The 115,045-nt window shown below is 67.2% G+C and carries 107 protein-coding genes (2 of these 107 cut by a window edge); 82 read left to right on the top strand and 25 right to left on the bottom strand.

Going from position 1 to position 115,045, the window contains the following annotated elements:
• The 6 genes from ACZK1G_RS10945 to ACZK1G_RS10920 all read left to right on the top strand — a co-directional run.
• On the top strand, nt 1-27 hold the end of the coding sequence (locus ACZK1G_RS10945) for a DUF1295 domain-containing protein (protein ID WP_478448369.1). It extends 759 nt beyond the left edge of the window; 27 of the gene's 786 nt are visible here — the last part of the coding sequence; its start codon lies off the left edge, out of view; it ends in the stop codon at nt 25-27.
• The gene (locus ACZK1G_RS10940) at nt 24-1,097 is read left to right on the top strand and encodes an SAM-dependent methyltransferase (protein WP_049445317.1); all 1,074 of its coding nucleotides are present in this window, start codon (nt 24-26) and stop codon (nt 1,095-1,097) included. Before ACZK1G_RS10945 ends, ACZK1G_RS10940 begins: the two co-directional genes overlap by 4 nt.
• An 8-nt stretch (nt 1,098-1,105) precedes the next feature.
• The gene (locus tag ACZK1G_RS10935) at nt 1,106-1,639 is read left to right on the top strand and encodes a lipocalin family protein (protein WP_049445320.1); all 534 of its coding nucleotides are present in this window, start codon (nt 1,106-1,108) and stop codon (nt 1,637-1,639) included.
• 298 nt (nt 1,640-1,937) lie between these two features.
• Nucleotides 1,938-5,417: a DEAD/DEAH box helicase gene (locus ACZK1G_RS10930; protein ID WP_201016719.1), complete on the top strand. Its 3,480-nt coding sequence runs from the start codon at nt 1,938-1,940 to the stop codon at nt 5,415-5,417.
• Nucleotides 5,418-5,699: 282 nt separating this feature from the next.
• Nucleotides 5,700-6,326 (top strand): response regulator transcription factor, encoded by a 627-nt coding sequence (locus ACZK1G_RS10925; RefSeq protein ID WP_049445327.1) that lies wholly within the window; start codon nt 5,700-5,702, stop codon nt 6,324-6,326.
• Nucleotides 6,323-8,650, top strand: coding sequence for an ATP-binding protein (locus tag ACZK1G_RS10920; RefSeq protein ID WP_197621890.1), 2,328 nt, complete (start codon nt 6,323-6,325; stop codon nt 8,648-8,650). Before ACZK1G_RS10925 ends, ACZK1G_RS10920 begins: the two co-directional genes overlap by 4 nt.
• Here ACZK1G_RS10920 and ACZK1G_RS10915 read toward each other — a convergent pair whose 3' ends face one another.
• The 9 genes from ACZK1G_RS10915 to ACZK1G_RS10875 all read right to left on the bottom strand — a co-directional run bounded on the left by ACZK1G_RS10915 (nt 8,651) and on the right by ACZK1G_RS10875 (nt 18,862).
• A complete protein-coding gene (locus ACZK1G_RS10915) occupies nt 8,651-9,406 on the bottom strand; it encodes a SapC family protein (protein ID WP_014037169.1) in 756 nt (251 codons plus the stop codon). It lies immediately after the preceding gene.
• Between the two features lie 110 nt (nt 9,407-9,516).
• Nucleotides 9,517-9,789, bottom strand: coding sequence for a hypothetical protein (locus tag ACZK1G_RS10910; protein ID WP_005409616.1), 273 nt, complete (start codon nt 9,787-9,789; stop codon nt 9,517-9,519).
• Nucleotides 9,790-10,174: 385 nt separating this feature from the next.
• Entirely contained in the window at nt 10,175-12,211 is a 2,037-nt protein-coding gene (gene fusA / locus ACZK1G_RS10905) for an elongation factor G (RefSeq protein ID WP_049445332.1), read from the bottom strand.
• A 414-nt stretch (nt 12,212-12,625) separates the two neighbouring features.
• Nucleotides 12,626-13,375: a hypothetical protein gene (locus tag ACZK1G_RS10900; protein ID WP_049445335.1), complete on the bottom strand. Its 750-nt coding sequence runs from the start codon at nt 13,373-13,375 to the stop codon at nt 12,626-12,628.
• A 63-nt stretch (nt 13,376-13,438) separates the two neighbouring features.
• Nucleotides 13,439-14,200, bottom strand: coding sequence for a heme ABC transporter ATP-binding protein (locus tag ACZK1G_RS10895; protein WP_049445338.1), 762 nt, complete (start codon nt 14,198-14,200; stop codon nt 13,439-13,441).
• Nucleotides 14,197-15,240 carry a FecCD family ABC transporter permease gene (locus tag ACZK1G_RS10890; RefSeq protein ID WP_049421974.1) on the bottom strand — a complete coding sequence of 348 codons (1,044 nt, stop codon included), beginning with the start codon at nt 15,238-15,240 and terminating at the stop codon, nt 14,197-14,199. The genes ACZK1G_RS10895 and ACZK1G_RS10890 overlap by 4 nt, the downstream gene beginning before the upstream one ends.
• Nucleotides 15,237-16,283 (bottom strand): heme/hemin ABC transporter substrate-binding protein, encoded by a 1,047-nt coding sequence (locus tag ACZK1G_RS10885; protein WP_101765431.1) that lies wholly within the window; start codon nt 16,281-16,283, stop codon nt 15,237-15,239. The genes ACZK1G_RS10890 and ACZK1G_RS10885 overlap by 4 nt, the downstream gene beginning before the upstream one ends.
• A gap of 51 nt (nt 16,284-16,334) precedes the next feature.
• On the bottom strand, nt 16,335-17,711 hold the full coding sequence (locus ACZK1G_RS10880) for a YncE family protein (RefSeq protein ID WP_049445531.1): 1,377 nt from the start codon (nt 17,709-17,711) through the stop codon (nt 16,335-16,337).
• Between the two features lie 122 nt (nt 17,712-17,833).
• The gene (locus ACZK1G_RS10875; RefSeq protein WP_049445345.1) at nt 17,834-18,862 is read right to left on the bottom strand and encodes an alpha/beta hydrolase; all 1,029 of its coding nucleotides are present in this window, start codon (nt 18,860-18,862) and stop codon (nt 17,834-17,836) included.
• A gap of 281 nt (nt 18,863-19,143) precedes the next feature.
• Here ACZK1G_RS10875 and ACZK1G_RS10870 point away from each other — a divergent pair, with 281 nt between their 5' ends.
• A complete protein-coding gene (locus tag ACZK1G_RS10870) occupies nt 19,144-19,518 on the top strand; it encodes a hypothetical protein (protein ID WP_101765430.1) in 375 nt (124 codons plus the stop codon).
• A gap of 73 nt (nt 19,519-19,591) precedes the next feature.
• Here the strand turns inward: ACZK1G_RS10870 and ACZK1G_RS10865 are convergent, their stop codons facing one another.
• The 5 genes from ACZK1G_RS10865 to ACZK1G_RS10845 form a co-directional block, all read right to left on the bottom strand.
• The gene (locus ACZK1G_RS10865) at nt 19,592-19,963 is read right to left on the bottom strand and encodes a DUF805 domain-containing protein (RefSeq protein ID WP_101766402.1); all 372 of its coding nucleotides are present in this window, start codon (nt 19,961-19,963) and stop codon (nt 19,592-19,594) included.
• 210 nt (nt 19,964-20,173) lie between these two features.
• On the bottom strand, nt 20,174-21,451 hold the full coding sequence (locus ACZK1G_RS10860; protein ID WP_233490862.1) for a replication-associated recombination protein A: 1,278 nt from the start codon (nt 21,449-21,451) through the stop codon (nt 20,174-20,176).
• A gap of 230 nt (nt 21,452-21,681) precedes the next feature.
• Nucleotides 21,682-22,320 (bottom strand): outer membrane lipoprotein periplasmic chaperone LolA, encoded by a 639-nt coding sequence (lolA, locus tag ACZK1G_RS10855; RefSeq protein WP_049445350.1) that lies wholly within the window; start codon nt 22,318-22,320, stop codon nt 21,682-21,684.
• Nucleotides 22,321-22,431: 111 nt separating this feature from the next.
• Nucleotides 22,432-24,375, bottom strand: coding sequence for a DUF3857 domain-containing protein (locus tag ACZK1G_RS10850; protein WP_049445353.1), 1,944 nt, complete (start codon nt 24,373-24,375; stop codon nt 22,432-22,434).
• Between the two features lie 39 nt (nt 24,376-24,414).
• Complete coding sequence (locus ACZK1G_RS10845) at nt 24,415-26,775, bottom strand: DNA translocase FtsK (protein ID WP_049445356.1); 2,361 nt, start codon at nt 26,773-26,775, stop codon at nt 24,415-24,417.
• Between the two features lie 233 nt (nt 26,776-27,008).
• On the opposite strand from ACZK1G_RS10845, the gene trxB reads away from it, so the two are divergent.
• Nucleotides 27,009-27,980 (top strand): thioredoxin-disulfide reductase, encoded by a 972-nt coding sequence (gene trxB / locus ACZK1G_RS10840; RefSeq protein WP_014037154.1) that lies wholly within the window; start codon nt 27,009-27,011, stop codon nt 27,978-27,980.
• A 121-nt stretch (nt 27,981-28,101) separates the two neighbouring features.
• Here the strand turns inward: trxB and ACZK1G_RS10835 are convergent, their stop codons facing one another.
• Nucleotides 28,102-29,610 (bottom strand): N-acetylmuramoyl-L-alanine amidase family protein, encoded by a 1,509-nt coding sequence (locus ACZK1G_RS10835; RefSeq protein WP_197622145.1) that lies wholly within the window; start codon nt 29,608-29,610, stop codon nt 28,102-28,104.
• 191 nt (nt 29,611-29,801) lie between these two features.
• Between ACZK1G_RS10835 and ACZK1G_RS10830 the strand changes: the two genes are divergently transcribed.
• The gene (locus ACZK1G_RS10830) at nt 29,802-30,926 is read left to right on the top strand and encodes a GNAT family N-acetyltransferase (protein ID WP_049445364.1); all 1,125 of its coding nucleotides are present in this window, start codon (nt 29,802-29,804) and stop codon (nt 30,924-30,926) included.
• A gap of 115 nt (nt 30,927-31,041) precedes the next feature.
• Here ACZK1G_RS10830 and ACZK1G_RS10825 read toward each other — a convergent pair whose 3' ends face one another.
• Nucleotides 31,042-32,310 (bottom strand): hypothetical protein, encoded by a 1,269-nt coding sequence (locus tag ACZK1G_RS10825; RefSeq protein WP_101765427.1) that lies wholly within the window; start codon nt 32,308-32,310, stop codon nt 31,042-31,044.
• 72 nt (nt 32,311-32,382) lie between these two features.
• Here ACZK1G_RS10825 and aat point away from each other — a divergent pair, with 72 nt between their 5' ends.
• From aat to ACZK1G_RS10810, 3 genes are all read left to right on the top strand, one after another.
• Nucleotides 32,383-33,123: a leucyl/phenylalanyl-tRNA--protein transferase gene (gene aat / locus ACZK1G_RS10820; protein WP_101766401.1), complete on the top strand. Its 741-nt coding sequence runs from the start codon at nt 32,383-32,385 to the stop codon at nt 33,121-33,123.
• Nucleotides 33,124-33,209: 86 nt separating this feature from the next.
• Nucleotides 33,210-33,428, top strand: a complete 219-nt coding sequence (infA, locus tag ACZK1G_RS10815; RefSeq protein ID WP_005409596.1) for a translation initiation factor IF-1 — start codon at nt 33,210-33,212, stop codon at nt 33,426-33,428.
• A gap of 89 nt (nt 33,429-33,517) precedes the next feature.
• Complete coding sequence (locus tag ACZK1G_RS10810) at nt 33,518-34,012, top strand: hypothetical protein (RefSeq protein ID WP_233490861.1); 495 nt, start codon at nt 33,518-33,520, stop codon at nt 34,010-34,012.
• 57 nt (nt 34,013-34,069) lie between these two features.
• Here the strand turns inward: ACZK1G_RS10810 and ACZK1G_RS10805 are convergent, their stop codons facing one another.
• From ACZK1G_RS10805 to clpA, 3 genes are all read right to left on the bottom strand, one after another.
• On the bottom strand, nt 34,070-34,357 hold the full coding sequence (locus tag ACZK1G_RS10805) for a HigA family addiction module antitoxin (RefSeq protein ID WP_049445372.1): 288 nt from the start codon (nt 34,355-34,357) through the stop codon (nt 34,070-34,072).
• A gap of 8 nt (nt 34,358-34,365) precedes the next feature.
• On the bottom strand, nt 34,366-34,710 hold the full coding sequence (locus ACZK1G_RS10800; protein ID WP_233490860.1) for a type II toxin-antitoxin system RelE/ParE family toxin: 345 nt from the start codon (nt 34,708-34,710) through the stop codon (nt 34,366-34,368).
• 111 nt (nt 34,711-34,821) lie between these two features.
• Nucleotides 34,822-37,107, bottom strand: coding sequence for an ATP-dependent Clp protease ATP-binding subunit ClpA (gene clpA / locus ACZK1G_RS10795; protein WP_101765425.1), 2,286 nt, complete (start codon nt 37,105-37,107; stop codon nt 34,822-34,824).
• Nucleotides 37,108-37,245: 138 nt separating this feature from the next.
• Between clpA and ACZK1G_RS10790 the strand changes: the two genes are divergently transcribed.
• Nucleotides 37,246-38,058 (top strand): APH(6) family putative aminoglycoside O-phosphotransferase, encoded by an 813-nt coding sequence (locus tag ACZK1G_RS10790; protein ID WP_049445378.1) that lies wholly within the window; start codon nt 37,246-37,248, stop codon nt 38,056-38,058.
• A 137-nt stretch (nt 38,059-38,195) separates the two neighbouring features.
• Here ACZK1G_RS10790 and clpS read toward each other — a convergent pair whose 3' ends face one another.
• The gene (gene clpS, locus ACZK1G_RS10785; RefSeq protein WP_005416477.1) at nt 38,196-38,522 is read right to left on the bottom strand and encodes an ATP-dependent Clp protease adapter ClpS; all 327 of its coding nucleotides are present in this window, start codon (nt 38,520-38,522) and stop codon (nt 38,196-38,198) included.
• 112 nt (nt 38,523-38,634) lie between these two features.
• Between clpS and ACZK1G_RS10780 the strand changes: the two genes are divergently transcribed.
• From ACZK1G_RS10780 to ACZK1G_RS10745, 8 genes are all read left to right on the top strand, one after another.
• Nucleotides 38,635-39,108, top strand: coding sequence for a hypothetical protein (locus ACZK1G_RS10780; protein ID WP_049445381.1), 474 nt, complete (start codon nt 38,635-38,637; stop codon nt 39,106-39,108).
• Between the two features lies 1 nt (nt 39,109).
• Nucleotides 39,110-39,571, top strand: a complete 462-nt coding sequence (locus ACZK1G_RS10775) for an NUDIX hydrolase (protein WP_101765424.1) — start codon at nt 39,110-39,112, stop codon at nt 39,569-39,571.
• Nucleotides 39,568-40,710, top strand: a complete 1,143-nt coding sequence (gene mnmA, locus ACZK1G_RS10770; RefSeq protein ID WP_049445387.1) for a tRNA 2-thiouridine(34) synthase MnmA — start codon at nt 39,568-39,570, stop codon at nt 40,708-40,710. The genes ACZK1G_RS10775 and mnmA overlap by 4 nt, the downstream gene beginning before the upstream one ends.
• Nucleotides 40,707-41,321 carry a high frequency lysogenization protein HflD gene (hflD, locus tag ACZK1G_RS10765; RefSeq protein WP_032127363.1) on the top strand — a complete coding sequence of 205 codons (615 nt, stop codon included), beginning with the start codon at nt 40,707-40,709 and terminating at the stop codon, nt 41,319-41,321. Before mnmA ends, hflD begins: the two co-directional genes overlap by 4 nt.
• A gap of 174 nt (nt 41,322-41,495) precedes the next feature.
• Complete coding sequence (locus tag ACZK1G_RS10760; protein WP_049445390.1) at nt 41,496-42,686, top strand: methyl-accepting chemotaxis protein; 1,191 nt, start codon at nt 41,496-41,498, stop codon at nt 42,684-42,686.
• A 98-nt stretch (nt 42,687-42,784) separates the two neighbouring features.
• Nucleotides 42,785-43,000: a hypothetical protein gene (locus ACZK1G_RS10755; RefSeq protein ID WP_014037139.1), complete on the top strand. Its 216-nt coding sequence runs from the start codon at nt 42,785-42,787 to the stop codon at nt 42,998-43,000.
• Between the two features lie 97 nt (nt 43,001-43,097).
• Nucleotides 43,098-43,445, top strand: coding sequence for a hypothetical protein (locus ACZK1G_RS10750; RefSeq protein ID WP_101765423.1), 348 nt, complete (start codon nt 43,098-43,100; stop codon nt 43,443-43,445).
• Nucleotides 43,446-43,582: 137 nt separating this feature from the next.
• Entirely contained in the window at nt 43,583-44,089 is a 507-nt protein-coding gene (locus ACZK1G_RS10745) for a hypothetical protein (RefSeq protein WP_101765422.1), read from the top strand.
• A 109-nt stretch (nt 44,090-44,198) separates the two neighbouring features.
• Here ACZK1G_RS10745 and ACZK1G_RS10740 read toward each other — a convergent pair whose 3' ends face one another.
• The gene (locus tag ACZK1G_RS10740) at nt 44,199-46,958 is read right to left on the bottom strand and encodes a bifunctional diguanylate cyclase/phosphodiesterase (RefSeq protein ID WP_101765421.1); all 2,760 of its coding nucleotides are present in this window, start codon (nt 46,956-46,958) and stop codon (nt 44,199-44,201) included.
• Nucleotides 46,959-47,088: 130 nt separating this feature from the next.
• Here ACZK1G_RS10740 and ACZK1G_RS10735 point away from each other — a divergent pair, with 130 nt between their 5' ends.
• Both ACZK1G_RS10735 and ACZK1G_RS10730 read left to right on the top strand, forming a co-directional pair.
• On the top strand, nt 47,089-49,191 hold the full coding sequence (locus tag ACZK1G_RS10735) for a sensor histidine kinase (RefSeq protein ID WP_101765420.1): 2,103 nt from the start codon (nt 47,089-47,091) through the stop codon (nt 49,189-49,191).
• Between the two features lie 4 nt (nt 49,192-49,195).
• A complete protein-coding gene (locus ACZK1G_RS10730; RefSeq protein ID WP_101765419.1) occupies nt 49,196-50,968 on the top strand; it encodes an EAL domain-containing protein in 1,773 nt (590 codons plus the stop codon).
• A gap of 94 nt (nt 50,969-51,062) precedes the next feature.
• On the opposite strand, the gene ACZK1G_RS10725 is transcribed toward ACZK1G_RS10730, so the two are convergent.
• From ACZK1G_RS10725 to flgA, 4 genes are all read right to left on the bottom strand, one after another.
• Complete coding sequence (locus ACZK1G_RS10725) at nt 51,063-52,283, bottom strand: ATP-binding protein (protein WP_014037133.1); 1,221 nt, start codon at nt 52,281-52,283, stop codon at nt 51,063-51,065.
• A gap of 91 nt (nt 52,284-52,374) precedes the next feature.
• On the bottom strand, nt 52,375-52,713 hold the full coding sequence (locus tag ACZK1G_RS10720; protein WP_014037132.1) for a FlgN family protein: 339 nt from the start codon (nt 52,711-52,713) through the stop codon (nt 52,375-52,377).
• A complete protein-coding gene (gene flgM, locus ACZK1G_RS10715; RefSeq protein WP_005409579.1) occupies nt 52,710-53,015 on the bottom strand; it encodes a flagellar biosynthesis anti-sigma factor FlgM in 306 nt (101 codons plus the stop codon). Before flgM ends, ACZK1G_RS10720 begins: the two co-directional genes overlap by 4 nt.
• Before the next feature lie 75 nt (nt 53,016-53,090).
• Entirely contained in the window at nt 53,091-53,747 is a 657-nt protein-coding gene (flgA, locus tag ACZK1G_RS10710; RefSeq protein ID WP_049442728.1) for a flagellar basal body P-ring formation chaperone FlgA, read from the bottom strand.
• Between the two features lie 141 nt (nt 53,748-53,888).
• On the opposite strand from flgA, the gene ACZK1G_RS10705 reads away from it, so the two are divergent.
• The 59 genes from ACZK1G_RS10705 to ACZK1G_RS10415 form a co-directional block, all read left to right on the top strand.
• Nucleotides 53,889-54,833, top strand: coding sequence for a chemotaxis protein (locus tag ACZK1G_RS10705; protein WP_014037130.1), 945 nt, complete (start codon nt 53,889-53,891; stop codon nt 54,831-54,833).
• 149 nt (nt 54,834-54,982) lie between these two features.
• Nucleotides 54,983-55,378 (top strand): flagellar basal body rod protein FlgB, encoded by a 396-nt coding sequence (gene flgB, locus ACZK1G_RS10700; RefSeq protein ID WP_005409576.1) that lies wholly within the window; start codon nt 54,983-54,985, stop codon nt 55,376-55,378.
• A gap of 3 nt (nt 55,379-55,381) precedes the next feature.
• On the top strand, nt 55,382-55,789 hold the full coding sequence (gene flgC, locus ACZK1G_RS10695; protein ID WP_049442729.1) for a flagellar basal body rod protein FlgC: 408 nt from the start codon (nt 55,382-55,384) through the stop codon (nt 55,787-55,789).
• A gap of 23 nt (nt 55,790-55,812) precedes the next feature.
• A complete protein-coding gene (locus ACZK1G_RS10690) occupies nt 55,813-56,496 on the top strand; it encodes a flagellar hook assembly protein FlgD (protein ID WP_014037129.1) in 684 nt (227 codons plus the stop codon).
• 32 nt (nt 56,497-56,528) lie between these two features.
• On the top strand, nt 56,529-57,752 hold the full coding sequence (gene flgE / locus ACZK1G_RS10685) for a flagellar hook protein FlgE (protein ID WP_478448360.1): 1,224 nt from the start codon (nt 56,529-56,531) through the stop codon (nt 57,750-57,752).
• A gap of 32 nt (nt 57,753-57,784) precedes the next feature.
• Complete coding sequence (locus ACZK1G_RS10680) at nt 57,785-58,534, top strand: flagellar basal body rod protein FlgF (RefSeq protein ID WP_101765417.1); 750 nt, start codon at nt 57,785-57,787, stop codon at nt 58,532-58,534.
• Nucleotides 58,535-58,637: 103 nt separating this feature from the next.
• Nucleotides 58,638-59,423 (top strand): flagellar basal-body rod protein FlgG, encoded by a 786-nt coding sequence (flgG, locus tag ACZK1G_RS10675; RefSeq protein WP_101765416.1) that lies wholly within the window; start codon nt 58,638-58,640, stop codon nt 59,421-59,423.
• A 22-nt stretch (nt 59,424-59,445) separates the two neighbouring features.
• Nucleotides 59,446-60,138 (top strand): flagellar basal body L-ring protein FlgH, encoded by a 693-nt coding sequence (gene flgH / locus ACZK1G_RS10670; RefSeq protein WP_049442732.1) that lies wholly within the window; start codon nt 59,446-59,448, stop codon nt 60,136-60,138.
• A gap of 2 nt (nt 60,139-60,140) precedes the next feature.
• Entirely contained in the window at nt 60,141-61,277 is a 1,137-nt protein-coding gene (locus tag ACZK1G_RS10665; protein ID WP_101765415.1) for a flagellar basal body P-ring protein FlgI, read from the top strand.
• Nucleotide 61,278: 1 nt separating this feature from the next.
• Nucleotides 61,279-62,478, top strand: a complete 1,200-nt coding sequence (flgJ, locus tag ACZK1G_RS10660; RefSeq protein WP_049442734.1) for a flagellar assembly peptidoglycan hydrolase FlgJ — start codon at nt 61,279-61,281, stop codon at nt 62,476-62,478.
• Nucleotides 62,479-62,486: 8 nt separating this feature from the next.
• Complete coding sequence (flgK, locus tag ACZK1G_RS10655) at nt 62,487-64,367, top strand: flagellar hook-associated protein FlgK (protein ID WP_101765414.1); 1,881 nt, start codon at nt 62,487-62,489, stop codon at nt 64,365-64,367.
• Nucleotides 64,364-65,566, top strand: coding sequence for a flagellar hook-associated protein FlgL (gene flgL / locus ACZK1G_RS10650; protein ID WP_049442736.1), 1,203 nt, complete (start codon nt 64,364-64,366; stop codon nt 65,564-65,566). The genes flgK and flgL overlap by 4 nt, the downstream gene beginning before the upstream one ends.
• 422 nt (nt 65,567-65,988) lie before the next feature.
• Entirely contained in the window at nt 65,989-67,209 is a 1,221-nt protein-coding gene (locus tag ACZK1G_RS10645) for a flagellin (protein WP_049442737.1), read from the top strand.
• Nucleotides 67,210-67,281: 72 nt separating this feature from the next.
• Complete coding sequence (locus ACZK1G_RS10640) at nt 67,282-68,466, top strand: flagellin (RefSeq protein WP_049442738.1); 1,185 nt, start codon at nt 67,282-67,284, stop codon at nt 68,464-68,466.
• An 86-nt stretch (nt 68,467-68,552) separates the two neighbouring features.
• Nucleotides 68,553-69,731, top strand: a complete 1,179-nt coding sequence (locus ACZK1G_RS10635) for a flagellin (protein ID WP_049442739.1) — start codon at nt 68,553-68,555, stop codon at nt 69,729-69,731.
• A 441-nt stretch (nt 69,732-70,172) separates the two neighbouring features.
• A complete protein-coding gene (fliD, locus tag ACZK1G_RS10630; RefSeq protein ID WP_075674530.1) occupies nt 70,173-71,591 on the top strand; it encodes a flagellar filament capping protein FliD in 1,419 nt (472 codons plus the stop codon).
• Between the two features lie 128 nt (nt 71,592-71,719).
• Nucleotides 71,720-72,136 (top strand): flagellar export chaperone FliS, encoded by a 417-nt coding sequence (gene fliS / locus ACZK1G_RS10625; RefSeq protein WP_005416447.1) that lies wholly within the window; start codon nt 71,720-71,722, stop codon nt 72,134-72,136.
• Nucleotides 72,133-72,426, top strand: a complete 294-nt coding sequence (locus tag ACZK1G_RS10620; RefSeq protein WP_010485909.1) for a hypothetical protein — start codon at nt 72,133-72,135, stop codon at nt 72,424-72,426. The genes fliS and ACZK1G_RS10620 overlap by 4 nt, the downstream gene beginning before the upstream one ends.
• Nucleotides 72,423-73,001, top strand: coding sequence for a PilZ domain-containing protein (locus ACZK1G_RS10615; protein ID WP_101765413.1), 579 nt, complete (start codon nt 72,423-72,425; stop codon nt 72,999-73,001). Before ACZK1G_RS10620 ends, ACZK1G_RS10615 begins: the two co-directional genes overlap by 4 nt.
• Nucleotides 73,002-73,093: 92 nt before the next feature.
• Nucleotides 73,094-73,726 carry a response regulator gene (locus tag ACZK1G_RS10610; RefSeq protein WP_005413261.1) on the top strand — a complete coding sequence of 211 codons (633 nt, stop codon included), beginning with the start codon at nt 73,094-73,096 and terminating at the stop codon, nt 73,724-73,726.
• 323 nt (nt 73,727-74,049) lie between these two features.
• Entirely contained in the window at nt 74,050-75,459 is a 1,410-nt protein-coding gene (gene rpoN, locus ACZK1G_RS10605) for an RNA polymerase factor sigma-54 (RefSeq protein WP_101765412.1), read from the top strand.
• Between the two features lie 14 nt (nt 75,460-75,473).
• Nucleotides 75,474-75,851, top strand: coding sequence for a response regulator (locus tag ACZK1G_RS10600; protein ID WP_010485922.1), 378 nt, complete (start codon nt 75,474-75,476; stop codon nt 75,849-75,851).
• A complete protein-coding gene (locus ACZK1G_RS10595; RefSeq protein ID WP_101765411.1) occupies nt 75,848-77,350 on the top strand; it encodes a sigma-54 dependent transcriptional regulator in 1,503 nt (500 codons plus the stop codon). The genes ACZK1G_RS10600 and ACZK1G_RS10595 overlap by 4 nt, the downstream gene beginning before the upstream one ends.
• A gap of 185 nt (nt 77,351-77,535) precedes the next feature.
• Entirely contained in the window at nt 77,536-77,952 is a 417-nt protein-coding gene (locus tag ACZK1G_RS10590) for a hypothetical protein (protein WP_101765410.1), read from the top strand.
• 420 nt (nt 77,953-78,372) lie between these two features.
• The gene (fliE, locus tag ACZK1G_RS10585; protein WP_014037113.1) at nt 78,373-78,738 is read left to right on the top strand and encodes a flagellar hook-basal body complex protein FliE; all 366 of its coding nucleotides are present in this window, start codon (nt 78,373-78,375) and stop codon (nt 78,736-78,738) included.
• A gap of 13 nt (nt 78,739-78,751) precedes the next feature.
• Nucleotides 78,752-80,398: a flagellar basal-body MS-ring/collar protein FliF gene (gene fliF / locus ACZK1G_RS10580; protein WP_101765409.1), complete on the top strand. Its 1,647-nt coding sequence runs from the start codon at nt 78,752-78,754 to the stop codon at nt 80,396-80,398.
• Between the two features lie 7 nt (nt 80,399-80,405).
• The gene (gene fliG, locus ACZK1G_RS10575; RefSeq protein WP_024958226.1) at nt 80,406-81,392 is read left to right on the top strand and encodes a flagellar motor switch protein FliG; all 987 of its coding nucleotides are present in this window, start codon (nt 80,406-80,408) and stop codon (nt 81,390-81,392) included.
• Nucleotides 81,389-82,030: a FliH/SctL family protein gene (locus tag ACZK1G_RS10570; RefSeq protein WP_075674536.1), complete on the top strand. Its 642-nt coding sequence runs from the start codon at nt 81,389-81,391 to the stop codon at nt 82,028-82,030. Before fliG ends, ACZK1G_RS10570 begins: the two co-directional genes overlap by 4 nt.
• Nucleotides 82,027-83,421 (top strand): flagellar protein export ATPase FliI, encoded by a 1,395-nt coding sequence (gene fliI, locus ACZK1G_RS10565; protein ID WP_197622104.1) that lies wholly within the window; start codon nt 82,027-82,029, stop codon nt 83,419-83,421. Before ACZK1G_RS10570 ends, fliI begins: the two co-directional genes overlap by 4 nt.
• Before the next feature lie 3 nt (nt 83,422-83,424).
• Nucleotides 83,425-83,892 carry a flagellar export protein FliJ gene (gene fliJ / locus ACZK1G_RS10560; RefSeq protein WP_005416437.1) on the top strand — a complete coding sequence of 156 codons (468 nt, stop codon included), beginning with the start codon at nt 83,425-83,427 and terminating at the stop codon, nt 83,890-83,892.
• Nucleotides 83,892-85,070 (top strand): flagellar hook-length control protein FliK, encoded by a 1,179-nt coding sequence (locus ACZK1G_RS10555; protein WP_101765408.1) that lies wholly within the window; start codon nt 83,892-83,894, stop codon nt 85,068-85,070. Before fliJ ends, ACZK1G_RS10555 begins: the two co-directional genes overlap by 1 nt.
• A gap of 168 nt (nt 85,071-85,238) precedes the next feature.
• A complete protein-coding gene (locus ACZK1G_RS10550) occupies nt 85,239-85,754 on the top strand; it encodes a flagellar basal body-associated FliL family protein (protein ID WP_005416435.1) in 516 nt (171 codons plus the stop codon).
• A gap of 10 nt (nt 85,755-85,764) precedes the next feature.
• A complete protein-coding gene (fliM, locus tag ACZK1G_RS10545; protein WP_014037106.1) occupies nt 85,765-86,769 on the top strand; it encodes a flagellar motor switch protein FliM in 1,005 nt (334 codons plus the stop codon).
• Nucleotides 86,766-87,101: a flagellar motor switch protein FliN gene (gene fliN, locus ACZK1G_RS10540; RefSeq protein WP_005409543.1), complete on the top strand. Its 336-nt coding sequence runs from the start codon at nt 86,766-86,768 to the stop codon at nt 87,099-87,101. The genes fliM and fliN overlap by 4 nt, the downstream gene beginning before the upstream one ends.
• On the top strand, nt 87,098-87,517 hold the full coding sequence (gene fliO, locus ACZK1G_RS10535) for a flagellar biosynthetic protein FliO (RefSeq protein WP_014037105.1): 420 nt from the start codon (nt 87,098-87,100) through the stop codon (nt 87,515-87,517). The genes fliN and fliO overlap by 4 nt, the downstream gene beginning before the upstream one ends.
• A 1-nt stretch (nt 87,518) precedes the next feature.
• Complete coding sequence (fliP, locus tag ACZK1G_RS10530; protein ID WP_005416432.1) at nt 87,519-88,298, top strand: flagellar type III secretion system pore protein FliP; 780 nt, start codon at nt 87,519-87,521, stop codon at nt 88,296-88,298.
• Nucleotides 88,299-88,382: 84 nt separating this feature from the next.
• Nucleotides 88,383-88,652 carry a flagellar biosynthetic protein FliQ gene (locus ACZK1G_RS10525; RefSeq protein ID WP_005413254.1) on the top strand — a complete coding sequence of 90 codons (270 nt, stop codon included), beginning with the start codon at nt 88,383-88,385 and terminating at the stop codon, nt 88,650-88,652.
• A gap of 13 nt (nt 88,653-88,665) precedes the next feature.
• Nucleotides 88,666-89,457 carry a flagellar biosynthetic protein FliR gene (gene fliR / locus ACZK1G_RS10520; RefSeq protein WP_014037103.1) on the top strand — a complete coding sequence of 264 codons (792 nt, stop codon included), beginning with the start codon at nt 88,666-88,668 and terminating at the stop codon, nt 89,455-89,457.
• Nucleotides 89,458-89,732: 275 nt separating this feature from the next.
• The gene (locus ACZK1G_RS10515; protein ID WP_101765406.1) at nt 89,733-91,868 is read left to right on the top strand and encodes a putative bifunctional diguanylate cyclase/phosphodiesterase; all 2,136 of its coding nucleotides are present in this window, start codon (nt 89,733-89,735) and stop codon (nt 91,866-91,868) included.
• 129 nt (nt 91,869-91,997) lie between these two features.
• Nucleotides 91,998-93,128: a flagellar biosynthesis protein FlhB gene (gene flhB / locus ACZK1G_RS10510; RefSeq protein ID WP_014037101.1), complete on the top strand. Its 1,131-nt coding sequence runs from the start codon at nt 91,998-92,000 to the stop codon at nt 93,126-93,128.
• A gap of 44 nt (nt 93,129-93,172) precedes the next feature.
• A complete protein-coding gene (gene flhA / locus ACZK1G_RS10505) occupies nt 93,173-95,233 on the top strand; it encodes a flagellar biosynthesis protein FlhA (RefSeq protein ID WP_170871758.1) in 2,061 nt (686 codons plus the stop codon).
• Nucleotides 95,234-95,378: 145 nt separating this feature from the next.
• Nucleotides 95,379-96,980 (top strand): flagellar biosynthesis GTPase FlhF, encoded by a 1,602-nt coding sequence (flhF, locus tag ACZK1G_RS10500; RefSeq protein ID WP_101765405.1) that lies wholly within the window; start codon nt 95,379-95,381, stop codon nt 96,978-96,980.
• Nucleotides 96,967-97,854: a MinD/ParA family ATP-binding protein gene (locus ACZK1G_RS10495; protein ID WP_005416424.1), complete on the top strand. Its 888-nt coding sequence runs from the start codon at nt 96,967-96,969 to the stop codon at nt 97,852-97,854. The genes flhF and ACZK1G_RS10495 overlap by 14 nt, the downstream gene beginning before the upstream one ends.
• Nucleotides 97,851-98,594: an RNA polymerase sigma factor FliA gene (locus ACZK1G_RS10490; RefSeq protein ID WP_049443479.1), complete on the top strand. Its 744-nt coding sequence runs from the start codon at nt 97,851-97,853 to the stop codon at nt 98,592-98,594. Before ACZK1G_RS10495 ends, ACZK1G_RS10490 begins: the two co-directional genes overlap by 4 nt.
• A 57-nt stretch (nt 98,595-98,651) precedes the next feature.
• Nucleotides 98,652-99,044 carry a chemotaxis response regulator CheY gene (gene cheY / locus ACZK1G_RS10485; protein WP_005413247.1) on the top strand — a complete coding sequence of 131 codons (393 nt, stop codon included), beginning with the start codon at nt 98,652-98,654 and terminating at the stop codon, nt 99,042-99,044.
• A complete protein-coding gene (locus tag ACZK1G_RS10480) occupies nt 99,044-99,649 on the top strand; it encodes a protein phosphatase CheZ (protein ID WP_006442968.1) in 606 nt (201 codons plus the stop codon). The genes cheY and ACZK1G_RS10480 overlap by 1 nt, the downstream gene beginning before the upstream one ends.
• A gap of 2 nt (nt 99,650-99,651) precedes the next feature.
• Nucleotides 99,652-101,496 carry a chemotaxis protein CheA gene (locus ACZK1G_RS10475; protein ID WP_049443478.1) on the top strand — a complete coding sequence of 615 codons (1,845 nt, stop codon included), beginning with the start codon at nt 99,652-99,654 and terminating at the stop codon, nt 101,494-101,496.
• A gap of 90 nt (nt 101,497-101,586) precedes the next feature.
• Nucleotides 101,587-102,327, top strand: a complete 741-nt coding sequence (locus ACZK1G_RS10470; protein ID WP_014037096.1) for a flagellar motor protein — start codon at nt 101,587-101,589, stop codon at nt 102,325-102,327.
• A gap of 1 nt (nt 102,328) precedes the next feature.
• A complete protein-coding gene (gene motD / locus ACZK1G_RS10465; RefSeq protein ID WP_014037095.1) occupies nt 102,329-103,345 on the top strand; it encodes a flagellar motor protein MotD in 1,017 nt (338 codons plus the stop codon).
• Between the two features lie 4 nt (nt 103,346-103,349).
• On the top strand, nt 103,350-104,132 hold the full coding sequence (locus ACZK1G_RS10460; RefSeq protein ID WP_014037094.1) for a ParA family protein: 783 nt from the start codon (nt 103,350-103,352) through the stop codon (nt 104,130-104,132).
• Nucleotides 104,129-105,364 carry a chemotaxis protein CheW gene (locus tag ACZK1G_RS10455; protein WP_049443477.1) on the top strand — a complete coding sequence of 412 codons (1,236 nt, stop codon included), beginning with the start codon at nt 104,129-104,131 and terminating at the stop codon, nt 105,362-105,364. The genes ACZK1G_RS10460 and ACZK1G_RS10455 overlap by 4 nt, the downstream gene beginning before the upstream one ends.
• Nucleotides 105,365-105,598: 234 nt before the next feature.
• On the top strand, nt 105,599-105,907 hold the full coding sequence (locus tag ACZK1G_RS10450) for an STAS domain-containing protein (RefSeq protein WP_101765404.1): 309 nt from the start codon (nt 105,599-105,601) through the stop codon (nt 105,905-105,907).
• Nucleotides 105,904-106,269: a response regulator gene (locus ACZK1G_RS10445; RefSeq protein ID WP_005409521.1), complete on the top strand. Its 366-nt coding sequence runs from the start codon at nt 105,904-105,906 to the stop codon at nt 106,267-106,269. The genes ACZK1G_RS10450 and ACZK1G_RS10445 overlap by 4 nt, the downstream gene beginning before the upstream one ends.
• A gap of 45 nt (nt 106,270-106,314) precedes the next feature.
• Nucleotides 106,315-108,303: a chemotaxis protein CheA gene (locus tag ACZK1G_RS10440; protein WP_101765403.1), complete on the top strand. Its 1,989-nt coding sequence runs from the start codon at nt 106,315-106,317 to the stop codon at nt 108,301-108,303.
• Between the two features lie 382 nt (nt 108,304-108,685).
• Entirely contained in the window at nt 108,686-110,935 is a 2,250-nt protein-coding gene (locus ACZK1G_RS10435; RefSeq protein WP_101765402.1) for a methyl-accepting chemotaxis protein, read from the top strand.
• 158 nt (nt 110,936-111,093) lie between these two features.
• On the top strand, nt 111,094-111,867 hold the full coding sequence (locus tag ACZK1G_RS10430; RefSeq protein WP_014037089.1) for a flagellar brake protein: 774 nt from the start codon (nt 111,094-111,096) through the stop codon (nt 111,865-111,867).
• A gap of 217 nt (nt 111,868-112,084) precedes the next feature.
• Nucleotides 112,085-112,576, top strand: a complete 492-nt coding sequence (locus ACZK1G_RS10425) for a chemotaxis protein CheW (protein WP_014037088.1) — start codon at nt 112,085-112,087, stop codon at nt 112,574-112,576.
• A 136-nt stretch (nt 112,577-112,712) separates the two neighbouring features.
• Nucleotides 112,713-113,096 (top strand): hypothetical protein, encoded by a 384-nt coding sequence (locus tag ACZK1G_RS10420; RefSeq protein ID WP_101765400.1) that lies wholly within the window; start codon nt 112,713-112,715, stop codon nt 113,094-113,096.
• A gap of 101 nt (nt 113,097-113,197) precedes the next feature.
• Nucleotides 113,198-115,045: the 5' portion of a methyl-accepting chemotaxis protein gene (locus ACZK1G_RS10415; protein ID WP_101765399.1), read on the top strand. Its footprint extends 531 nt past the window's final position; 1,848 of the gene's 2,379 nt are visible here — the first part of the coding sequence; it begins with the start codon at nt 113,198-113,200; the stop codon falls past the right edge of the window.

The raw sequence follows: 115,045 nt of genomic DNA, 5'->3' as shown, positions 1-115,045 counted from the left end.
CGTTCTTCCAAGGAGCATTCCGCATGAGCGCGATCCCGTCACTGAACCCGGCCGACGACACGGAAACCGGGCTGGTCGCCTGGGCCGAGCGCGGACTGGTTCCCGATGCGGCGCTGCGCGCCGGCATCCGTCGCCTGTGCGCGCAGCGCCTGCATGAGGAATTGGCGGGCGGTATCGAGGCGCAGTCCGCGCGCTTCAGCCGTCGCATCGCAGAGCTCGCCGACAGCCCGCTCGCGCTGCACACCGACGCGGCCAACCGCCAGCACTATGAAGTTCCCGCAGCCTTCTTCCAGGCCTGCCTGGGCAAGCGCCTGAAGTACAGCAGCTGCTACTACCCCACCGGGTGCGAAACGCTGGACCAGGCGGAGGAGGCCATGCTGGAACTGTATGGCCAGCGCGCCGAACTGGCCGATGGCCAGCACATCCTGGAGCTGGGCTGTGGCTGGGGTTCGCTGACCCTGTGGATGGCCGAGCGCTTCCCGCAGGCCAGGATCACGGCGGTGTCCAATTCGCACAGCCAGCGCCAGCACATCCTGGCGCAATGCCAGGCCCGGGGGCTGCACAACGTCGAGGTGCTGACCCGCGACGTCAACCAGCTCGAGCTCCCAGCCGCGCGCTTTGATCGCTGTGTCTCGGTGGAAATGTTCGAGCACGTGCGCAACTACGAACGCCTGCTGGCGCGAATCAGCCAGTGGCTGAAGCCCGACGGCGCGCTGTTCGTGCACATCTTCGCCCATCGCACGCTGATGTACCCGTTTGAAACCGAGGGTGGCGACAACTGGATGGGGCGTCACTTCTTCACCGGCGGACTGATGCCGGCGGCCGATACGCTGCTGCACTTCCAGCGCGACCTGCGGCTCGATCAACGTTGGCTGCTGGATGGCACCCACTACCAGCGCACCGCCGACCACTGGCTGGCCAACCAGGATGCAGCCCGCGAGCAGGTGATGCCGGTTCTTGTCGCGACCTACGGCCAGGCCGCGGCGAAGATCTGGTGGCAGCGCTGGCGCATGTTCTGGATGGCATGCGCCGAGCTGTTCGGCTACGACGACGGCCAGCAGTGGCTGGTCGCCCACTATCTGTTCCGCCCCCGTTGAGGTGTGACATGCGCATGCGCTCGCTGCTTCCCCTGCTGGCATTGAGCCTGTTTGGCTCCGGCTGCAGTTCCAGCGATACCCGTCCCCTGCCCCGCCCGCCATCGGTGGACGTGCCACGCTTCATGGGCGACTGGTATGTGATCGCCCACATCCCGTCCTGGCCGGAGCGCAAAGCCTTCGACGCCGTGGAGAGCTACGCATTGAAGCCGGACGGGCGCATCCAGACGACCTTCACCTATCGCAAGGGCAGTTTCGACGCCCCGCAGAAGTCGATGCACCCTGTTGGGCGGGTCGAGAAGAACGGCAACGGCGCCATCTGGGGCATGCAGTTCGTCTGGCCGATACAGGCCGAGTACGTGATTGCCTGGCTGGACGACGACTATGGGCAGACCATTGTCGCCCGCAGCAAGCGCGACTATGTCTGGTACATGGCACGCACGCCGCAGGTATCCGAGAGCGACTACCAGCAGGCCGTGCAACGCATCGCGGCCATGGGCTACGACACCGGCAAGCTGAGGCGTGTACCGCAGTCGGTGCGCTGACGGCAGCGTGTATCGACATCTGGCTGGCGCCGGATGTCGCATTCATCACCGCAGCCGCATTGGCCATGCCGCACGCGCGCAGTCGCTGTCGGAGCCATGTGTACCCTCATCGCCACCGTCCCGGGCCAGCCAGTAATGGTCGCCGACGGCATTGCAGCCTGGCGCCCGAACCACGAACACTCAAGACTCGACCGCGGCGGCCGCTAATGGCCAATGCAGGGCTGTGCGCGCCGGTCACAATGGCCCGCGAAGGGCGCACTCCGGCCGCAGCCGATTTCACAATGGAAGGAACAGGCAGTTGAAGGAAGAACGACGCAACACTTTGCAGGCCAGGCACCGCGCGATCCTCAGCTTCTGGCACAGGGTTGAGTTCTTCATACCCTACGATCTGCAGGGCCAGGTCCTTGAGTCGAAAGACGCGGATTGGAGCGTACGGCTGCTGTCCAGGGATCAGCTGGAGCGACTGGACCCGCAGGATCTGTGGTCCCCACCCGTGCCATCCGGGCGCAGGCTGAGTGGATTCGATGTCTACCTCGGCATTTTCGACAAGGTCCAGCTGGCCGACATCACCCAGCGGGTACTGGCCGATACGCCGAGCGATGACGAATCGCTGGAGCAGGACGAACGGGCCGAACTGGAAGGCCTGACCTGCGCGGCCAGCCTGCGGGCCAACGCCGACGGCGTGATGCAGCTGGGTGAAATCTCGGTGTCGACCGTTCCGTGGGCACTGGGTACGATCTCCAGGCATGGCTTGCAGGGCCTGGACTTTGACGCCTTCCAGGCAAGCCTTGAAGCACTCAAGCGCGACGTGGCAACGTTCCGCAGCACCACTGCCACCCCCGCCGCACAGGATGAGGGCCCGATGCCCTGCAGCCCCGGCGACCTGCTGCGCCTGCTCGACATCCTGCACACCTGGTCGGGTCATGACCCGTCCGCGGGCGACGCATCCGCTCCCCTGCTGGTCATCCGGGCGAAAAGCGTTGAAGACAAGCCGAAGCCGGAACAGGTACCAAAGGCCGCACCCCCGGGATCCGATAATGCGTCAACGCCGGAAGCGGACGACGCCGAGGACGATGAGGCCCAATCCGAAGAGGACGCGGAGATCAGCATCCTCAACAGCTTCTTCGTCGAGGATATCGCGCGCGCCATCGGCGCACTGGACCAGGGCACTGCCAGTGCCCCGCTGCGCGCCTACCTGAGCCCATTGCCGGAAAGCCGGCGCGAAGACCTGTACACACCGAAAGGGCAGACGCTGATTTCCGAGCGGCTGCGGCCGCGGCACATCAATCGGGGCCACTGGCCCGGTGATCCTGCGCACACGATGAGCCTGATGCAGCAGTTCGCTGTGAACAGCATCTTCGAGCAGGTGCGCGACTCAGGCATTTTCTCGGTCAATGGCCCACCCGGGACCGGCAAGACCACGCTGCTGCGTGAAATCTTCGCTGAAAACATCGTGCGCCGTGCACGCGCATTGTCACAGTGCGCAACGCCCGCCGCTGCGTTTGATGCAACCCGCGAAGTGAACTTCGAAGGTGAGAAGCCGTGCAGGATCTCCCTGCTGAAGACCGACCTGACCGGCTTCGAGATGGTGGTTGCATCGCCGAACAACGCCGCCGTGGAGAACATTTCGCGTGACCTGCCGAAGAGCCGCTCACTGGGCAAGCCCGGAAGTTCGTGTTGGCGTAGTAGCACAGGGGACGTGACCTTTGACTACCTGCGGCCGCTGGCCCGCAACCTGCTCGATTGGAATGGCAGGGGCGCCTATGAGCGACCGGCAACAGATAGCGATGCCTGGGGGCTGATCAGCTGCGCACTGGGCAGGAAAGCCAACCGCGAGGCGCTTGTGCGGGCGATCAGCGTGGCCGGCCCGAGGAAGGGCGAAACGACCTCACCGAAGGGGTACGACCCGACCCGCCACCAGTCGCTCTGGCAATGGCGCAGCAGCCCGGCAGCCATGAGCTTCCAGGAGGCCCGGCAGGCGTTCGACCAGGCGGATGCGATGGTCAACGGACTGGTCGAAAAGCTTGATCGGCTCGCCTCGCTCAGCCGTGAAATCAGCGACAACGATCAGGAGAGCTTCTGCCGGTATACGGCTTCACAGCTTCGCGATGCACAGCGCGCGCATGAGCAAGCCGTACAGGCATTCATTGCGCTCGACAGCCAGCGCCGCAGGACCGATGAAGAGCTCGCGCTGCTCAAGGCGCAACCCACCCTGCTGAAGGAAGAGAAGCCTGGCTGGTGGGCCCGCATCTTTGATCGGCAACGTGCGAACAGCCATGCGGCCACAATGGCGCAGAACGCAGATCATCAGCAGCAATGGACCCTGCGCCGCCTCGAACTCGGGCCGCAATGTGATTCAGCGCAACGGCACCTGGACCGCACCGCGAGCGCCCTGGCCGAGGCATCGGCCGCCGCGCAGGTACGGGCGCAGCAGTGGACTGCAATGGCGGAACAGCTGGAACAGCTGAAAGCCGAACTCGGCAACGCATCCCATCCCGCCACCGCGGCCGAACTGGAGAATCAGGACTGGCAGATCAAGGGCGTCTGGAACAGCGAACAACTCAACGAGCAGCGTGCCAACCTCTTCGTGGCGGCACTGCAGCTTCACCAGGCCTGGCTGCACGAAGTCCTGCAGACAGGCGGCGGCTTCGCCCAGAACGTCATTGCGCTATGCCACCTGCTGGGCGGCAAGCGGCTGCAGGAGCCGCGCGATGCGCTGGCCATCTGGCAGAGCCTGTTCATGATCGTGCCGGTTGTCTCCAGCACGTTCGCTTCCGTCGCACGCCAGTTCCGCCATCTGGGACCGGACTCGATCGGCTGGCTGTTCATCGATGAGGCCGGCCAGGCCGTGCCGCAGGCGGCAGTCGGTGCACTGCTGCGCTCGAGGCGCGCAATCGTGGTGGGTGATCCGCTGCAGATCGAGCCGGTGTTCACCGTGCCGGTCAAGCTGTTGCAGGCGCTGGGCCAAACCAGCGCACTGCCCGCAGACATGAACGTCTCGCCCGACAAGACCTCCGTACAGGTACTGGCCGACGAGGCCAACCCGCTCGGTGCCCGCATGGAGTCAGGGGGCTCGCCGCTCTGGATCGGCAGCCCCCTGCGTGTGCATCGTCGCTGCGTCGAACCGATGTTTTCCATTGCCAACACGATTGCCTACGAGGGGAAGATGATCTTCTCCAACCCCTGGGAGCCAAGCGCAGCGCGGCCACCCGCTGACAGCCTGGACATCGGCGGCAGCGCCTGGGTACACGCCCCCGGCCGCACCAGCGACAAGCAGGTCGTGCCGTGCCAGATCGACCTGGTGCAGCAGGCGTTGGCGGCGCTCTATCACAGCACCGGAACCCTGCCCCCGGTCTATATCATTTCGCCCTTCAAACGCATCAAGAACGCCCTGCTCGAGCGGCTGCGGAACCAGGCTGCCTGGCTTGGCGCGGATGCCCCGCCCGGCACGCAGGCGCCACGCACCGCCGAGCTGCGCACGTGGTGCAGGGAGCGCGTCGGCACCGTGCACACCTTCCAGGGCAAGGAAGAGAGCATTGTCTGGATGGTGCTGGGGTGTGACACGGACACGGTGGGCGCGGCGCATTGGGCCTCCAGCAAGCCCAATCTGCTCAACGTCGCCGTCACCCGCGCCCAGCACCGCTGCTTCCTGATCGGAGACACCGCGCTCTGGGGCGGTCTGCGCCACTTCTCGGCCGCCCATGCCGAACAGTTGCCCCGCATCACGCCGGCGCAATTCCTGGATCGCATGTCGATCCCCCGCGTACAGACTCGATAGCCCCCTCCCCTGCCCTGACGGAGCCGCCTACCCAGGGCGGGGGCGCAAGGCCATGCCGACGTGACGCGTCACGTTAATAGCCCCAGTGGCCACGGCGGAAGCCACGCGCACACCCCTGACCAGCGCCATATTCATTTGCACCATAAATGAGTAGGCCCGGCCCAATCGGCCGCACAAATCGATCTTTAGGAATAGTCGTAAAAACGCAACACATTCGATGTTCGACGCGACAGCGGCGCCAGAATGACGGCCACGCCCACGGGCGCCGACCACCTCCCGCGCATGAATGGATTTCCTGCACCGCGTCGGCTACGCCTGGCGCTCCTGGACGACCACGAAGTGGTCCGCCGCGGCACCGCCCTCCATCTGTCAGGCGACCTCCGCTTCGACATTGTCGCCAGCCATGGCTGCAGCGACGCTCTGCTCTGCAGCCTGCAAGGCACGCACGTTGATGTGGCCATCATCGACCTCACGCTTGCCCGTGGCGACCTGGGCGGCATCGAGCTGGTTGCCCGGCTGTGCCGGGAGTTCCCGCGCACGCCGTTGCTGGCTTTCGCTACGCTCTCGCCCACCACCAACCTCAACAGCCTGATCGATGCCGGACTCAGCGGGTTCGTCAGCAAGGCCGAGCCGCTTCCTGCGTTGTCCGACGCCATCGTGCGGGTTTCCCAAGGCCTGACCCGGGTTCCGCCGGACGTCAGGCTGGCCGGCGATCGCGGCGAGCTCAGCCGCAACGAGCGCGAGGTGCTGGGCCTGCTGCTGGAAGGCTTGACCGTCTCCGAGATCGCACTGCGCCGGCACCGCAGCATCAAGACCGTCAGCACGCAGAAGGTTGCCGTGCTGCGCAAGCTGGGACTGCGCAGCGACGTGGAGATCTACGCGTTGCGCGAACGACTGGAGACACCGTGAGGCGCCAGTTGCCGTTGCGCCGCCGCTTTCTGTCCACCGGGCTGCTGGCGCTCCTTCTCCTGCCGGCTGCCTCGGCCGAAGATATCCGGTCGCCACGCTGGCTGCCGGGCAGCACGGTACGGGTCGCCACGACCCCCTCCCTGCGCCCGCTGCCCGCAGCCTTGGCCGATACGTCATCACCGCCAACGCTTGCCCATGGCTACGCCAACCTGGTGGCCCGGCACGCCCAGCTCCGTTTCCTGGAACAGCCCTATCCAACCGCCGCCGCATCGATCCTCGCGGTGTGCCATCACGAGGCCGATCTGGTCATGGTCTTTGGCGGGGCGAGGCACCAGGCCCTCCCCTGCCCCGACCTTGCCGCGTCCAGCCGCTTTCGTGGCGGCGCCACCCTGCTGGCCGGACGTGCCGACGAGTGGTTGCCACGGGAGATGCACGAACTCGACACGCGGGTCGTCGCCGTCGTTGAAGGCGGGCCCTACGCCGGCTGGCTGCACGCACATCACCCACAGGTCCGGCTGCGGCACCTGCCTGATCGGTACGCGGCATTGGCCGCCGTCGAATCGGGCCTGGCGGACGTGGCGATCGGCCTGGAGCCCACACTGCGCCCCCTGGTTCGACGCCACTTCAATGGCAGCCTGCGCCTGCAGTCGTTCGACAGCGGCTTCTCCACCGACCTCTACCTGCTCGTCCGCCACGAAGACCAGCAGCTGCTGGGGCGCATCCAACAGGCATTGCGCGAGATCACACTGGAGGAGCATGCGGGCCTCCTTCGACTCTGGGCGGGACAGACGCTGCCTGCCGCGGCCGGGAATGCACTGGAGTGGATGCAGACGTCGCCCCCGCGCGGGTGGCTGCTGCTGGCCCCACTGCTGATCGCCCTGCCGCTGCTGTGGCTCGCAATGCGCCACCTGCGGGCGCGCGGTGATCGCAGCGGCGCACATGCCATCGGAGTGATCAGCCACGAGATGCGCAACTCGGCGCAGGCCGTACTGACCTCGATCGAGCTGCTGGGGCAATCGACACTACCGAAGGGTGAACGCGATCTGCTGGACGCTGCCAGTACGGCCAGCCAATCCCTGCGCAGCCTCTTGAACCGCGCACTGGACTTTTCGCGCCTTGCGAGCGGCGCTTTCAAGCCGCATGCGCAAGCCTGCGATGCAGTTCAGCTGTGCCGGCAGGCACTGGAGGCGATCCGGCCTCAGGCCCAGCGGAAAGGCCTGCAGCTGCATCTCGATGTCCAGGACGCATCCCCGTCGAACATCCTGGTGGACGCCGATGCGCTACGCCAGATTGCCAGCAATCTATTGGCGAACGCGGTGAAATTCAGCGATATCGGCGGCATCGAGCTGCGCCTGCAGCTGATGCCAGCGGCGCGGCCCAGCGAGCTGCTGCTGGAGGTGATCGACAGCGGCATCGGCATCGCACCTGCACAGGTAGCTGTCCTGTTCCAGCCTTTCCAGCAAGGCAGCAGTGGACAGCAGCGTGGCGGCAGCGGCCTGGGCCTTTCCATCGCGCGCGAGCTGGCCCGCGCGATGGGCGGCGACCTCACCGTGCACAGCGTGCTGGGCCGTGGCAGTCGCTTCATCCTGCGCCTGCCGGTGTATCCGGCAGGCGCCAGCGAGGATGCCGAGGGCCTGTGCACAAGCGGTACGCCACTGGCCGGACTGCACCTGCTGCTGGTCGAGGACCACGAGCTCAATCGCCACGTCATCGCCGAACAGCTGCGACGCTGGGGCGCTGAGGTGTGCGCCGTGGAGGACGTGGCTGGAGCCCTGGCCGAACAGGCGCGACAGCCCCGCCCCATCGCATTGATCGACATCGGGCTGCGTGGCATCGATGGTCACGTGCTGGCGCGCGAACTGCGTGGGCATGCCGGGCAGGCAATTCGCCTGATCGCGTTGTCTGCCCGCACCGGACGGCGTCATCGCGCACGCTGCCGCCGCTCGGGCTTCGACGCGGTGCTGGCCAAACCGCTGCGCGCCGCCCACCTGCTGCCTGCGCTCGGCATTGCGCGACCAGGGGGCGTGGACGCAGCCGTGCAGACGATTGACATGGACGCGGCCTACATCGCCGACATCCGCGATGAGCTCGACAGCATGGAGCGGGTTGTCGATCGCGCGGACGCATCGGCACTAGGCCATCACGCGCACCGACTGCAGGGCACGCTGCAGATGCTGGGCCAATGCGAGCATGCGGCCATCGCGGCGGAGCTGGCCGATCTGGCACATGACGCCGCGCCGGACTGGGCCGATGCGCGGCGCCTGCTGGACGTGCTGAAGGCTGGACAGGGCTCCTACGCAGCGGGAACCCTGCCAGTGCCTTGATCAGGCGGCCAGGCGCTCGACCTGGCGACGGGTCAGGTCATTGAAGCGACCCAGCGACATCAGGTGCTGGTGGATCAGTGCCAGCCAGCCGCTGCGGTGCCACTCGACCACGGTTGCTTCCGGCAGTGCAACGAACTTCTCGACGTCCACCACCAGGAAGCCATTGAGGTTGAACTCGCGGCCATCCGGGGTACGCACGGTGGCGTTGCGCTCGACCAGCAGGCCGTTGTCGGTCAGGGCCTTGGAGAAGGCCAGGGTCTGTTCGTGCTCGCGGGTGTACTGGCCGCAGAACTCCAACGCCTGCTGCACCATTTCGGTGGCCTTGCCGTCGACGAACAGCGGCTGGCCTTCCTCGCCGCCCTTGACCACGCGCGGGCTTTCCTCGTCGATGCCCAGCAGGAAGTCATTCTCCGCGCCGGTGTCGATGAAGATGAAGGGGTGGCGGCGCAGGTAGGCCGGAATATAGGCCTCGTCTTCCCACAGGCCGTCCTTGATGAACAGGTTCTGGTCGGACACGCCCACGGCGGCCATCGGCACCGCGCCCGGGCCGGCGAACAGGATCGGGAAGTGGTGCAGGGCCAGCGAGAACTCGCCCAGCACCAGCGGAATGGCGTTGTTGCCGGCGGCGAACTCGAGCTTGCCCGGCAGGATGCGCAGATCGGCATGCACATCGGCCTGCAGCGGCACCGGACGGGTATAGAACAGGGGGGCGCCGCTCTGCGCCGCTTCGGTGGTGGTGTCGCTGGTGGTGGTCATCTTGGGAACCGTTCGATCATGCGCGCCTGCCATCCCGGGCACGCCAGCGGGAACAACCTGAATCCCGCATTATCAACAAGCTCGATGACAACGGCCACCCCACCGCCGAACTATTTCAGCTGCAGGGGATAGCGCTGCCAGAGTACGTGGACCAGGAACCCGGCCAGTTCGGTGTCGCGCGCGCTCACCGCGGCACGGATCTTGTCCAGCAGCACCATGTCGCTGCAGGAGCGCACGTCGGCATGATTGGCCTGCCCTGCCCTGCGCGCACGGTAGCGCGCGGCCCGCTGCGCATCGCTCATCGCGTACCCGAACTTGGGCGGACGACCGCGCTTGCGCGGCAGGGTCAGCTCCAGGGTTCCGGGGTCTTTGTCATCACGCATGGGCAGGGTGCGGGCGGCGGCGAGCAACGGGGGGTGCGCAATTTATCGTGAGGCATCACTTTAATCCAGCTTTTTCTGCAGTTTTGTTGCGATGCAGTGCAAAAACGGATCCCCTGAGAACGGCATCCACGCATGGCGTGGATCTACTGCAGAGCCCGCAACCCGATCGCCCATGGATCCACGCCATGCGTGGATGGGCAAATCCCAACGACACCCGGTAGATCCACGCCATGCGTGGATGTGCAAATCCCAACAACACCCGGTAGATCCACGCCATGCGTGGATGGGCAAACCCCAACGACACCCGGTAGATCCACGCCATGCGTGGATACGGGAACCGGCCAATACAAAAAAGGGAGCCCGCGAACGGGCTCCCTCACCTTCTTCATGCAGCGCGCACCGGCTCGTAGCCATGCAGGTGCGCCTGGCTGCTGGCCCTGCCCTGGCTCAGCGAGCGCAGCGAGGTGGTGTAGCCCACCAGCTGCGCCAGCGGCGCGAAACCGCTGACCTCGGCACGACCATCCTGGTCGTCGATGCGGGCAATGCGACCGTGGCGTCGGTTGAGGTCGCCGACCACATCCCCCACCGATGCCGACGGCGAATGCACCGTCACTGCCATCACCGGCTCCAGCAGCTGCGTGCCGCCCTCTGCCAGCGCGGCCTTGATCGCCTCGGCGCCGGCGCGATGGAATGCCATCTCCGAAGAGTCCTTGGCATGGGTCTGGCCATCGACAAGACTGACCTCGATGCCGACCACCGGATGGCCCTGCGGACCTTCCGACAGCGCGGCACGCACGCCCTTCTCCACCGCCGCGATGAAGCTGCGCGGCACCACGCCACCGACGATGCGGTCGTTGAACACCACCTGGTCGTCCTCGCGCGGGGCCACATCCAGCACCACATGCGCGAACTGGCCCTGGCCGCCGGTCTGCTTGACCAGCCGGCCCACTACGCCGGTCATCGCACGCATCGGCGTCTCCTGGTAGGCCACGCGCGGCGCACCTACGCCCACGTCGACCTTCCATTCACTGCGCAGGCGCTCGACCATCACCTCCAGATGCAGCTCGCCCATGCCCCAGACCAGAGTCTCCGCCGTGTCGCGATCGGTTTCGACACGGAACGACGGATCTTCCTGGGCCAGGCTGGCCAAGCCCTGTGCCATCCGGATCAGGTCGGCAGCACGCGCCGGCTCCAACCGCCACGCCAGCACCGGCGCCTGTGCCTGGATATTCTCCAGGCGCAGCGGCTGCGCACGCCCGCTCAGCGTTTCACCGCTGACCGCATCCTTCCAGCCGAGCACCGCGACGATGTCACCAGCCACGGCCTGTTCGATATCGTGGGTCTGGTCGGCCTGCACCCGCACCAGGCGACTGACGCGCCGCCCTTGTGGATGCTGCGAACTGGACACCGCGTCGCCCACCTTCAAGGTGCCCGAGTACAGCCGCACGAAGCTCAGGGCACCGTGCTGCTGGTGGGTGATCTTGAACAGCAGGCCGGCCAGCGGACCGTCAGGGTCCGGCGGCAGCACCACCTCACCGCTCTCGCTTTCAGCGGTGACGGCCGGCCGATCCAGCGGCGACGGCAGGTAATCGACCACCGCATCCAGCAGCGTCTCGATGCCCTTGTCCTTGAACGCGGCACCGGCCAGTACCGGCACACCGGCACCGGCCAGCGTCGCCCGACGGATCGCCGCACGCAGCAGCTCGGCGTCGATCGCGCGACCTTCCAGCCAGGCATCAGCCAGAAGTTCGTCATGGTCGGCCACAGCCTCGACCAGTGCGTCGCGTTGCGCCTGCCACAGGGCGCGCGCCGAGTCGTCCCACGGCGTGATCGTCGCCACCGCACCGTCCTGCCAGCGCAGTACCCGCTCATCGACCAGGTCGACCCAGCCGTTGAAGTCGCTTTCGCTGCCCAGCGGCACGCCCAATGCCCACGGTCGCGCCTGCAGCTTGTCCTGCAGCTGCTCCAGCACGCGCTCGAACGAGGCACCGACGCGGTCCATCTTGTTGACGAAGGCAATCAGCGGCACGCGGTGGCGACGCGCCTGGCGCCACACGGTCTCGGACTGCGGCTGCACGCCATCCACGGCCGAAAACACGGCCACGGCGCCATCAAGCACGCGCAGCGAGCGCTCGACTTCAATGGCGAAGTCGATGTGGCCGGGGGTATCGATCAGGGTCAGCCGATGCGGCGGCAGGTCGCGCGGCGCCCACTGTGCCTGCACGGCGGCCGCGCCGATGGTGATGCCACGTTCGCGCTCGATCGCCGAGAAATCGGTGGTCGCATTGCCATCGTGCACTTCGCCGACGCGATGGATCTCGCCGCTTTTCCACAGCAGGCGTTCGGTCAGCGTGGTCTTGCCTGCGTCGATGTGGGCAATGATGCCGAGGTTGCGACGGCGGGAAAGGGTCTGGGTGTTCATAAAGAGGTTCCTGCAAAGCCAACTCCAGGGGCCGCGCACCCCGGTTGGCGACAGGGTGCGCGGCTAGCGTTCGGTCTCGGCGATCTGGTGCATGGCACGTTCTCCTTGCGGTACATCGGGTTACGGGGAATGGAACTGCGGAAACGAAAAGAGCGCCCCGGAGGGCGCTCTGTCGAAGGTCCAGCGATGACCGTCTCAACGGCCTCGTGGGGCTCCAGGCAGACACGCCCGTTCCGCGCTTGCGCGGGTCAGGGTGAAAAACTTCAGGAGCGGCATCCGGTTCATGGGGCGCATTCTAGACCTGCCAATCTGGCGCGCAAGTGAATATTGCGTACATAAATGGAACGATGAGGCCGACGGGCATCGGGGTCGGATCCCTTTGCCACGGGCAAAGGGCTCTGACCCCAGCCGACCTCACTTGCACTCGTGCAGCGTGCGCGCCTCACCCACCGTCGCAGCCTGGTCGTCTCCCATCGAGATCCAGCCCTTCAGCGACATCGCCGGGTCCACCTGCGCCTGGCGGGGGCCGCCGCGGATCAACGCCTCGGTCCAGCTCCCCACCGGTGCCAGCTCGGACAGGCGAGCCGCCTGATCATCCTCCGTGCTGAACGTATCATCCGGCGAAGCGGGCTTGGCGTTGTTCACGGTTTCGGTCTTGCGCGCCCGCACCCGCAGCGCGCCGTCAGCCATGCGCTGGGTGGTGACGTCATACCGCTCCACACCGTAGGCCCAATTGCTTTCACCCGTGCGGCGCAGCTCGCTGCCATCGTCGGCCACCATCACCGCATCACCGGCCGCTTCGGCCACGGCTGCGATCGCCCCCAGCCCCGACATCACCGCCTGGTAGGTAATCATCTGCCGCTGCTCGGTGGTCAACGCACCGGCCTTCAGCTTGGCGGCGGGAATCTTCAGGTACGCCGCTTCCTTGCACAGCACCAGCACCTGCTGGTCATCCCAGCTGACCGACAGCTCATCATTGGCAAAGTAGCGGGTGGTCATCGCGGCGACCGGCGCGCCATCACCGGCCGAGTACCGGGTTTCGATCAGAGAAGCCTGCTCGGCCGCGCTCATCAGCGACACCGGCGAAGTCGATGCCGCATTGGCGGCGCCTGCGGAGGCGACCATCAGGGCCAGCAGCACGCCACGCGAAACATTACAGATCATTGCATCAGTCCATTGAAGGAAATCCCGTCGAGCATGATACGCGGTGAAGCGCGCTACGCTGACTCAGGTCACCACCACCAGCGGCACTCCACGGCGCGGATGCTCCAGCACCACCACATCCTGCTGGTAGACCCGCTGCAGATTGTCTTCGGTGAGCACCTGCAGCGGCGTGCCATCGGCCGCCACCCTGCCCTGCTCCAGCAGCACGATGCGGTCGGCATAGCCGGCAGCCAGATTGAGGTCGTGCAGCACCACGATCACACATGCGCCGGCCTCGGCACAGGCGCGCACACTGCGCAGCGTGCGTTCCTGGTGGCGCAGATCCAGCGCGGCGGTCGGCTCATCCAGCAACAGTAGCGGCGTGTCCTGCGCCAGCACGCGCGCGAACGTGGTCCGGGCGGACTCGCCGCCGGAGAGCTGCTGCACCTCGCGCAGGCGCAGCGCCTGCAGTTCGGCAGCATCGATGGCGGCTTCCACCTGGGCGTCATCCACCACCGGATCCGGCGGATGCGGCAGCCGCCCCATCGCCACCACTTCCTCCACGCTGAAGGCGAAACGCACACCGTGCTCCTGCGGCATCACCGCGCGCTCACGTGCCAGCGGCCCGGCCTTGTAGGTGGCCAACGGCTTGCCGAGCAGGCTTACCTCGCCCGCGTCAGCGCGCAGGTCACCGGCGGCGACTGCCAGCAACGTGGACTTGCCTGCGCCGTTCGGGCCCACCAGCGCGGTCACCGTACCCGGCTCGAACGCCAGCGAAATGCCATGCAGGATCTCGCGCTGCTGGCGGCGCACCACCACCTCGTGCAGTTTCAACAGCACGCTCATGGCGCAGCCTTGCGGCGCTGCTGCAGCACCAGCCAGAGGAAGAACGGCGCGCCCAGTGCGGCCGAGAACAGGCCCAGCGGAATCTCGGCCGGCGGATCCAATGTGCGCGCGGCAGTGTCGGCCACCACGATCAACAGCGCACCGAGCAGCCCGGACAACGGCAGCAGCCAGCGGTGTCCCGGGCCGACCAGCAGGCGTGCCACGTGCGGCACCACCAGGCCGACGAAACTGATGGAGCCGGCAAACGCCACCGCTGCCCCGACCAGCAGCGCGCTGAAGGCCACGAGGCGGCGACGCGTACGTGTGACATCCAGCCCGAGGTGCTGTGCCTGGCGTTCACCCAGCGCCAGCATGTCCAGCGGCGTAGCCAGCCGCTGCAGTGCGAACACACCAATGGCGAACAACGGCACCACCGCCGCCACGTCGGCCCAGTTGGCGCGCGCGAGCGAGCCCATCTGCCAGAACACCAGCGATTGCAGCTCGCTTTCGCTGGCGATATAGGTCAGGAAGCCGATCAGCGCCGAGCAGAACGCGGCCATCGCGATACCGACCAGCAGCAGCGTAGCGTTGCCCGTCCCCTTGCCCGGTCGGGCCAATGCGTAGGTCAGGCCGATTGCGAGCGCGCCACCAGCGAACGCGGCCACCGGCACCAGCCAGCCGGCCGCACCGGCCGCGCCGAGCACGATGGCGGCAACTGCACCCAGTGCCGCGCCCTGACTGACGCCGACGATGCCGGGGTCGGCCAGCGGATTGCCGAACAGGCCCTGCAGGCTGGCGCCGGCCATCGCCAGCGACGCACCGACCATCGCGCCCAGAAGGGCGCGCGGAATGCGCAACTGCCATACCACAGCCAGGTCACGACTGCTGACTGCCTGCGGATCAAGCAGGCCCAGCTTCACCGCCAGCGCCTGCATCACCTCCAGCGGCGGCAACCGCAACGGACCCACGGCGAACGACGCCAGCACTGCCCCCAGCAGTGCGAATAGCGCCACCAGCAACATCGTCCGCCCGCGACGGCGGCGCCGATCCGCCGGACTCATGCCTTCGGCAACGCCGCCAGGGCCTTGGCCAGCGCCAGCGCACCGGCACCGGAGCCCACGCTGGTGTACTTCAGCTGCACATCCGGCATCACCCAGACCCGGTTGGCCTGACCGGCCGGCGTCTGCTTCAGCGTCGGGTACGCCTTCCACAGGCCTTCGGCACCGCCGAACAGCTGCAGGTCATGCTCGGTCACCAGGATCACTTCCGGTGCCGCCGCGACCACGCCCTCATTGCTCAGCTGCGAGTAGTTCTTCACTCCCGCTTCGGTACCGATGTTGATGCCGCCCGCCAGTGCGATCAGCTGCGCCGACGCACTGTCGGCACCTGCAACGGTCGGTGAGCCACCGGCGCCGGTGGCCGAGACGTGGATCACTCGTGGCGCATGGCCCAGGCCCTTGCCAATCGCTGCAGCCTCGTCGAGCTGATGCTGCACCTGTGTGGCAAGTGCCTGCCCTGCCTCGGCCAGCCCTAGTGCGGCGGCGACCTTGCGCACCTTGTCCGGCGCCGGCTGCAGATCGTCGATGACCACGGCCGGCTCACCCACTTCGCGCAGCTTCTTCGCCAGTTCGGTGTGGCGGCGCAGGCTGTTGCCGAGGAACAGCGACCCCTTCAGGCTCAGCACGCCTTCCACGCCCGTGGTGCGGTTGAACAGGAACTGGTGCGGCGCGGCCAGGCCGGCCTGGGTGGTGGTGTTGCTCGGCGCGGCAAACACCTGCTTGCCCAGGCCCAGCGCCTCGATCACCGCGATGACGTCGTCGCCGCCAGCGATGATGCGACTGGTATCGGCCACCTCGACGTCGGCGCCGTCATCGGAATGCACCTTGGCCGGAAGTACGGCCTTCTGGTCGTGTGCGGACGGCATATCAGTGCCGGCCACACGCTGCCAGCCTGCCGGCAATGCGGCTTCCGCAGCCGCGGCTGCCGTCGACGACTCAGCCGGCTTGCCGGTATCCGAGGGCGCCGAAGAACCACCACAGGCAGACAGCGCCAGCGAGACAGCCAACGGAAGCGCACACAGGCGCAGACGGGACGCGATGTTCATGCTTGTTCTCCTTGCTGGCAGGGTGACGCGCACGCCGCCCTGCCGTGTGACTTACTGCTTCGGGGTGATGCGGGTGATGCGGTCACCCTTCGGGTCTTCAGCGCCGCGCGACTTGTTCACCGCGAACACGTTGCCCTTGCCATCGGCACGGACGTGGTTCGGCAGCGTGCCACCATCGAGGTTCGCGACCACCTTGCCGTCGCCGTTGACCACGGTGACGGTGCCGGCGCCACGGTTGCTGACGTAGGCCAGGCCGGAGGCATCATCGAAGGCGACGTTCAGCGCGCCGGCGCCGACCGGCACGTCATGCAGCACCTTGCCGGCGGCCACGTCGACGATCAGCAGGTTGTCGGTGCCCTGCGAGGCCACGTACAGGCGGTTGCGTGCCGCGTCGAAGGCTACGCCCGACGCACTGATCGAATTGCCCAGGTCAATGACCTTCTCGACCTTGCTGCTGGCCACGTCGATCACCGCCGCTTCCGGGGTGCCGATGCTGACGGTGAACAGCTTGCCGCCCTTCTCGTCCAGCACCAGGCTCATCGGGGTGAACTTGCCGTCATCCACGCCGGACTCCAGCGTCACCGCTGGCAGCTCCTTGAAGGTCCTGGCATCGAACACCGACAGGTGGTCCTCACCCGTGGCCGAGGCGAACACCTTGCCGTGGGTGCCATCGACCACGACGTCGCGCGCATGCGGCACGGCATCGACCGGGAACTGGTGGGCCAGCGACAGATCCTTCTGGCGGTAGACCGCGATCGAGTTCTGGCGGGTGTTGGTGACCCAGACATTGCCATTGGTGTCATCCACGCCCACGCCGTAGACCGCGTACACCGCACCATTGGTGCTGCCCGGCACCTGCGCCGGGGTGATCGCCTTGGTTACTTTCAGCGACTTCGGGTCCAGCTTCAGCAGCTGCGACTGGGTCACCGGCGGACGGCCCACGGCCGAGGTCACGAACACCGCATTGCTGGCGGCGCTGTAGGCGGACTGGTACAGGCCCGGCACCAGCTTGTTGGACTGGGTGGCGAACTGCGCCTGGCCGGACAGCGGCAGCTGCGGCGACACGCGCAGCTTCAGCACCGTGGCTGCGGCCGGCTGGCTGGCGCGCACCACCACCGGGTGGGTACCCGGCACGGCGTCGGCCGGAATGCTCAGCTGGGTCTTGAAGTTGCCATCGGCATCGACCACCAGCGGCTGCGTGTTGAGCACGCTGTCGCCACGCAGCAGGCTGACCTTCTGGCCCGGCACGAACCCGCGACCGACCACGTCGGCCGTACTGCCGGGAACCACGTTCTCACCGCGTGAGACGACCTCGCCCTTGAAGGTGGCATTGGCCGGCTGATCGAACACCGGCTGCGCGCTGGCGGTCACCGCCAGCAGCAGGCCGGCGGCCAGGGAGGTAAGACGGAAAGACGGACGGAACGACATGGCAGGCTCCTTGCACACGTAGGCCGCGCCACGTGGCGCGGGATTCATCGGTTGCCTGGGCCGCTGCACGTCGGCAGCCTCGCCTGGGTAGTGGGGTCGCACGGCATCGCGTGCGAAGGGATTCATTCGGCGGCGTTGTCACCGCCATCGGGCGCACCGTCGCCGGCACTGCGGTCGGTCACGCCGTACAGCTCATGCAGCGCCGCGTGGAACGACGCCGGCAGCATCGGGCCGTGGCCGAGGCCGGGGAACTCGCGGTACTGCACGCGCATACCCGGCACCTTGCCCAGGCGCTCGGACAGCTGCATCGCCGCATCCGGCGTGGCGCCGCCGATGCGGCGCAGGTGCGCGACCACGCGCGGATTGTTCATGTCACGCTTGCCGCGATCACCGACACGCTCGGCACCGCCCAGCATCAGCCAGAGCGTTGCCGGCTGGCCGTGCACGTTCTGCACGAACTGTTGTTCCGGATCACCCAGCGCCGCACCCTGGCTCCACCACAGCGACGGGCTGGCGGCCAGATAGGACTGGAAGGCTGCGGGGCGGGTGTACAGCGCATTGAGCACGAACAACCCGCCCAGCGAGTGGCCCCACAGCGCTTGCTGCTGCGTATCGATGCGTGCGCGACGCTCGACTTCCGGCTTGATGCGGCGCTCGATCACGTCCAGGAACGCGGCAGCACCACCGCCGACCGCCTGGGTCGTACCGCTCTCATCGTCGGCGCGGTCGATCCATGCGGTGTAGTCGCGGGTACGCGCCTTCGAATCGATGCGCAGGTCGTTGTCGTAGCCGATCAGCACCAGCACCGGCGGCGCCCTGCGTGCGGCCAACTCGGCCAGAAGCGGCTGGTCCAGCACCATCGCCACGGCATTGCCATCCAGCGCGTACAGCACCGGCGATGGCGTCTTGCCGGCCTTGGCCGGAATCGCCAGGTTCACCCGCCAGCGGCGTTGCTGGTCGGGGCTGTCCACCACGAAATGCTCGAAGCGATAGCTCGCCGCCGGCTCGTCGAGCACGGTGTGGCCGATCTTCTGCAGCGGATTGCGCTGCTGCGCATGGGCGTACGGAGTGGCCAGGAGCAGACCCATCATCAAGGCGGCCAGGCCGCGGGCCAACCGGCCCCGGCGCGAAGGCAGGACGAAATGCTTCATCAGCGGCGGCAGAAGCGGCCCACGGCCGCCGGTTCACAAGGGACCGCAGTCTACCTCAAACGCGAATGATTATCACATCGATCGAACGTCACGCTATGTATCACGCGCGCGATGACCCGGTTGCGCTGGACGCGGCACTCCCCTATTTTGCCGGCCACCGGGGCATTGGATCGCCCCGCTTACAGCGCAGCCACGGAGGGCGGGCAGCCTGCCGCCGACCAGGCCGCGTTCATCCGCGCCATGACCGCCATGGGATTGGATCCCATGATTGTGAGATTCCCTTGAAGCACACCACCCTGATCGCCCTGTCCCTCGGCCTGCTCGCCCCGCTGGCCGCCCACGCCGCGCAGGATCTGCCGTCGCTCTACCAGGCCTTTGAAGAGGCCGGCAATTCGACGTTGAGCATGGACCAACTCAACCAGACGGTGACGTTCACCGCCGTGGCACTGAGCGTTTCCAGCAACCTGGCGGGCGAACCGCTGATCGAGGCCGGCGACGACCAGGGCAATGTCCTGGCCCGGCTGACCAGCGACGATGCGCAGCAGGCCGCCAAGCTGAGCGCCCTGGAAGAAGGCGCAACGTTCACCGCCAGCTGCACGCTGCAGTTCAGTTCCGGCACGGACTACCTGTCCTTCGGCGATTGCAGCATCAAGTAAAGGCGAAGCCGGCGAAATGCCGGCTTCAGTTCATTGCCCCTGTAGCGTCGAGCCATGCTCGACTCCCGCAGCCTTACGGTCCCGTCGGCACCGGGCCGTACACATTCTCCTGCGGCGTACCCGGCATCAGCGCGAACACGAAGATCACCAGGCCGCCGAACGGAACGAAGGCCAGCAGGTACATCCAGCCCGACTGGTTGCAGTCGTGCAGGCGGCGCACGGTGACGGCGATGACCGGCACGAACGTGGCCAGCCAGAACACAACAAACAGGATGATCGACGCGATGCCCAGGCCATCGGACTGCATCACCAGCCCGGCAACGAGCGGCACCATCAGCACGGCGGAGACGATCAGCATGAACAGCTGGAACATCCAGTACTCACGACGGTTGGCACGGCCCTCGAACTGGGCGTAACGCTTCAACGGCAGAATCATTTCCTGCACGGCATCCATCCTTGAAAAAAGTAGCCGCGCAGTGTGCCAAAGACCGGCGCGCAGGACAACGTAGAATCGAGCCATGCATGTGTAGAGTCGAGCCATGCTCGACTGCCATTGCCCCTGTAGAGTCGAGCCATGCTCGACTGCTGTTCCAGAAGGCACCCGTAACCCGCGCAAGAGCGAAGTCGAGCATGGCTCGACTCTACATAAACCGGGTCAGCGGCCCTTTGCCGCCCTAGCCGCTTCGCGTTCGGCACGCAGCCGGTCCAGCTTTTCCTTCAGCTTGATTTCCAGCCCGCGCGGCACCGGGTTGTAGTACACGCGCTCGCCCATCGCATCCGGGAAACCGGTCTGGTCCAGCGCGATGCCACCTTCGGCATCATGGTCATATTGGTACTCAGCGCCGTAGCCCAGCTCCTTCATCAGCTTGGTCGGCGCGTTGCGCAGGTGCAGCGGCACCTCTTCGGTGCCACTCTCGCGCACATCGGCCTTGGCCTGGTTGAAGGCCGCGTAGCCTGCATTCGACTTGGCGGTGCTGGCCAGGTACAGCACCAGCTGCGCAAAGGCGAGCTCGCCTTCCGGACTGCCCAGCCGCTCGTAGATGTCCCAGGCCTCCAACGCCATGCTCTGCGCGCGCGGATCGGCCAGGCCGATATCCTCGATCGCCATGCGGGTCAGCCGGCGCGCCAGGTAAGACGGATCGCAGCCGCCATCGAGCATGCGGGTCAGCCAGTACAGCGCGGCATCCGGGTTGGAGCTGCGTACCGACTTGTGCAGTGCCGAGATCTGGTCGTAGAACTGCTCGCCGCCCTTGTCGAAGCGACGGGTGCGGTCGGCCAGTACCTGGGTCAGGGTCTGCGGCGTGATACGCCCACCCTCCCCGCCCGCCAGCTCGGCGGCGATTTCCAGCAGGGTCAACGCACGACGCACGTCGCCGTCGGCGGCGGTAGCGATTTCCAGCAGCAGCTCGGGGGCGACCTCGACGCCCTCCTCGCCCAGGCCGTGTTCGCGGTCACCCAGCGCACGCTCCAGCGCCTCGACGATATCCGTGGGCGAAACGCCCTCCAGCACATGCACGCGGCAGCGCGACAGCAGTGCGGAGTTCAGCTCGAACGACGGATTCTCGGTGGTGGCACCGACAAACAGGATGGTGCCGCGTTCGATGTGCGGCAGGAACGCGTCCTGCTGTGCCTTGTTGAAGCGATGCACCTCGTCCACGAACAGCACGGTGCGGCGACCTTCAGCGAAACGCTGTGCGGCCTCTGCCAGCACCTGGCGCACTTCCGGCAGGCCGGACAGCACCGCGGAGATGGCGCGGAATTCGGCGTCGGAATACTCGGCCAGCAGCAGCGCCAGCGTGGTCTTGCCGCAGCCCGGCGGCCCCCACAGGATCATCGAATGCACTCGCCCGGATTCGACCGCGCGACGCAGCGCGCTGTCCGGCGCCAGCAGGCGCTTCTGCCCGACCATTTCGTCGAGGGTGCGCGGGCGCATGCGCTCGGCCAGCGGGCGCAGATGTTCCCGATCGACGCTCAGCAGATCGGGGCCGGGAAAGGATGTTGAACGATGTCTTGCCACCCGCTCATTGTACCGCGAGAGCGTGCCAACCAAGGTTGGCACCCACCACGGCGGCCGGGCCATGAGCGGTAGTGCCGGCCGCTGGCCGGCAGATCAAGAGCGTGTCAACCAAGGTTGACACCCACCAAAGCGTTTCCGCCCAGAGATCAGTTGCCGATGACGTCGGTGCCCTTCGGCGGGGTGAAGCTGAAGGTGCCGGCAGCGAAGCCCGGGTTGCGCTTCCAGCCGCTGAAGCTGATCACGGTGCGCTGGCCGACGGCGTCGGTGATCTCCATCTTGGCCAGGCCCTGGGCATTGAAGCCCAGCGCGGCGTACTGGAAGCTGGCTTCGGTATCGCGCTTCGGCGACAGCGACAGCCACTGCAGGCCGTCGCGCTGCGCGGCCTCTTCACTGACGTCGTACTGCTGTTCCAGCAGCGCCGGGTTGATCAGCGCGGTCAGCGGGCTGTTCTGCTCTTCCTTGCCCTGCTCGCGCACGGTGGCCTGCTCCAGGTCCGGCTCGTACATCCAGACCTTCTTGCCATCGGCCACGATCAACTGTTCGTGCGGGCGCACGTACTCCCAGCGGAACAGGCGCGGCGCCGACAGGGCCACGCGGCCGCTGGTCGATTCCTTCACCTTGCCGCGGCTGTCGAACACCTGCTGGCTGAACTGGCCATCCAGGCCCTTCAGGCCACTGGTGAAGGTCTTCAGGTCATCGCGGGCGCCAGCCCAGGCGCTGCCGGCGGCGGCGCAGGCCACGGCCAGTGTGGTGGTGGCAAGGAAACGGCGGAAGCGGAAGTTCATGCGGGAATCCTGTGGGCGCGGGCGCCAGGAAAGGTGGTTGCCAGTGTGCCCAAATAAAGATGAATGGGCGATCAGGGCGACATTATGCCGCCCCGAACGTCCATCGGCGATTCAGCCGCCGGAGCCCGGCAGCTTGCCGTACAGCACCTGGCCACGGAAGCCACGACGCACTTCGCGGTACAGCGCGCGGAACGCCGGATAGTCCTGCGGCTGGCACAACGCCTCCGGGCCGCGCACCGCGTTCTGCTGCAAGCGGTGGTGCACGATCACGTCCTGGCCCTCGCGACTCCAGTCCACCCGATACTCACCGGCGGCGTTGGTGAAACGCTGGCTCGCCGGGATGGCGATGATCGGTGCATTGGCCGGGAACTGCAGGCGGTAGGTTTCCTCGCGCAGGCTGGCATTGCAGTAGAACGGCGTCTCGTTGGCCGGCGCCGAGGCGGTGGCGTACAGCCCACGTACCGACTCGCCACCCGGCGGGTCCGGAACGGCCATGCCGCCGGCCACGCTGAAGTCGGCGTAGTCCTCGGCCTGGAACGCCATGCGGTAGCCGAACGGCCGGGTCAGGTCGACCGGCACGCCCTGGATCTGCAGCTGCCCTCGCCCGTCGAAACCGGACGCGGCCATGATCTGCTCCTCGGCGCGCGCACGGTTCTGCGCGTTGAGCTGGGAGAACTGGGCACGCATGCCGATCTCGGCGTTCTCGCCCAGCTTCGGGATCGTCTCGCCGCGCAGGTTGCCGTTGGCGTCGAAGGTGAAACGCACCTCCATCGAGGTGGCATTGCGCTGCGGCGTGTTGGCCGGGGTGCGTGCCAGCGTGGCATCGCGGGTGCGCATCACCGGTGCGCCCAGGTCACCTTCCGGCAACTGCCCGAAGCGCGCCCACGCGGTGGTCGAATCCAGGTACAGATCGAATTCGGGGATGTAGGTGATGGCGTGGTTGAAGCGGCCGAGCACCGGGATCTTCGGCAGCGTCGGGCCGCCGCCGGCACCGATCAGCACCGGCGAACTGGCGATGCCCTTGGCTGCCAGCAGCGCCTCGAGGATCGTCACATGGTCCTTGCAGTCACCATAGTGGTTGTCGAGGATGCTCTGCGCGCTATTCGGCTCCAGGCCACCATTGCCCAGGTACACCGCCACATAGCGGATGTTCTGCGCGACCCAGCGGTACAGCGCATCGGCCTGCTCGCGGCGGTCGCTGATACCGGCGGTGACCTGGTCGGCCAGCGCCTGCAGTTCCGGCGTGACCTGCGCGGCAGGGCCGGCCTTGAGCTGGTAGGCGCGACCCATCTGCGACCAGTCACGATAGGTGCTCGCCATGATGTTCGGGCCAAACTCCCAGCCCGCCGCCGACCAGTTCTGTGCTGGCATGGCTTCGCGCCGCTGGTAGCGCCAGCGCCACTGTGCCTGTCCGTTCTTCACCGTTGGGCGATCACTGCCCTGCACGCCGCGGCTGTCGACGAACATCGGCAGGTTGGCCGGCGCACTCAGGGTGACCTCGGCGTCCTCGTACTCGGTGAAGACATTGAAGGTTTCCCACAGGCCGAAGTAGCCCGGGAAGTACGGCGTGGCCTGAGTGCGGCGCACCTGGTAATACAGGCGCGTGCCCGGGGCCAGGTTCGGGAACACGATCACCCGCACCTTGCGGTCGGCATACATCGCTGCCGAAGCGCTGGAGTAGCTCTCCTGGGTGTAGATGCGGTCGGCCGGTACGTCGCGGCGCTGGCCATCGGCGGTGATGGTGTAGGCGCCAAGCACTTCCAGCGTTTCCATCTTTTCGCTGTAGCTCAGCCGCACCTGGCTGAACTGCTCGACGGAGGCCTTGGTCTTGAGCAGGACTTCGTAGGTTTCGGTCTGCACATTGCCCGCATCCGGCCGCACCTGGTAGTCGGCGCGGTAACGGACAATGCTGAAATTATTGCTGGCTTCGGTATCGCCGCTGGTGGAAGGCGGCGCCGTGGCGGGCGCGGAGGTGGCGGTGTCTGCCAGTGCCGGGCCGGCAGCCATCAGGGCTGCCAGCGCCAGTGCCAGCGCGCTTGGTACGGGGTGAAGCATGCGTCGGTTCCTTGGACGTCGTGGGGGATACGTCGGGCCTTACTTCGGCGGCGGCGGTGCCAGCACCGTGCGGTCACCGTTGTGCTCGGGCGAACTGACCACGCCGGCCGCTTCCATGGCCTCGATCAGTCGCGCTGCACGGTTGTAGCCGATCTTCAGCCGGCGCTGCACGCCGGAAATCGAGGCACGGCGGGTCTCGGTGACCACCCGCAGCGCTTCGTCATACAACGGGTCGGACTCATCGCCGGCAGAGCTGTTCTCGGGCAGGCCGGTGGCACCGACGACCACGCCGTCGCCCATCGTCTGCACTTCGTCCAGCACGCCGTCGACATAGTCGGCCGGGCCCATCGCCTTGAGGTGTTCGACCACGCGGTGCACTTCCTCGTCGGAGACGAAGGCGCCGTGCACGCGCTCGGGCATGGCGGTACCCGGCGGCAGGTACAGCATGTCGCCGTGGCCGAGCAGGGTTTCCGCGCCCGACTGGTCGAGGATGGTGCGCGAGTCGATCTTGGAGCTGACCTGGAAGGCGATGCGGGTCGGGATGTTGGCCTTGATCAGGCCGGTGATCACGTCCACCGACGGGCGCTGCGTGGCCAGGATCAGGTGGATGCCGGCCGCACGCGCCTTCTGCGCCAGGCGCGCGATCAGTTCTTCCACCTTCTTGCCGACGATCATCATCATGTCGGCGAATTCGTCGATGAAGATGACGATGAACGGCAGCGTCTCCAGCGGACGCGGCGCCTCGCCCAGTTCCGGGTTCGGCTTGAACAGCGGGTCCATCAGCGGCTGGCCGGCGTCCTGCGCTTCCTTCACCTTCTTGTTGAAGCCGGCCAGGTTGCGCACGCCCACCGCGCTCATCAGCTTGTAGCGGCGCTCCATCTCGGCCACGCACCAGCGCAGGCCGTTGGCGGCCTCCTTCATGTCGGTGACCACCGGCGCCAGCAGGTGCGGGATGCCCTGGTAGACGCTCAGTTCGAGCATCTTCGGGTCGATCATCAGCATCCGCAGGTCTTTCGGCGAGGCCTTGAACAGCAGGCTCAGCACCATCGCGTTGACCGCCACCGACTTGCCCGAACCGGTGGTACCGGCCACCAGCAGGTGCGGCATGCGCGCCAGGTCAGCCACGGTGGAGCGACCGGCAATGTCCTTGCCCAGCGCCAGGGTCAGCACGCTGGCCGACTTGTCGTATTCCTTCGAGCGCAGCAGCTCGGACAGGTAGATCATCTCGCGGGTGACGTTGGGAATTTCCAGGCCGATCACCGACTTGCCCGGAATCACGTCGACCACGCGCACCGACTTCACCGACAGGCCGCGCGCGATGTCCTTGTCCAGCGAACTGATCTGGCTGACCTTGATGCCCGGCGCGGGCTCGATCTCGAAGCGGGTGATGACCGGGCCCGGGTTGGCGCCGACCACCTGGGCGTCGATGCGGAAGTCCTTCAGCTTGAACTCGATCTGCCGCGACAGCGCGTCCAGGGTTTCCTTGTCATAGCCCACCGGCTGCGGCTTGGGGTCGTCCAGCAGGGCCAGCGGCGGCAGGTCCGAGCCGTCGCCGTTGACGCCACGGAACATCGGGATCTGCGTGTCGCGCTTGGCCCGGTCACTCTTCTCGATCACCGGCTCCGGGCGCGGCTCGATCTTCACCGGCTCGCGCTTGGCGCGTACCTCGGCATCGGCCTTGCGCACTTCCTGGCGCTCCTCGCGCATCACCCGGGTCTGCTGCCACTCGGTGACTTCTTCCTTCTTGCGCGCCAGCAACGGCGCCAGCGACATCACGCCGCGACCGATCTTCTCCATCACCGTGAACCAGGACAGCCCGGTGGCCAGGGTGATCGAGGCCAGCAGCAGCACCAGCACGAACAGGTTCGCGCCCAGCGCGCCGAAGCCCACCGTGAGCGAATTGCCGACCAGCTTGCCGAGGATGCCGCCGGCGCTGGAGACATCGCCACTGAACAGCCGGACATGCAGGAAGCCGGTGCCGGCGATCAGGAAACCGACCAGGCCGACCAGGCGCAGCGCCGGGTCCAGGTCGTTCTCGCCCTTGCTCTCGCGCTTGAGGCCGAACATGGCGATCCACGCCAGCGCGCCCAGCACCACCGGCAACAGGAAGGCGATGTAGCCGAACAGCTGCAGCAGCACATCGGCGATCCAGGCCCCGGCGCGGCCGCCGAGGTTGTGCACCGGTGCGACCACGCTGCCGGTGTGCGACCAGCCCGGATCCGTGGCTGAATACGTGAAAAGACTGGCCGCCAGGTACAGCAGGGCCGGCGCGATCGCGATCAGGCCCAGATCGCGCCAGAGGCGCTGGCGGCGTGGATTGTCGGTCGTCGCCGCCGCGGCCGTGCGACGTGACGCCTTGCTGTCGTCGGACTTGGAGCGTTCGGGGACCTGCTTCGCCACCTTAGACCATACCTTTGGAATGCGCTGTTAGTGATTGATAATAAATGAGACGGCGTCAGTTTTCAGTTATGCGACATCTGACAGGGCGATCAGAGGGCCGGAACCACCGCTGGATGACGGCGTTCTGTTCATCGGCTTGAATCGCCCTGCCCCAGCCGCCACTCTATGACCAGCCACGGATGCTGCGCAAACATCGCCAGCGCCTTGTCCCATCTACCTTTTCGCGAGTCTACATGAGCACCAGCCTGCCCTCCCGCCACCAGCGCCTCGTCATCCTCGGTTCCGGCCCGGCCGGTTGGACCGCCGCCGTCTACGCCGCCCGCGCCAACCTGAAGCCGGTCGTCATCACCGGCCTGCAGCAGGGCGGCCAGCTGATGACCACCACCGAGGTGGACAACTGGCCGGGCGACGCCCACGGCCTGATGGGCCCGGACCTGATGGCGCGCATGCAGGCCCACGCCGAGCGCTTCGAGACCGAGGTCATCTTCGACCACATCCACACCGCCGATGTGTCGCAGCGCCCGTTCAAACTGATCGGCGACAGCCACGAGTACACCTGCGATGCCCTGATCATCGCCACCGGCGCCACCGCCAAGTACCTGGGCATCCCGACCGAGGACGAGTTCAAGGGCCGCGGCGTGTCCGCCTGCGCCACCTGTGACGGCTTCTTCTACCGCGACCAGGACGTGGTCGTGGTCGGTGGCGGCAATACCGCCGTGGAAGAGGCGCTGTACCTGTCCAACATCGCCCGCAAGGTCTACCTGGTCCACCGCCGCGACACCCTCAAGGCGGAAAAGATCATGCAGGACAAGCTGTTCAAGAAGGTGGCCGAAGGCAAGATCGAGACCGTCTGGCACCACCAGGTGGAGGAAGTGCTGGGCAACGACGCCGGCGTGACCGGCGTGCGCGTGAAGTCCACCCTGGACGGCAGCACCCGCGACATCGACGCCCACGGCTTCTTCGTGGCCATCGGCCACCACCCGAACACCACCCTGTTCGACGGCCAGCTGGCGATGAACAACGGCTACCTGGAAATCCGCTCGGGCCTGGGCGGCAACGCCACCCAGACCTCGGTGGAAGGCGTGTTCGCCGCCGGCGACGTGGCCGACCAGCACTACCGCCAGGCGATCACCTCGGCCGGCTTCGGCTGCATGGCCGCACTGGATGCAGAGCGTTATCTGGACGCGCAGGGCAAGGCCAGCTGAGTCGCTGACCTGCTTCTGTAGCGTCGAGCCATGCTCGACCCAGACCAAAGGCCGGCGCGAAAGCGCCGGCCTTTGTACTTTCAGTAGTGCCAGGCCACGCCTGGCGGACCGATGCCAGCCTTCACGCCCGCACGCACGCCTGCGAGAACTCGACCGGTGCCGTGGCAACGCCATCCGCGTCGCGCAGTACAGCACTCCAGCGCGCGACACACGGGTCTGGGCCATTGCAGGCGAGATTGATGGTCAGCGGTTTGGCAGGGTCATCGAACGTCGTCGCCGATGGCGTGCATGCGCCTTCCTCCGAACAGGAGGCCAGTGAGAGCTTCACAGACAACGGATACTGAGGATTCCCGGCATAGCCCAGTTCAATGTCCCGGGCCGCCTGGATCGGCACGTCGGTATCCGGCACCGGACGCAGTGCCAGGGGCTCGCAGGTCTTTCCTGTTGCCCACAGGCGATAGCCCTTCTCCACGCCTTTCATGGACGCCGAGCGGAAGACGGGGTCCTGCAATGCCTTGGCATCCTCCGGATTCGTGTGAAATGCCGTCTCTACGATGATCGATGGCATGTGCGCCTCGCGGTTCTCCCCTTTGTTCAGCGCGTGCGGAGCAGGAGCCACGGTGAACGCCCCATACTCAGGTAGCGAGTGAATCAGCTCCTTCATCGAGCACAGGACACTCTGTGCAAGGGCAGCATCCATCGGCCTACCAGGTTGCACGATCACACGAGTGCCGCGTGCCGCCCCCGAGGGTTCTCCATTGCTGTGCAGATGAATCGCTACCTCAGCGCCGTGGTGGTTTGCGAGCAGCGGCCGACTATTGATGTCTTCACGCTCCTCCCGATCCCAAAGCGCACTGCCTGCGTACGTATTCCATATCTTTGTCTCGGCCGGATACTGCTCCGCAATTGCGTAGCGCGCAGCTATGGTCCACCACTCTTCACCACTCTGCGGATGAGTCGACCCCGTGATCTGAACGCGCGGACGGACGACAGGCATTTGGCTCCTTTGCTCGATCACCGCCTTCAGGTCCGCGGCGTACGACGGAGTCAACAACCCCTCGGAGACGCCATTCCATTCATCTCTCGAGGTCACCCACCGGTTGTCCTTGTAGCTATAGAAATACCCATGTCCGGCTGCGACAAATGCCATCCCGGAACCAGTCGCCCCACGCATCCGCCGCAGCGCCTCTCCCGCCTCCCGCGCCGCGTCGTCCGCAGCCTTTATCTCGGGAAAGTAGTATTCGATCTCTTTCCCGTCATACAGAAAAACGACACGACTGAACGGCGCCGCCTGCTCGGCCCAATGCAGTAGTCCAAAACTGATCTCGCTTCGCTGATCCTCGAACGACGGTCCGTAATCGGCAGGAAGGAAGACCCGATCCAGCGCTACGGTCACTACACCGTTGGCGATATCTGCTGACACCTCAACCCGGTGACTGCGCGCCTGGCCATCCACGAGACGAACGCGCTCCAGAATATCGCGCGCCTTCTGGGTCAAGAGGATGTCGAGCCCAGTGTCCTGCCCCATCGCAGGAGGAGCATCAACGGCCTGCGCGGGGCTGATCAACAGTCCGCTGCCCAAAAGAGACAGCAGGACAGAAAGGGATCCAAGGCGAATTTTCTGGTTCATTTTGGGTACTCCATGCAAAGAGTGAATGCACCGCTCCAGCGGCGCAGCTCACTCTGCCCCTGTGCATTCAGGCATTCCGCAACCAAGCGCACACGAATGGAGAATTCAAATTTTCCTCACCCCCAACCGGAACAAACCAACCCAGGCCCGCCAACACCGTTCGCGATCCACCTGGCCTATCCTTGCCAACCATGCCCTCCGCCCGCTTCCTCGACTCCCTGCAGTCCATTCCCGCCACCGACTGGGATGCCCTGCACGACGGCCAGAACCCGTTCGTCAGCCATGCCTTCCTGTCTGGCCTGGAACAACACGGCTGCCTGCGCGAGGACTGGGGCTGGCAGCCCCGGCACTTCACGCTATGGGAGGGCGACCGCCTGATGGGCGCCATTCCGGGTTACCTGAAGACCAACTCCCACGGCGAGTTCGTGTTCGACCACGCCTGGGCCAACGCCTATGCCCGGCATGGCCGTGACTACTACCCGAAATGGCTGGGCGCGGTGCCGTACTCGCCGGTCACCGGCCCGCGCCTGCTGGCCCGTCACGATTCAGAACGCGCCGCGCTGCTGTCGGCGTTGCGTGCTGCGCTGCCGGCACTGGACGTGTCCTCGGCCCATATCAATTTCCACACCGCGGGCGACGAGGCGCAGTTCGGCGATGACTGGCTGCTGCGCGAGGATGTGCAGTTCCAGTGGCAGAACCCGGGTGAGTGGGCGACGTTCGATCAGTTCCTCGGCGCGATGAACCACAAGCACCGCAAGAACATCCGCCAGGAACGGGCCAAGGTCACCCGCCAGGGCATCACCTTTCGCGTGGTGCATGGCGACGAGGCCAGCCGCGCCGACCTGCAGGCGATGTACCGCTTCTACCTGCAGACCTTCCTCGAATACGGCAACGCCCCGGCGCTGACCGAGGCCTTCCTGCGCCATCTGGCCATTTCATTGGGGCGCGGGCTGGTGCTGTTCCTGGCCGAGCAGGAGGGCCAACCGATTGCCGGTGCACTTTGCCTGCGCGGTGGCGACACGCTTTACGGCCGCTACTGGGGTGGCGCTACCCTGCCCGGCCTGCACTTCGAGGCCTGCTATTACCAAGGCATCGAATACTGCCTGCGAGAGGGGCTGACCCGTTTCGAGCCCGGAGCGCAGGGCGAGCACAAGCTGGCACGCGGCTTCCTGCCTACGCTGGTGCGCAGCCGGCATTGGGTGGCCGACACGGAGTTCGCCGAGGCGCTGCAGGACTGGTGCCGACAGGAGCGGCGCGATGTGCGGCGCTACCAGCAGGAGCTGCAGGGGCATGGGCCGTTCCGCGTAGAGCCGTAGCGGAAAAGCGTGCCAACCAAGGTTGGCACCTACCAAGGCGTCCGACCGAGGCAAGATCGGCACCCACCAGGCCATAGGGTTGGCGTTTACCAGCGCGATGGCGAGTGCGCTGCGCTCAGGTGCACTGCCAGAAGTGCCCACTCACCCGGCACGTCGCGCACCAGAACGTGTAGAGCATGCCGCCACTGCCCCACAGCAGCGTGCCCTCACGCGTGGTCGGCAGCGTCGAATCAAGCTGCATCACGAAGGGCATCTCCTCGCCGCAATCGATGCACGCCGGGTACCAGGCACTCTGCACCCAGCTGGGCGCACCGCCCACGCGTGACAGGTTCTGCCGATGATTGGACTGGCCCCAGTCCTGTTGCTGCCAGCGCACGCTTTCCAGCGCCACAAGTCCCACCTCGGCCTGCATCAGGTCGCCGCTGTCGGTGGGCGTGTTCGGCACCTCGCGGTACTGGCTGGGATGGCAGCCGGGCAGGCCCTCGCCGTCGTGGCGATAGAAGCGCACCGGCGGCTCCTCCCAGCCGCAGCAGTCCAGGCACAGGCCCAGCGTGATCTCGCCCGCTGCACCCGGCTGCAGCGCGGCAGCGTCGGTCTGCAGCAGGCGCTGCAGCGGCGCATGGCAGCTGCCACACAGCGCTTCCAGTGGTCCACCCATGTGGCCGGCGTGCTGTACCTGCCCACCATTCCAGGTCGGATGCAGGCGCCAGATGCGTTTGCGCCAGCTCGGCTCGTCGGCCTGCTGTGCGCGATGCTGCGCTCGACCGAAGCGGATGTGCAGCGGCTTCTGGTCATGCAGGTGGCGCGGCCGCGCACCGTTGGCCACGCCGGCCCAATGCGCCCAGACCTCGGGGTCCAGCTGCCCCCAGTCGGCGAGGTATCCGCGGGCCACCGGGTAGCTGTCCGGCTGTGTGGCGAGCAGCAGTACCCTGGCCCGCGCCATCTCACGATCGTCCCCGGCCTCGGCCAGGGCCTGCGCCCACTGCGCGGCCACCTCGGCTGGCAGGTCCCGCCATACCTGCGAGGCCAGCTGCAACTCGTCTTCAGTGGCCAGCGCCAGCAATGCCTCCCAGTCGTCCTGCAGCACCTGCGGCGCCTGGTAGCTGGCGAATTCGATCACGCTGGCCAGCAGTTCTCCGCGCTCGCCATCCCGATAGCGCCGCCATGCATCGGCAGCGACCGCGGGCACCGCCTCGTCCGGCAACAGGTCCAGCGCCATGTCGAGGAAGGCCGAGCCGGGCGAGCGTCGCGCCACGGCCTGCAGCATCAACTCACCCAGTTGGCGCGGATGCTCGGCGGCCAGCGACAGCAGCATGCCCTGGCTGTCGTTGCGCGTGCGCGGGGTGTCATGCAGGTCGAGGATGGCTGAGATCGGGTCGCTCATTCGCAGGCTCCTTGCCGTTGGATGCTGATGGTGCCAGACATCACCGATCACCACGGCGAATACAATGCCAGCATGACCCGCCAGCTGCCCTGGCGCCTGGCCGATGCGCCGGACGCTCCGTTCCCCCCGGCCGAGACGGCCCTGCGCCAGCCCGACGGCCTGCTGGCAGTGGGCGGCGACCTGCATCCGGCACGCCTGCTCAATGCCTACGCCGGCGGCATCTTTCCATGGTTCAGCGAGGGCGAGCCGATCCTGTGGTGGTCGCCCGACCCGCGCATGGTGTTCCGTACCGATGGCGTGCATCTGTCCAGCCGCTTCCGGCGCCAGTTGCGCGGCAGCACATGGGAGGTCACCGCCGACACTGCCTTCAGCCGGGTGATGCGCGCCTGTGCGGCGGCACCTCGCCCTGGCCAGGACGGCACCTGGATCAGCCCCGACATGGTCGAGGCCTACAGTCAGTTGCACGACCTCGGTTTTGCCCACTCCTTCGAGGTCTGGGACCGGCAGACGCTGGTCGGCGGCATCTACGGGGTGGCGATCGGAACGATGTTCTTCGGCGAGAGCATGTTCAGTGGCGCCAGCGGCGGCTCCAAGATCGCCCTGGCCGCGCTGGCATCCAGGCTTCACGGCTGGGGCTGGGCGTTGATCGATGCCCAGGTGGAGAATCCGCACCTGCTGCGGATGGGCGCCGAACACCTGCCGCGCGCGGCGTTTCTGGAGCACGTCCGCCACGCGGTGCGCCATGACGGCCGTGAAGGCCCGTGGACACAGGCGGTCGGACGCTTGCCGGCACGGCGTTTGGCCGGGGGTTAACACAAACTTTGCAAGCTGGGCCCGTCACGCGTAAAATACCGCGCCTTAGGCCCAGCGTGGCCGTTTTCTGAACCGCACAGGACTACATGTCGAAAGACGATTCCATCGAGTTCGAGGGCACCGTCAGCGAGACGCTGCCGAACACCACTTTCCGCGTTCGTCTGGAAAATGGGCACGAAATCATCGCCCACATCTCCGGCCGCATGCGCAAGAACTACATCCGCATCCTCACCGGTGACCGGGTCAAGGTTGAAATGACCCCGTACGACCTGACCAAGGGTCGTATCACCTACCGCATGAAGTAAGCGGTCGGCGCGTTGCGCCACTTCGACAAGGCCAGCCCTGGTTGCTGGCCTTTTGTCATGCCTGCAATCTGGCCCTGCCGGAGGTCATCGTGACCGAACTCACCGTGACGTCGGTCAGCCCTGCTTGCGGCAGATTCGCCCCTGCACGCATGGCGGCATCGTGGGACCCGATCCAGTCCGGATCGCCATCCCCCTGCCCCGCCATGAACATGCTCCCGCTAACCACTCTGCTCGTCGCCGCTGTCGCGTCCACCAGCGCCCTGCCTGCGCGCGCCGCTGACACCCCTTCCGCCGCCAGTGACTGCGTCCAACTGGGCAGCGATCAGCAACTGGTGCGCGCCGGCGCCTCGCGCAACATCCTGCTACGCAATGGCCAGGAGCACTACGTCGTGCATTTCCAGGACGACTGCTCGGCAGCGGGCTACTCGCGGAAACTGAGCTTCTCCACGGACGGCCAACAGGGCCTGCTGTGTGCCGCTGGGCGCAGCCAGCTGCACACCGACTCCAGCCGCTGCACCGTGGCGCAGATCGAGCCTGTCGACGAGGCCACCTTCAAGAAGAAGGCCCGCCAGCGCAGCCGCTGACAGCGCATATGACGCATATGACAAGGGGGGCCGAAGCCGCCCTTGTCATGAAGGGCATCACCGCGCAGGCGCAACCAGTGGCAGCACCCGTGGCTGCTTGTGTTGCCGCGCCAGCCAGAGATCGTAGTTGGATTGCAGCCCCATCCAGAAAGACGCCGTACTGACCCCGGCCATTTCCAGGCGAATGGCCAGATCAGGGCTGATGCCCGCCTTGCCGTTCAACACCCGCGACAATGCCACCCGCGACATTGCCAAGCGCTCGGCCGCTTCGGTCACCGAGAGATCCATCGGATCGAAGACCATTGCCTTGATCGTCTGCCCTGGATGTGGGTGGTGATGAATCATGCGCAGCCTCAGTGATAGTCCAGGTAGTCCAGCAGCTCCACGTCGCCACCGGTGAAACGGAAGGTGATCCGCCAATTCCCATTGACCCATACGGACCAATGCCCCTTCAGGTCGCCCCGCAGCTTGTGGAGGCGCAATCCAGGCATGGCGAGATCCCCGGGCGCCGAAGCCGCATCCAGGATCGACAGGATCATCAACACCCTGCTGGTGTGACTATGCCGGATCCCGCTGCTGATGCCGGAACGGTAGAGGCGCTCGAGACCCTTGTGGCGAAAGCCGATGATCATCACTGTATCCCGTATCGTTGCGCGATACAAATGAAGCAACACCCCATCGCGCTCACGGAACAGCATCGATGCCTCCGCACCCTTCCAGCAAGGCCGCAGGCGACAGACCCAGAACAACAAGGGCGGCCGAAGCCGCCCTTGTCATTTCAGGTCCACCGGGCCAGGCCCGGTGTCAGCTCACTCCACAGTCGCCGGCAGCAGGCGCTCCGGTTCGGCCTGGGTCTCGACCACCAGCTCGTCGTCGCGGACATCGATGTTCACCTTGCCGCCGTTGACCAGCTTGCCGAACAGCAGCTCGTCGGCCAGCGGACGCTTGATCTTGTCCTGGATCACGCGGGCCATCGGGCGCGCACCCATCAGCGGGTCGAAGCCGTGGTGGGCCAGCCAGTCGCGTGCGGTCGGGGTGGCCGACAGGCTGACGTGCTTGTCCTGCAGCAGCATCTCCAGCTCGATCAGGAACTTGTCGACTACGCGCAGGATGTGCTCGAAGCCCAGCGCCTGGAACTGCACCACCGCGTCGAGGCGGTTGCGGAATTCCGGGGTGAAGCTGCGGCGGATGGTCTCCATCGCGTCGGTGGCATGGTCCTGCTTGGTGAAGCCGATCGAGCGCCGCGAGGCCTGCGCCGCACCGGCATTGGTGGTCATCACCAGCACCACGTTCTTGAAGTTGGCTTCACGACCGTTGGTATCGGTCAGCACGCCGCGGTCCATCACCTGCAACAGGATGTTGAAGATGTCCGGGTGCGCCTTCTCGATTTCGTCCAGCAGCAGCACGCAGTGCGGCGTCTTGACGATCTTCTCGGTCAGCAGGCCGCCCTGGTCGAAGCCGACGTAGCCCGGAGGCGCACCGATCAGGCGGCTGATCGAATGCGGCTCCATGTACTCGGACATGTCGAAGCGGACCAGCTCGATGCCCAGCTGCAGCGCCAGCTGCTTGGTCACCTCGGTCTTGCCGACACCGGTCGGACCGGCGAACAGGAAGTTGCCGATCGGCTTTTCCGGATTACCCAGGCCGGAGCGTGCCAGCTTGATCGCCGAGGACAGCGTCTCGATGGCCGGATCCTGGCCGAAGATCACCATCTTCAGGTTGCGCTCCAGGTGCTGCAGCACATCCTTGTCGGTGGCGCTGACCTGCTTGGTCGGGATGCGCGCCATCTTGGCGACGATCGCCTCCACTTCCTCGACGTCGATCAGCTCCTTGCGCTGGCCTTCCGGCAGCAGGCGCTGACGGGCGCCGGCCTCATCGATCACGTCGATGGCCTTGTCCGGCAGCAGGCGGTCGCCGATATGTTTCACCGACAGGTCCACCGCTGCCTGCAGCGCCTCGTCGGAATAGGTCACGCCGTGGTGCAGTTCGTACTTGGACTTCAGCCCCTGCAGGATCTCGTAGGTCTCGCCGACCGTCGGCTCGACGATGTCGATCTTCTGGAAGCGACGGGCCAGCGCCCGGTCCTTCTCGAAGATGCCGCGGTACTCCTGGAAGGTGGTCGAGCCGATGCAGCGCAGCTCGCCGGAAGCCAGGGCCGGCTTGATCAGGTTGGAGGCATCCATGGTGCCGCCCGACGCCGAACCGGCACCGATGATGGTGTGGATCTCGTCGATGAACAGCACCGCGTTGGGCACCTTCTTCAACGCGGTCAGCACGCTCTTAAGGCGCTTCTCGAAGTCACCGCGGTACTTGGTGCCGGCCACCAACGCGCCCAGGTCGAGTGAATAGATCACCGCGTCGGCCAGCACCTCAGGCACCGAGCCTTCGACAATGCGGCGGGCCAGGCCCTCGGCAATCGCGGTCTTGCCCACGCCGGCCTCACCCACGTACAGCGGGTTGTTCTTGCGGCGGCGGCACAGGACCTGGATGGTGCGCTCGATCTCATCGGCACGGCCGACCAGCGGGTCGATGCGACCGGCCCGGGCCTGTTCGTTGAGGTTGCTGGCGAACTCGGTCAGGGCATCGCCCTTCGGCTCACCCTCCCCGCCTTCCATGCGGCTCTCGCCCTCGGAGGAAGAGGACGGCTGCTCGCCCTCCTCACCCAGCTTGGCGATGCCGTGGGACAGGTAATTGACCACATCCAGCCGGGTCACGTCCTGCTGGTTGAGGTAATAGACGGCGTGCGAGTCCTTTTCGCCGAAGATGGCGACCAGCACGTTGGCGCCGGTGACCTCCTTCTTGCCCGAGGACTGCACGTGGTACACGGCCCGCTGCAGCACGCGCTGGAAGCCCAGGGTCGGCTGGGTATCGCGGCCGTCATCTTCGGCCAGGCGGGACACGGAAGCCTCGATGGCCTGCTCCAGCTCCTGGCGCAGGCGTTCGGCGTCGGCACCACAGGCCTTCAGTACGGCCTGGGCGGACGGGTTGTCGAGCAGTGCCAACAGCAGGTGTTCGACCGTCATGAACTCATGCCGGGCCTCACGGGCGCGCTTGTAGCACTGGCCGATGGTGTGTTCGAGGTCTTTGCTGAACATGGATTACTCCGGCGGCAGATGGGGACAATATGCGGCCTGACTACGCGATTTCCATCACCCTAGCGGATTGCTGCGTTCAGATGGCGTTAGCAGTGCGAATCGCTTGATCTTCATTCACTCCAGGACAGCCCACCCAGCATGAGCGAACCCTACCTGAGCCGCTGGCGATTGCGGCGTGATGGCCCGGCCATCGAAACGCCCCATGCCCAGCTCTGGCCGGTGCTGACCGCCGCCGGCGAACCGGCGATGCTGAAGGTCAGCAGCGAAACCGAAGAGCAGAACAGCCATCGCCTGCTGCGCTGGTGGGACGGTGACGGCGCCGCCCGCCTGCTGGCCCACGAGGGACCGGCGATCCTGATCGAGCGTGCCGGCGGCGACTCGCTGCGGCAACGTTCGATCGACGGCGACGATGACGCCTGCACCACCCTCCTGTGCCAGGTCCTGCAGCGGCTGCACCGGCCACGGAGCGCGCCGCCAGACGACCTGGTCTGCCTGCGTAGATGGTTCGTCGACCTGCTGCAGCCAAGGGCGGCGCTGCCACCACTACTGGAACAGTGCAGATCGCTGGCGGAGGGCCTGCTGCGGGACGAGCGCGAGATCCGGCCGCTGCACGGCGATCTGCATCACGACAACGTGCTGGATTTCGGCGCGCGTGGCTGGCTGGCGATCGACCCGAAGCGGCTGCTGGGCGACCGCGCGTTCGATTACACGACGATGTTCAGCAATCCGGACCTGTGCGGTGCCGGCATCCATGTGGCCACCCGGCCCGAGCGCTTTGCCGCCCGTTTGGAACAGGTCAGCGCACTGGCCGGCCTGGAGCGCACGCGCCTGCTGCGCTGGATCGCGGCCAGCACGGCGCTGTCGGCAGTGTGGTTCAGGGATGACGGCGACCCGGCCGACGTGGACGAGGCGGTGGCGCGGATGGCGCTGGAGGCGCTGGCGGAGGGGTGAGCCAGGGTTCTGGTAGATGCCCACCTTGGTGGGCACGGCCGCCCGGGATCGATACAGGCCTCATGCTCTGGTAGGTGCCCACCCTGGTGGGCACGCCCGGCCGGTGCCGATACGCCCGGACGAGAACCGGCAGCAGGTCAGGCCTTTTCCATCGTGCACAGCAGCGGGTGCTGGTTCATCCGCGAGTATTCGTTGACCTGGGCGACCTTGGTCTCGGCCACTTCGCGGGTGAACACCCCGCAGACGCCGCGGCCGCGGGTATGGACGTGCAGCATCACCTGCGTGGCCTTGTCCAGGTCCATGCTGAAGAACTGCTGCAGCACATCCACCACGAAATCCATCGGGGTGTAGTCGTCGTTGAGCAGCATCACCTGGTAGAACGGCGGCGGCGCCACTTCCGGGCGCGCGGGCTCCACGGCAACGCCGTGCTCGTGCTGGGAATCGGGGGAGGACTCATGGGGCATCCACCCATTATAGAGGCAGCGCCGGGCCTGCGTCGGCCCGCCGCAGATTGGACGGCACGCACGCCCACCGTCACAATTGCACCTTCTTTCAACGTTGCTTCACAGGATCTTCATGAAAAGGACCCTTCTCTCCGCCCTGCTGATCGCCCTGGCCGCTGCCGGCTCTGCCGCCGCCGCGACCAGTGCCGACAAGTCCGTGGCCCGCCACCTGGACAAGCTGGGCTACACCTACGAAGTCGACGAGGATGGCGACTACCGCATGGTCTTCGACGTCGAGGGTGATCGCACCCAGATGGTCTACGTGCGCTCGGCGGTGGAAGATTTCGGCAGCCACAACATCCGCGAGATCTGGTCGCCGGCCTACAGCACCAAGACCAAGCAGTTCCCGGTGGCCGTGGCCAACCGCCTGCTGGAAGATTCGCAGGACGCCAAGATGGGCGGCTGGGTAAAGCAGGACACCACCGCCATGTTCGTGGTGAAGATCGACGCCGATGCCACCGCCGACCAGCTCAGCGACGCCATCGATGCGGCCATCCGCACCGCCGACGCGATGGAGCTGGAACTGACCAAGAAGGACGAGTTCTGAGTTGAACGCCACGCCGGACCCGCGCTGGGCACCGCACGCCACCGTGGCCACGGTGGTGATCGACGGCGGCCGCGTGCTGCTGGTCGAGGAGACCATCGACGGCCGCCAGGTGCTGAACCAGCCGGCCGGCCACCTCGAGCCGGGCGAAAGCCTGGCCGAGGCGGCCCTGCGCGAGACCCGCGAGGAAACCGGCTGGACCGTGCAGCTGACCCATTTCATCGGCGGCTACCAGTGGACCGCCGGCGACGGCACTACCTTCCTGCGCTTCTGCTATGCGGCGCGCCCGGTCTCGCATGACCCGGCGCAGCCGCTGGACACTGGCATCGACCGCGCGCTGTGGCTGACCCCGGCCGAGCTGCAGGCCGCCGGCGAGCGCCAGCGCAGCCCGCTGGTCTGGCAGGTGGTGGCCGATTACCTGGGTGGCCAGCGCCATCCGCTTTCGCTGGTCCGGGAGGTCGCATGAGCACTCCGCGTGTAATGGTGGGCGTCTCCGGTGGCGTCGATTCCTCGGTCGCCGCCTGGCGCCTGGTACAGCAGGGCGAGGCCGTGGCCGGCCTGTTCATGCAGAACTGGGCCGACGACGGCAGCGGTGACTGCCGCGCCGAGGATGACCGCCGCGATGCGGTAGCCGTCTGCGGCCTGCTGGGCATTCCGTTCCACTTCCGCGACTTCTCCAGCGAATACTGGCAGGGCGTGTTCGAGCACTTCCTGGCCGAGTATGCGGCCGGGCGCACCCCGAACCCGGACGTGCTGTGCAACCGCGAAGTGAAGTTCAAGCACTTCCTGGATGCCGCCCGCGAGCTGGGCGCCGAGCGCATCGCCACCGGCCACTATGCGCGGGTGACCCAGCGCGGCCACCAGTGGCTGCTGCTGCGCGGCGCCGACCGCTCCAAGGACCAGAGCTACTTCCTGCACCAGCTGGGCCAGGAACAGCTGGCAGCCACCCTGTTCCCGATCGGCGACCTGGAAAAGAGCGACCTCCGCCGGATCGCGCGCGACGTCGGCCTGCCGACCCACGCCAAGAAGGATTCCACCGGCATCTGTTTCATCGGCGAGCGGGATTTCCGCGAGTTCCTCGGCCGCTACCTGCCGGCCAAGACCGGCCAGATCCTCGACCCGGCCGACGGCAGCGTGATTGCCGAGCATCCGGGCGTGTTCTATTTCACTCTGGGCCAGCGCGAGGGCCTGAACATCGGCGGCGTGCGTGGCCGCCCCGCCGCGCCGTGGTACGTGGTCGGCAAGGATGTGGCCAGCAACGTGCTGTACGTGGACCAGGACCGCGACAGCCCATGGATGCTGTCCGACCGCCTGCGTTCGGAAACCGCGCACTGGATCGCCGGCTCACCGCCGGCACGGCGCTTCGAATGCACCGCCCAGACCCGCTACCGCCAGCCCGACGAGCCGTGTACGGTCGAGGTGCTGGACGATGGCAGCGTGCTGGTCACCTTTGCGCGCCCGCAGCGCGCCGTTACCCCTGGTCAATCGCTGGTGCTGTATGACGGTGATGTGTGCCTGGGCGGCGCGGTGATCGCCGCCACCGATGCGCCGCTGGAACAGCGCCTGCGCACCACCCCTTCCCCTTTTGAGGTAATCGCTGCATGAGTTTCACTGTCGACGACCGCGTCCTGGCCTTGGCCGGCATTGCCCAGGCCCTGCAGCAGGTGCGCCGTATCGCCGATACCGGCCATTCCGACGCCGCCGCCGTGCGCACCGCCGTGGACAGCGTGTTCCGCGTCGATGCGTCCTCGCCGCAGGAGGTGTTCGGTGACCGCCATGCACTGAAGGCTGGGCTGCGCCTGCTGCACAACTACTTCCGCAGCCAGGGCCAGGACCCGATCCTGCCCAAGCTGGCCCTGTCGGTGCTGCAGCTGGAGCGCCGCTTCGTGCAGGACGGGGCGACCGTGAACAAGGTCGCCTCGGGCATCGAGCGCGCCCAGCGCCAGGCCGTCGAGCTGGGTGACAGTGGCCACCCGGACGTACTGGCCAACCTGGGCGGCCTGTATGCCGACACCATCAGCCACCTGAAGCCGCGGGTGATGGTGCAGGGCAACCCGCACTACCTGGGCCAGGCCGGCGTGGTCGCCGAGATCCGCGCCCTGCTGCTGGCCGCGGTACGTTCGGCGGTGCTGTGGCGCCAGCTGGGCGGCAGCTACTGGGACTTCCTGTTCAGCCGCAAGGCGATGATCGAGGCCGTGGACCGCCAGCTGGCGTGAGGCCATGGGGTCAGAGCCCTTTTCCCGTGGAAAAGGGATCCGACCCCGCTTGACCCCGAGTTGCCCGGCAGCGCCGGAAAACCGGCGCATTCAGAATGCACTTCGAGGCACATCGACGTTAAAGAGAAAGGGGGTACGGCCGATACATCCTCCGTGCACCTCCCGAGAACGTCCATGTACTCACGCATTTTCATCCGTCTGGCCGCCCCCCTGGCTCTGACCCTGCTGCTCCCCTTCGCCATCGGTTTCGAATGGCCGGCCGCCCTGCGCTGGGCGATCCTGACCACGATGACGCTGAGCTGGCTCGGCTTTGCGTGGTGGACCACCCGCGCCCAGGCGCATCGCTCCCCGGAACATGCCCGTGTCCTGCGTGAGCAGGACCAGCTGCTGACCGAGCTGCGCAGCTTCGTCGGCAACGAAATCGACGGCTCGCGCGGCGAAGTGGAACGCGCCCGTGACCTGATCCGCCAGGCCGTGTCCAGCCTGGGCGGCAGCTTCGATGCGATGAACCGCAAGTCGCGCCAGCAGAGCCAGGCCCTGTCGCGCATCGTCGACCGCGCCGGTGATGAAGGCAATGCCGGCCTCGACGTTGCCCGTTTCGCCCAGCACGCCAGCCACCGCATGGAACAGCTGGTGGAAGCGCTGGAACAGGTGAGCGGCCAGAGCAGCACCACCGTGCAGCACATCGACCAGATGGCGCAGCACCTGGATGGCATCTTCGCGCTGCTGGAAGACGTCAAGTCGATTGCCGACCAGACCAACCTGCTGGCCCTGAACGCTGCCATTGAAGCTGCGCGTGCCGGTGAAGCCGGTCGTGGCTTCGCGGTTGTCGCCGACGAAGTGCGCAACCTGTCCGAGCGCTCGACCACCTTCAACGAGCAGATCCGCAAGCTGGCGCACAGCTCCAAGGACGCCATCGCCAAGGTGCGCGAGACGGTCTCGCACATGGCCTCGCGTGACATGGACCGCTCCCGCGAAGCGCGCCAGGAAGCAGCGGCAATGCTCGACAACGTCGCGCAGATCAATGCCTCGCTGGGCGACGGCATGCGCGAAGTCTCCGAGTGCGCCCGTTCGATCGACGGCAGCGTGGCCGAAGCCGTGCGCGCCCTGCAGTTCGAAGACATTGCCACCCAGGCGCTGGGCGGCGTGCACACCCACCTGGACCGCCTGACTGCGATCAACCGCGAAGCGGTGGCCCTGCAGGAACTGCTGCACCGCAATGGCGGCGTGTTCGACGAAGAGATCGCCACCGCCCTGCAGCGCACCGGCAGCCGCCTGCGCGAACTGCGCAGTGAGTGGGAGCGCCCGCCGCACAAGCCGGTCGCCCAGCAGACCATGGGCGCTGGCACGGTCGAGCTGTTCTGATCCTGATGTCCGCTGCCGTTGCCGGCAGCCCGCAAGGCCCCGGTTCGTCCGGGGCCTTTGCCTGTAGCCTGCCGTTGGATGCATCCTGTACGCGCACCATGACCCTGATCCGTGCCCTGCCCTCCCTCGCCGACACCGACCGCCCGCGCAACGCGAGCGTGCGTGAGCAGCTGCAGCAGCTGGAAGAGGTGGCACGCGAGGAGATCCGTGAGCTGCAGCAGCTGGCGGATGCGCGGCCTGGCCCGTCGCGGGCGGATGAGGCGCTGCTGGGACTGGCGTGGGACCTGGGGTTGGATGGGGAAGCGCTGAAGTAGATCCACGCCACGCGTGGATGGCGTTCACCGCCACCCGTTCCACACCCATGGCATGATCCACCCACGCCCCCTACGGCTGGACACGGAGTGTCGTCGCATGAGCACCACGTTCATGACCTGGCTGGGATTTGCTGCGATGGTGCTCATCGCGGTCACCTTCACCTGGCGTCCCGCCTACGCCACCTTGCGGCCGCCCCGGCATCGACCTGTCGCGTTCCTGTTCGGCAGCCTGTTCTTCATGCTGATGGCCTTTCTGTGCGCCTGGATGGCGGCAAGTGCGATCAATACCGGGCATGTCCATCTAAGCCACCACCGCGCCGGCACCATTGATGCATGGCGGGAGATCGAACCGGTGACGTATTGGCTGATCATCGTGGCAGCGTACGTGTTCGGGCTGCTGATCGCCAGCTATTCCATTGCAGGCATTGCGTTGATGAACCGGTAGATCCACGCCATGCGTGGATGGCTTTCATCCGCCGGTGTGACGTCTGGCCCTCGCCGCAACATCCGCGCATGGCGTGGATCTACCGGGGTGGCGAAATCGTTGTGGCATGATGCCCCGGTCCCGCTCATGGAAGACCGATGGCCATCGCCCTGATCGCAGTGCTGCTGATCGAGACCGTCCTTCTGATGGCTTGGGTGGCCGGCTATTTCAGCTGGGGCATCACCCTGTTCAATGAGCGCATCTCGGCGTCACCGGCCATGCAGGCCCGGCTCTCGCTGGGCAGCCTGGAACGTGACCTGCCGCAGGACAAATGGCTGCACCTGGCCTTCCATGCGCTCCCCGACGGCAGCATGGCATTCCGCGAGAGCTTCGCGCCGAGCTTCGGCCTGCGCTACTTCCCGGTGATGCGCGGTCGCATCGTACTCAACGCGCGACGGCACGAGGTGCGGGTGATCGGCCTGTGCAGCTGGTTCGTGGCGATCCTGTCACTGCTGCTGTTGCCGCTGGTAGCGATGCGCCCGATGGTGGCGCCCATGCTGCTGGTGCTGCCGCTGTTCCTGGCCAGCTATCTGGTCCAGAAGCGACGCTACGCGGCCATCGTCGAGGCGCTGCGCATGCAGTTGAAGGCGGAGTTTCCGAAGTAGATCCACGCCATGCGTGGATGATCGCGAGCGCGGGCATCCGTGCCGACCAACGGTCGGCACCCACCAAAATCGGCACCCACCAGAGCCGGGCTACACCAGCGTCCGGCTGTCAGCGCACCAGTACGGCTTCGCTGCTGGCGTCGGTGCGCACCGGTGCCGGGTGCTGCTGCCGCAGCCATTGCGCCAGGTCACGCGGGCTGAGCGGGCGTGAATACAGGTAGCCCTGGATCTCGTCACAACCCTGCCGGCGCAGCATGTCTTCTTCCTGGTGCGTTTCCACACCCTCGGCCACCACCTTCATGCCCAGCGCGTGGCCCAGGTGCACGATGGCCTGGGTGACTTCGGCCGTGCCTGAGTCATGCAGCATGCCCTGCACGAAACTGCGGTCGATCTTCAGGCGCCCCACCGGGAATCGATTGAGGTAATTGAGGTTCGAGAAGCCGGTACCGAAGTCGTCCACCGCCAGCGGCACGCCGTGCCGTTCCAGCACATCGAAGCAATGGCGCAGGATGTCGGTGTCACGGATCAATGCCGACTCGGTCAGCTCCAGCTCCAACCGCTGCGGCGGCCAGCCATGGGCATGGCAGATCTCGATCACGCGTTCGGCGAAGCCACGATCACGCAGCTGCACCGCCGATACATTGACGGCGATGCGGTCGAAGCGCAGTCCAGCGCGGTCCCACGCGGTCGCCTGGCGGCAGGCTTCATTCAGCACCCAGTCGCCGATGCGCACGATCTCACCGCACTTCTCGGCAATCGGTATGAACTCGGCCGGGCTGCAGTAGCCGATGCCGGGCCGGTGCCAGCGCAGCAGGGCTTCGATCGCCGGCGGTTCGCCCTGGTGCGCGTGCAGCAGCGGCTGGTAGGCCAGGCTGAACTCTTCACGCTCGATCGCGCCATGCAGCGCGTGCTCCAGCTCCAGCTTGCGCTGGATGCGGGCCAATGCGTCCTGGCTGTAGTACTGGTAGGTGTTGCGTCCTGCTTCCTTGGCCGCGTACATGGCGGCGTCGGCGGCACGCAGCAGTGAATCGAAGTCGGTCTGGGCATCGCCCAGCATCGCGATGCCGACACTGGCGCCGACCTTCAACGTGGTCTCGCCACGGCGCAGCGGCTCGGCCAGCGAGGCAATCAGCTTGCGGGCGACATGCCCAGCGTCTTCCGGCTCGGCCAGGTCGCGCAGCACCACGATGAACTCGTCGCCACTGAAGCGGCCGAACAGGTCGTTGTTGCGCAGGTTCTGGTGCAGGCGGGTAGCGGCGGCCTTCAGCAGCGCATCGCCGGTGGCGTGACCGAAGCTGTCGTTGATGGTCTTGAAGCCGTCCAGGTCGATGAACAGCATCGCCAGCGAGGTACCACGGTCGCGCGCTTCCTCGATGGCTTCGGCGGTCTGTTCGCCGAGCAGCACACGATTGGGCAGGCCGGTCAGCAGGTCGTAGTGGGCCAGCAGCTCGATGCGCTCGTTGGCCTCGCGCTCGCGGGTGATGTCACGGAACAGCACCACGAAGCGCGGCGGCAGGCCATCACGACGATCCAGCTCGATCAGCACCTGCACCCAGACACGCAGGCCGGACTGGCGGTAGAAGCACAGGTCCAGCTGCTCGGGCAGGCCGCCGCCGGCGATGCGGACCAGCGCCGCCTCGAACGCATCGCGCGAGTCTTCGGTATACAGCGCCATCGCCTGATCGAGGGTGATCGGCTCCTTGCGCAGGCCATGGATGCGATAGCACTCCTCGGTCCACTGCATGTGCCGGGTCTGTACCTCGATCTCGCAGCCGCCGATGCGGCCCAGCGCGGAAACTCGGTTGAGCAGCTCGGTGCGCCAGCGGATCAACGCGTCGGTCTGGTGCTGCTCGGTGATGTTCTGCACCTGGCCGAGCAGGCGTTTGGGCTGCCCGTCCATGTCCAGCAGCGGCTGCATCCACAGGCGCAGATGCTGCGAAGGTTCATGGCCGCGGGTCAGCTCCAGCTCGAGATTGGCGGCCCGGCCGTCACGCCACAGGCGCCGCCATGCCGCGCGCAGCACTCCTCGGGAACGCGGGTGCAGCTGCTTCAGCCAGCGTCGCTGGCCGGGCACGGCGCCCTGCTCCAGCGCCAGCAGCGAGCGCAGCTCCGGCGACCACCAGAAGTGGCCGCTGTTGGGGTCGAACGACCAGCTGCCCATGCTGGCGATGCGCTGGGCCTCGCTCAGGTGCAGCTGCTGTTCCTGCAGCAGCGATTCGAGCTGCTTCTGCTGCTCGATATCGGTATGTGTACCGACCATGCGCAATGGCTGGCCATCGGCGGTGCGCGCAACCACACGGCCGCGATCCAACACCCAACGCCACTGCCCGTCGGCCTGGCGGAAGCGGAACTGCGCACTGTACTGCTCGCTGCGCCCACGCAGGTGCTCGTCCAGCGCGGCACGCACCTGGGCGATGTCCTCGCTGTGCACCCGCGACAGCATTTCGGTGGCGGTCTCGTCGCCCAGCGCCGGCGTGCGCGCCACGCGGTCACTGGGGATGTCCCAGTCCCACAGGCTGTGGCCGGCGCTGTCCAGTGCCAGTTCCCAGCGCCCACCACCGTCGACCGGCACCGGCTCGGGAATGCTCAGGGTGAACGCCAGCAGATTGCCGGCGCCGTCGTGCACGGCGCGCAGGTGACCGTCGTAGTGTCCACGCGGGCCACCCGGCAGCGTGCAGGCCACGATGCCGCCATCGGCCGCCATCAGGCGCAGATCTTCCAGCATCGGCGCATAGGCAGCCACGGTGGCTGGCAGGCCATGCTCGCGCGCAGCCGGGTTGGCCGCCAGTGGGCGCCCGGTACGGTCGACGATGACCAGCGCCGACGCAAGCGGGTGCTGCAGCAGGCTGGCGATGATCCCTTGGTCCACGCGATCTTGCTCCGGATGACACGCCCGTCAGCGGGGCACGCAGTGGTTAACGGCGCCTGCGGCGGATAATTGAGTGGTCACGGCACGCTGCGGGGTAAGATGACCGACGCCCCTTTCACCCGCCCCGTCCATGCCCGCAGAACCGACCGGCAATGCCCCAGTTCCCGACCCGCGGATGGCGCAGGCGCTGAGCCGCGACCGGCGCCGGGTGGTGCTGAGCTACCTGGCAATGGCGCTGGCCTGGATGATCTCCACCGACAGCGTGGTGCAGGCGCTGGTGCCGGACCCGCAGCAGGCGGCCCTGTGGCAGGGCCTGAAGGGTTCGTTCTTCGCACTGGCCAGCGCGGGCCTGCTGTACCTGCTGCTGCGTCCGCTGGCCGAACACGTGCTGCATACCCATGCACGCCAGCAGGCCTCCGAGCTGCGCCTGCGGCAGATGTTCGAGGGTAACCCCGGCCCGATCCTGGTCTACGACCTGGACACGCTGGCGATCCTCGATGCCAACCCTGCCGCCTGCAGTGCCTTCGGCTGGGACCGCGACGAGCTGCTGGAACAGACCATCGACGCCCTGTGGCCGCCTGGCCAGGACCAGGCGCTGCAGACCAAGCTGGAAGCGATCCGTGAGGCGCCGGAAGAGCTGTGCATCCTGCGCGCCCAGTTGCAGCTGCGCGATGGCTCGCTGCGGCAGATGGAACTGCGCTCCAACGCGATCAGCTACGACGGCCACAACGCCCGCCTGCTGATCGCCATCGACCGCACCGCCGAGGACCTGGCCCAGCTGCGCCGCGACCAGGCGCTGGCCCGGGTGGAGGAAGCCCATGAGCTGGCCCGCATCGGCGCCTGGGAGCTGGACCCGTCCACCGGGCTGGGCCGCTACTCCAACCAGGTCTATCGCCTGCTCGGCCGCCGCCCGCCCGAGGCCCGCCGTTGGCACCGCTTCGACGAGCTGCTGGTGCCGGCCGACCCGGCCACGGCCACCCAGACCGAACAGCTGCTGGCCGAACTGTGCTGCGGCGAGCCGGTACAGGTGGACGTGCTGCTACCGCTGCTGTCGATGGACGGCCGGGCATTGATGGTGCACCTGCGGGCGGCCAGCGGTATCGACGAAGCCGGCCGCAACCGTGTGCTGGGCACGCTGCAGGACGTGACCGAGCGCGAGCAGTCGCGGCGCCTGCTGCGCGAGCGCGAGGAACAGTTCCGCGAGCTGGTGCGGGTACTGCCCGACGGTGTGGTGATCCTCTCCGACGAGCATGTGCTGTACGCCAACGCCTGGGCCGCCGGCCTGTTCGGCTACGGCAGCCACACCCTGCTGGGTGAGCCGCTGTCGGCCCTGGTCGCTGCCGCCGACCTGCCGCGGGTGCGCAGCCAGCTGCGTGCCGGCCAACCCCACCTGGGGCCCGGCCACAGCAGCGTGGTGGCCATGCAGCGTGGCGACGGCCGCAGCTTCCATGCCGGCCTGGCGGTGGGCGAAGTGCGCTACGGCGGCCGCGACTGCAAGCTGCTGATCGTGCGCGACCTGAGCGATTCCGAACGCACCCGCAGCGCGCTGGAAACCAGCAACCGCGAACTGCAGGCGATGGCCGGGCGGCTGTTCTCGCTGCAGGAGGACGAGCGTCGTGCGATCTCGCGCGACCTGCACGATGACATCGGCCAGGCCATCACCGCGATCAAGCTGTCGGCGCATGCGGCGCAGGATGAGGACGATCCGAAGCGCCGTGGCGAGGATCTGGCGCAGATCGTCAGCCTGGCCGACACCACCGTGGCCAAACTGCGCGACATCTCCACCCTGCTGCGCCCGCCGCAGCTGGATGCACTGGGCCTGGAGGCAGCGCTGAGCTGGCAGGCGCGTGTGCTGTTCCGCTCTTCGCCGGTGGAGCTGCTGGCCGAGATCGAGCCGTTGCCACATCGCCCCGACAACAGCATCGAACAAGCCTGCTTCCGCATCGCGCAGGAAAGCCTGACCAATGCGCTGCGCCATGCACGCGCCAGCCAGGTACTGCTGCAACTGCGCGACGTCGGCCAGCGCGGCCTGCACCTGCGGATCCGCGATGATGGCGAGGGCTTCGATCCGGACGGCCCGCGCGGCCTGGGCCTGATCGTGATGCGCGAGCGCGCACAGAGCGTCGGTGGCCACGTGCGGATCGAATCCGCGCATGGCGAAGGCACCCTGATCGACGTCCACCTCCCCTACCAGGCGGCCAGCATGGCTGCCGTCGATTCACCGGAATACTGAGCCTATGTGGAATCCCAACCTGCCCCCGGTCAGCATCGATGATGCCCCCGACCGCCTTGGCGCCGGCAACCCCGAGCTGCAGGCGATGGTTGCCGAGGCGGCCTCCGGCGGCATCTCACTGATGCTGATGCACGTGGACATCGACCACTTCGCATCGGTCAACGAGAACATGAGTGCCGAAGTGGGCGACCAGGCGCTGGTACTGGTGGCGCAGCGCCTGCAGTCCTACCTGCGCGGGCGCGGCAAGCTGTGGCGGCATGGCAGCGACGAATTCCTGATCGCGGTGCCGCGCACTGCGGATCTGCCGCTGCCGGAAGATTTCGCCGAAGAGATCCGCCAGCAGATGGAGCTGCCGTTGTCAGTGCTGCCGTACACGCTGTTCATGACCGGCAAGCTGGGCGTAAGCCTGTGCCCGGAGCATGCCAGCAGCACGTCGCGCCTGCTCGACCATGCCGAGGATGCGCTGTACCAGGCCGCCCGCGAAGGCGGCAATGCCGTGCGCATCCATGCGGTGGACACCCCGCCGAGCGCACACAGCGAGAGCATCATCGCGCGCCAGATTGTTGATGCCATTCCCAATGGCGAGCTGAAACTGCGCTACCAGCCGCTGGTGAGCGCCCGCGACGGCCACGTGGTGGGCATGGAAGCGCTGCTGCGCTGGCAGTCGCCGACCCTGGGCATGCTGGTTCCGGAGCGCTTCATGCGCACCGCCGAGCGGCTGGGCATCATCGTGCAGATCGGCACCTGGGTGCTGGAAGGCGCGTTGAAGCAGGCGCGGTTGTGGCGCGACCAGGGCTTCGATGACTTCACCATCGCGGTGAACGTATCCACCCTGCAGCTGCTGCGGCCGAACTTCTTCGCCGAGGTGATGTCCCTGCTGCAGGCGGCGGGCGTACCTGCGCAGATGCTGACGCTGGAAATCAACGAGAGTGCGTTGACCAACAACGTCAATTTCGTCCATGAAACGCTGGCCAACCTGCGCAACGAAGGCATCAGCCTGAGCCTGGACAACTTCGGCACCGGCGACTCCAGCCTCAGCGCGCTGGTGCGCTACCCGGTGGACAAGCTGAAGATCGACCGCAGCTTCATCAAGAGCGCGCCGGCCGGCAACCGCGAGGCGGCCATCGCCCGCGCGATCATCGCCATGGGCCACCAGCTGGGCATGACCGTGATCGCCAACGGCGTGGAATCGCAGGCCCAGCTGGGTTTCCTGCGCCGCAACGACTGCGATGTGTTCCAGGGCTACCTGTTCGGCGAACCGATGTCGGCCGATGCCGCCGGCATGACCCTGCGCCGCCGCTACCTGCGTCCGGAGGCCTTCGCCGAGACGCGCCCGGACCGTACGCTGCTGCTGCTGGACGATGAGGAAAACGTGCTGCGCTCGCTGGTGCGCCTGTTCCGCCGCGACGGCTACCGGATCCTGGCGGCCGGCAACGTACGCGATGCGTTCGACCTGCTGGCGATCAACGACGTGCAGGTGATCCTGTCCGACCAGCGAATGAGCGACATGAGCGGTACCGAGTTCCTGGGCCGGGTGAAGATGCTGTACCCGGACACGATCCGCCTGGTGCTGTCGGGCTATACCGATCTGAACACGGTGACCGACGCGATCAACCGCGGCGCGATCTACCGCTTCCTGACCAAGCCGTGGAACGACGACGAGCTGCGCAAGCACATCCACCAGGCGTTCCGCACCTACGAGGAACAGCGCCGCAGCAATGCCGGGCCGGCGCCGGTGGAAACCGCGGATGGTGGCGAGGATCGGCCGCTGCGGTGATGATCCCCTCCGGTAGAGCCGGCCGCTGGCCGGCTGCTCTGGGGTGTCGGGTTGGATGAGGTTGCCGGCCAGCGGCCGGCACTACCAGGTGCGGTCAGCGCGGCTGCTTCACCGGCAGCACCACGCGGAAGCGCGAGCCCACGCCCGGGGTGCTGTCCAGGTCGATGCGGCCGTGGTGCTTGTTGATGATGCTGTAGGAGATCGACAGGCCCAGGCCGGTGCCGCTGCCCACCGGCTTGGTGGTGAAGAACGGGTCGAAGATGCGCTGGCGCAGTTCCGGCGAGATGCCGCCGCCGGTGTCTTCGAATTCAACCCACACGTGATCGCCATCGACGCCGGTGCGCACGGTGATCGTGCCGCGCTCGGCGATGGCATGGCCGGCGTTGAGCAGCAGATTCATGTAGACCTGGTTCAACTCCGACGGCAGGCACTCCACCAGCGGCAACTGGCCAAACTCGCGCACCAGGGTGACCTTGTACTTGAGCTCGTTCCAGATGATGTTGATGGTCGATTCCAGGCCCGCGTGCAGGTCGACCAGCTTCCACGATTCGTCGCGGCCGGAATACGAGAAGTCCTTCAGGTCACGCACGATGCGGGTGACACGCTCGATGCCTTCGCGCGATTCCGCCATCAGCTGCGGCAGGTCGCGGCTGATGAAATCGATGTCCAGGCGGTCACGGATGTCGTCGATTTCCGGAATCAATGCCTTCGGGTCCGGCGCGCGCAGGGCGCGCTCGTAGGCTTCGATCACGGTGAACAGGCTGCGCAGGTACTCCTGCAGGCTGCCCAGGTTGGAGTGCACGTAACCGATCGGGTTGTTGATCTCGTGCGCGACGCCGGCGGCCAGCTGGCCGATCGAGGCCATTTTCTCGGACTGCAGCAGCTTTTCCTGGGTGCCATTGAGGCGCAGGTAGGCCTGGCGCAATTCGGCGTGGCGCTGCTGCAGTTCGCGCTCGTAGTCTTCCTGCCCTTCGATGTGGCGGAACAGCGCAAGGAAATGCCCTTCGCCGACCGGACCATGGTGGTACAGGTGGGCGATGACCACGCCCTCGCCCAGCGGCAGGCTGCCATTCCAGTGGCCGTGCTGGCGGGCCTGTTCCAGTGCATCGGGGGGCAGCAGTTCGCGCAGCCGCTGCGGCGGCGGCAATCCGCCGTCCTCGCCACTGGCCAGCAGGTTCTGTGCGGCCGGATTGGCCAGGGCCACCTGCCCGTCATCGGTGAACAGCAGCAGGCCTTCGCGCAGGCGCTCAAGCAGGGCCTGCAGCACCGGCTGCGGCGGAAGGGGGGCGGTAACCAGGGCGTTGGCAGCGGACACGGCGACTCGGGGCGTTCGAACAGGCGCCCAATATACGCGGTCATGCAGCGGGCTTCAGCCCGCCGGGAGGTGTTGTGCGACCGCCGTCGCGTCAGGCGACGGCGAGTGGCCGGCCGATGCTGACCGTGTGCGACTGGCCCTTGGCATCGTAGGCCGAGGCGTCTTCGGTGCGGCCGAGCTGGCGCAGCGCCCAGTTCACCTCGCGGCGGCGGCGCGACAGCAGCACGCCGTTGGCGCGGTTGCGCTCGGCCAGTTCCTGCAGCTGTTCGCCCTCACCCACCGGTGGCGCGCCTTCCAGCGCACGCAGCGCTTCCAGCTTGGCGCCAGTGGCCCGGATCAGGGCGTGCACGTCGTGCTCGACCAGGGCCTGGCGCTCAACGTCCAGGGCCTGGGCGAGACGCTGCAGCGGCTCGCTCATCGCCGCAGTCATCCGTGCAGCTGCTGGTCCAGATCGAGCATGCGCGATGCGATCGCGTCCGGATTGATCTTGTAGGTGCCGTTCTGCAGCGACTCGCGCACGGCCGCCACGCGCTGGGCGTCGATCGCCGGGGCGGTGGTCAGCTCACGCTCGATGGCCTGCAGATTGGTGGCCTCGCCGGTCAGGCGCAGGCTGTCGGCCGCCTCGACCGGGCGCGCCGCCGCATCGGTGCTGACGCCGGGCTTGTTGGCCGGGGTCGTCACGCTGCGCAGTGCCTGGGGGACCTGCAGGTTGCCGTCGATTTTCTGGCTCATGGGGTATCCTGGAGTTGCCGTTCACAAGGGATAACGGCCGCAGGGCCGTGATCTTTAGGGATATTTTGCGGTAATTCAACGCGCCACGATTACGTCACCTGCGGCATCGACCGTGCCCTGCACGATCCGCCGCGAGGACAGGTTCTCGACCGAAACCCGTTCGTTCTCACCCGCATCACCCATCGCACGGCCGGCAATGCGGACCTCGACCGAGCCGCGGCGCGACACCAGGGCCACATTGTCTCCTCGCTTGATGAGACGCTGGACCACCAGATCGTTGTTCGACAGCAGGGCTCCGGCCTGCAACGGACGGCGGGCGATGCGGCCGATCGCTGCATTGGGATCGGACAGCACCGCGCCGGCAATCCGGGCAGCGTCACGCTGGGCAGTGGTGATATCGGCGGCAGTGAGGGTTTCTCCAGTGCCGATTCCGCGGTTGAGCACCAGCACGGTCTGGTTGCGCCGCACCTTCACCGGCACGAACAGGCGCCAGCCGCCCGCATCGGGACAGCTGACCTCCACCGTGGTGTTGGCGGTGGGCTGCACCTGCAACGCGCCGCCGCATTTCGGCAGGCGCAGCGCATCGGCCACCTGCGCCTCGCCTTCACTGCCGGCCGGCAGTGTCGACAGCGCCGCGGTGCGGATGCTGGCCACCGGCTGCCAGTCCGCAGCGGTCGCCCACGGCGCGGCCACGGCGAGCGCGATGGCGAATAGGGATGTGACCCGGCGCATGGCGCCTCCTGTCGAAAGGATCTGGCCCAGGTGCGTGCAAGGGGTGTGCCAGATCGACGGGGCCGCCTTTTGTAGAGTCGAGCATGGCTCGACGCTGCAAAAGCGCTCAAGTTCCGTACCCACCACGCCGATACAGCAGCCATGTCCCATGACCTGCTCAACCGGATCGACCAGCGGACCCGACTGGCCGGCCACAACCGCCTGGCGCTGCTGCTGTTCCGTCTCGGCGGACGTCAGCTTTTTGGCGTCAACGTCTTCAAGGTGCAGGAAGTCCTGCGGCGCCCGGAGCTGTTCCAGGTACCCGGCCTGCCCAGCCAGTTTTCCGGCGTGGCCGACGTGCGTGGCCGCTCGGTACCAGTGCTGGACCTCGGCCTGGCGATCGGCCACCCCGAGCGCGAGCCCGATGCGGATACCTCGCCGGGCTACCTGGTCGTCACCGAATTCAACCGCTCGATCCAGGGCTTCCTGGTCAGCGGCGTCGAACGCATCGTCAACATCGCGGTGGAAGACATCCACCCGCCGCCGGAACTGGGCGCCGAGTCGAGCTACCTGACCGCGGTGACCCGCTTCCAGGGTGAGCTGATCCAGGTGATCGACGTTGAGAGCGTGCTGGCCGATATCGCCCAGGTGCGCGGTGAAGCGGTACTCGACCCGGCGATGGCCATGCCCGCCGACGGCCCGCAGCTGCAGGTGCTGGTGGTGGACGACTCGCGCGTGGCCCGCCAGCAGATCCGCAGCGTGCTGGACCAGCTGGGCGTGGGTGCCACCCTGCTTTCCGACGGCAAGCAGGCCCTGGACCACCTGCTGCAGGTCCACGCCTCGGGCGAAAACCCGGCCGAGCGCTATGCCATGGTCATCTCGGACATCGAGATGCCGGCCATGGATGGCTACACGCTGACGACGGAAATCCGGCGCCACCCCGGCCTGGCAGGCCTGTACGTGCTGCTGCACACCTCGCTGTCGGGTGTCTTCAACAACGCCATGGTCGAGCGCGTGGGTGCCAACGCCTTCGTCGCCAAGTACTCGCCGCACGAGCTGGCCGATTTCGTGCTGGACCGCCTGCGCAAGGTCGCGCTGGCGGCGTAAGGCCCGCCGAGGGGTCGGATCCCGGAACGGGCTCCGACCCCGCATCGCAACGCGTCAACCACGGGGTCAGAGCCCCTGCGGGGATCTGACCCCACGCCTTTGGCACACCCCTTGCAGCTTCCCGGGCAACGTTCCCGTGGGAGTGCACCGTGCGCAACCTGATTACCGACTACCTGGGCGTCCACGCCCAGGCCATGCCGTTGCGCGAACAGCGGATGAAGCTGATCGCCAGCAACCTCGGCAATGCCGACACTCCCGGCTACAAGGCCCAGGACCTGGACTTCGATGCCGCCCTGCGCCACGCCCAGGGGCAGGATGCCAATGGCCTGATGGCCACCACCCATGAGCAGCACTACGAAATCAGTAGTGGCCTGAACCCGTTCCAGATCGCGCGCGAAGGCGTGCAGCCCAGCCTGGACGGCAACACCGTCGACCCCGATGCCGAGCGTGCCGCCTATGGCCGCGCCGCACTGGAATACCGCGCCTCGCTCAGCTTCGTCGAGAGCAAGGTGCGTTCCATGCTGACCGCGATCACGGGGCAGTAAGCCATGAGCAACCTGCCGATCTTCGATATCGCCGGCTCCGCGCTACAGGCGCAGTCGGTGCGCATGAGCACCATCGCCTCCAACCTCTCCAACGCCGACACCGTCGCCGGTTCCGCCGACGCCGTGTACAAGCCGCTGGAACCGATCTTCCAGGCGGTCACCAGCAAGAGCGATCCGAACATCACCTCGGTGAAGGTGAAGGAGATCACCCAGAGCGAGGCCGCGCCGATCAAGCGCTACGAGCCGGGCCACCCGCTGGCCGACGCCGATGGCTACATCTACCAGCCCGACGTCGATCCGGTGGCGCAGATGGTCAACCTGATCTCGACCTCGCGCAATTACCAGGCCGGCGTGGAGATGTTGACTACCGCCAAGGAACTGGCCCTGGCCACCCTGACCATGGGCCGCTGAGGCCCGCAGCACCGGATACCGCCATGACCACCGCCGTCAACAACCAGACCAGCCAGGACGTCTATTCCGCGCTGGGCCTGAACGCCCCCAACAGCAACGCCACGAAAAAGAAGAACACGCTCGACCAGGCCGACTTCCTGCGCCTGATGACCGAGCAGCTGCAGCACCAGGATCCGCTGAAGCCGATGGACAACACGCAGATGGTCGCGCAGATGGCGCAGATGTCCACCGTGCAGGGCATCACCGATCTGAACAAGACGGTGAAGGGCTTCCAGGAATCGATGGCCAGCGACCAGGTGCTGCGTGGCGCGGCGCTGGTTGGCCACCAGGTGCTGGTGCCGTCGGAAAAGCTGGTACTGGAGAAGGAAGGCAATGTCGAAGGCACGGTGGCCGCACCGTCGGCCGGCATCATCACCGTGGATATCACCGATGCCAACGGCGCCAAGGTCACCTCGCTGAGCGTGGAAGCCAAGGCCGCCGGCGAAACCGCCTTCCAGTGGGACGGCAAGGATGCCAATGGCAAGCGCATGGAGCCGGGCAAGTACTCCGTCGTCGCCAACCATGTCGACACCGCCGGCAAGAGCACCAAGCTGTCCACCTACGTACAGGCGCCGGTGGAGAGCGTGACCGTCGGTTCCGACGGCCTGTACCTGAACCTCAAGGGCCTGGGCACGGCCCCGATCGACTACGTGCTCCGCGTCAGCTGAGCCGCACATTCCGCATCAACCAGGAGCATCCCATGGGCTTCAATGTCTCGCTGTCCGGCATCAATGCCGCCAACACCGACCTGAGTGTCACCGCCAACAACGTCGCCAACGTCAACACCACCGGCTTCAAGCAGTCGCGCGCGGAGTTCGCCGACCTGTTCGCTTCGACCAGCTACGGCCTGTCGAAGAACCAGACCGGCTCGGGCGTGCGCGTTTCCAACGTCGCCCAGCAGTTCATCCAGGGCAACAACGAGCAGACCGGGCGCAGCCTGGACATGGCCATTTCCGGTGAAGGCTTCTTCACCATGAACATGAATGGTTCGCGCGTGTACTCGCGTGCCGGCAACTTCCAGACCGACTCGGCCGGTTACGTGGTCAATCCGCAGGGTGCACGCCTGCAGGTGTTCGCACCGAATGCCGATGGCACCAACTTCGATGCCGGCCGCCTGGTCGACCTGCAGCTGCTGACCACCGACAGCCCGCCGAAGCAGACCAGCGAAGTGAAGGTTGGCTTCACCCTGCCGGCCAACGCCAAGCAGCCGACGGTGGCGACCTTCGACCCGGCCGATTCGAACAGCTACAACCACTCCAGCGGTGGCATCACCGTGTACGACTCACTGGGCGTGAGCCACATCCAGGTCTCGTACTTCGTGAAGGGCGCCAACCCCAACGAATGGACCGTGCGCAACTATGTCGATGGCCAGCCGGCCGGTGCACCGACCCCGGTCACCTTCGACAACAGCGGCAAGCTGGTCGCACCGGCCAACGGCAAGGTCAGCCTCGGCACCTTCACCCCGACCACCGGTGCCGGCCAGTTGAACATGACGCTGGATATCAGCGGCTCGAACCAGTACGGCGAGAAGTTCGCGCTGCGCAACACCCAGCAGGACGGCTATGCCGCCGGCAAGCTCAACGAAGTGACCGTGTCCGAATCCGGCGTGGTCTACGCGCGCTATTCCAACGGCGACGACAAGCCGCTGGGCCAGGTCGCACTGACCACCTTCAACAACACGCAGGGCCTGGAATCGAAGGGCAACAACCTGTGGGTGGAGACCTTCGAATCGGGCACGCCGCGCACCGGCATGCCGGACACCTCCAACCTCGGCAAGATCCAGGCCGGCTCGCTGGAAGCGTCCACCGTCGATCTCACCGAGCAGCTGGTCAACATGATCACCGCGCAGCGCAACTTCCAGGCCAACGCGCAGATGATCACCACGCAGGACCAGATCACCCAGACCGTCATCAACATCCGTTGATGAGCTGCTGACCCTGTCACGGAACTCCCCGCATGGATAAAGCCCTTTACGTGGCGATGACCGGTGCCCGCGCCTCCCTGCAGGCGCAGGGAACGCTCAGCCACAACCTCGCCAACTCGGACACCCCTGGCTTCAAGGAAGCGCTGGCCAACACCGAAGCCTTCCCGATCAAGGGCCCGGGCTTTGCCTCGCGGGTGGATGCGCTGCACGTCGACGCCGGCTTCAACCGCCGGCCCGGCGCGCAGCACATCACCGGCAAGCCGCTGGATCTGGCGCTGCAGAGCGGCACCTGGCTGGCGGTGCAGTCCAGCGATGGCAGCGAAGCGTACACGCGCGGCGCGGCCTTGTCGGTGACCCCGAACGGCCAGCTGGTGACCTCCGGCGGCCGCCCGGTACTGGATGACAACAACAACCCGATCGCCATCCCGCCGTACCAGGCGATGGAGATCGGCGGCGACGGCACGATCTCGATCATCCCGCAGGGTGAAGGCCCGCAGACGATGGCGCAGATCGGCCGGATCAAGGTGGTGCAGGCGCCGGACGAGCGCCTCGAGCGTGGCCTGGATGGCCTGTTCCGCAACACCGACCCGCGCCAGCCGTTCGCCCCGGCGCAGGGCACCGCCGTGCACAGCGGCCAGCTGGAAGGCAGCAACGTCGACGCCGCCGGCGCACTGGTGCAGATGATCCAGCTGCAGCGCCAGTACGAAATGCAGGTGCAGGTGATCAAGCACGGCGACGACAACGCGCGCAGTGCCAACAGCCTGCTGCGCCTGGGCAGCTGACGGAATTCCGGCGCCGCCCGGGCGCGGCGCTGGCACACCGCTTGCACACCCGTTACCAAGGGCCGCATCGCGCGGCCGGCTTCACCCAGACAGGACACCGAAGATGAACCAGGCATTGTGGATCGCGAAAACCGGACTGGATGCGCAGCAGATGCGCATGTCGGTGGTTTCCAACAACCTCGCCAACACCAACACCACCGGCTTCAAGCAGGACCGTGCCAGCTTCGAGGACCTGCTGTACCAGCAGGTACGCCAGCCCGGCGGCTCTTCGTCGGCGCAGACCCAGCTGCCGACCGGCCTGCAGCTGGGTACCGGTGTGCGCGTGGTCGCCACCGCCAAGAATTTCGAACAGGGTAGCCAGCAGCAGACCGGCCGCGCGCTGGACGTGATGGTCAACGGCCGCGGCTTCTTCGAAGTGCAGATGCCCGATGGCAGCTCGGCCTATACCCGAGATGGCTCGTTCAAGATCAACCAGGACAGCGAGCTGGTCACCAACAGCGGCTACCCGGTGCAGCCGGGCATCCAGATTCCCGAGGGCGCGCAGTCGGTGACCATCGGCAGCGACGGCACCATCAGCGTGAAGATGGCTGACAACGCCGCCTCGGTGGAAGTGGGCGCGCTGACCCTGACCGACTTCGTCAATCCGGCCGGCCTGCAGGCACGCGGCGAGAACCTGTTCCTGGAAACCACGGCATCGGGCCCGGCACAGAACGGCAACCCCGGCCTGAACGGCCTCGGCACCGTGGTGCAGGGCGCGCTGGAAGGCAGCAACGTCAATGTGGTCGAAGAGCTGGTGTCGATGATCGAAACACAGCGCGCCTACGAAATGAATGCCAAGGCGATCTCCACCACCGACTCCATGCTCGGCTACCTCAACAACAAGATCTGACCGGCCCAACCGGGAAACCGCCATGTCGCCCCTTTCCAGACTCCTCCGCACTGCCCTCGCCTGCACCGTGGTCGCCCTGCTCGGTGGCTGCGTGATCGCCGGCGACGTGCGCCCCTACGCGGCGATGGCGCCGATCCAGCCGATCATGCCGCCGCAGGCCGCGCCGACCGCCGGTGCGATCTACGCCGCCGGCCCGACCCTGCAGCTGTACTCGGACCGCCGCGCACGCGATGTCGGCGACCTGCTGACCATCACCCTGCTGGAAAACACCACCGCGCAGACCAGTGCCAACACCGCCACCAACAAGGAATCCAACCTGAGTCTGGGCACCCCGTCCATCCTCGGCGCACCGGTCACCCTGGGCGGCAAGGACATCCTCAGTGCCACGGCGGCGGGCAAGCGTGACTTCACCGGCAAGGGCAACAGCGCGCAGAGCAACCGCCTGCAGGGCAGTGTCACGGTCACGGTGATCCAGCGCCTGCCCAACGGCAACCTGGTGGTACAGGGGCAGAAGAACCTGCGGCTGAACCAGGGCGATGAACTGGTGCAGGTGCAGGGCATCGTGCGCCCGGGTGACATCAGCCAGGACAACACCATTCCTTCCAGCCGCGTGGCCGAAGCCCGCATCGTCTACGGCGGCCGCGGCCCGGTCGCGCAGTCCAACGCGATGGGCTGGCTGAGCCGCTTCTTCAACTCCGGCCTGACGCCGTTCTGAGTATGGCCATGAAAATCCTCCTTTCTTCTTCCTGGCAGCGCCGCGTGGCATCGTTCCTCGCGTTGATGCTGCTGGCCGTGGCAGCACCGGCCAGCGCCGAGCGCATCAAGGACCTGGCCCAGGTCGGCGGCGTGCGTGGCAATGCCCTGGTGGGCTACGGCCTGGTGGTCGGCCTGGACGGCAGCGGCGACCGCACCAGCCAGGCACCCTTCACCGTGCAGAGCCTGAAGAACCTGCTCGGCGAGCTGGGCGTGAACGTGCCGGCGAACGTCAATCCCCAGCTGAAGAACGTGGCGGCCGTCGCGATCCATGCCGAGCTGCCGCCGTTCGCCAAGCCGGGCCAGCCGATCGACATCACCGTGTCCTCGATCGGCAACGCAGTGTCCCTGCGTGGTGGTTCGCTGCTGATGGCCCCGCTGCGCGGCGCCGACGGCCAGATCTATGCCATCGCGCAGGGCAACCTGATCGTCGGCGGCTTTGGTGCACAGGGCAAGGATGGCTCGCGCGTCTCGGTGAACGTGCCCAGCGTCGGCCGCATTCCCAATGGCGCCACGGTTGAACGTGCCCTGCCCGATCCACTCGCCAATGGCGGCGACATCACCCTGAACCTGCACAACAACGATTTCACCACGGTCTCGCGCATGGTCGCCGCGCTCAACAACGCGTTCGGCGAAGGGGCTGCGCGTGCGGTTGACGGCGTGACCGTGGCGGTGACTGCGCCGACCGATCCGGGCGCGCGCATCGGCCTGCTGGCGCGCATCGAGAACCTGGAGCTGACCCCGGGCAGCGCCCCGGCCAAGGTGGTGGTCAATTCGCGTACCGGCACCGTGGTCATCGGCCAGCAGGTGCGGGTCGGCCCGGCGGCGATCGCGCATGGCTCGCTGACGGTGACGATCCAGGAGAACACCAATGTCAGCCAGCCCAATGCCCTGTCCGGCGGCCGCACCGTGGCCAGCCCGCAGTCGACCATCACCGCCACCAACGACGGCAGCCGCATGTTCAAGTTCAGCGGCGGCACCACCCTGGACGAGATCGTGCACGCGGTGAACGCCGTGGGCGCGGCACCGGGCGACCTGATCGCGATCCTGGAAGCCCTGAAGCAGGCTGGCGCATTGAGTGCCGAGCTCGAGGTGATCTGACATGCGCATCAATCCCGCATTCGACCTGCACCCGGCGCAGCAGAACGACCCGGCCAAGATCGACAAGGTCGCGCGCCAGCTGGAAGGCCAGTTCGCACAGATGCTGGTCAAGAGCATGCGCGATGCCAGCTTCGGCGACTCGCTGTTTCCCGGCGAGAACAAGATGTTCCGCGACATGTACGACCAGAAGATTGCCGAGGCGATGACCCGCGGCAAGGGGCTCGGCCTGTCCGGCATGATCACCCGCCAGCTGTCCGGCCAGGCCGCCGAAGGCCCCGCGCTGGATACCCGCGTGGACCCGGCCAAGGCCAGCCGCGCCTACCAGCTCAACGCGCCGGCCAAGCCCGCACCCTCGCTGCCGCTGGAAGATGGCAGCCAGGCCGTGCGCATGCTGCAGCAGATGGCGGCCGGCGCACAGCACGGCGCACAGGCAGCGCTGGCACCGATGGAGCAGGCGCTGGACCTGATCGCCGGTCGCGAAAGCAGCAGCCTGCACCGCTCGCTGGGCACCGAAGATCCATACATCGGCAACCTGCAGGGCCAGGACTGGTCCGCCAACAACGACCAGTGGTCGGCGACGGCCAGCAATCGCGGCACGGCCATCAGCCCGGCCGATGCGCTGGCCACCCGCACCGCCGTGGCCCAGCTGGGCGCGCACACGCCGGAAGGTTTCGTCGCCAGCATCTGGCAGCACGCGCAGAGCGCGGCCAGGGAACTGGGCGTGGATGCCCGTGCGCTGGTTGCCCAGGCCGCATTGGAAACCGGTTGGGGCAAGCGCCACATCCGCCAGTCCGACGGCAGCACCTCGCACAACCTGTTCGGCATCAAGGCCACCGGCTGGAGCGGCCAGCGCGTTGAAGCCGGCACCCACGAATACGTGGATGGCGTGCGCCGCAACGAAACCGCCAGCTTCCGTGCCTACAGCTCGCCGGCCGAAAGCTTCGCTGACTACGTGCGCCTGCTGAAGACCAGCCCGCGCTACCAGCAGGCCCTGCAGGCCGGCACCGATGTGCAGGGCTTTGCCCGTGGCTTGCAGCGCGCCGGCTACGCCACCGACCCGCGCTATGCCGCCAAGATCGCCGCGATCGCCGGCGGCCCGACCATCGAGCGCGCCGTGGCCGCCGTGGCCGACGCCGGCTCGCGCCTTGGCCAGACCTTCGCCAGCACCGCGACCGCGGCGCTGGGTATCACTCGTCGTTGAGGAACACCATGTCCAGCGTACTTTCCACCGGTACCGGTGCCCTGCTCGCCTTCCAGCGTGCGTTGGCGACCACCAGCCACAACGTGGCCAACCTCAATACGCCCGGCTACAGCCGGCAAAAGGTCAACTTCGCCACCGCCGATCCACAGAACTATGGCTATGGCACGGTCGGCAACGGGACCCGCATCACCGACATCCGCCGCACGGCCGACCAGCTGGCGATCTCGCGCCTGCTCGACAGCAGCGGTGAACTGGCGCGCCTGAAGCAGCTTTCGGGCATGGCCGACCGGGTCAACGCGCTGGTTTCCGACCCGGCCACCAATGTGGCCGGCGTCTGGTCGAACTTCTTCGATTCGGTCAGCGGCCTGTCGTCCAACGCGGCCGGCACCGCCGACCGCCAGAACATGCTCGACGGCGGCAAGGCGTTGGCCAACCGCTTCGTGCAGCTCAACACGCACCTCAACAACCTCAACAGCGAGGTCAACAACGGCCTGCTGGCCGGTGCCACCGAGGTCAACCGCCTGGCGCAGGAAATCGCGCAGATCAACGGCGCCATCGGCACCAACATCGCCTCTGCGGCCCCCGACCTGCTCGACCGCCGCGACCAGCTGATCACCCAGTTGATCGGCTACACCGGTGGCACGGCGGTGATCCAGGACGGCGGCATCATGAATGTCTACACCGCCGGCGGCAACGCGCTGGTGGTGGGTACCACGGCGACCAAGGTCACCACCGTGGCCGATCCGTACCAGCCCGAGCGCCTGCAGCTGGCGCTGGAGACCCAGGGCAACACCATCCGCCTCGATCCGAAGGCGGTCGGCGGCCAGATCGGTGGCCTGCTGGAGTTCCGCGACACCGTGCTGACCCCTGCCCAGGCCGAACTGGGCAAGCTGGCGGTGGGCCTGGCCGAAACCTTCAACCAGGCGCACCACCAGGGCGTCGACCTGTATGGCCAGATGGGCGGGGACTTCTTCAACATCGGCAACCCGCGCGTCACCGGCAACAACAGCAATACCGGCACCGCCAGCCTCAGCGCGACCTACGGCGACCTGGGCAAGCTGGACGCGCAGAACGTGGTGCTGCAGTTCGATGGCACCAACTGGAAGGCCAGCCGCGCCGACACCGGCGCCAGCATTCCGCTGACCGGAACCGGCACCGCCGCCGATCCGCTGCTGATCAACGGCGTCAAGCTGGTCGTCGGCGGCACGCCGGCTGCCAATGACCGCTTCCTGCTGCAGCCGACCGCTGGCGTGGCCGGCAGCATGGAAGTGGCGATCACCGATCCGTCGCGCATCGCCGCCGCTGCGGCGGTGAAGGGCGCGGCCGCCACCGCCAATACCGGTACCGGCAAGCTGAGCGGCGTCACCGTCACCGATTCGACCAACGCCAACCTGCGCAATCCGTCGGCGATCGTGTTCACCTCGGCCACCACCTACACCATCGACGGTGGCCCGCCGCAGACCTACACGCCCGGCCAGACCATCAGTGCCAATGGCTGGAGCTTCGTGCTGGACGGTGCACCGAAGGTGGGCGATACCTTCAACATCACCCCGACCCCGGCCGGTTCGTCGGACAACAGCAACGCCTCCAAGCTGGCCAAGGTGGAAAGCGCGAAGGCGTTCAACGCCGGAACGGTGACACTGAACGGTGCGCTGGGTGGCCTGACCACCCAGGTCGGCGCTGCCGCACGCTCGGCCGAGTACTCGCTCGACGCGCAGCTGGTGATCAATGACAAGGCGCAGGAAGCCCGCGATGAAATCTCCGGCGTGAACCTGGACGAGGAAGCCGCCGACATGCTGCGCCTGCAGCAGGCTTATCAGGCCGCCTCGCAGCTGATCTCCACCGCCGACAGCATGTTCCAGACCATCCTGGGAGCCGTCCGCCGATGAGCAGCCGCATCTCCACCAGCATGATGTTCAACCAGTCCGTGTCGCTGATGATGGCCAAGCAGGCCAAGCTCAGCCACCTGGAGCAGCAGATCGCCACCGGCAGCAAGATTGTCAGCGCCAAGGACGATCCGGTTGCCGCCGGCACTGCGGTCGGCCTTGACCGCAGCCTGGCCGCACTGGACCGCATGAAGCTCAACGCCGGCAACGTGCAGAACCGCCTGGGCGTGCAGGAAAACACCCTTGCGCAGGTCAACGACCTGATGGCACGCGTCAACGATCTGACCATCCAGGCCAGCAATCCAGCGCTGAGCGCGGCCGACAAGAAAACGCTGATCACCGAAGTCAACCAGATCCGCGATGGCCTGCTGTCGCTGGCCAACGCCGATGATGGCACCGGTCGCTACGTATTCGGTGGTACCAACGACGGCGACCCGCCGTTTGCCAAGATCAACGGCAAGGTGGTCTACCGCGGCGACCAGACCCAGCGCCAGATCGAAGTGGGCCCCGATACCTACGTGCGCGATGCCCTGCCCGGCAGCGAGATCTTCATGCGCATTCCCACCGGCGATGGCTTCGTCGACGGCAGCGCCGCAGCCGGCAACACCGGCAACGGCGTGCTGACCAACGTCACCCGCGACGGCAGCGACAGCTGGAACGGCCAGGGCTTCAGCGTCCGTTTCACCACCGGCAACCAGTACGAGGTGGTGGACGGTGCAGGCAACGTGACCGGTACCGGCACCTACAAGGCCGGCGACGATCTGGAAGTGAACGGTGTGCGCCTGCGTATCACGGGCGCACCGGCGGCGGGCGACAGCTTCAACGTACAGGCCGCCAGCAGCCGCGACATCTTCGCCACCATGGACAACCTGGTGGCAGCGCTGGGCGCCGACACCGGCACCACCGCGCAGATGACCGCGCAGCAGAACCAGCTGCAGAGTGCCTTGCGCGACGTGGCACGCGCGTCCGAGCGGATGATCGACTCGCGCGCTGCCGGTGGTGCGCAGTTGAAGGCATTGGACAACGCGGCCGACATGCGCGAGGCCAATGGCGTGACCCTGAAGACCACGTTGTCGCAGATGCGCGACCTCGATTACGCCGATGCGCTGAGCCAGTACCAGCTGCAGAGCACCGCGCTGCAGGCGGCACAGACGATCTTCTCGCAGATGCAGTCGATGTCGCTGTTCAACAAGCTGCGCTGACGCTTCTCCCGCGTCACCCCTGAAAAGCCGCGATGCCCTGCATCGCGGCTTTTTCCGTTTGCGGGTTCTGCTACCGCTGCGCACGCCGTGCATGCCCCGGCGCTGGCGCCATCTGGCCGTGTCCGGCCGAATTTCCGTGATTGCCCATCAAGCCCGGCCCTGCCCCGCCGATACCTTCATCAGCGCTGGTTGGGCATGCCCAACCGCCCCTTCCGGGGTCGCCTTCACGCCCGACCAAGGCTGAAAAACCCCGGAAAAACAGCTTCCGGCAACGAATTCTGGCTCCAGCGGAATTCACGGCTAAAGGTTGTTGACAAAGCGCCGTTATTCATTTGGCAACAGCGAAGCACACAGCCACACAAAAAAACAGGCGGCGCTTCGTTTCATTCACCAACGGGTTCCATATAAGAGGAGACGACCCCATGGCACAGGTAATCAACACCAATACGATGTCGCTCAACGCTCAGCGCAACCTGAGCACCAGCGGCAGCTCGCTCGCTACCACCATCCAGCGCCTCTCGTCCGGCCTGCGCATCAACAGCGCGAAGGACGACGCGGCCGGCCTGGCCATCAGCGAGCGCTTCACCACCCAGATCCGTGGTCTGGACGTGGCCATCCGCAACGCCAACGACGGCATCTCGCTGGCCCAGGTCGCCGAGGGTTCGCTGAACGAAGTCGGCAACAACCTGCAGCGCATCCGCGAACTGGGTGTGCAGGCGTCCAACGCCACCAACTCGGCCAGCGACCGCAAGGCCCTGCAGGCTGAAGTGACCCAGCTGGTCAGCGAGATCGACCGCGTCGCCAAGCAGGCCGATTTCAACGGCACCAAGCTGCTGGACGGCAGCTTCACCAGCCAGCTGTTCCAGGTCGGCGCCAACGCCGGCCAGGCCATCGCCATCAACAGTGTGGTCAACGCCAAGGCCGATTCGCTGGGCGCGGCCACCTTCGCCAACGGCTACACCGGCACCAGCCTGGCAGCGGCCGACAAGGCCACCGCCGACACCACCTACTCCGGCCTGCAGGTCTCGGTGACCCCGCCGGGCGGCACCGCCACCACGGTCACCATCAGCGACTTCACGGTGAAGGCCGGCGAGTCGATCACCTCGGCCACCGCGGCGGCGATCAACAACAAGCTGGGTGAAACCGGCGTGGTTGCCTCGGTCAATGCCGGCGTCATCAGCCTGGCCTCGGTCAAGGATGGCCAGACCTTCGCCCTGGGTGTCAGCGCGGCGACCCCGCCGGCCGGCGCCACCGCCGCGACCATCGCCGGCCTGGGCCTGACCGAGACCAGCACCAACGGCGGCACCCTGACCGGTGCAGCGGCCAGCTTCGTCAAGGACCTGAACGTCACCACCGCCGAAGGCGCACAGAAGGCGATGTCGATCGTCGACAAGGCCCTGGAATCGGTCAACAGCGTCCGCGCCGACCTCGGTGCGATCCAGAACCGCTTCACCTCGGTGGTGGCCAACCTGCAGACCTCCTCGGAGAACCTGTCCGCATCGCGCAGCCGCATCCGCGATACCGACTTCGCCAAGGAAACCGCCGAACTGACCCGCACCCAGATCCTGCAGCAGGCCGGTACGGCCATGCTGGCCCAGGCCAACCAGGTACCGCAGAACGTGCTCAGCCTGTTGCAGCGCTGACATGAGCCGCCCCCGGGGCACGTCGGGGGCGTCTAACCCAACTCACGTGCAACCGCTCAAGGACCTCTCCTCATGGCACAAGTCATCAACACCAATACGATGTCGTTGAATGCTCAGCGTAACCTGAGCACCAGCGGCAGCTCGCTGGCTACCACCATCCAGCGCCTGTCCTCCGGTTCGCGCATCAACAGCGCCAAGGACGACGCCGCCGGTCTGGCGATCTCCGAGCGCTTCGGCACGCAGATCCGCGGTACCGACGTCGCCATCCGCAATGCCAACGACGGTATCTCGCTGGCCCAGGTCGCCGAAGGTTCGCTGACCGAAATCGGCAACAACCTGCAGCGCGTCCGCGAGCTATCGGTGCAGGCCTCCAACGCCACCAACTCGGCCAGCGACCGCAAGGCACTGCAGGCCGAAGTGACCCAGCTGGTCTCGGAAATCGACCGCGTCGCCAAGCAGTCGGACTTCAACGGCACCAAGCTGCTGGACGGTTCGTTCTCCAGCCAGCTGTTCCAGGTCGGCGCCAACGCCGGCCAGGCCATCGCCATCGACAAGACCATCGATGCCAAGGCCAATGCCCTGGGCGGCGCCAAGTTCGACACCAACTCGCTGGCCCTGGCCGACCCGGGCACCAACGCTGATTTCAGCACCAGCGGCCTGTCCATCAATGGCGTGGCCATTGCCGATGTCTCGGTCAAGCAGGGCGCCGACGCCGCTGCCACCGGCAAGGCCTCGCGTGAAGCACTGGTGACCGCGATCAACGCCAAGATCGGCGAGACCGGCGTGTTCGCGGAAGTGAACGGCACCACCGGCGTGACCCTGACCTCGGTCAAGGACAGCGTCAACGCCGATGGCTCGTTCAAGGCCATCACCGCGACCCCGGGCACCTGGACCGGCGCCACCGCGCCGACCTTCACCGCCTCGACTGCCGCGCCGGCCGCTAAGTACGCCAGCGACCTGGACGTCAGCACCGTGAAGGGCGCCCAGCAGGCGATGGAAATCGTCGACAAAGCCCTGGGTGCGATCAACAGCACCCGCGCCGACCTCGGTGCGATCCAGAACCGCTTCACCTCGGTCGTGGCCAACCTGCAGACCTCGTCGGAAAACCTGTCGGCATCGCGTAGCCGCATCAAGGACACCGACTTCGCCAAGGAAACCGCCGAACTGACCCGCACCCAGATCCTGCAGCAGGCCGGTACGGCCATGCTGGCCCAGGCCAACCAGGTGCCGCAGGGCGTGCTCAGCCTGCTGCGCTGATCCGCTCGCTGATCGACCTCCGGGCGCCGCATGACGCGGCGCCCGGATCCTGAAACACGTTCCACCTTCGCCAAAGGAAAAGCACCATGGCACAAGTCATCAACACCAATACGATGTCGTTGAATGCTCAGCGTAACCTGAGCACCAGCGGCAGCTCGCTGGCTACCACCATCCAGCGCCTCTCCTCCGGTTCGCGCATCAACAGCGCCAAGGACGACGCCGCCGGTCTGGCGATCTCCGAGCGCTTCGGCACGCAGATCCGCGGTACCGACGTCGCCATCCGCAATGCCAACGACGGCATCTCGCTGGCCCAGGTCGCCGAAGGTTCGCTGACCGAAATCGGCAACAACCTGCAGCGCGTCCGCGAACTGTCGGTGCAGGCCTCCAACGCCACCAACTCGGCCAGCGACCGCAAGGCACTGCAGGCCGAAGTGACCCAGCTGGTCTCGGAAATCGACCGCGTCGCCAAGCAGTCGGACTTCAACGGCACCAAGCTCCTGGACGGCACCTTCTCCAGCCAGCTGTTCCAGGTCGGTGCCAACGCCGGCCAGGCCATCGCCATCGACAAGACCATCGATGCCAAGGCCGGCTCGCTGGGCACCTCGACCTTCGCCACCGGCGCAACTGCCGCCCTGGCCGCCAGCACCGATGGTGCCCGCTTCTCCGGCACCGTGATGGGTGTGGACATCGGCACGGTTGAAGTGAAGGCCGGCGCCACCACGGCTGATGCCTCCAAGGCCGTCGCCACCGCCATCAACGCCAAGATCGGCGAGGCCGGCATCTACGCCGAAGCCAATGCAGACGGCTCCCTGAAGCTGAGCTCGGTGAAGGAAGGCAAGGCCGTTGCCACTGCCGATATCGCCCTGATGCGCAGCGACTACGACGCGACCGCCAAGACCTGGGGTACCGCGGCGGCTGCAGGCGCCTACACCGCCGGCACCGATACCTCGGCCAACGTGCAGAAGCTGGACGTGAGCACCGTGCTCGGCGCCCAGCAGGCCCTGGAAGTGGTCGACAAGGCCCTGGGTGCAATCAACAGCACCCGTGCCGACCTCGGTGCGATCCAGAACCGCTTCACCTCGGTGGTGGCCAACCTGCAGACCTCGTCGGAAAACCTGTCGGCTTCGCGCAGCCGCATCAAGGACACCGACTTCGCCAAGGAAACCGCAGAGCTGACCCGCACCCAGATCCTGCAGCAGGCCGGTACGGCCATGCTGGCCCAGGCCAACCAGGTGCCGCAGGGCGTGCTCAGCCTGCTGCGCTGATCCACGGCAAGAAGGCGCCGCTACCGTCGGGTCGAACCGACGGTAGCGGCAACCGGGAAGCCACGATGCACGAAGGCGCGGGCCATGCCCGGCCCGGGATCACTCCCGAACCGGCTTGGCATCGCCCGCTCCTGCGGACCTCTCTTTCAGCGCTGTACCTTTGACTGTACGTACCGGGCGGCTTCGTCTCCCCCCGATTGTCAGTAGCCTGATCCCTCCCCTGCATTGGGGGAGGGCTTTTTGCAGACTCCCGGCAGCCCGCGGTGAACCTACCCGCACCCTGCCCCAACCCTCCTGCAACCCGCGTGCCAGAAACCGCGCCAGGCCATTGGCACGGCACATGCATCAACGAAGTCCTCAAGACCCAGCGGCGCAGGCCGCTATTTTCGTTGACGACGGGCCACCGCACGGCGGCCAGGCCCGGATACCAGGAGAAACGACGTGGCAGACTTTGGATACGGTGGCATCGGCTCGGGACTGGATATTTCCAGCATCGTCAACCAGCTGGTCGCAGCTGACCGCAAGCCCGCCGACAATGCGCTGAACCTGCAGCAGTCCAAGGCCAAGATGCAGCTGTCGTCGATCGGCACCGTCACTGCGGCGTTCGACAAGCTCAAGACGGCATTGACCGCACTGAAGGCCACCACCGCCTTCGATACCCGTACCGTGACCGCCACCGGCAAGGCCGGCCCGACCAACGCCGACGACGTGCTGACCGCATCGGTGGCGCTGTACGACGTCGGCACGACCAAGGCAGCGGCCTCCAACGGCACCCACCTGGTGGAGGTGAAATCCCTCGCCACGGCGCACAAGCTGATTGCCGACACCTCGTTCCCCAAGACCGACACCTTCGGCGCCGGAACGTTGACGCTGACCGTTGGCGTTGGTGACAAGGCCAAGACCATGAACGTGGCGGTGGAGGACGGCGATACGCTGACCACCATCCGCAACAAGATCGACGCCGCCGGCCGCAAGGACGGCGTGCAGGCCACGCTGATCAGCTCCGGCGACAACCAGTACCTGTCGATCGCCCAGGAAAAGACCGGCGCCGCCAATGCGATCAAGCTGGAGTACAGCGGCAGCGACCCGAAGCTGGGTGCACTGGTCGGCAGTCTCAAGCAGAACACCCCGGCGGCCGATGCCGAGCTGACCATCGACGGCGTGACGGTTGTCAGTGCGAGCAACACCGTGGCGGACGCGGTGCCGGGCCTGACCCTGAACCTCAAGATTCCCGGCAAGAGCACGGTGGTGATCAGCACCGACACCGCCGCCGCGACCAAGGTCATGCAGGAGTTCGTGACCGCCTACAACGCGGCGATCGCAGCGATCAATACCGAAACCAAGTACGACGCCAAGACCAAGGAAGCCGCCACGCTGACCGGCGACGCGCAGATGCGTGGCGCCTCCAGCCAGTTGCGCTCGGTGATGTCGGGGGTGTTGAAGGCGCTTTCCGCCGATGGCCTGGACCCGAAGGTGCTGGGCCTGCAGACGCGCGGCTATCCCAACGCCGACGGCACCCTGGTGCTGGACACCACCAAGTTTGCCGCAGCACTGGCCAGCCAGCCCGAAAAGATCCGCTCGGCCATCACCGGCGATACCGGCGGTGCAGGCACGCTGTACACGATGGTCGACGGCTACGTCAGCACCACGGTCGGCAAGGAGGGCGCGTTCGTCGCCCGCACCAAGGGCCTGAACACCACGCTGGACAACATCGACAAGCGCCGCAAGGATCTCGACACGCGCATGAAGAGCGTGGAAGAGCGTTACAAGAAACAGTTCCTGGCGCTGGACAGCCTGATGGGCAAGTTGCAGCAGAGCAATACCGCGCTGCAGCAGCAGCTGGCACAGTTGAACCGCTGACGATGCGTGCGCGGCACTCAAGTTTGCCGTGCAACGCACCGATAACGGACGCAACAGCAATCATCGCCGCGCCGTCGGAACCGATCCCCACGATCACCCGACGGCACCCCGCGCAAGGAGAATCACGAATGTACGGTTCCAGCCGTCAATATGCCGAGCAATACCGCCAGGTGGGAGTGACCAGTGCGGTCGCCGATGCCGATCCGCACAAGCTGGTGGCGATGCTGCTGGCTGGTGCGCTGGAGCGCGTGCGGCGCGCCCTGGCCAGCCTCGAGCGTGGCGACCAGGCCGGTAAGGGCAAGGCGATCGGCGAAGTCTGCGCGATCGTCGGCCACCTCAACGGCTCGCTGGACCATGAGGCCGGTGGCGAGATCGCCGGAAACCTGTCGGCGCTCTATGACTACGTGCTGCAGCGACTGACCGAGGCCAACCTGCACAACGACCGTGCCGCGCTGGATGAATCGCTGCAGCTGCTGGGCGAGATCGACAGCGCCTGGAATGCGATCCCGCACGAACAGCGCCGCCCGGCCGCGGTGGCGCCATGAGCCTGCACGAACTGCATGCGCAGCTGGATGCCTTCGAGAAGGCCTTGGGCGAAGAATCCCTCGACCAGGCCGACAGCCTGCTCGACGGCCACGACAGCACCCTGCACGCCCTGCTCAGCCAGCCGCTGACCGCCGCCGACCACGCTCCGCTGACGGCCCTGTTCGAGCGCCAGCAGAATCTGCTCGGCCTGCTGCGCCAGCGCCGTGATGCCGTGGCCGCACTGATGAACGACGGCCAGCGCTCCCTTCGCGCGGCGCATGCCTACCTGCAGGCAGAATCGCTGGCATGACCTCGCTGCCGACCACCTCGCTGCACCACCCGGCCGAAAGCGAGCTGTTCGACGAGACGCTCAGCTGCGAACTGGCCCTGCCCGTCGAATTCCAGGCGGGCAGCGCGGCCGGCCGCACCAGCAGCGCCGAAGGCCTGCTGCGCAGCCTGGCGCTGGTCGAGGACAGCCGCGTCGACGAGCATGACGAACGCAACGAAGCCAGCCTGCAGCTGCAGCGCCTGGAAGCCAAGCTGGACCTGGCGATGGTGCTGCTCGGCCGGCTGGTGCGCCAGCAGGGCCAGGAGCTGACCCTGCGCCCGGTGCGCTGGTCGCGCCGTGGCATCCGCCTGCAGCTGGGCCCGCGCAGTGGCGCCACCGCCGGCCAGGCCGGCGTGGTGCGCCTGCAGCCCAGCGACTGGCTGCCCGACCACATCGACCTGCCGGTGGAAGTCATCGCCGAGGCGGCCGACGGCAGTGGCGGCCACTTCCTGTGGCTGCGCTTCCAGCGCCTGGGCGACGGCCTGGAGATGGCGATGGAGCGGCACCTGTTCCGCCTGCACCGCCGCCAGGTGGCCGAGGCGCGCCGCACACGTTGAAACCCGCCACCCTGGCACTGCACGGCCGACCCTTGGCGCGCCCGTTCAGCTAAGTTAAGGTGGACTCCCCTACACGGATCCGTTGCGTGCCTGTGCGAGTTCTCATCGTCGACGATCACACCCTCGTCCGCGCCGGCCTGGCGCGGCTGCTGCAGGGGTTTGCCGACGTGCAGCTCGTCGCCGAGGCCAGCAACGCCGAGCAGGCCCTGCAGCTGGCCCTGCAGCACGCACCGGACGTGGTGCTGATGGATCTCTCGCTGCCCGGCCGCACCGGCCTGGAAGCACTCAGCGATATCCGCCTGCGCGCACCCGGCACCCGGGTGGTGATGATGACCATGCACGACGACGCCGCGCACGTGCGCGATGCACTGGATCGCGGCGCGGTCGGTTTCGTGGTCAAGGATGCAGCACCGCAGGAGCTGGAACTGGCACTGCGTGCTGCGCACGCCGGCCAGGTGTTCCTGAGCCCGCAGATCTCGGCCAAGATGCTGGCGCCCATGCTGGGCCGCGAGAAGCCCACCGGCATCGCCGCGCTGTCGCCGCGCCAGCGCGAGATCCTGCGCCGCATCGGCAAGGGCGAAAGCAACAAGGAAATCGCCGCCGATCTCGGCATCAGCGTCAAGACGGTGGAGACCCACCGCGCACGCATGATGGAGTCGCTGGGTTGCCGGCGCGCCAATGATCTGTTGCTGCTGGCCGCACGCCACCAGCACGAGCTGGAATGATTGCCTGCTGGTGGGGTCAGATCCCTTTCCTGTGGAAAGGGATCTGACCCCTGCCCGGCACTGCACCGGCGACGAATTCCCGTCACCCTGACAGGCCCTGACAGGAATCCGTGCACGACGCACCGCGAACACGGCCGGTTCGGCACCACAAATCAATGACTTGGCGGCGGCCTTCGTCAACATCTCGCGCCAATGTGGGGAAAATCCCTACATCCTGTCGGGATATCTACGAAAGCCCTCAGGAACCCCCCGATTCCGCCCCCGCCGGATCAAAAGCAAGATGCGTTCCACAAGGCGCCGGGGAGCGGTGCCGGGGAACCACGATGAAGGCTGCACTCTCGACCCAGCTGGGCCAACAACTTCACCTCACCCCGCAGCTGCTGCAGTCGATCCGGCTGCTGCAGCTCGATGGCCTGCACCTGGAACAGGAAATCCAGCGCCTGCTGGACTCCAACCCGTTGCTGGAGATCGAAGAGGCCGAAGCGCCCGCGGCCGAGGCCACTGAAGCGAGTGCCACCACCCTCGACACCGCCGCCTTCGACGAACTGCCCGAGTCGTCGATGTGGGACGTGGCGGGTGCCAACTGGCAGGACGGTGACGACGACCGCATGGCGCGCATCGCCGCCGGCGAGTCGACCGACCCGCAGCTGCGCGTGCTGCAGCGCCTGTCGCTGGACATGGACGACGGCCAGCTGGCGGTGGCTGCATTCTGGCTGGACCACTGCGATGAAGCCGGCTACCTGCAGGCACCGCTGGACCAGCTGCAGCTTCTCGCCAGCGCCCAGTTCGACATTGCCGCCGACGGCGTCGAAGCCATCCGCCAGCAGCTTCTGCACGGCGAGCCTGCCGGCATGGCCGCACGGGACCTGCGTGAAGGCCTGCAGGCGCAGCTGCGCAGCCTGCACGGCGTGGTACCGGCCCGCCATCTGGCGGCCCGCATTCTCGATGGCGCGCTCGATGCGTTGGCCGCCCACGACTACCCCGCCCTCGCCCGCCAGCACGACGCCGAGATCGACGACGTGCGCGAGGCGGTGCGCCTGATCCTCTCGCTGCAGCCGCGCCCCGGCGACAGCCTGCTGCCCGAACGCAACGCCGTGGTGGTGCCGGACGTGGTCGCCTGGCACGCCGATGGGCAGTGGAAGGTCGCCCTGAACCCGGCCACCAGCCGCCGCGTTTCGATCAACAGCCAGTACGAACAGGCCCTGGCCGAAACCAGCGAAGCCGCCCCGGCGCTGCGCGAGATGCTGCAGGAAGCACGCTGGTTCAGCCGCGGCCTGTCGATGCGCTACGACACCCTGCTGCGCACCGCACGGGTGATCGTCGAGCGGCAGGCCGCCTTCCTGGTCCGTGGCGAAGAGGCCATGGCCCCGCTGACCCTGAAGGAAGTGGCCGAAGAAATCGGCATGCACGAGTCCACCGTCTCGCGTATCACCACCGGCAAGTTCCTGCAGACCCCGCGCGGCACCTTCGAACTGAAGCACTTCTTCGCCGTGCGCCTGGAAGGCGCGAGCGTCTCCGGCCAGGCGGTGAAGGCCATGGTCCGCCGCCTGATCGACGCCGAACCGGCCGGCCGCCCTCTGGCCGACGAGGCCATTGCCGGCCTGCTGTCACGCCAGGGGGTGAACATTGCACGCCGAACCGTCGCAAAATACCGAGAACAACTGGATATCGCCCCGGCCCGCGAACGGCGCCGGCTCAGCGCCAGGCAACCCCAGCTGGCCCGGGTGGGCTGAAAAGGATGTTGGACATGAACAAGCTCACGGTCCTGCTGGTCGATGACCACGAGGGCTTCATCAATGCGGCGATGCGCCATTTCCGCAAGATCGACTGGCTGCAGATCGTCGGCAGCGCCGGCAACGGCCTGGAAGCGATCGAACGCTCGGAAACGCTGCGCCCGCAGGTGGTGCTGATGGACCTGGCGATGCCGGAAATGGGCGGCCTGCAGGCCACCCGCCTGATCAAGTCGCAGGACGATGCACCGTACATCGTGATCGCCAGCCACTTCGACGACGCCGAACACCGCGAACACGCGCTGCGTGCCGGCGCCGACAATTTTGTCAGCAAGCTGTCCTACATCCAGGAAGTCATGCCGATCCTGGAAGGCCTCAGGGAGGATCGATCGTGAGCGAATCGCGCATCCTGGTGCTGGACAACGACGCCGTGCGCGCTGAGCGCACCGTTGCCCTGCTGGAATTCATGGACTTCAACCCGCGCTGGGTGTCCGACGCGGCCGACTTCGACCTGGGCCGCCAGCGCCAGAACGACTGGATGGCGGTGATCGTCGGCAGCCTGGACAACACCGCTGCCAGCGCTGCGCTGTACAACTGGCTGGGCGGCAGCAGCCTGCCGCCGCCGGTGCTGCTGGCCGATGGTGATGCCGCAGCGTTTGCCCAGCAGCACGGGCTGCACGAAGCAAACATCTGGCCGCTCGAAACACCGCTGCGCCACGCGCAGATGGAAGCCCTGCTGCGCCGCGCCAGCCTCAAGCGCCTGGACGCCGAGCACCAGGCCGGCGCCGCGCAGGACCAGGGGCCGACCGGTAACGGCCCGGCAGTGACCGAACTGCGCACCATGATCGAACAGGTGGCCGCGTTCGACACCACCGTGCTGGTGCTGGGCGAATCAGGTACCGGCAAGGAAGTGGTGTCGCGCGCGATCCATCAGCGCTCGCCGCGCCGCGATGGCCCGTTCGTGGCGATCAACTGCGGCGCCATTCCGGCCGACCTGCTGGAAAGCGAACTGTTCGGCCACGAAAAGGGTGCCTTCACTGGCGCACTGACCGCGCGCAAGGGTCGTTTCGAAATGGCCGAGGGCGGCACCCTGCTACTCGACGAAATCGGCGACATGAGCCTGCCGATGCAGGTAAAGCTGCTGCGCGTGCTGCAGGAACGCAGCTTCGAGCGCGTCGGCGGCAACCAGACCATCCGCTGCAACGTGCGTGTCGTGGCAGCGACCCACCGCGACCTGGAAACCCGCATCGCCGAAGGCAAGTTCCGCGAGGACCTGTTCTACCGCCTCAATGTGTTCCCGATCGACGTGCCCGCCCTGCGCGAGCGCCGCGAGGACCTGCCAGCACTGGTGGAAACCATCGCCGCACAGTTGGCCCGCACCGGCCGCGGCGAAGTGCGCTTCACCCCGGAAGCGCTGCAGGCCCTGGCCGGCTACGAGTGGCCGGGCAACGTGCGCGAGCTGACCAACCTGGTCGAGCGCCTGGCGGTGCTGCATCCGGGTGGCTCGGTGCGCGTGCAGGACCTGCCGGCGCGCTATCGCGGCGATGCCGCGCTGGCCGTCCCGGCACCGGCACCGGCGGCTCCGGTCGCCAGCGAAGAACGCCTGGACCTGCGCAGCTTCTCGTTCCATACCCCGGGCAGCGGCGGCCAGCCAGCACTGGAGCACGGCATCGCAGTCAATCGCGCTGCAGCCCCGGCGGCACTCCCCGACGACGGCCTGGACCTGCGCAACCACATGGCCAATATCGAACTGGGCCTGATCAACGAAGCACTGGAACGCACCCAGGGCGTGGTCGCCCACGCCGCCCAGCTGCTTGGCCTGCGCCGCACCACCCTGGTGGAAAAGCTGCGCAAGTACGGCATCGAACGCGAGCAGGCCGAACTGGCCGGCTGAACCGCGTTGCCAGCATGAAGGGGGCACGAACGCCTGGGCTTGCCCGGGCGTTGGTGTTTGTGGCGCCCGGGGTCAGATCCCTTTCCTGCGGAAAGGGATCTGACCCCACTGCATTTGCACGTTTTCCCAGAGACAACGCGGCCGCACCGCGGAGCATGGCATGGACACCCCAAGGAGGTTCCACCATGCATCGCCTTACCCTGCTCGCCGCCCTGCTCTGCCCCGGCATTGCCACCGCCGCCACCTGCACCCTGCCCACCACGCTGGACCAGCGCCAGTTCACCAACCTCAGCGACCCGCTGTACGCACCGGACAATCCCAACGCGGGCCGCATGGTGCAGGTCAGCTTCGCCGGCAGCCAGTACATGCTGGACATCCTCGGCACCGACCTCCGCATCGGCGGCAGCTACCGCTACCAGCGCCTGGCACCGCATATCGCGGAAATCCAGATGACCGAAACCCACCCGGCCGGCCCCGCCCGCTACACCCTGCTGCTGACCTGCCTGGGGGACCGCCAGGGCCACTTCATCTACACCCAGCACGACGGCCCCATCGCACCGCGCCAGCGCCAGAATTCCGGCCACTGGACCCTGCAGCCGTAGGCCAGAAAACCGACGCCGGATAAATGGCGCCTTCAAAGGGGTCAGAGCCCGTTGCGTCGCAACGGGATCTGACCCCGTGCCGACCAACGGTCGGCACCCACCATCAGCAGCAGGTTCTAACAGATCGCGGCCAACTGTCGAAGGCGGGGTGGGTCCGGTTGCGGGGGCGTGAGCGCCATGGATGGCGCGACCGAGCCTACAGGGACGTATTTACGGCGTCCCCCGCAACCGGACCCACCCCGCCATCCCACGGATAGCCCGCCGTTGACGTTGACGTTGACGTTGATTCGGCGGGTGCAGGGCGCAGCCCTGCCAGCACATCCACAACCCTCACTTCACTGAATCGAAAACCGGTTTCGGCACGGCACTTGCACCTGCACCAGCAGACAACCCCATCCCCTGTTTCTGGAACCGTTGCAGATGTCCCACTCCGTCACTTCGATCCTTTCGCAGATCCGCTCCTATCAGACCCAGATGGGACAGCCGGCGCTCAACCCGCTGGGCGAAACGCCGCGCAGCAATGCCCTGCCGGGCACGGTGCTGGATGCGCCGCAGGTGCAGCCGGCCAGCTTCACCGAAACCCTGCGTGGTGCGATTGCCGGCGTCAACGACGCGCAACAGAAATCCGGCGCCCTCGCCAAGGCCTTCGAAATGGGCGACCCCAGCGCCGACCTGGCCAAGGTGATGGTCGCCTCGCAGCAGTCCCAGATCGCCTTCCGCGCCACCGTGGAAGTCCGCAACCGTCTCGTCCAGGCTTACCAGGACGTGATGAACATGCCGCTGTAAGGAACGTTGACGCATGGCACTGACGCTCTCCAAGGACAGCCTGAACGCCGAGAAGGCCGGGCAATGGTTCGACCGCCTGCAGAGTCTGCAGATCACCCGTCGGCTGGGCCTGATGGCGATGATCGCAGTGGCGGTGGCGGCAGGCCTGTCCGTGTTCTTCTGGTCGCAGAAGCCGGGCATGGTCCCGCTGTACACCGGCCTGGACCAGAAGGCGACCGCTGAAGCGACCGACCTGCTGCGCGCCGCGCAGATTCCGTTCGCGCTCGACCCGGCCACCGGTGGCATCACCGTGCCGGAAAAGAACCTGCACGACGCCCGCCTGAAGCTGGCCGGCTCCGGCCTGACCGACAGCGGCAAGCTCGGCTTCGAGCTGATGGAGCGCGACCCGGGCTTCGGCGTCAGCCAGTTCGTGGAAAGCGCGCGCTACCAGCATGCGCTGGAAACCGAGCTGTCGCGCACCATCAACACGCTGCGCCCGGTGCGCGATTCGCGCGTGCACCTGGCCATTCCCAAGCCCAGCGCGTTCACCCGCCAGCGTGACGTGGCCAGCGCCTCGGTGACCCTGGAACTGCGTGGCGGCCAGCAGCTGGAACGCAGCCAGGTGGATGCCATCGTGCACATGGTCGCCGCCAGCATTCCGGACCTCGCCCCGGAACGGGTGACCGTGGTCGACCAGAGCGGACGCATGCTCAGCATCACCGACCCGAACAGCGAGGCGGCGGTCAACGCGGCCCAGTTCGAGCAGGTGCGCCGCCAGGAAACCTCGTTCAACCAGCGCATCCGCGAACTGCTGGAGCCGATGACCGGCCCCGGCCGGGTCAACCCGGAAGTGAGCGTGGACATGGATTTCTCGGTGACCGAGGAAGCCCGCGAGCTCTACAACGGTGAGCCGCAGAAGCTGCGCAGCGAGCAGATGAGCGAGAACACCACCAGCACACCGGGCCCGCAGGGCGTGCCGGGCGCGACCAGCAACAGCCCGCCGGGCCAGCAGGCCGCACCGGCCACCGCGCAGACCCCGACCGAAAGCAGCAAGAACGCGACGCGCAACTACGAGCTGGACCGCACCCTGCAGCACACCCGCCAGCCGGCCGGCCGCATCAAGCGCGTGTCGGTGGCGGTGCTGGTGGACAACGTGCCGCGCGCCGGTGCCAACGGCAAGGTCGCACCGCAGCCGCTGTCGGCCGCCGAACTGACCCGCGTCGAGGCGCTGGTCAAGCAGGCCGTCGGCTTCAACGCCGAGCGTGGCGACACCGTGTCGGTGATGAATGCCCCGTTCGTGCGTGACACCACGCCGGTCGAAGGCCCGGCCTGGTGGGAACTGCCGTGGGTGCACGATGCCGGCCGCATGCTGCTTGGCGCGGTGGTGGTGCTGGCGCTGCTGTTCGGCGTGCTGCGCCCGGCGCTGCGCGCGATCACCGGCCAGGGCAAGAAGAACGACGAACAGGCACTGGAACCGCACACCGCGGACGTGCAGCTGGTCGATGACGATGGCATGCCGCTGCCGGCGCTGGGCGCCGACCGGGCCAGCCTGGGCGGGCCGGATGCGCTGGCCCTGCCGGTGGATTCATATGAGGAACGACTGCGGATGGCGCGTGAAGCCGTGAAGACCGACTCCAAGCGCGTGGCCCAGGTGGTCAAGGGTTGGGTGGCCAATGACTGAGGCACCACTGACCGGCGTGCAGCGCGCCGCCGTACTGCTGCTTTCGCTGGGTGAGCTGGATGCGGCCGAAGTGCTGCGCCACATGGAACCCAAGGAAGTGCAGAAAATCGGCATCGCCATGGCCACCATGACCGACATCACTCGCGAGCAGGTGGAACGGGTGATGGACCAGTTCGGCCAGGAGCTCGGCTCGAAGACCTCGCTGGGCGTTGGCTCGGACGACTACATCCGCAACATGCTGGTGCAGGCGCTGGGCAGCGAGAAGGCCGGCAACCTGATCGACCGCATCCTGCTCGGCCGCAACACCACCGGCCTGGATGCACTGAAGTGGATGGACCCGCGCGCGGTGGCCGACCTGGTGCGCAACGAGCACCCGCAGATCATCGCCATCGTGATGGCACACCTGGAAACCGACCAGGCCGCCGACGCGCTGAAGCTGCTGCCCGACCGTACGCGCGTGGACGTGCTGCTGCGTATCGCCACCCTCGACGGCATTCCGCCGAACGCGCTGAATGAACTCAACGAGATCATGGAGCGCCAGTTCGCCGGCAACCAGAACCTGAAGTCGTCCAACATCGGCGGCGTGCAGTGCGCGGCCAACATCCTGAACTTCATGGACAGCGGCCAGGACCAGGCGATCCTGGGCGAGATCGCCCGCATCGACGCGCCGTTGAGCAACCGCATCCAGGACCTGATGTTCGTGTTCGACGACCTGGTCGACCTGGACGACCGCGAGATGCAGCTGGTGCTGCGCGAGGTCAGCGGCGAGCGCCTGGGCCTGGCCCTGCGCGGTGCCGACATCAAGGTACGCGACAAGATCACCCGCAACATGTCGCAGCGCGCGGCCGAAATCCTGCTGGAAGACATGGAAGCCCGCGGCCCGGTCCGCCTGTCCGACGTGGAAGGCGCGCAGCGCGAGATCCTGGCCATCGTCAAGCGCATGGCCGATGAAGGCACCGTCACCATCGGTGGCAGTGCGGAGGCCATGCTGTGAGCAACGTCGTGCGCTGGCTTGCCCCGGACCTGCTGGCCCAGCCCGAACCGGTGCTGGAGCAGGAGGATGCGTTCGAACTCACCGAGCCGGACCCGGAACACGAACCGGAGCCGCCGCTGCAGCTGCCCACCCTGGAAGAAATCCAGGCAATCCAGGACAGCGCCGAGAAGGAAGGGTTCGATCAGGGCCATGCCGACGGCTACGGCCAGGGCCAGGCCGAGGTACGTCGCCTCGCCGCGCAGATCGAAGGCATCCTCGACAACTTCAGCCGGCCGCTGGTGCGGCTGGAAAACGAAGTGGTCGGCGCACTCGGCGAACTGGCCGTGCGCATCGCCGGCGCGCTGGTCGGCCGCGCCTACGAAGCCGAGCCGGCACTGCTGGCACAGCTGGTCGGTGAAGCAATCGACGCGGTCGGCGGCAGCACCCGCGAGGTGGAAGTGCGGCTGCACCCGGATGACATCGCCGCCCTCGCCCCGCTGCTGAACCTGTCGCCGGCGCAACGCCTGGTACCCGATACCAGCCTCAGCCGTGGCGACCTGCGCGTGCACGCTGAAGCGGTACGCATCGACGGCACCCTGGAAGCCCGCCTGCGCGGTGCGCTGGATGCGGTGATCCGCCAGACCGGAGCAGGCGCATGAGCCCGGAATCGCAAGCCGCGCCACAACCGGCGCCAGCGGCCGACTGGGCCGTGGCCCGCAACCTGCGCCTGGCCAGCCGCCTGGATGGCCTGCGCGTGGACACCGCGCATGGTCGCGGCCTGATCCGCGAGGGCGTGCTGCGCCGCGCGGTCGGGCTCACCCTGGAAGCGGTCGGCTGCGAGGCGCCACTGGGCGCCAGCTGCAAGGTGGAAGTGGTCGATGGTGGCTGGGTCGATGCCGAAGTGGTCGGCTTCGCCGGCGAGCGCACCTACCTGATGCCCAGCGCCGAACTGCACGGCCTGCTGCCCAACGCGCGGGTGGTACCGTCAGCGCGGCGCGGCGGCGTGGAAGTAGGCGAAAGCCTGCTCGGCCGCGTCATCGACAGCGATGGCGTGCCGCTGGACGGCAAGGGCCCGATCCGCGCCGAAGGCCATGTCGGCATGGCCGGCGTCTCGATCAATCCGTTGGCGCGTGAACCGATCACACAGCCGCTGGACGTGGGCGTGCGCGCGATCAACGCGCTGCTGCCGATCGGCCGCGGCCAGCGTGTCGGCCTGTTCGCCGGTTCCGGCGTCGGCAAGTCGACGCTGCTGGGCATGATGACCCGCTATACCGCCGCCGACGTGATCGTGGTCGGCCTGATCGGTGAACGTGGCCGCGAAGTCCGCGATTTCGTCGAGACCACGCTGGGCGAGGAAGGCCTGCGCCGTGCCGTGGTGGTCGCCAGCCCCGCCGACCGGCCGCCGCTCGCGCGCCTGCACGGTGCCTACCGTGCCACCGCCATCGCCGAGTGGTTCCGCGACCAGGGCCTGAACGTGCTGCTGCTGATGGACTCGCTGACCCGCTTCGCCCAGGCGCAGCGCGAGATCGGCCTGTCGGTCGGCGAACCACCGACCACCCGCGGCTATCCGCCCTCCGTGTTCGCCAAGCTGCCGGCGCTGGTCGAACGCGCCGGCAACGGCGCCAAGGGCCGCGGCTCGATCACCGCGTTCTACACCGTGCTGACCGAAGGCGATGATCCGCAGGATCCGATCGCGGATGCCGCACGCGCGATCCTCGACGGCCACATCCTGCTCTCGCGCCGCGTGGCCGACAGCGGCCTGTACCCGGCCATCGACGTCGAATCGTCGGTCAGCCGCGTGGTCACGGAAATCGCCGACGAACCGTGGCGCCTGCGCATCCGCAAGTTGAAGCGACTGGTCTCGGCCTACTCGGCCAACCGTGACCTGATCGCGATCGGTGCCTACCAGCGTGGCAACGACGCGGCCACCGACGAAGCCCTGGAACGCTGGCCGGAAATCATGGAGTTCCTCGGCCAGGACGTTGCCAAGGCCGCAGATCTCCCGCACAGCCAGGCGGCGCTGCAGCGCCTGGTGGAACAAGAGAGTTAAGCCATGAACCAGTCCAAGCGCATCGATCCCCTGCTCAAGCGGGCCCAGGAACACGAGGACGCGGTCGCCCGCGACCTGGCCGAACGCCAGCGCGTGCTCGACACCCATCTATCGCGACTGGACGAACTGCGCCGCTATGCCGAGGAGTACGCCAACGCACAGATGGCGGCGACCAGCCCGGCGCAGCTGCTGAACCGCCGCGCCTTCCTTGATCGCCTGGATAGTGCGGTCGAACAGCAGCAGGCCACGGTCAACGGCAACCGCGAAAAGGTAGAGGCCGAGCGCGCCCGCCTGATCCTGGCCAGCCGTGACAAGGCGGTGCTGGAGCAGCTGGCCGCCAGCTACCGCGCGCAGGAAAAGGTGGTGACCGACCGCCGCGACCAGCGCGAGATGGACGACATTGGCGCGCGCCGTGCACGCCTGGTGCAGGCCGAAGACCAGGACGGCGCCGAGCAGGGAGGCCGCTCGTGATGCCCGCCCCGCTCGCCAGCAGTGCCAACCCGGCAACGCCCACCAGCAGCAACAGTGCCGCGCGCGCCGCGCGCAGCGAAGGCGGAAAGGACTTCAGCCAGCTGCTGCAGGGCGGTGCGCCCTCCGCGCCGGCGCCTTCCGGCAGCGCCACGACGCCAACGCAGACGCCGACGCCCTCCACGCCTGGCCAGCCATCGACCACCGACAGCAATGGCCAGGCACCGGGCGAACGCAGCGCAGACGCCGAAGCTACAACCGCTGAAACGCCGCCACTGCCGCCCGTTGCCCTGACCCCGGCTGGGCCCGGCACCGACAAGGACAAGCCCGCCGCGACCGAGGACGCCCCGTGGCCACCGCTCGGCCTGGCCGGCCTGGTGCTGGCGATGCCGACGCCTGCCGATCAGGCCGCCGCTCTGCCGGGCACCGCTGCACCGTCACTGGCCAGCGACGGTACGGCGCTGCCCACTCCCTCCGCCGCGACCCCGACACTGCCTGCAGCCGCGCCGGCAGCGGCAACCGCAGCCCCGCTGGCGGCCGACAGCAAACCGACGGCGGTCAACACTGACGACGCCACCGCACTGCCACTGCCGGAGATGATCCTGCCCGGCAAGCGCAGCGAGCGTGGCGAAGGCAGCGACGTGGCCGCCCTCGGCGACCGCATCAGTGCGCCGCTGCTGCATGCACCGGCCGCGGCCGCCGTGCAGGACCTGAAGGCCGCGCTGGCCACCGGCAACGCGATCTTCAATGGCGAACCCACGCCGAAGCCCGTGCTGGGTGACGATGGCTTCGATCAGGCCATCGGTGCGCGCCTGGGCTGGCTGGCCGACCAGAAGATCGGCCACGCCCACATCCGCCTGAGCCCGGACGACATGGGCCCAGTGGATGTCCGCCTGCAGTTGAACGGTGACAAGGTGCACGCCAGCTTCAGCAGCCCGCACGTGGACGTGCGCCAGGCACTGGAAAGCAGCCTGCCACGCCTGCGCGAGCTGCTGGGCGAACAGGGCTTCCAGCTGGCCCACGCCGATGTCGGCCACCAGGCGCCCGGTGGTGACGGCAATGCGTCGGGCCAGGCCGGTGGCGGCGGCATGGCCGGTGACGGAGAACCGTCGCCGGGCGACGCCAGCGTGTCGTCCGCGCAGTTGATCCGCCAGCGCGGGTTGCTGGACGCCTACGCCTGACAGGCGTGCCAACCAGGGTTGGCAGCTACCCGTATCGCGCTGGTGGGTGCGGAGCGTGCTCCGCACGGCCCCACCGGCACCCCGACGGAATTCCGTCGCACCCCTCTGCCCCGCCTTCGGCACACCCCTTGCATATCCCGGTGAAGCAACCCTCAGGAGCTTCACCCCGTGGCCGCAGCCGCTGACAAAACCAAGAAGACCGCCGAGAAGGACAAGGCCGCCAAGCCGCGTAGTCCGATCCTGATCACCGCACTGGTGGCCGTACTGGCCGCCGCTGCCGCTGGCGGCGGCGTGTGGTTCTTCACCCAGTCCAAGCACGAAGAGAAGACAGCGCAGGCGCCGAAGAAGAGCGCCACCCCGGCCCCGGCACAGTACTTCGCGCTGGACCCGGCGTTCGTGGTCAACCTCAACGGCCCGGTCGACGGCCCGCGCTACCTGCAGCTGGAAGTGCAGCTGATGACCCGCGACCCGGCCGCGCTGGAAGCGATCAAGACCCATGCCCCGGCCATCCGCGCGCGCCTGCTGATGCTGTTCTCGCAGGTCAGCCCGGACCAGATCGCCGATGTGGCCGGCAAGCAGAAGCTGCAGGCCGCCTCACTGGCCGAGGTGCAGAAAGTGCTCAAGGCCGAGACCGGCAGCAACGGCGCCGACGATCTGCTGTTTACCAGCTTCGTGACCCAGTAAGGGCCCACCGATGAATGATCTGCTGTCCCAGGACGAGATCGATGCCCTGCTCCACGGCGTGGACAGTGGCGCGGTCGAGACCGATGCGGAACCCCCGTCAGGCGAAGCGCGTTCGTACGACTTCGCCAGCCAGGACCGCATCATCCGTGGTCGCATGCCGACCCTGGAAATGGTCCACGAGCGCTTCGCGCGCCTGTGGCGGATCGGCCTGTTCAACCTGATCCGCCGCTCGGCCGAGCTGTCGGTACGCGGCATCGAGCTGATCAAGTTCAACGACTACATGCACTCACTGTATGTACCGACCAACCTGAACCTGATCCGCTTCAAGCCACTGCGCGGCACCGGCCTGATCGTCTTCGAGCCGACCCTGGTGTTCGCCATCGTCGACAACTTCTTCGGCGGCGACGGGCGCTACCCCACCCGCATCGAGGGCCGCGAATTCACTGCCACCGAAATGCGGGTGATCCACCTGCTGCTGAAGCAGACCTTCGCCGACCTGCGCGAAGCGTGGGCACCGGTGATGGATGTCGACTTCGAGTACATCAACTCGGAGATCAACCCGCATTTCGCCAACATCGTGACACCGCGCGAGTACGTGGTGGTGTGCCGCCTGCACGTCGAGCTCGACGGCGGTGGCGGCGACATCCACGTCACCCTGCCGTACTCGATGCTGGAACCGATCCGCGAACTGCTCGACGCCGGCATCCAGAGCGACCGCAACGACCGCGACGAGAGCTGGGGCAAGACTCTGCGTGAACAGCTCAACATCGCCGAAGTCACCCTGTCCAGCGTACTGGCCAGCAAGCGCATGACCCTGCGCGACCTGACCCAGCTGAAGGTCGGCGACATCCTGCCGATCGACCTGAGCCCGCAGGTGCCGCTGTGCGTGGAGAACATCCCGGTATTCACCGGCGAGTTCGGCATCGCCAACGGCATGAACGCCGTGAAGATCACCGCTACCCATCCGCCGGGCACCCGCCCGCGCGTACCCGTCATCCAGGAAGACCCGCAATGAACGATATCGACGCCCTCGAACCGACCCCGGCCCAGTTCAGCAGCCTGCAGGCCGATGAGGCGAACGGTCCGGACCTGAACCTGGACGTGATCCTCGACGTGCCGGTGACCCTGTCGCTGGAAGTCGGTCGTGCCCGCCTGCCGATCCGCAACCTGCTGCAGCTCAACCAGGGCTCGGTGGTGGAACTGGAGCGCGGTGCCGGCGAATCGCTGGACGTATTCGTCAACGGCACCCTGATCGCCCACGGCGAAGTGGTGGTGATCAATGACCGCTTCGGCGTGCGCCTGACCGACGTGGTCAGCCCGAGCGAGCGGATCCGGAGACTGCGTTGAGCCTGCTGGCCTCCACCCTGCTGGCGGTCGGCAAGACCGCCGCGCCGATCGGCCCACAGGTCGGCCAGCACGCGGCCGCTGCACCCAGCCTGTTCGGTGCGGTGCTGGCGTTGCTGGCGGTGCTGGCGCTGGTGATCGGCCTGGGCTGGCTGCTCAAGCGCATGCCCGGCAGTGGCTTCCGCCCGGCCGAAGGCATGAAGCTGGTGGCCAGCCTCAGCGTCGGCGCCAAGGAGCGCGTGGTGGTGGTGGAGGTCAACGGCCAGCAACTGCTGCTGGGCGTCACCGCCGGCGGCATCAACACCCTGCATACCCTGCCCGAACCGCTGCCGCCGCCGGCACCGGTGCGCGTGCCGGACTTCAAGAACCTGCCGAATTTCGCCCAGCTGCTGCAGCAGCGGCTGCGCAAGGACCCCTGACATGCGTGTCACCCGTACCCGTCCTGCCACCCTGATGCCGTGGTTGTTGTTGCTTGCCCTGTGCCTGTTGCCGGCGCTGGCATTCGCCGCGCCCGGCGCGCCGACCACCCCGCTGCCGGACATCAACGTCGGCAAGATCGGTGGTGCGCCGGTCAGCCTGCCGCTGCAGACCCTGCTGCTGATGACCGCGATCACCCTGATCCCGTCGATGCTGCTGGTGCTGACCTCGTTCACCCGCATCATCATCGTGCTGGGCCTGCTGCGCCAGGCATTGGGCACCGGGCAGACGCCGTCCAACCAGGTGCTGCTGGGCCTGGCCCTGTTCCTCACCGCGATGGTGATGATGCCGACCTGGGACAAGGCGTGGAGTGCGGGCATGGCGCCCTATCTCAACGGTGACATCGACTTCCAGACCGCCTGGACATTGACCACGCAGCCACTGCGCGGGTTCATGCTGGCGCAGATCCGCGAGACCGACCTGATGACCTTCGCCGGCATCGCCGGGCATGGCACCTACGCCAGTCCCGATGCGATCCCGTTCCCGGTGCTGGTCGCTTCGTTCGTCACCAGCGAACTGAAGACCGCTTTCGAGATCGGCTTCCTGATCTTCATTCCGTTCGTGATCATCGACCTGGTGGTGGCCAGCGTGCTGATGTCGATGGGCATGATGATGCTGTCGCCGATGCTGGTGTCGGCACCGTTCAAGATCCTGCTGTTCGTGCTGGTCGATGGCTGGGTGCTGACGGTCGGCACGTTGGCGGCCAGCTTCAATCCGGCCTGATACCCCCCGTAAAGCACAGTCGAGCATGGCTCGACTCTACATGAGCGTCGCCGGGCAGCGCCCGGCGCTACCGATGGAAAGACGATGTCTCCCGAACTTGCCTTGACCGAATTGCGTGGCGGCCTGATCACCGTGCTGTGGGTGGCCGGCCCGCTGCTGCTCACCGTGCTGGTGGTGGGCGTGGTGGTCGGTGTCGTGCAGGCCGCGACCCAGCTCAACGAACCGACCATCGCCTTCGTCGCCAAGGCGGCGGCGCTGACCGCGGTGCTGTTCGCGCTGGGCAGCCTGCTGATCGGCCACCTGGTTGAATTCACCACGCTGCTGTTCCAGCGCATTCCGCACCTGATCGGCTAGGACACGCGCTTCGATGGACGCCGCCACCCAGATGGCTGCCGACGGCCTTCAGGCCTTCGGCATGATCGGCACCGTGCTGTGGACCATGCTGCGCATCGGCGCGGTGGCCATGGCCATGCCCATGGTGGGTACCCGCGCGGTACCGTCGCGGGTGCGCGTGGTACTGGCCGGTACCCTGGCCATCGCACTGGCGCCGCTGTTGCCACCGGTACCGGACTGGACCGGCTTCGACGCTGCCACCGTACTGACCATCGCCCGTGAACTGGCCATCGGCGTATCCATCGGCTTCATGCTGCGGCTGGTGTTCGAAGCCGGTGCGATGGCCGGCGAACTGATCGCCCAGGGCACCGGCCTGGCCTTCGCACAGATGAGCGACCCGCTGCGTGGTGGCACGTCGGGTGTGATCGGCCAGTGGTTCTACCTGCTGTTCGGCCTGCTGTTCTTCACCGCCAACGGCCACCTGGCGTTGATCTCGTTGCTGGTGGACAGCTACCGCGCACTGCCGATCGGTGCTCCACTACCCGATCCGCACGCCTTCTTCAGCATCGCCCCGACCTTCCTGCTGACCGTGCTGCGTGGCGCGCTGACGCTGGCCATTCCGCTCACCGTGGCGATGCTGGCAGTGAACCTGGCCTTCGGCGTGCTCGCCCGCGCCGCCCCGGCGCTGAATCCGATCCAGCTGGGCCTGCCGGTCTCGCTGCTGCTGGGCCTGTTCCTGCTGGCCCTGCTGGCCGGGGAAATGGGGCCGCCGGTACAGCGCCTGTTCGACGCCGCCTTCCAGGCTGCGGACGCGGTCACACACTGACCCGATCATCACGTATTGCCGCTTGCCATGCATTCGTTTCTGTAGAGCCGAGCCCATGCTCGGCTGCCATTGGCCGGAACACTAGCCGAGCATGGGCTCGGCTCTACAGGGGCGCAGTTTCACGTTTTGCTGCTTGCCCTTCCCCCCGGTCTGCGCGTTAGAGTGAATGCGCGGCAACCGGGGGGATGCCGCACGTGGCCGGCGCCCTGCGTCTGCCTGCCTCATGCATGCCCCACCGTAGTTTCCGTCGACAGGCAGGTCCGGGAGACTGACGAATGCTGGTAGGCACGTACAACCCGTGGCTGGTGGTGATCTCGCTGCTGGTCGCCGTGATGGCCTCATACACCGCGCTGGCGATGGCTGGGCGCACGGTGACCGCACCCGGCAAGGGCGCGGCGTGGTGGTGGCGCCTGGGGGGCGGCTTCGCCATGGGCCTGGGCATCTGGTCGATGCACTTCATCGGCATGCTGGCCTTCGACCTGCCCATTCCATTGGGCTACGACCTTCCCATCACCCTGCTCTCGCTTGCGCTGGCCATCGCCTCATCGGTGTTCGCGCTGTGGCTGGTCTCGCTGCGCACCCTGCCCCACCCGCGGCTGGCTGGCGGCGCCCTGCTGATGGGCACCGGCATCGCCGGCATGCATTACGTCGGCATGGCCGCCATGCGCATGCAGCCCGGCATCGACTACGACCCGGGTTGGCTGCTGTTCTCGCTGATGGTGGCGGTGGCCGCGTCCTGGACTGCGCTGTACGTGGCGTTCCGCCTGCGCGCGCAGCGCACCCGCATCGGTGATCGCCTGGCGGCGGCGGGCCTGCTCGGCCTGGCCATCGTCGGCATGCACTACACCGGCATGGCCGCCGCGCGCTTCCCGGAAGGCAGCATCTGCGGTGCGGCGGTCGGCGATGGCCTGCAGAACGAGTGGCTGGCGATGCTGGTGGTGGTGCTGACCGTGGCGATCCTGGCCGTGGTGCTGGTGGTCTCATGGCTGGACCAGCGCGTGGAGGCGCAACTGCTGCGGCTGCGCAATTCGATGCTGAGCACCTCATTGACCGATGCCCAGCAGGAACTGACCCAGGCCGCGCTGCATGATCCGCTCACCCGCCTGCCCAACCGCCTGCTGCTGCAGCGGCGCATCGTGCAGGCGCTGGCCGAGGCCGAACAAGGCGGCAACCGCTTCGCGGTGATGTTCATGGACCTGGACGGCTTCAAGCAGGTCAATGATGCGTATGGCCATCAGGCCGGTGATGCGCTGCTGGTGGCGGTGGCCGAACGCACCCGCCAGCTGCTGCGCCCGCACGACCTGCTGGCACGGCTGGGCGGCGACGAGTTCGTGCTGGTGGTGCGCATCGAGCACGACGAGGACCTGCCGACGCTGGCCCGTCGCATCCTGCAGGCCGTGGGCAGCGGCCCGCTGCTGCCGGACAACGAACTGCAGGTGACCGCCAGCATCGGCGTGGCGATCTGCCCGGACCATGCCGCCAGCGAGCGCCAGCTGATGGCCTTCGCCGATGCAGCGATGTACCAGGCCAAGGAATCCGGACGCAACGCCTTCGTGCTGTTCGCCGACTGGATGAACGACAGTGCCGAGCAGCAGTTCCGGCTGCTGGCCGACCTGCGCCGTGCCATCGGCAGCGAGCAGCTGTTCCTGCACTATCAACCGAAGATCCGCGTGGCCACGCAGAAGGTGGCCGGCGCCGAGGCGCTGATCCGCTGGCGCCATCCGGAACACGGCCTGATCCCGCCGGACCGCTTCATCCGCCTGGCCGAGCGCAGCGGCGCGATCAACGAGATCGGTCGCTGGGCGCTGGACCAGGCCTGCCAGCAGCTGCGGCGCTGGCACGACGCCGGACATGATGGCTGGTCGATGTCGGTGAACCTGTCGCCGGTGCAGTTCAGCTCGCCACATCTGCTGCAGGATGTGCGCGAGGTGATCGAGCGCCATGGCATCCCCGCGCGCCACCTGGTGCTGGAGATCACCGAAAGCACGGTGATGCGTGACACCGATACCAGCCTGCGCCTGCTGCAGGCGCTGTCGGCGCTGGGCGTGGGCATCTCCATCGATGATTTCGGAACCGGCTATTCCAGCCTGCTGTACCTGAAGCGGCTGCCGGCCACCGAGATCAAGATCGACCACGCGTTCGTGCGCGACCTGGAACACAGCGCCGAGGACGTGGTGATCGTCTCGGCGATCGTGGCGCTGGGCCATGCGCTGGACATGGACATCGTGGCCGAGGGCGTGGAGACCGCCGCCCAGCGCGCCTACCTGGAGCGCCTGGGCTGCGACTTCCTGCAGGGATACCTGCTCGGCCGCCCGGTCGACGCGGCGCGCTTCATGCAGCTGCACGACCTGCCCCGGCCGCGGGTGGAACTGGCGCAGAGCCCGCCGCCCAGCGGCAACGCGCCCCTGTAGCCGAGGACGCCGGCCACGGCCTGGCGCTACCGGTGCCTGCTCTGGTAGGTGCCAACCTTGGTTGGCACATGAACCCATCACGGAACAGTTCTTGCACGCACCCCGGCATCCCCTGCCGCAGTGCCCGTGATGTCCGAGAACGAATCCGCCGGCGAAAAGACCGAACAACCTACCGAAAAACGCCTGCGCGATGCCCGTGAACAGGGCAACCTGCCGCGTTCGCGCGAACTTGGCACCGCCGCCGTGTTCGGCGCCGGCGTGTTGGCAGTGATGGCCATGAGCGGCTCGATCGGCCGTGGCGCCACGGCCTGGATGAAGCACGCGCTCAGCCCGGAACAGAGCCTGCGGCAGAACCCGAAGGAACTGTTCGGCCACTTCGGCGACCTGCTGCTGCAGTTCATGCTGGTGATCGCACCGCTGGTGCTGGTCTGCCTGCTGGCCAGCTTCGTCGCACCGCTGGTGATGGGTGGCCTGCGCTGGTCGCAGAAGGCGCTGCTGCCCGATATCAACCGCATGAACCCGATGAGCGGGCTCAAGCGCCTGTATGGCCCGGAAGCCATCGCCGAGTTCACCAAATCGCTGCTGCGCGTGGCCTTCGTCGGTGTGGCCGCCGGGCTGGTGGTCTGGACCGGCTTCGACACCCTGCGGGGGCTGATCCACCACCCGCTGGAGACCGCCATTACCGACGGCCTCGGCTTCACCCTGCGCCTGCTGCTGGCCACCGCCGGCGCCATGCTGGTGCTGGCCGCCATCGATGCCCCGTACCAGCGCTGGAACTGGATGCGCAAGCTGAAGATGACCCGTGAAGAGCTGCGCCGGGAAATGAAGGAAAGCGAGGGCAGCCCCGAGGTGAAGGGCCGCATCCGCCAGCTGCAGCAGCAGATGGCCAACCGCCGGATGATGGAAGCGGTGCCCACCGCCGACGTGGTGGTGGTCAACCCCACCCACTATGCGGTAGCCCTGAAATACGAGGGCGGCGCCATGAACGCCCCCACCGTGGTCGCCCTGGGCGTGGACGAGACCGCCCTGCGCATCCGTGAAGTGGCCGACGGCAACAAAGTCGCGATCGTCTCTGCCCCGCCTTTGGCACGCGCCTTGTATCGGGAAGGCCAACTCGGAAAGGAAATCCCCGTGAGACTGTATTCGGCCGTCGCCCAGGTCCTGTCCTACGTCTACCAGCTGCGCGCCTGGCGCACTGGCCCGATGCCGGACGCCCCGCACATCCAGGTGGATGAATTCGGCAAGGGAGGCCGCCCGTGAGCGCCCAGCCCTCCGCCGGTTTCAACACCCGCCGCGCCCTGGAAATGATCCGTCAGGGCCTTGGCGCACCGCTGATCGTGCTGGCCCTGCTGGCCATGGTCGTGGTGCCGCTGGCCGCGCCGGTGCTCGATGCGCTGTTCACCTTCAACATCGCCATCTCGCTGATGGTGCTGCTGGCGGTGGTCTACGTGAAGCGCCCGCTGGACTTCACCATCTTCCCGATCGTGCTGCTGATCACCACCATGCTGCGGCTGGCGCTGAACGTGGCCTCCACCCGCGTGATTCTGCTGAACGGCCAGAACGGCCACGACGCCGCGGGCAAGGTCATCGCCGCGTTCGGCGAGTTCGTGATCGGCGGCAACTACGCGGTCGGCATCGTGGTGTTCGCGATCCTGACCATCATCAACTTCGTGGTCATCACCAAGGGCGCCGGCCGCGTCTCGGAAGTGACTGCGCGCTTCATCCTCGACGCGATGCCCGGCAAGCAGATGGCGATCGACGCCGACCTCAACGCCGGTTTGCTGACGCGTGAAGAAGCCAAGCTGCGCCGTGAAGAAGTCCGCGAGGAAGCCGACTTCTACGGTGCGATGGACGGTGCCAGCAAGTTCATCCGCGGCGACGCCATTGCCGGCATCCTGATCCTGTTCATCAACATGCTCGGCGGCCTGGCCGTGGGCGTGCTGCAGCATGGCATGCCATTCGGCGAAGCCGCTGCCACCTACACCCTGCTGTCGATCGGTGACGGTCTGGTGGCGCAGCTGCCGGCCCTGCTGGTCTCCAGCGCCGTGGCGATGCTGGTTACCCGCGCCTCGCGCTCGCAGGACATGGCCCAGGCCATGACCGGCCAGGTGTTCGGCCAGTACCGTGCGCTGGCGATCACCGCCGGCATCATCGGCGTGGTCGGCCTGGTGCCGGGCATGCCCAACGTCGCTTTCCTGACGCTGTCCGCGATCCTCGGTTTCATCGCCTGGAAGGTGTACCGCAAGGGCAAGGCCCCGGCTGCCGATGCGGCGGGCGCTGGCACCGATGCTGCCGCGCTCAACGCACTCGGCCGCCCAGCCGCACCCGCACCGACCGCCGAACTGAGCTGGGACGAACTGCGCCCGGTCGATCCGCTGGGCCTGGAGGTCGGCTACCGGCTGATTCCGCTGGTGGACAGCAACCAGGGCGGCGAACTGATGGCACGCATCAAGGGCGTGCGCCGCAAGCTGACCCAGGATGTCGGCTTCCTGATCCCGTCGGTGCACATCCGCGACAACCTGGAACTGCCGGCCAACGGCTACCGCGTGCTGGTGCACGGCGTGCCGGTGGCCACCGCCGAGATCCATCCTGATCGCGAACTGGCGCTGGACCCGGGCAGTGCGCTCGGCGCGCTGGAAGGCATCGCCGGCAAGGACCCCGCGTTCGGCCTGGATGCCACCTGGATCCAGCCGCACCAGCGCGCCCAGGCCGAAACGCTGGGCTACACCGTGGTCGATCCGGCCACTGTGGTCGCCACCCATCTGTCGCACCTGATCCGCGAGCACGCGCCGGAACTGCTCGGCCACGAAGAAGTGCAGCACCTGCTGGCCAACCTGGCCAAGAGCGCGCCGAAGCTCGTCGAAGATCTGACGCCGAAGGCGCTGCCGCTGTCGGCAGTGGTGCGCGTGCTGCAGAACCTGCTGGTCGAGCGCATTCCGATCCGCCAGCTGCGCAAGATCGCCGAAGCACTGGTCGAACACGCGCCCAGCAGCCAGGACCCGGCCGTGCTGACCGCCGCCGTGCGCACCGCGCTGGGCCGCTTCATCGTGCAGGAGATCGCCGGAATGTCGGCGGAGCTGCCGGTGTTCACCCTCAACCCGCAATTGGAACGTGTCTTGCAGGAGTCCACGCAGGGCAACGGCGCCGCGCTGGAACCCGGACTCGCTGAGCGACTGCACCAGAGCCTGGCCGAATGTGTCAGCAAGCAGGAAGCCCGCAACGAGCCCGCGGTCGTGCTGGTACCTGGCCCGGTGCGCGCCGCGCTGGCCCGCCTGGTCCGCCACAGCGTTCCGTCGCTGTCGGTCCTGGCCTACAGCGAGGTGCCGGAGGACAAGCGCCTGAAGCTGGTCGGAACGATCAGCTGACGCCGCCCTCCGATGCGCCAGAAAACAGACACCACTTTCGAACCAACGCAACAGACAGATACCAAGGGGAACCCGCACCGTGCAGACCACCGACCACCCGAGTTCTCCGACCGCCACCCCGCCGTCTTCGTCCCGTGACCACAGCATGAAAATCAAACGATTCGTCGCCGCCGACATGCGCTCGGCCATGAACCTGGTGCGCAAGGAACATGGTCCTGACGCCGTGATCCTGTCCAACCGCCGGATCGAGGAAGGTATCGAGATCGTCGCCGCCGCCAACTACGACGAGAGCGCCGTGCAGCGTGCACTGGAAGCCTCGCGCCGTGATGTCGCACCGCCGCCGGCCCCCAAGCCGCGCACCGCCGCCGACGCGGTGATCGCCGCCGTCACCCGCCGCCGCAGCAGCACCCCGGCGCCGGAACCGGTCGCCGCCACCACCTCGGCCGTCGCCGCCCTCGCCCGCGCCGCCGTCGGCGCCACCGGCCGCACCCTGGACAGCGCCGACGAGATCGTGCCGACCCGCGGCAGCACCGGCTTCGCCGCCACCCTGGCGCGTGCCGCCGTCAACGAACCGGCGCTGCCGGACCAGATCTTCGCCCCGTTCGCCGAAGCCATCGTCGCACCGGCCAACCGCGCCCGCTTCCAGATCGACCCGCCGCATGAGACGCATCACGAAAGCGCGGCGCCGGCCGTGCAGCCGCCGCCGCTGCCGACCGCTGTCGTGACCGATGCACAGCCAGATATCGCCGCCAGCGAACCGGCAGCGGTCGAAGCCGTCGTCGAGGCCAGCCCGGCCCCGATGCTGGCCCCGGCACCGACGCTGACCGTGGTCGCCCAGGACGACGCCGAGATCCGCCAGCTGCGCCAGGAAGTGGCCGGCATGCGCCAGGTGATCGAGCGCGAGATGAACCGCTTCACCGACGAGCGCCTGCGTGGCTGCCCGGTGCGCGCCACCGCGCTGGACCTGATGGACGAATACGGCTTCGATGCCGGCCTGGCCCGCGACGTGGCCATGCAGATCCCGCTGGAGACCGAGGCCCACCGCGGCCGCGGCCTAATGCTGGGGCTGATCTCGCGCAAGCTGCCGATCGCTCCGGTCGACCCGCTGGAAGAAGGTGGTGTGATCGCCCTGGTCGGACCGACCGGCGCCGGCAAGACCACCACCATCGCCAAGCTGGCCTCGCGCTTCGCCGAGAAGCACGCACCGCGCGACGTCGCCCTGGTCACCACCGACACCACCCGCATCGGTGCCCGTGAGCAGCTGTATGGCTACGGCCGCCAGCTCGGCATCGCCGTGCACGAGGCCAACAGCGGCACCGACCTGGACCAGCTGCTGGAACGCCTGAAGGACTACAAGCTGGTGCTGATCGACACCGCGGGCCTGGGCCCGCGCGACCGTGCCCTGGCCGCCCAGCTGCAGTGGCTGCGCGCCGCCCGCCAGGTCCGCACCCTGCTGGTGCTGCCGGCCAACACCAGCTTCGGCGACATGGACGAGGTGGTGCGCCGCTTCGGTGCGGCCAACCTGCAGGGGCTGGTGCTGAGCAAGCTGGACGAGACCGGCCGCTTCGGCAACGCCCTGTCGGTGGCCGTGGACCACGCCCTGCCGATCACCTGGGTGACCGATGGCCAGGACGTGCCGGAGGACCTGCACCGGGCCAGTGCAGCCAATCTTGTACTTCGCCTTGAAGATTTGCGCCGAGCGGCCGATATGCCCTGCAACCCGGAGTTGAACCATGCCGTCGCGTGAGTACGCCAAGCTGACCAAGACCTTCCCGCTGTCGGCCACCCGCAGCGAGCCGCTCGGCCCTGTGCGCACCATTGCCGTGACCGGCGGCAAGGGCGGCGTGGGCAAGACGAATGTGTCCGCCAACCTGGCCGTGGCGCTGGCCGGCATGGGCAAGCGCACGCTGCTGCTGGACGCCGACCTCGGCCTGGCCAACATCGACGTGATCCTGGGGCTGAACCCCACCTTTACGCTGGCCGACCTGGTTGCCGGCCGCTGCTCCCTGGACGACGTCATCGTCGAAGGCCCGAACGGCGTGCTGGTGGTCCCGGCCGCATCGGGCCGCCGGCACATGGCCGAACTGGCCCCGGCCGAGCATGTCGGCCTGGTCAACGTGTTCTCCGAACTGGAACGCGAGCTGGACATCATGGTGGTCGATACCGCCGCCGGCATCACCGACGGCGTGCTGACCTTCTGCCAGGCCGCGCAGGACACCGTAGTGGTGGTCTGCGATGAGCCGGCTTCAATCACCGACGCCTACGCACTGATCAAGGTGCTGTCGCGCGAACGTGGCGTGGACCGCATCCAGGTGGTGGCCAACATGGTGCGTGACCCGAACGAGGGCCGCGTGCTGTACGAGAAGCTGACCCGCGTCTGCGAGAAGTTCCTCGCCGATGTCTCGCTGAACTACCTGGGCTGCGTGCCGCAGGATGACTGGCTGCGCCTGTCGGTGCAGCGCCAGCAGCCGGTGGTGAAGGCCTATCCGTCCAGCCCTTCGGCGCTGGCGATCACCGAGATCGCGCGCCGCACCGCACGCTGGCAGGCACCGACCGAACCGCGTGGCGGTGTCGAGTTCTTCCTCGAACGCATTCTCAAGCAGCGCGGGGTGGCCGCATGAAAGGCGCAGCCCAGTACAGGGAAGTCCAGCGCTCGGCGGCCAACGAGGTCATCGCCCAGCACTCGGACCTGGTGCGGCGCATCGCCCACCACCTGGCCGCGCGCCTGCCGGCCAGCGTCGAAGTCGATGATCTGATCCAAGCCGGCATGATGGGCCTGATCGAAGCCTCGCGCAGCTATGACGCCGACCAGGGCGCGTCGTTCGAGACCTATGCCTCGATCCGCATCCGCGGCTCGATGATCGACGAGATCCGCCGTGGCGACTGGGTGCCGCGCTCGGTGCACCGCCGTGCCCGCGATGCCGCCGCCACCATCCGCCGCCTGGAACAGAGCACCGGCCGTGCCGCCAGCGCCACCGAAGTGGCCGCCGCGATGGAGATGCCGCTGCCCGAATACCTGCGGCTGATGGAAGACGCCGCACGTGGCCAGGTGCTGAGCCTGGAGTCGCGCATCGAAGACCAGGGCGAACTGGACACCGTCGCCCAGGGTGGCCCGACCCCGCAGCAGGTGCTGGAGCGCGGCGAGTTCGGCCGCGAGCTGGGCAAGGCCATCGGCCACCTGCCCGAGCGCGAACAACTGGTGCTCTCGCTCTACTACGAGCAGGAGCTGAACCTGAAGGAGATCGGCGCGGTGCTCGGCGTGAGCGAATCGCGGGTCTGCCAGATCCACGGCCAGGCCGTGCTGCGCCTGCGCGGCCGGCTGAAGATATTCGAGGCCGTCGACGCCGGCCTGGAAGAATGAACATCCCCGAGGCGGCTGCCCCCGGCCGCCCGGAATGAACAACAAAGGAACTCTGCTTTGAACAAGAACATGCGCATCCTGATCGTCGACGACTTCTCGACCATGCGTCGAATCGTCAAGAACCTGCTGGGCGATCTGGGCTTCACCAACACCGCCGAAGCCGAGGACGGGCATGCCGCGCTGTCGCTGCTGCAGAGCCAGCCGTTCGATTTCGTCGTCACCGACTGGAACATGCCGGTGATGACCGGCATCGAACTGCTCAAGGCGATCCGTGCCGATGCCAAGCTGAAGACCCTGCCGGTACTGATGGTCACCGCCGAAGCCAAGCGCGAGCAGATCATTGAAGCGGCCCAGAACGGCGTGAACGGTTACATCATCAAGCCGTTCACCGCGCAGACGCTGGAAGAAAAGCTCGGCAAGATCTTCGAACGCCTGGCGGCCAGCGCCTGATGGATACCACGGTCGACAAGAACGCCCTCGCCCTGCGCCTGCAGGAGGCCCTGGACGCACTGGAGTCCGGTGACGAAGCCGCGTGGCGGCAACGCATCGACGGACTGGTCGCGCTGCGCACGCAGCCGATGATGAGCGGCCTCTCGCGGCTCGCCCGCGAGCTGGGGCAGGCGCTGGGTGAACTGCCGACCGTGCCCAGCGAAGCCGGCGAACTGGACGATGCCTGCGCACGCCTGGACCACGTGGTGGCGATGACCGAACAGGCCACCCACCGTACCCTGGACCTGGCCGAGGAATGCCGCAGCCTGACCGAACAGCTGCGCGCCGAAGGCCTGCAGCCGGGCCAGGACGCGCAGCTCGAGCGCATCCGCCACAACCTCACCGAGATCGCCCTGACGCAGAGCTACCAGGACCTGACCGGGCAGATCATCCGTCGCGTAGTGGGCATCGTCCGCCGCGTGCACGAAGGCTTCGGCGCGCTCGGCCTGCCGCCGGAACAGCATCGCACCGACCCGGAACTGGCCGGGCCGGCACTGAAAGGACTGGACCGCCACGCGGTCTCGCAGAACGACGCCGACGACCTGTTGTCGGATCTGGGGCTGTAAGCATGAGCGCGGTATCCGACGACATCACTGCCGATTTCATCATCGAGGCACAGGAAATCCTGGATCGCCTCGGCGAACAGCTGGTGTCGCTGGAGCAGGCACCGCAGGACACCGAACAGCTCAACGCGGTGTTCCGCGGCTACCACACGCTCAAGGGCGGCGCCGGTTTCCTCGGTGTCACCGCCATGGTCGAGCTGTGCCACGCCGCTGAGGAAGCGTTGGGCGCTGCACGTGCCGGCCAGGCCGTGCTGCAGGCCCATCACTTCGACGCCGCCCAGCAATCGCTGGACTACCTGCAGTCGATGCTGGATGCCGTGTCTTCCGGCACCGAGCCGGGCTATGCACCGCCTGACCTGATCGCCCAGTTCGACGTGCATGGCGGTGCCGTGGCTGCACCCGCCGCCGCAGCAGCGCCCGCTGCGGGAGGCAGCGACCTGATCACCGACGACGAGTTCGAGGCCCTGCTCGACCAGCTGCACGGCGGCAACGCACCGACTGCGGTGGCGCCGGCAAAGAAGGCCGACGACGGGCTGATCAGCGAGGACGAGTTCGAAGCCCTGCTCGACCAGCTGCACGGTGGCGCCGCACCCGGCGCCAAGCCCGCGGCGGCGGCGGCACCGGCACCGATCGCCGCCCCGCGCCCGGCGGCCGCACCGGCACCGGCGGCCAAGCCCGCCGCCAAGCCGCTGGCCGAGGCCGAACACACCGTGCGCGTGGACACCAAGCGCCTGGACGCGATCGTCAACCTGATCGGCGAACTGGTGCTGTCGCGCAACCGGCTCAAGACCCTGCGTGCGCGCTTGCGCGACGAGGAGCTGGACCGCGCCGTGTCCACCCTGGACATCGCCACCGCGCGCCTGCAGTCGGCGGTGATGCGTACCCGCATGCAGCCGGTGGGCAAGGTATTCTCGCGCTTCCCCAAGGTCGCCCGCGACGTCGCCCGCTCTCTGAAGAAGGAAGTGGACCTGGAGCTGATCGGCGCCGAGACCGAGCTCGATCGCAACCTGGTCGAAGCGCTGGCCGACCCGCTGGTGCACCTGGTCCGCAACGCCATCGACCATGGCGTGGAAATGCCCGACCTGCGCGAAGCACAGGGCAAGCCGCGGATGGGCCATGTGCGGTTGTCGGCGCAACAGGAAGGTGACTACGTCAGCATCGAGGTGCAGGACGATGGCGCCGGCATCGACCCGGAAAAGCTGCGCGCGAAGGCACGCGAGAAGGGCCTGATCGATCCGGAGGCCGCCGCCCGCCTGAGCAGCGAGGAGTGCCTGCACCTGGTGTTCCTGCCCGGCTTCTCGACCAAGCAGCAGGTCACGGATATTTCCGGCCGCGGCGTTGGCATGGACGTGGTGCAGTCGCGCATCCGCGAACTGAGTGGCCAGATCCAGATCCAGTCGGAGCTGGGCCGCGGCAGCCGCTTCCTGATCCGCGTGCCGCTCACCCTGGCGATCCTGCCGACCCTGCTGGTGCAGGCCGGCGAGGACGTCTATGCGCTGCCGCTGGCGCGCGTGATGGAAGTGCTGCACGCGCCGCGCACCTCGCTGGGCTGGTTCGATGGCCGCGCCGTGCTCGACCGCCGTTCGCACACGCTGCCACTGGTCGATCTGCGCCAGTGGCTGGATGTGACGCCCGCCGCGTCGACCCTGCTGACCATCGTGGTGCTGCAGGCCGGCGAAGCGCGCTTCGGCCTGGTCGTGGACCAGGTGCGCGGGCGCGAGGAAGTGGTCATCAAGCCACTACCGAAAGCCCTGCGCGGCCTGCGCGGTTACGCCGGTGCAACCTTGATCGGGGATGGTCGCATGGCGCTGATCCTGGATGTCGATGGCCTGCGCAGCCCGCACGACTGACCCGCTTGCTGAACCCGTAAAACTGTGAAGTCGCACCAGTAGCCCGTACCGGTGTCTCAAGTCCCATTCATACAAGCCGATACCGGATCCATGGATAGACTCAGCCTCATTGGACTCTTTCTCGCCCTGGCCTCGCTGGTCGGCGGCAGCATCCTCAAGGGCGCCGGCCTGGCGTCCCTGTGGTCGCCTGCGGCGTTCGTGATCGTCATCGTCGGCACCGTGGCCGCGATCCTGCTGCATACCTCGCCGGCGGTGTTCAAGCATGCGTTCAAGATCGTGCGCTGGGTCGTGCGCCCGCCGCACAGCGATCGCCGCGAGCTGATCCAGCAGATCGTCGAGTGGAGCAACATCGCCCGCCGCCAGGGCCTGCTGGGCCTGGAATCGCAGGTGGAAGCGCAGCAGGACCCGTTCCTGCGCAAGGGCCTGCAGCTGCTGGTGGACGGCGTCGAGCCCGAATCGATGCGGCACATGCTGGAAATCGAACTGGGCAGCCAGGAACACCAGGACCAGGCCGGCGCCAAAGTGTTCGAAGCGATGGGCATCTACGCACCGACGCTCGGCATCATCGGTGCCGTGCTCGGCCTGATCGCGGTGATGAAGAACCTGGCCGACCCCAGCAAGCTCGGCCACGGCATCGCCGCCGCGTTCACCGCAACGATCTACGGCATCGCCTCGGCCAACCTGCTGTTCCTGCCGATCTCGGCCAAGCTCAAGAGTGTGATCTCGCACAACACGCGCGACCGCGAGATGGTCATCGAAGGCCTGATCTCGATCGCCCAGGGCGAGAACCCGCGCAACATCGAAACCAACCTCTCCGGCTTCCTGCACTGACATGGCCCGCCGCAAGCACCACGAAGAGCACGCCAACCACGAAGCATGGGCGATCCCCTATGCCGACCTGATGACGCTGCTGCTCGCCTTCTTCGTGGTCATGTACGCGATTTCCTCGGTCAACGAGGGCAAGTACCGGATCATGGCCGACGCGCTCACCGATGCCTTCGGTGGCGCGCCGCGCACGATCAATCCGGTGCAGGTCGGCAACAAGCAGGTGCAGGGCGGCGGCTGGGACAGCCCGTCGGTGATCAAGTCCGGCACCAAGGTCGGCCCGTCCGCACCGGCGCCCTCGCACGACCCGACGCTGCTGCCGTCGATGGCCTCGCAGATGCGCATGCCGGTTTCGGTGCACAACCAGGAACAGATCGCGCGCGCCGAGCGCCAGCTCAACACCATCGCCGACCGCCTGACCGCCGCGCTGGCGCCGCTGATCGACCGCGGCATGATCAGCGTGCGCCGCACGGAACTGTGGATCGAAGTCGAGATCAACAGCGACATCCTGTTCCCGACCGGCTCGGCCGCGCTGGACGTGCACGCGCGGCAGACCCTGGCCAGCCTGGCCGAGGTGCTGCGCGACGTACCCAACAGCGTGCGCGTGGAAGGCCACACCGACAACGTGCCGATCGCCACTGCCACCTTCCCGTCCAACTGGGAGCTGTCGGCCGGACGCGCCGCCAGCGTGGTGCACCTGTTCGCCGACCAGGGCGTGCAGCCGTCGCGGCTGGCGATGGTCGGCTACGGCCAGTTCCGCCCCCGCGAAGAGAATGACAGCGCGCAGGGCCGCAACCGCAACCGCCGGGTCATGGTCATCATCCTGGCCGACACCTCGCACTCGGTGGATCCGCTGGGCCAACGCCTGAACGCGGCCACCGGCGCCACCGACAGCACCGCCACCGAACAGGCCGCAGCAACGCCGGCCAGCGCCCCCACCTCCCCCATCGCACCGGTGACGTTGCCGCCGGTGCCGGCTGGCAGCCGCGTCGGCGCCGCCGTCCCCCCGGCAATGAAGGAGTAATCCGATGCGCATCTGGGCAGTCGCCAACCAGAAGGGCGGAGTCGGCAAGACCACCACCACCCTCGCCCTCGGCCGTGGCCTGGCCGCGCTCGGCCATCGCGTGCTGCTGATCGACCTCGATCCGCATGCCTCGCTCAGCCGCGCCTTCGGCGTGCCGGTGGATCCGCCGCCGGCCGGCGTGCTGGAACTGTTCGGCGCACCGCCCGCCGACCTTGCCAGCCTGTGCCATGCCAGCAACATCCATGGCCTGGACTACGTCTGCGCACAGTCGGCGCTGGCGACACTGGAACGCCGCAGCGCCAATCAACCCGGCCTCGGCCTGGCCCTGCAGAACGCGCTTGCGCGACACCAGGGCCAGCACGACTACATCCTGCTGGACTGCGCACCGACCCTCGGCCTGCTGATGATCAACGCCCTGGCTGCCGCCGATCGCCTGATCATTCCGACCCAGGCCGAGCCGCTGGCCCTGCACGGCCTGGATGGCATGGTCCGCACCGGTGAGATGGTCGAGCGTTCGCGTCGCCGGCCGCTGCCGATCTCGATCCTGCCGACCCTGTTCGACCGACGCACCCGCGCCGGCAACGAGTCGCTGCGCACCATGCAGGACCGTCATGGCAGCCGCGTGTGGGAAGACGCGATTCCGATCGACACCCGCATCAGCAACGCGGCAGGCCTGACCCTGCCGAGCGTCGGCGAGGACTACCCCGGCCGTGGCCTGGCCGCCTACCGCCGCGCCTTGAACTGGATCCTCGGCGAGGACGCCCGCGCCTTGGAGCAGGCCGCATGAACAGCACCGGCATCCTCGACGACTACCTGGACGAACTGCTGGGCGACGCAATTGTCGCGCCGCCTGCCGTGCTGTCGCCCGCCAGCGCCGGGCCAGGTCCGGCGATCGAAGCGGTCGCCGAACGCGAGCCGACCTGGGATGACCTGCCGGCCGAAGTGATCTACGAAACCGAGACCGTTGCCGCTGCCCCTGCCGTGGACAACGCCGCACTGGAAGCCGCTTTCGATGCCGCCTCCGCGCCCGTCAGCGTGATCGATGCAGAACGCGAACCTACCTGGGACGATCTGCCGACCGAAGTGATCTACGAAACGGATGCCGTCGTCGCGGCCCCGGCCGCGGATGAGACTGCACTGGAGGCGGCCTTCGAGGCCGCCGCCGCACCGGCCAGCATCGCGGCCGCCGAACGCGAGCCGACCTGGGATGACCTGCCCGACGAAGTCATCCACGAAACCGCGCCGGCACCCGCTGCGACCGCTGCGAAAAGCGGCCCGGAACCCACCTGGGACGATCTTCCGGACGAAGTGATCTACGAGACCGACCCGGCGGACAGCCATCGTCTCGCCCACACCGACAGCCCCGGCCTGCAGGCCGCCTTCGAGGCGGCCGCCGGTGGCGAAGACGTGCCCACGCCACCACCCGCCGTGGTCGCAGCGCCAGTGGCACCACCGGCCGCACGCGCTGCCGCCACACCGCCGCCGCGCGTCGCCATCGATGCACCCGCAGGCAACCGCCCCGGCACCTGGCAGGAGCTGCAGGCGCAGGCCCACCAACCGGCCCGCAGCCCGCATCCGCAGAACCGTCGTGCCGGCGAACGCACCTCGCGCTGGCTGCGCCTGCGCTGCGGCACCCAGGCCTATGCCCTGGAACTGCTGAAGGTCCAGGAGGTCGTGCTGCCGGTGCCGCTGCTGCCGCTGCGCGGCACCGCTGCAGCCATGCTGGGCATCATGAACCTGCGCGGCCAGGTGGTCCCGGTGATGGACCTGGGCCTGCACCTGGGCGCGGCCGCCGCCGAGGACGACGCCCAGACCCGCATCGTGGTGCTGGAAGAAGATGGCGAGACCATCGGCCTGCGCGTATCGGCAGTGGAGGATGTCGCCAACCTCACCGATTCGCAGATCGAGCCGCCGGATACCGCACGCATCTGCCAGATCTCCAACGACCTGTTCCGAGGCGTGGCCCGGGTCAGCCAGCGCCCGATGATCCTGCTCGACGCCACCCGGCTGCTGAGCTGAGCCGCAACGAAAAAAGGGGACGGAGGGGATTAAGTCGCAACTGGCTCGGCGGTTTGCGCGGTCGCTGTTGCTACTGGCAATCGCAGAGCGGCGCGGCCGTTTGCGACTTAATCCCCTCCGTCCCCTTTTCAAGGGCGACCCGAAAAGCACCGCATCGACGCACCGCGTCGATTCCCCTAAAGAACCCCACCGGGGTGCCGTTATGGATCACGGAACCGTTTGTCCGGAGCAACGATGAGCACTGTCGAACTGGGTGGGGATCTCGGCATCGAGAGCACTACCGAGCTCAAGAACCGCCTCGCCCCACTGGTGGAGCAGGAAGGCGAGCTGACCCTGGATGCCAGCCAGGTCGCCCGCATCCACACGGCCGCCGTGCAGGTGCTGTGTGCGTTCGTGCAGGCCCGCCGCGAGGCAGGCCTGGGCACCGGCTTCCACGGTTGCACCGCAACCTTCCGTGACGCCGCGCGCCTGCTGGGCGTCACCCAGGCCCTGGGCCTGGACGTAACCCATGACAACCTGAAATCTGTGGAGAACGCTGCATGAGCGCACGTATCTTGGTGGTGGACGATTCGGCGTCGATGCGCCAGATGGTGTCCTTCGCCCTCACCTCGGCCGGTTTTGCCGTCGAAGAAGCTGAAGACGGCGCGGTCGCGCTCGGTCGTGCCAAGGGCCAACGCTTCAATGCGGTGGTCACCGACGTCAACATGCCGAACATGGATGGCATCGCGCTGATCCGCGAGCTGCGCCAGCTGCCGGACTACAAGTTCACCCCGCTGCTGATGCTGACCACCGAATCGGCCGCCGACAAGAAGTCCGAAGGCAAGGCCGCCGGTGCCACCGGCTGGCTGGTCAAGCCGTTCAATCCCGAACAGCTGGTCGCCACCGTGCAGAAAGTGCTGGGCTGATCGCCCGGCACCGCTCCCCCTCTTCGCTTCCGGACCACCACTGCCATGAGCATGGACCTGCAACGCTTCCACGCCACCTTCTTCGAGGAGAGCCGCGAAGGCCTCGACGCGATGGAGGCTGGCCTGCTGGCCCTGGAATCGGGGCAGCAGGACGCGGAGATCATCAATTCGGTGTTCCGCGCTGCCCACTCGATCAAGGGCGGCGCCGGCACCTTCGGCTTCGACGCGATCGCCGGCCTGACCCACGTGCTGGAGACGCTGCTCGATGAGCTGCGCGCCGGCAAGCGGGCACTGGAAGGCCACGCCGTCGACGCCATGCTGTCCTCGGTGGACGTGCTGCGCGCCCTGCTGCGCGAAGCCGAACACGGCCAGGCCGCCGACCCCGCCGCAGTCGCTGCGGTAAAGGCGCGCCTGGAAGCGGTTCTTTCCGGCCAGGCCGCAGCGAGCGCCCCGGCGGCCGCTGCAGCCAAGGTGGACGATACGCCGGAAGCCTGGCAGATCGGCTTCACCCCGGCGCCGTCACTGTTCATGAGCGGCAACGACCCGCTGCGCATCATCCGCGAGCTTGAGCACCTGGGTTCGCTGCAGGTCGCCGCGCGCATGGACCGCCTGCCGGGCTTCGCCCAGCTCGATCCGCTCGAAGCCCACCTGGCGTGGGACCTGGGCCTGGTCGGCAAGGTGCCGCGCAGCAAGATCGAAGACACCTTCGCCTGGGTGCTGGACGACTGCGAACTGGACATCCGTCCGGCCGCGCCGCCGAGCCTGGCGACCCAGGCACCGGCCGCGGCCGCTCCCGCTCCGGCGGCAGCGGCGCCGTCGGCACCTGCCGCGCCTGCCGCCAGCGGTAGCGCCAGCCAGGAAGCGGAAACATCGATCCGCGTCAGCGTCGACAAGGTCGATGCGCTGATCAACCTGGTTGGCGAGCTGGTCATCACCCAGGCCATGCTCAAGCAGGTCTCGCACGCGCTGGACCCGGTCCACGCCGAGAGCCTGTTCGCCGGCCTGGACCAGCTTGAACGCAACACCCGCGACCTGCAGGAAGCGGTGATCGGCGTGCGCATGCTGCCGGTCGATGCGGTGTTCCGGCGCTTCCCGCGCCTGGTCCGCGACCTGTCCAGCCGCCTCGGCAAGCAGGTGCGCCTGCGCACCGTCGGCGAAGGCACCGAACTGGACAAGGGCCTGATCGAGAAGATCGCCGATCCGCTGGTGCACCTGGTGCGCAACTCGATCGACCACGGCCTGGAAATGCCCGACGTGCGTCGCGGTGCGGGCAAGGACGAAACCGGCACGATCACCCTGGCAGCCTCGCATCAGGGTGGCCACATCGTCATCGAAGTCAGCGACGACGGTCGCGGCCTGGACCGCACCAAGATCCTGGCCAAGGCCCACGAACGCGGCCTGGCCGTGCCGGACAACCCGACCGATTCGCAGGTCTGGGACCTGATCTTCCAGCCGGGCTTCTCCACTGCCGATGCGGTTACCGACCTGTCAGGACGTGGCGTCGGTATGGACGTGGTCCGCCGCAACATCCAGGCACTGGGAGGCGAGGTGCAGATCGAAAGCAGCCTCGGCGCCGGTACCCGCACGCTGATCCGCCTGCCGCTGACCCTGGCCATCCTCGATGGCATGACCGTGGCGGTGGCCGGTGAAACCCTGATCCTGCCGCTGGCCTATGTGCTTGAGGCGCTGCAGCCACAGGCCGAGGACATCCGCAGCATGGCCGGCGAAGGCCGCGTACTGCGCGTGCGTGGCGAGTACCTGCCGATCCTGTCGCTGAGCGAGTACTACGGCTACGGCAACCGTGCGCCGGGCAGCGAATCGCTGGTGGTGGTGGTCGAAGGCGATGGCCAGAAGATCGCACTGGAAGTGGACGAACTGGTCGGCCAGCAGCAGGTGGTGGTGAAGAACATCGAGAACAACTACCGCCGCATCGGCGGGGTGTCCGGTGCCACCATCCTCGGCGACGGCCGCGTCGCGCTGATCGTCGACATCGGCGGACTGGTGCGTTCGCTGCGGATGCCGCAGGCCGCCTGATCCACGCTGCAGGCGTGCACTGGACCGCCGCCCTTCGGGGCGGCGGTTTTTGTTTGTGCGCGCTCTGCCAAGGGGGTCAGATCCCTTTCCTGCGGAAAGGGATCTGACCCCAATCCACAGCGCCCCGCATTTTGTGAACTCCGTCATCGCGATGGTTTCGTGCGCAACCACGCCACGCAAGCGAAAGCCCCGCCACTGCGGCACTTTCGCGCCGTCATCCCTACGCAACCGAATGTGATCTGCGTCCATAAAGTCCGCCCGGAACGCGCCGTTATTCCGCAATGACGGCCGTCACCGAACCCCACCGGGCACCACCGTTCGCGATGCAACCACCCCAGCCGGCGCACCGCCGCCGGCACCCTGCCCACCTGGAGCACCCCGCATGAAGTGGTTCCAAGATCTGCCCATCGCCCGCAAGCTGGCCGTGGGGTTCACACTTACCACGCTGATGACCCTGGTCCTCGGCGCTTTCGCCCTGCTGCGCCTGAGCGAAGCCAACAGCCAGCTCCGCGAAATGGCCGGCAACGATATTCCCTCGGTCCAGCACCTGGGCGAAGCGCGTTCGCAGCTGGGCGAGTTCCGTACCTACGAACTGGCCCTGCTGAGCATGCTCGACCAACCGGAAAAGGTGGCCGACTACAACAAGCGCATGGACGACACCGCCAAGGCCGTGCATGACGAGCTGGCCGCCTATTCGGCGCTGCCGGCGCTGGACAAGGAGCGTGAACTCTATCGCGCCGCGAACGTGCAGCTGGAACGCTACTTCGCCGCCAACAAGGCCATGCGCGAAGCCGTGGCCGCCGGTGATGGTGCCCTGGCGCAGCAGATCTCCGACGAACAATCGCGCCCGGCGCGTCGGGATCTGTTCGCCGCGATGAAGACCCTCGGCACCCACATCGCCGGCCTGATGGACGGCAAGATCGCCGCCGCCAACGCCACCCACCGCACCAGCATGATCGCCATCATCGGCTGCATCGTGCTGCTGTCGCTGGTGGCCGCCGCGCTGGCCACGGTCATCTCACGCGCCGTGACGGGTCCGTTGGGCAAGGCCGTGCACGCCATCCAGGCGGTCGCCCGTGGCGACCTGAGCGTCAGCACCCAGGCCACCAGCAAGGACGAAGCCGGCAGGATGCTGGCCGCCACCGCCGAAATGACCGCAATGCTGCGCCGCTTCAGTGAGCAGACCCAGCTGATGGCACAGATGCACGCGGGCCCGGACATCAGCCATCGCATTCCGGAGGATTTCCCGGGCGTCTATGGCCAGCTGGCCGGCGGCATCAATACGGTGATCTTCGAGCACCTGGACGCCATCCGCGATGCCATCGACGTGCTCAACCAGTACGCCATCGGCAACCTCACCCCGGACGCCCGCCGCCTGCCCGGCAGCCGTGCGATCCTGCACGAATCGATGGATGCAGCCAAGGCCAGCCTGCTGGCGATCAACTCGCAGATCCAGCAGCTGGCCGCAGCGGCCGCGGCCGGTGACTTCAGCCAGCGCGGCGACGCACAGCGTTTCCAGCACGACTTCAAGCTGATGATCGAGCACCTCAACACCATGATGCAGGTGGCCGACGGCAATCTCGGCCAGCTCTCGCAGCTGCTGCAGTCGATCGCCGCTGGCGACCTGACCGCGCGCATGGAAGGCCAGTTCAACGGCGTGTTCGCACGCATGCGTGACGACGCCAACACCACCGTCGCGCAGCTGACCCAGATCGTCGGCCAGATCCAGGCCAGCGCCTCCAGCATCACGCTGGCTGCCGGCGAGATCGCCTCCGGCAACAGCGACCTGTCGCGCCGTACCGAGCAGCAGGCTGCCAACCTGGAGGAAACCGCTGCCTCGATGGAGGAACTGACCTCCACCGTGCGCCAGAACGCCGAGCATGCCCGCCAGGCCAACCAGCTCGCCATCGGCGCGCATGGCGTCGCCTCGCAGGGCGGCGATGTGGTCGGCCAGGTGGTCACCACCATGTCGGCCATCGAAGCCTCGTCGAAGAAGATCGCCGAGATCATCAGCGTCATCGACGGCATTGCGTTCCAGACCAACATCCTGGCGCTGAATGCCGCCGTGGAAGCCGCCCGTGCCGGTGAACAGGGCCGTGGCTTCGCCGTGGTCGCCAGTGAAGTGCGTACCCTCGCCCAGCGTTCGGCCGCCGCCGCCAAGGAGATCAAGGGCCTGATCGACGACTCGGTCGGCAAGGTCGCCGAAGGCTCCAGCCTGGTCCACCAGGCCGGCAGCACCATGGGCGAGATCGTCGCCTCGGTGCAGCGCGTGACCGACATCATGGCCGAGATCTCCGCGGCCTCGCAGGAGCAGTCGGCGGGCATCGAGCAGGTCAACCAGACCGTGGTGCAGATGGACGAGACCACCCAGCAGAACGCCGCCCTGGTGGAAGAAGCCACGGCTGCGGCACGTGCGATGGAAGACCAGGCGGTACAGCTGGGTGAAGCCGTGGCCCGCTTCCGGCTCGCATCGCAGGGCACGACAGCCATTCCCGCACGCCCGCTGGCAGCACCGGTACCGCGCCAGGTCGCGGCCGCCGCACCTGCGGCAAAGCCGGCCCCCACGCGCCCGCTGCGCAGCTCGGCGGCGCAGCCGGCACTGGCCGCGGACGGCGACTGGCAGGAGTTCTGATGTAGCCGGGGTCGGCTCCCTCTTCTTCGGAAGAGGGATCCGACCCCACACGCATGGAAAGTGATGTAATTCTCACTTCATAATCCGGGGCAGAGGCCGATATCCCCATCGAGCCTCGCGCCAACGCGTGCTGGCGCCCGCCCCTGACCGTAGATTCCATGTCCGACGGCAACGACACTGCAGTGCATGATGTCCACGCGGCTGATGCCGCCGACGAACGATTCCTGGTCCGCAACCCGCGCCAGCTGCGCCAGCTGCTGCGCTCGCTGATCGACCAGCGTTCGCTGATCAACGCCCATATCGACGGCCGCGACCGCTCGTTCCCGACCGCCCTGCTCGACCTCGACGAAGACGAGGACTTCCTGCTGCTCGATGGCAGCCCGCAGGAGGCCTCCAACCGTGCCGCCGAACAGGCCGATCACCTGCTGTGCTTTGCCCAGCTCGAACGCGTGCTGGTGCGCTTCCGCCTGCACGAACTGCAGCGCGTGGACAACGACGGCCACGTCGCCTTCCGCGCCCCGCTGCCGGACGAACTGGTGCACCTGCAGCGCCGCGAACTGTACCGGCTGGAGACGCCGGTCACTGATTCGCCGCAGCTGCTGCTGCCGCCCGGCGAAGCGCGTGCTGAAGCACTGTCGATGCGGGTGGTGGACATCAGCGGCGGCGGCCTGGCCGTGGTGGTCCCCAATGACTGTGCGGTGTTTGGCCTGCAGAAGCGCTATCCGGCGCAGTTGTCGCTGCCGGACGGCCCCGACCTGGATATCGAACTGGTGGTCTGCAACCTGCTGCCGCAGCGCCAGCCCAATGGCATCGAGGTCAAGCGCGTGGGCATGCGCTTTGAAAGCCTGCCGCGCGGCGCCGACAGCGCCATCCAGCGCTACATCTTCCGCATCGACCGCCAACGCAAGGCCCGCCGCAACGGCGAGCTCTGAGGTGGTCCAACCGGTAGTGCCGGCCGCTGGCCGGCAACCCCGGAACGCATGCCGGGGTCAGATCCCTTTTCCCTGAAAAGGGATCTGACCCCATCCACGCATCCTCCCCGGTAGATCCACGCCATGCGTGGATGCCTTCCCCGGCACCTAAAGTCCCCTCCAACGGGGCCGATATCGAGCCTGACACCGGGACTTCCGGCAGAACCAGGACCCCTCGATGAACGACAAGACCAGCTCCGCCGCCAGCGCCGGTGGCGAATTCCTCAGCTTCACCCTTGGTGACGAACACTACGGCGTGGACATCCTCAAGGTGCAGGAAATCCGTGGCTACGACGCCGTTACCCGCGTGCCCGATGCCCCGGACTACATCAAGGGCGTGATCAACCTGCGCGGCACCATCGTCCCGGTCATCGACCTGCGCCTGAAGCTGCGCCTGGACAACGCCCGCTACGACGCCTTCACCGTGATGATCGTGCTGAACGTGGAAGACCGCGTGGTCGGCATCGTCGTCGACAGCGTCTCCGACGTGATCCCGCTGTCGGCCGAGCAGATCCGCCCCACCCCGGAATTCGGCGCCGCCGTCGATACCCGCTTCATCTCCGGCATCGGTACCCACGACGATCGCATGCTGATCCTGCTGGACATCGAGACCCTGCTCGACAGCGCCGACATGGGCCAGGCCAGCCTCGCCGAAGACGTCGCCGCCTGAGCAAACGGAACTGCTTCACGTTCCAGTCACAAAACCCTTCAGTTCCCTCCGGCGATGCCGATAGGGGGACAGAAGCCGGTCGCGCGGGAGCGCGCAGGACCGGCCCGACCGTTACCATCCCCGGAGATACCCCTCGATGAAGTCCCTGCTTGCGTTCGTTTCGGCCGCTGTCCTGGCCACCACCGCCGCCTCCGCTTTTGCCCAGTCGGCCGACATGATCCCGCCGGAAATGGCACCGCGTTCGGTCGGCAAGGACGGCATGGTCTGTGGCAAGGTCGAAAAGGCCCGCTACGCAGAAGGTTCCGAAGGCCAGCCGACCTTCCTGTACATGGGCGGCGCCTTCCCGCGCCACACCTTCTCGGCCCGCATCGCCGGTGAGAACCGCAGCAAGTTCTCCTTCCCGCTGGAAACCCTGGAAGGCAAGACCGTCTGCGTGATCGGCAAGATCCAGCGCGACGCTTCGCGTGCGGAAATCGAAGTCAGCTCGCCGTCGGCACTGAAGCTGGCCAACATCAAGTAATCCGCTGTTCGTCGAGCCACGCCGGACCTGGTGCCGGCGTGGTTCCTGCTGCAACCGGGCCCGATGCCCGGGCGCGTCTGCCTTAGGAGCCTGCAACGCCCATGCCGTGGATCAACAACCTGAAACTGATGCCGAAGCTGATGCTGACCTTCGGCGTCATCCTGCTGGTGATGCTGCTGCAGGGCATCGTCGCCTATCGTGGCCTGCATTCGCTGAACAACGTCACCACCGAGCTGGCCGGTTCGCGCATGGAGAGCATCCGCATGGCCGGCGAGATGCGCGGCATGCTGGGCGAATACCGCAATGCCGCCTACCAGCAGTTGATCCGCGCCAGCGACGACGTCAAGTCCGATGCCCGCAAGCAGGCCGTCGAGCTGCGCGAGAGCATGGACAAGTCGATCAAGGGCTATCCGGCACTGGTCGACAACCCGCAGCAGAAGAAGCTGTTCGACACCTTCGCCAAGGAATGGAAGGACGCCCTGGCCTCCTATGACAGCGTCACCGAGATGCTGGAACTGGACCTGCCGGACGACGCCATCGATACCTTCGTCGGCGAAACCCGCACCAAGCACCGCAAGGCCGCCTCGGCACTGGAAGCGCTGATCGCCGAAGACAACCGCCTCGCCCGCGCCTCGCGCGAAGAGGCCGAATCCACCTACTCCGCCTCGGCCGTGCTGACCGTGATCGCCCTGCTGGGCGGCGCCGCACTCGGCCTGGTGCTGGTCTGGCTGTTTGCCCGCGCCCTGGTCGGCAGCGTGCGCGGCGCCGTCTCGGTGGCCAACGAAGTGGCCGGCGGCAAGCTCGATGGCCACATCGACGTCAGCCGCCAGGACGAAGTGGGCGAACTGATGCAGGCGATGCAGCGCATGCAGCGCGACCTGCGCGAGCGCACCGAAACCGACCAGGCCATCGCCCGCGAGAACCTGCGCATCCGTACCGCGCTGGATTACAGCTCGACCGGCGTGTACCTGACCGACACCAGCAACACCATCGTCTACAGCAACCGCGCCCTGCAGCAGACCCTGAGCCAGTACCAGGACGACGTGCGCCGCGACCTGCCGGACTTCGATGCGCAGGCGTCGCTGATCGGCAAGCCGGTCACCGTGCTTGAACACCGCGGCGAGATGGACCAGACCCTGCTGGGCAACCTGAAGGCACACGGCGTCGCCCGTCGCCCGATGCAGTACGGCGATGCGCAGTTCGCCCAGGTGGTCTCGACCATCCGCAATGAAGGCGGCGACACCGTCGGCTACGTGGTGGAGTGGCGTGACCGTACCCAGGAAGCGCAGGTCGAAGCCGAAGTGGCCCGCGTGATCGCCCAGGCTGCCGCCGGCGACCTGTCCGGCCGCATCGACGCCAGCGACAAGGAAGGCTTCTTCCTGCAGCTGGCCCAGCAGATCAACGGCCTGCTGGACGCCAACGCTGGCAGCATCGAACAGATCTCCGGCCTGCTCGCCGCGCTGTCGCAGGGTGACCTGACCGTGCGCATGCACGGCGACTACCAGGGCGTGTTCGCCCGCATGCGCGACGATGCCAACGCCACCGCCGCACAGCTGAGCGAGATCGTCACCCGCATCAAGCAGTCCAGCCGCGCGATCAGCTCGGCCGCCGGCGAGATCGCCTCCGGCAACAGCGACCTGTCGCGCCGCACCGAGCAGCAGGCTGCCAACCTCGAAGAAACCGCCGCCTCGATGGAGGAACTCACCTCCACCGTGCGCCAGAACGCCGAGCACGCCCGTCAGGCCAACCAGCTCGCCATCGGCGCGCATGGTGTCGCCTCGCAGGGCGGCGATGTGGTCGGCCAGGTGGTCACCACCATGTCGGCCATCGAAGCTTCGTCGAAGAAGATCGCCGAGATCATCTCGGTCATTGATGGCATCGCCTTCCAGACCAACATCCTGGCGCTGAACGCCGCAGTGGAAGCCGCCCGTGCCGGTGAACAGGGCCGT

Source organism: Stenotrophomonas sp. 109824_Sma (assembly GCF_056480025.1).
Note: the sequence above shows the minus strand (reverse complement) of the source record. Positions and strands in the feature narration are given on the sequence as shown.

Bases quoted from the DNA above. Each gene is read 5' to 3' on its own strand.
- ACZK1G_RS10940 (WP_049445317.1), top strand. From the start codon at position 24: ATGAGCGCGATCCCGTCACTGAACCCGGCCGACGACACGGAAACCGGG.
- ACZK1G_RS10935 (WP_049445320.1), top strand. From the start codon at position 1,106: ATGCGCATGCGCTCGCTGCTTCCCCTGCTGGCATTGAGCCTGTTTGGC.
- ACZK1G_RS10925 (WP_049445327.1), top strand. From the start codon at position 5,700: ATGAATGGATTTCCTGCACCGCGTCGGCTACGCCTGGCGCTCCTGGAC.
- ACZK1G_RS10915 (WP_014037169.1), bottom strand. From the start codon at position 9,406: ATGACCACCACCAGCGACACCACCACCGAAGCGGCGCAGAGCGGCGCC.
- ACZK1G_RS10910 (WP_005409616.1), bottom strand. From the start codon at position 9,789: ATGCGTGATGACAAAGACCCCGGAACCCTGGAGCTGACCCTGCCGCGC.
- fusA (WP_049445332.1), bottom strand. From the start codon at position 12,211: ATGAACACCCAGACCCTTTCCCGCCGTCGCAACCTCGGCATCATTGCC.
- ACZK1G_RS10900 (WP_049445335.1), bottom strand. From the start codon at position 13,375: ATGATCTGTAATGTTTCGCGTGGCGTGCTGCTGGCCCTGATGGTCGCC.
- ACZK1G_RS10895 (WP_049445338.1), bottom strand. From the start codon at position 14,200: ATGAGCGTGCTGTTGAAACTGCACGAGGTGGTGGTGCGCCGCCAGCAG.
- ACZK1G_RS10890 (WP_049421974.1), bottom strand. From the start codon at position 15,240: ATGAGTCCGGCGGATCGGCGCCGCCGTCGCGGGCGGACGATGTTGCTG.
- ACZK1G_RS10885 (WP_101765431.1), bottom strand. From the start codon at position 16,283: ATGAACATCGCGTCCCGTCTGCGCCTGTGTGCGCTTCCGTTGGCTGTC.
- ACZK1G_RS10880 (WP_049445531.1), bottom strand. From the start codon at position 17,711: ATGTCGTTCCGTCCGTCTTTCCGTCTTACCTCCCTGGCCGCCGGCCTG.
- ACZK1G_RS10875 (WP_049445345.1), bottom strand. From the start codon at position 18,862: ATGAAGCATTTCGTCCTGCCTTCGCGCCGGGGCCGGTTGGCCCGCGGC.
- ACZK1G_RS10860 (WP_233490862.1), bottom strand. From the start codon at position 21,451: ATGCGCCCGCGCACCCTCGACGAAATGGTCGGGCAGAAGCGCCTGCTG.
- lolA (WP_049445350.1), bottom strand. From the start codon at position 22,320: ATGAACTTCCGCTTCCGCCGTTTCCTTGCCACCACCACACTGGCCGTG.
- ACZK1G_RS10850 (WP_049445353.1), bottom strand. From the start codon at position 24,375: ATGCTTCACCCCGTACCAAGCGCGCTGGCACTGGCGCTGGCAGCCCTG.
- trxB (WP_014037154.1), top strand. From the start codon at position 27,009: ATGAGCACCAGCCTGCCCTCCCGCCACCAGCGCCTCGTCATCCTCGGT.
- ACZK1G_RS10835 (WP_197622145.1), bottom strand. From the start codon at position 29,610: ATGAACCAGAAAATTCGCCTTGGATCCCTTTCTGTCCTGCTGTCTCTT.
- ACZK1G_RS10830 (WP_049445364.1), top strand. From the start codon at position 29,802: ATGCCCTCCGCCCGCTTCCTCGACTCCCTGCAGTCCATTCCCGCCACC.
- ACZK1G_RS10825 (WP_101765427.1), bottom strand. From the start codon at position 32,310: ATGAGCGACCCGATCTCAGCCATCCTCGACCTGCATGACACCCCGCGC.
- aat (WP_101766401.1), top strand. From the start codon at position 32,383: ATGACCCGCCAGCTGCCCTGGCGCCTGGCCGATGCGCCGGACGCTCCG.
- infA (WP_005409596.1), top strand. From the start codon at position 33,210: ATGTCGAAAGACGATTCCATCGAGTTCGAGGGCACCGTCAGCGAGACG.
- ACZK1G_RS10805 (WP_049445372.1), bottom strand. From the start codon at position 34,357: ATGATTCATCACCACCCACATCCAGGGCAGACGATCAAGGCAATGGTC.
- ACZK1G_RS10800 (WP_233490860.1), bottom strand. From the start codon at position 34,710: ATGCTGTTCCGTGAGCGCGATGGGGTGTTGCTTCATTTGTATCGCGCA.
- clpA (WP_101765425.1), bottom strand. From the start codon at position 37,107: ATGTTCAGCAAAGACCTCGAACACACCATCGGCCAGTGCTACAAGCGC.
- ACZK1G_RS10790 (WP_049445378.1), top strand. From the start codon at position 37,246: ATGAGCGAACCCTACCTGAGCCGCTGGCGATTGCGGCGTGATGGCCCG.
- clpS (WP_005416477.1), bottom strand. From the start codon at position 38,522: ATGCCCCATGAGTCCTCCCCCGATTCCCAGCACGAGCACGGCGTTGCC.
- ACZK1G_RS10780 (WP_049445381.1), top strand. From the start codon at position 38,635: ATGAAAAGGACCCTTCTCTCCGCCCTGCTGATCGCCCTGGCCGCTGCC.
- mnmA (WP_049445387.1), top strand. From the start codon at position 39,568: ATGAGCACTCCGCGTGTAATGGTGGGCGTCTCCGGTGGCGTCGATTCC.
- hflD (WP_032127363.1), top strand. From the start codon at position 40,707: ATGAGTTTCACTGTCGACGACCGCGTCCTGGCCTTGGCCGGCATTGCC.
- ACZK1G_RS10760 (WP_049445390.1), top strand. From the start codon at position 41,496: ATGTACTCACGCATTTTCATCCGTCTGGCCGCCCCCCTGGCTCTGACC.
- ACZK1G_RS10755 (WP_014037139.1), top strand. From the start codon at position 42,785: ATGACCCTGATCCGTGCCCTGCCCTCCCTCGCCGACACCGACCGCCCG.
- ACZK1G_RS10750 (WP_101765423.1), top strand. From the start codon at position 43,098: ATGAGCACCACGTTCATGACCTGGCTGGGATTTGCTGCGATGGTGCTC.
- ACZK1G_RS10745 (WP_101765422.1), top strand. From the start codon at position 43,583: ATGGCCATCGCCCTGATCGCAGTGCTGCTGATCGAGACCGTCCTTCTG.
- ACZK1G_RS10735 (WP_101765420.1), top strand. From the start codon at position 47,089: ATGCCCGCAGAACCGACCGGCAATGCCCCAGTTCCCGACCCGCGGATG.
- ACZK1G_RS10730 (WP_101765419.1), top strand. From the start codon at position 49,196: ATGTGGAATCCCAACCTGCCCCCGGTCAGCATCGATGATGCCCCCGAC.
- ACZK1G_RS10720 (WP_014037132.1), bottom strand. From the start codon at position 52,713: ATGACTGCGGCGATGAGCGAGCCGCTGCAGCGTCTCGCCCAGGCCCTG.
- flgM (WP_005409579.1), bottom strand. From the start codon at position 53,015: ATGAGCCAGAAAATCGACGGCAACCTGCAGGTCCCCCAGGCACTGCGC.
- flgA (WP_049442728.1), bottom strand. From the start codon at position 53,747: ATGCGCCGGGTCACATCCCTATTCGCCATCGCGCTCGCCGTGGCCGCG.
- ACZK1G_RS10705 (WP_014037130.1), top strand. From the start codon at position 53,889: ATGTCCCATGACCTGCTCAACCGGATCGACCAGCGGACCCGACTGGCC.
- flgC (WP_049442729.1), top strand. From the start codon at position 55,382: ATGAGCAACCTGCCGATCTTCGATATCGCCGGCTCCGCGCTACAGGCG.
- ACZK1G_RS10690 (WP_014037129.1), top strand. From the start codon at position 55,813: ATGACCACCGCCGTCAACAACCAGACCAGCCAGGACGTCTATTCCGCG.
- flgE (WP_478448360.1), top strand. From the start codon at position 56,529: ATGGGCTTCAATGTCTCGCTGTCCGGCATCAATGCCGCCAACACCGAC.
- ACZK1G_RS10680 (WP_101765417.1), top strand. From the start codon at position 57,785: ATGGATAAAGCCCTTTACGTGGCGATGACCGGTGCCCGCGCCTCCCTG.
- flgG (WP_101765416.1), top strand. From the start codon at position 58,638: ATGAACCAGGCATTGTGGATCGCGAAAACCGGACTGGATGCGCAGCAG.
- flgH (WP_049442732.1), top strand. From the start codon at position 59,446: ATGTCGCCCCTTTCCAGACTCCTCCGCACTGCCCTCGCCTGCACCGTG.
- ACZK1G_RS10665 (WP_101765415.1), top strand. From the start codon at position 60,141: ATGGCCATGAAAATCCTCCTTTCTTCTTCCTGGCAGCGCCGCGTGGCA.
- flgJ (WP_049442734.1), top strand. From the start codon at position 61,279: ATGCGCATCAATCCCGCATTCGACCTGCACCCGGCGCAGCAGAACGAC.
- flgK (WP_101765414.1), top strand. From the start codon at position 62,487: ATGTCCAGCGTACTTTCCACCGGTACCGGTGCCCTGCTCGCCTTCCAG.
- flgL (WP_049442736.1), top strand. From the start codon at position 64,364: ATGAGCAGCCGCATCTCCACCAGCATGATGTTCAACCAGTCCGTGTCG.
- ACZK1G_RS10645 (WP_049442737.1), top strand. From the start codon at position 65,989: ATGGCACAGGTAATCAACACCAATACGATGTCGCTCAACGCTCAGCGC.
- ACZK1G_RS10640 (WP_049442738.1), top strand. From the start codon at position 67,282: ATGGCACAAGTCATCAACACCAATACGATGTCGTTGAATGCTCAGCGT.
- ACZK1G_RS10635 (WP_049442739.1), top strand. From the start codon at position 68,553: ATGGCACAAGTCATCAACACCAATACGATGTCGTTGAATGCTCAGCGT.
- fliS (WP_005416447.1), top strand. From the start codon at position 71,720: ATGTACGGTTCCAGCCGTCAATATGCCGAGCAATACCGCCAGGTGGGA.
- ACZK1G_RS10620 (WP_010485909.1), top strand. From the start codon at position 72,133: ATGAGCCTGCACGAACTGCATGCGCAGCTGGATGCCTTCGAGAAGGCC.
- ACZK1G_RS10615 (WP_101765413.1), top strand. From the start codon at position 72,423: ATGACCTCGCTGCCGACCACCTCGCTGCACCACCCGGCCGAAAGCGAG.
- rpoN (WP_101765412.1), top strand. From the start codon at position 74,050: ATGAAGGCTGCACTCTCGACCCAGCTGGGCCAACAACTTCACCTCACC.
- ACZK1G_RS10600 (WP_010485922.1), top strand. From the start codon at position 75,474: ATGAACAAGCTCACGGTCCTGCTGGTCGATGACCACGAGGGCTTCATC.
- ACZK1G_RS10590 (WP_101765410.1), top strand. From the start codon at position 77,536: ATGCATCGCCTTACCCTGCTCGCCGCCCTGCTCTGCCCCGGCATTGCC.
- fliE (WP_014037113.1), top strand. From the start codon at position 78,373: ATGTCCCACTCCGTCACTTCGATCCTTTCGCAGATCCGCTCCTATCAG.
- fliF (WP_101765409.1), top strand. From the start codon at position 78,752: ATGGCACTGACGCTCTCCAAGGACAGCCTGAACGCCGAGAAGGCCGGG.
- fliI (WP_197622104.1), top strand. From the start codon at position 82,027: ATGAGCCCGGAATCGCAAGCCGCGCCACAACCGGCGCCAGCGGCCGAC.
- fliJ (WP_005416437.1), top strand. From the start codon at position 83,425: ATGAACCAGTCCAAGCGCATCGATCCCCTGCTCAAGCGGGCCCAGGAA.
- ACZK1G_RS10555 (WP_101765408.1), top strand. From the start codon at position 83,892: ATGCCCGCCCCGCTCGCCAGCAGTGCCAACCCGGCAACGCCCACCAGC.
- fliM (WP_014037106.1), top strand. From the start codon at position 85,765: ATGAATGATCTGCTGTCCCAGGACGAGATCGATGCCCTGCTCCACGGC.
- fliN (WP_005409543.1), top strand. From the start codon at position 86,766: ATGAACGATATCGACGCCCTCGAACCGACCCCGGCCCAGTTCAGCAGC.
- fliP (WP_005416432.1), top strand. From the start codon at position 87,519: ATGCGTGTCACCCGTACCCGTCCTGCCACCCTGATGCCGTGGTTGTTG.
- ACZK1G_RS10525 (WP_005413254.1), top strand. From the start codon at position 88,383: ATGTCTCCCGAACTTGCCTTGACCGAATTGCGTGGCGGCCTGATCACC.
- fliR (WP_014037103.1), top strand. From the start codon at position 88,666: ATGGACGCCGCCACCCAGATGGCTGCCGACGGCCTTCAGGCCTTCGGC.
- ACZK1G_RS10515 (WP_101765406.1), top strand. From the start codon at position 89,733: ATGCTGGTAGGCACGTACAACCCGTGGCTGGTGGTGATCTCGCTGCTG.
- flhB (WP_014037101.1), top strand. From the start codon at position 91,998: ATGTCCGAGAACGAATCCGCCGGCGAAAAGACCGAACAACCTACCGAA.
- flhA (WP_170871758.1), top strand. From the start codon at position 93,173: ATGATCCGTCAGGGCCTTGGCGCACCGCTGATCGTGCTGGCCCTGCTG.
- flhF (WP_101765405.1), top strand. From the start codon at position 95,379: ATGAAAATCAAACGATTCGTCGCCGCCGACATGCGCTCGGCCATGAAC.
- ACZK1G_RS10495 (WP_005416424.1), top strand. From the start codon at position 96,967: ATGCCGTCGCGTGAGTACGCCAAGCTGACCAAGACCTTCCCGCTGTCG.
- ACZK1G_RS10490 (WP_049443479.1), top strand. From the start codon at position 97,851: ATGAAAGGCGCAGCCCAGTACAGGGAAGTCCAGCGCTCGGCGGCCAAC.
- ACZK1G_RS10480 (WP_006442968.1), top strand. From the start codon at position 99,044: ATGGATACCACGGTCGACAAGAACGCCCTCGCCCTGCGCCTGCAGGAG.
- ACZK1G_RS10475 (WP_049443478.1), top strand. From the start codon at position 99,652: ATGAGCGCGGTATCCGACGACATCACTGCCGATTTCATCATCGAGGCA.
- ACZK1G_RS10470 (WP_014037096.1), top strand. From the start codon at position 101,587: ATGGATAGACTCAGCCTCATTGGACTCTTTCTCGCCCTGGCCTCGCTG.
- motD (WP_014037095.1), top strand. From the start codon at position 102,329: ATGGCCCGCCGCAAGCACCACGAAGAGCACGCCAACCACGAAGCATGG.
- ACZK1G_RS10460 (WP_014037094.1), top strand. From the start codon at position 103,350: ATGCGCATCTGGGCAGTCGCCAACCAGAAGGGCGGAGTCGGCAAGACC.
- ACZK1G_RS10455 (WP_049443477.1), top strand. From the start codon at position 104,129: ATGAACAGCACCGGCATCCTCGACGACTACCTGGACGAACTGCTGGGC.
- ACZK1G_RS10450 (WP_101765404.1), top strand. From the start codon at position 105,599: ATGAGCACTGTCGAACTGGGTGGGGATCTCGGCATCGAGAGCACTACC.
- ACZK1G_RS10445 (WP_005409521.1), top strand. From the start codon at position 105,904: ATGAGCGCACGTATCTTGGTGGTGGACGATTCGGCGTCGATGCGCCAG.
- ACZK1G_RS10440 (WP_101765403.1), top strand. From the start codon at position 106,315: ATGAGCATGGACCTGCAACGCTTCCACGCCACCTTCTTCGAGGAGAGC.
- ACZK1G_RS10435 (WP_101765402.1), top strand. From the start codon at position 108,686: ATGAAGTGGTTCCAAGATCTGCCCATCGCCCGCAAGCTGGCCGTGGGG.
- ACZK1G_RS10430 (WP_014037089.1), top strand. From the start codon at position 111,094: ATGTCCGACGGCAACGACACTGCAGTGCATGATGTCCACGCGGCTGAT.
- ACZK1G_RS10425 (WP_014037088.1), top strand. From the start codon at position 112,085: ATGAACGACAAGACCAGCTCCGCCGCCAGCGCCGGTGGCGAATTCCTC.
- ACZK1G_RS10420 (WP_101765400.1), top strand. From the start codon at position 112,713: ATGAAGTCCCTGCTTGCGTTCGTTTCGGCCGCTGTCCTGGCCACCACC.